Source organism: Balneola sp. (assembly GCA_002694685.1).
Taxonomy (GTDB): domain Bacteria; phylum Bacteroidota; class Rhodothermia; order Balneolales; family Balneolaceae; genus Gracilimonas.
This window is the reverse complement of sequence record NZMW01000010.1, coordinates 230,686-346,028: the sequence shown is the minus strand read 5'-3', so window position 1 is coordinate 346,028 and position 115,343 is coordinate 230,686. Positions and strand designations below refer to the sequence as shown.

113 protein-coding genes and 3 tRNA genes (2 of these 116 only partly in view) are annotated in these 115,343 nt (G+C 42.1%); 65 read left to right on the top strand and 51 right to left on the bottom strand.

Translation table 11 applies throughout. The annotated features are described in order from the left end of the window. Nucleotides 1-764: the 5' portion of a hypothetical protein gene (locus tag CL667_11205; GenBank protein MAL18269.1), read on the bottom strand. It extends 196 nt beyond the left edge of the window; only the first 764 of its 960 coding nucleotides appear in the window; it begins with the start codon at nucleotides 762-764; its stop codon lies off the left edge, out of view. 173 nt (nucleotides 765-937) lie between these two features. Here CL667_11205 and CL667_11200 point away from each other — a divergent pair, with 173 nt between their 5' ends. Continuing rightward, the gene (locus tag CL667_11200; GenBank protein MAL18268.1) at nucleotides 938-1,711 is read left to right on the top strand and encodes a hypothetical protein; all 774 of its coding nucleotides are present in this window, start codon (nucleotides 938-940) and stop codon (nucleotides 1,709-1,711) included. 130 nt (nucleotides 1,712-1,841) lie between these two features. Here CL667_11200 and CL667_11195 read toward each other — a convergent pair whose 3' ends face one another. Then, a complete protein-coding gene (locus CL667_11195; protein ID MAL18267.1) occupies nucleotides 1,842-2,813 on the bottom strand; it encodes a hypothetical protein in 972 nt (323 codons plus the stop codon). Between the two features lie 93 nt (nucleotides 2,814-2,906). On the opposite strand from CL667_11195, the gene CL667_11190 reads away from it, so the two are divergent. Beyond that, nucleotides 2,907-3,650, top strand: coding sequence for a 1-acyl-sn-glycerol-3-phosphate acyltransferase (locus CL667_11190; GenBank protein MAL18266.1), 744 nt, complete (start codon nucleotides 2,907-2,909; stop codon nucleotides 3,648-3,650). A gap of 232 nt (nucleotides 3,651-3,882) precedes the next feature. On the opposite strand, the gene egtD is transcribed toward CL667_11190, so the two are convergent. The 5 genes from egtD to CL667_11165 form a co-directional block, all read right to left on the bottom strand. Further along, the gene (gene egtD / locus CL667_11185) at nucleotides 3,883-4,791 is read right to left on the bottom strand and encodes an L-histidine N(alpha)-methyltransferase (protein MAL18265.1); all 909 of its coding nucleotides are present in this window, start codon (nucleotides 4,789-4,791) and stop codon (nucleotides 3,883-3,885) included. A gap of 99 nt (nucleotides 4,792-4,890) precedes the next feature. Next, nucleotides 4,891-6,174: a hypothetical protein gene (locus CL667_11180; GenBank protein MAL18264.1), complete on the bottom strand. Its 1,284-nt coding sequence runs from the start codon at nucleotides 6,172-6,174 to the stop codon at nucleotides 4,891-4,893. Between the two features lie 77 nt (nucleotides 6,175-6,251). Next, nucleotides 6,252-6,503 (bottom strand): hypothetical protein, encoded by a 252-nt coding sequence (locus CL667_11175; GenBank protein ID MAL18263.1) that lies wholly within the window; start codon nucleotides 6,501-6,503, stop codon nucleotides 6,252-6,254. 117 nt (nucleotides 6,504-6,620) lie between these two features. Then, on the bottom strand, nucleotides 6,621-7,754 hold the full coding sequence (locus tag CL667_11170; GenBank protein MAL18262.1) for a hypothetical protein: 1,134 nt from the start codon (nucleotides 7,752-7,754) through the stop codon (nucleotides 6,621-6,623). A gap of 111 nt (nucleotides 7,755-7,865) precedes the next feature. After that, nucleotides 7,866-7,940 (bottom strand) — tRNA-Val (locus tag CL667_11165). Nucleotides 7,941-8,060: 120 nt separating this feature from the next. Between CL667_11165 and CL667_11160 the strand changes: the two genes are divergently transcribed. The 7 genes from CL667_11160 (at nucleotide 8,061) to ribB (ending at nucleotide 17,498) form a co-directional block, all read left to right on the top strand. After that, the gene (locus tag CL667_11160; protein MAL18261.1) at nucleotides 8,061-9,365 is read left to right on the top strand and encodes an acetyl-CoA C-acyltransferase; all 1,305 of its coding nucleotides are present in this window, start codon (nucleotides 8,061-8,063) and stop codon (nucleotides 9,363-9,365) included. A gap of 209 nt (nucleotides 9,366-9,574) precedes the next feature. Beyond that, nucleotides 9,575-11,689: a fatty acid oxidation complex subunit alpha FadJ gene (locus CL667_11155; GenBank protein ID MAL18260.1), complete on the top strand. Its 2,115-nt coding sequence runs from the start codon at nucleotides 9,575-9,577 to the stop codon at nucleotides 11,687-11,689. Between the two features lie 118 nt (nucleotides 11,690-11,807). After that, nucleotides 11,808-13,031 carry a hypothetical protein gene (locus tag CL667_11150; protein MAL18259.1) on the top strand — a complete coding sequence of 408 codons (1,224 nt, stop codon included), beginning with the start codon at nucleotides 11,808-11,810 and terminating at the stop codon, nucleotides 13,029-13,031. Between the two features lie 74 nt (nucleotides 13,032-13,105). After that, the gene (locus CL667_11145; GenBank protein ID MAL18258.1) at nucleotides 13,106-14,728 is read left to right on the top strand and encodes a choline transporter; all 1,623 of its coding nucleotides are present in this window, start codon (nucleotides 13,106-13,108) and stop codon (nucleotides 14,726-14,728) included. Between the two features lie 12 nt (nucleotides 14,729-14,740). Beyond that, a complete protein-coding gene (locus tag CL667_11140) occupies nucleotides 14,741-15,652 on the top strand; it encodes a hypothetical protein (GenBank protein ID MAL18257.1) in 912 nt (303 codons plus the stop codon). 146 nt (nucleotides 15,653-15,798) lie between these two features. Continuing rightward, a complete protein-coding gene (gene yajC / locus CL667_11135) occupies nucleotides 15,799-16,119 on the top strand; it encodes a preprotein translocase subunit YajC (protein ID MAL18256.1) in 321 nt (106 codons plus the stop codon). Between the two features lie 197 nt (nucleotides 16,120-16,316). Then, nucleotides 16,317-17,498, top strand: coding sequence for a 3,4-dihydroxy-2-butanone-4-phosphate synthase (ribB, locus tag CL667_11130; GenBank protein ID MAL18255.1), 1,182 nt, complete (start codon nucleotides 16,317-16,319; stop codon nucleotides 17,496-17,498). Between the two features lie 19 nt (nucleotides 17,499-17,517). On the opposite strand, the gene CL667_11125 is transcribed toward ribB, so the two are convergent. The 3 genes from CL667_11125 to CL667_11115 are packed head-to-tail and all read right to left on the bottom strand — an operon-like array spanning nucleotide 17,518 to nucleotide 21,689. Beyond that, on the bottom strand, nucleotides 17,518-18,108 hold the full coding sequence (locus tag CL667_11125) for a hypothetical protein (protein ID MAL18254.1): 591 nt from the start codon (nucleotides 18,106-18,108) through the stop codon (nucleotides 17,518-17,520). Between the two features lie 10 nt (nucleotides 18,109-18,118). Then, on the bottom strand, nucleotides 18,119-18,520 hold the full coding sequence (locus tag CL667_11120; protein ID MAL18253.1) for a molecular chaperone DnaK: 402 nt from the start codon (nucleotides 18,518-18,520) through the stop codon (nucleotides 18,119-18,121). A 10-nt stretch (nucleotides 18,521-18,530) separates the two neighbouring features. Next, nucleotides 18,531-21,689, bottom strand: a complete 3,159-nt coding sequence (locus tag CL667_11115) for an isoleucine--tRNA ligase (GenBank protein ID MAL18252.1) — start codon at nucleotides 21,687-21,689, stop codon at nucleotides 18,531-18,533. Between the two features lie 192 nt (nucleotides 21,690-21,881). On the opposite strand from CL667_11115, the gene CL667_11110 reads away from it, so the two are divergent. From CL667_11110 to CL667_11090, 5 genes are all read left to right on the top strand, one after another. Further along, nucleotides 21,882-22,403, top strand: a complete 522-nt coding sequence (locus CL667_11110) for a protein tyrosine phosphatase (GenBank protein ID MAL18251.1) — start codon at nucleotides 21,882-21,884, stop codon at nucleotides 22,401-22,403. After that, complete coding sequence (locus tag CL667_11105; protein ID MAL18250.1) at nucleotides 22,400-23,254, top strand: ketosamine-3-kinase; 855 nt, start codon at nucleotides 22,400-22,402, stop codon at nucleotides 23,252-23,254. Before CL667_11110 ends, CL667_11105 begins: the two co-directional genes overlap by 4 nt. Next, entirely contained in the window at nucleotides 23,247-23,990 is a 744-nt protein-coding gene (locus tag CL667_11100; GenBank protein ID MAL18249.1) for a hypothetical protein, read from the top strand. Before CL667_11105 ends, CL667_11100 begins: the two co-directional genes overlap by 8 nt. 233 nt (nucleotides 23,991-24,223) lie before the next feature. Then, nucleotides 24,224-24,946, top strand: a complete 723-nt coding sequence (locus CL667_11095; GenBank protein MAL18248.1) for an alpha/beta hydrolase — start codon at nucleotides 24,224-24,226, stop codon at nucleotides 24,944-24,946. A gap of 9 nt (nucleotides 24,947-24,955) precedes the next feature. Next, nucleotides 24,956-25,336: a hypothetical protein gene (locus tag CL667_11090; GenBank protein MAL18247.1), complete on the top strand. Its 381-nt coding sequence runs from the start codon at nucleotides 24,956-24,958 to the stop codon at nucleotides 25,334-25,336. Between the two features lie 7 nt (nucleotides 25,337-25,343). Here the strand turns inward: CL667_11090 and CL667_11085 are convergent, their stop codons facing one another. Then, the gene (locus CL667_11085) at nucleotides 25,344-25,592 is read right to left on the bottom strand and encodes a hypothetical protein (GenBank protein ID MAL18246.1); all 249 of its coding nucleotides are present in this window, start codon (nucleotides 25,590-25,592) and stop codon (nucleotides 25,344-25,346) included. 116 nt (nucleotides 25,593-25,708) lie between these two features. Between CL667_11085 and CL667_11080 the strand changes: the two genes are divergently transcribed. After that, the gene (locus CL667_11080; protein MAL18245.1) at nucleotides 25,709-26,146 is read left to right on the top strand and encodes a response regulator; all 438 of its coding nucleotides are present in this window, start codon (nucleotides 25,709-25,711) and stop codon (nucleotides 26,144-26,146) included. Between the two features lie 101 nt (nucleotides 26,147-26,247). Here the strand turns inward: CL667_11080 and CL667_11075 are convergent, their stop codons facing one another. The 3 genes from CL667_11075 to CL667_11065 are packed head-to-tail and all read right to left on the bottom strand — an operon-like array spanning nucleotide 26,248 to nucleotide 29,438. After that, nucleotides 26,248-27,252, bottom strand: a complete 1,005-nt coding sequence (locus CL667_11075) for an oxidoreductase (protein ID MAL18244.1) — start codon at nucleotides 27,250-27,252, stop codon at nucleotides 26,248-26,250. Then, a complete protein-coding gene (locus CL667_11070; protein ID MAL18243.1) occupies nucleotides 27,249-28,616 on the bottom strand; it encodes an aldehyde dehydrogenase family protein in 1,368 nt (455 codons plus the stop codon). The genes CL667_11075 and CL667_11070 overlap by 4 nt, the downstream gene beginning before the upstream one ends. Continuing rightward, nucleotides 28,617-29,438, bottom strand: coding sequence for a short-chain dehydrogenase (locus CL667_11065; GenBank protein MAL18242.1), 822 nt, complete (start codon nucleotides 29,436-29,438; stop codon nucleotides 28,617-28,619). It abuts the gene before it with no gap. A 118-nt stretch (nucleotides 29,439-29,556) separates the two neighbouring features. Here CL667_11065 and CL667_11060 point away from each other — a divergent pair, with 118 nt between their 5' ends. The 7 genes from CL667_11060 to CL667_11030 all read left to right on the top strand — a co-directional run bounded on the left by CL667_11060 (nucleotide 29,557) and on the right by CL667_11030 (nucleotide 38,566). Next, nucleotides 29,557-30,639, top strand: coding sequence for a galactose oxidase (locus tag CL667_11060; protein MAL18241.1), 1,083 nt, complete (start codon nucleotides 29,557-29,559; stop codon nucleotides 30,637-30,639). Between the two features lie 181 nt (nucleotides 30,640-30,820). After that, nucleotides 30,821-32,470, top strand: a complete 1,650-nt coding sequence (locus CL667_11055) for a hypothetical protein (GenBank protein MAL18240.1) — start codon at nucleotides 30,821-30,823, stop codon at nucleotides 32,468-32,470. A 75-nt stretch (nucleotides 32,471-32,545) separates the two neighbouring features. After that, a complete protein-coding gene (locus CL667_11050; GenBank protein MAL18239.1) occupies nucleotides 32,546-34,789 on the top strand; it encodes a hypothetical protein in 2,244 nt (747 codons plus the stop codon). Further along, nucleotides 34,786-35,184, top strand: coding sequence for a response regulator (locus tag CL667_11045; GenBank protein ID MAL18238.1), 399 nt, complete (start codon nucleotides 34,786-34,788; stop codon nucleotides 35,182-35,184). The genes CL667_11050 and CL667_11045 overlap by 4 nt, the downstream gene beginning before the upstream one ends. 84 nt (nucleotides 35,185-35,268) lie before the next feature. After that, nucleotides 35,269-36,543, top strand: a complete 1,275-nt coding sequence (locus CL667_11040) for an MFS transporter (protein ID MAL18237.1) — start codon at nucleotides 35,269-35,271, stop codon at nucleotides 36,541-36,543. Nucleotides 36,544-36,616: 73 nt separating this feature from the next. After that, the gene (locus CL667_11035; GenBank protein ID MAL18236.1) at nucleotides 36,617-37,255 is read left to right on the top strand and encodes a disulfide bond formation protein DsbA; all 639 of its coding nucleotides are present in this window, start codon (nucleotides 36,617-36,619) and stop codon (nucleotides 37,253-37,255) included. 171 nt (nucleotides 37,256-37,426) lie between these two features. Further along, entirely contained in the window at nucleotides 37,427-38,566 is a 1,140-nt protein-coding gene (locus CL667_11030) for a hypothetical protein (protein MAL18235.1), read from the top strand. 55 nt (nucleotides 38,567-38,621) lie between these two features. Here the strand turns inward: CL667_11030 and CL667_11025 are convergent, their stop codons facing one another. Continuing rightward, complete coding sequence (locus CL667_11025) at nucleotides 38,622-39,377, bottom strand: hypothetical protein (protein MAL18234.1); 756 nt, start codon at nucleotides 39,375-39,377, stop codon at nucleotides 38,622-38,624. A gap of 169 nt (nucleotides 39,378-39,546) precedes the next feature. Here CL667_11025 and CL667_11020 point away from each other — a divergent pair, with 169 nt between their 5' ends. Next, the gene (locus CL667_11020; protein ID MAL18233.1) at nucleotides 39,547-40,206 is read left to right on the top strand and encodes a phosphoadenylyl-sulfate reductase; all 660 of its coding nucleotides are present in this window, start codon (nucleotides 39,547-39,549) and stop codon (nucleotides 40,204-40,206) included. A gap of 4 nt (nucleotides 40,207-40,210) precedes the next feature. On the opposite strand, the gene CL667_11015 is transcribed toward CL667_11020, so the two are convergent. After that, nucleotides 40,211-40,552, bottom strand: coding sequence for a divalent-cation tolerance protein CutA (locus tag CL667_11015; GenBank protein MAL18232.1), 342 nt, complete (start codon nucleotides 40,550-40,552; stop codon nucleotides 40,211-40,213). A gap of 154 nt (nucleotides 40,553-40,706) precedes the next feature. On the opposite strand from CL667_11015, the gene CL667_11010 reads away from it, so the two are divergent. The 5 genes from CL667_11010 (at nucleotide 40,707) to CL667_10990 (ending at nucleotide 45,519) form a co-directional block, all read left to right on the top strand. Further along, nucleotides 40,707-40,790, top strand: a tRNA-Leu gene (locus CL667_11010). 66 nt (nucleotides 40,791-40,856) lie between these two features. After that, the gene (gene tig / locus CL667_11005) at nucleotides 40,857-42,152 is read left to right on the top strand and encodes a trigger factor (protein MAL18231.1); all 1,296 of its coding nucleotides are present in this window, start codon (nucleotides 40,857-40,859) and stop codon (nucleotides 42,150-42,152) included. Nucleotides 42,153-42,170: 18 nt separating this feature from the next. Then, nucleotides 42,171-42,824, top strand: coding sequence for an ATP-dependent Clp endopeptidase, proteolytic subunit ClpP (clpP, locus tag CL667_11000; GenBank protein ID MAL18230.1), 654 nt, complete (start codon nucleotides 42,171-42,173; stop codon nucleotides 42,822-42,824). 28 nt (nucleotides 42,825-42,852) lie between these two features. Continuing rightward, nucleotides 42,853-44,106 carry an ATP-dependent Clp protease ATP-binding subunit ClpX gene (locus CL667_10995; GenBank protein ID MAL18229.1) on the top strand — a complete coding sequence of 418 codons (1,254 nt, stop codon included), beginning with the start codon at nucleotides 42,853-42,855 and terminating at the stop codon, nucleotides 44,104-44,106. Nucleotides 44,107-44,181: 75 nt separating this feature from the next. Continuing rightward, on the top strand, nucleotides 44,182-45,519 hold the full coding sequence (locus CL667_10990) for a two-component sensor histidine kinase (protein MAL18228.1): 1,338 nt from the start codon (nucleotides 44,182-44,184) through the stop codon (nucleotides 45,517-45,519). On the opposite strand, the gene CL667_10985 is transcribed toward CL667_10990, so the two are convergent. The 7 genes from CL667_10985 to CL667_10955 all read right to left on the bottom strand — a co-directional run bounded on the left by CL667_10985 (nucleotide 45,504) and on the right by CL667_10955 (nucleotide 51,482). Next, nucleotides 45,504-46,079: an RNA polymerase subunit sigma gene (locus tag CL667_10985; GenBank protein ID MAL18227.1), complete on the bottom strand. Its 576-nt coding sequence runs from the start codon at nucleotides 46,077-46,079 to the stop codon at nucleotides 45,504-45,506. The two genes, CL667_10990 and CL667_10985, sit on opposite strands and share 16 nt — an antisense overlap. Nucleotides 46,080-46,220: 141 nt before the next feature. Next, nucleotides 46,221-46,946, bottom strand: coding sequence for a CPBP family intramembrane metalloprotease (locus tag CL667_10980; protein MAL18226.1), 726 nt, complete (start codon nucleotides 46,944-46,946; stop codon nucleotides 46,221-46,223). Then, on the bottom strand, nucleotides 46,939-47,931 hold the full coding sequence (locus CL667_10975) for a hypothetical protein (protein ID MAL18225.1): 993 nt from the start codon (nucleotides 47,929-47,931) through the stop codon (nucleotides 46,939-46,941). Before CL667_10975 ends, CL667_10980 begins: the two co-directional genes overlap by 8 nt. Next, entirely contained in the window at nucleotides 47,928-48,260 is a 333-nt protein-coding gene (locus CL667_10970; protein ID MAL18224.1) for a hypothetical protein, read from the bottom strand. The genes CL667_10975 and CL667_10970 overlap by 4 nt, the downstream gene beginning before the upstream one ends. Next, nucleotides 48,257-49,441 carry a chorismate synthase gene (locus tag CL667_10965; GenBank protein ID MAL18223.1) on the bottom strand — a complete coding sequence of 395 codons (1,185 nt, stop codon included), beginning with the start codon at nucleotides 49,439-49,441 and terminating at the stop codon, nucleotides 48,257-48,259. Before CL667_10965 ends, CL667_10970 begins: the two co-directional genes overlap by 4 nt. A 12-nt stretch (nucleotides 49,442-49,453) precedes the next feature. Beyond that, nucleotides 49,454-50,515 carry a potassium transporter TrkA gene (locus CL667_10960; GenBank protein MAL18222.1) on the bottom strand — a complete coding sequence of 354 codons (1,062 nt, stop codon included), beginning with the start codon at nucleotides 50,513-50,515 and terminating at the stop codon, nucleotides 49,454-49,456. A 13-nt stretch (nucleotides 50,516-50,528) separates the two neighbouring features. Beyond that, entirely contained in the window at nucleotides 50,529-51,482 is a 954-nt protein-coding gene (locus tag CL667_10955) for a hypothetical protein (GenBank protein MAL18221.1), read from the bottom strand. A gap of 115 nt (nucleotides 51,483-51,597) precedes the next feature. Here CL667_10955 and CL667_10950 point away from each other — a divergent pair, with 115 nt between their 5' ends. The 6 genes from CL667_10950 (at nucleotide 51,598) to CL667_10925 (ending at nucleotide 57,791) form a co-directional block, all read left to right on the top strand. Further along, a complete protein-coding gene (locus tag CL667_10950) occupies nucleotides 51,598-52,356 on the top strand; it encodes an ABC transporter permease (protein ID MAL18220.1) in 759 nt (252 codons plus the stop codon). A 3-nt stretch (nucleotides 52,357-52,359) separates the two neighbouring features. Next, nucleotides 52,360-53,109, top strand: a complete 750-nt coding sequence (locus CL667_10945) for an ABC transporter ATP-binding protein (protein MAL18219.1) — start codon at nucleotides 52,360-52,362, stop codon at nucleotides 53,107-53,109. A gap of 10 nt (nucleotides 53,110-53,119) precedes the next feature. Then, nucleotides 53,120-54,052 carry a hypothetical protein gene (locus tag CL667_10940; protein ID MAL18218.1) on the top strand — a complete coding sequence of 311 codons (933 nt, stop codon included), beginning with the start codon at nucleotides 53,120-53,122 and terminating at the stop codon, nucleotides 54,050-54,052. A 135-nt stretch (nucleotides 54,053-54,187) separates the two neighbouring features. After that, nucleotides 54,188-55,963, top strand: a complete 1,776-nt coding sequence (locus CL667_10935) for a hypothetical protein (protein MAL18217.1) — start codon at nucleotides 54,188-54,190, stop codon at nucleotides 55,961-55,963. 90 nt (nucleotides 55,964-56,053) lie between these two features. Further along, a complete protein-coding gene (ribD, locus tag CL667_10930) occupies nucleotides 56,054-57,181 on the top strand; it encodes a riboflavin biosynthesis protein RibD (protein MAL18216.1) in 1,128 nt (375 codons plus the stop codon). 4 nt (nucleotides 57,182-57,185) lie between these two features. Continuing rightward, the gene (locus CL667_10925; protein MAL18215.1) at nucleotides 57,186-57,791 is read left to right on the top strand and encodes a riboflavin synthase; all 606 of its coding nucleotides are present in this window, start codon (nucleotides 57,186-57,188) and stop codon (nucleotides 57,789-57,791) included. Between the two features lie 57 nt (nucleotides 57,792-57,848). On the opposite strand, the gene CL667_10920 is transcribed toward CL667_10925, so the two are convergent. The 3 genes from CL667_10920 to CL667_10910 form a co-directional block, all read right to left on the bottom strand. Further along, complete coding sequence (locus tag CL667_10920) at nucleotides 57,849-60,428, bottom strand: hypothetical protein (GenBank protein ID MAL18214.1); 2,580 nt, start codon at nucleotides 60,426-60,428, stop codon at nucleotides 57,849-57,851. A 75-nt stretch (nucleotides 60,429-60,503) separates the two neighbouring features. Continuing rightward, the gene (locus CL667_10915; protein MAL18213.1) at nucleotides 60,504-61,448 is read right to left on the bottom strand and encodes a hypothetical protein; all 945 of its coding nucleotides are present in this window, start codon (nucleotides 61,446-61,448) and stop codon (nucleotides 60,504-60,506) included. Between the two features lie 74 nt (nucleotides 61,449-61,522). Then, a complete protein-coding gene (locus CL667_10910) occupies nucleotides 61,523-61,861 on the bottom strand; it encodes a hypothetical protein (protein MAL18212.1) in 339 nt (112 codons plus the stop codon). 46 nt (nucleotides 61,862-61,907) lie between these two features. Here CL667_10910 and CL667_10905 point away from each other — a divergent pair, with 46 nt between their 5' ends. After that, a complete protein-coding gene (locus CL667_10905; protein MAL18211.1) occupies nucleotides 61,908-63,842 on the top strand; it encodes a hypothetical protein in 1,935 nt (644 codons plus the stop codon). A gap of 79 nt (nucleotides 63,843-63,921) precedes the next feature. On the opposite strand, the gene CL667_10900 is transcribed toward CL667_10905, so the two are convergent. Beyond that, a tRNA-Lys gene (locus tag CL667_10900) sits at nucleotides 63,922-63,994 on the bottom strand. 65 nt (nucleotides 63,995-64,059) lie between these two features. Beyond that, a complete protein-coding gene (locus CL667_10895) occupies nucleotides 64,060-64,620 on the bottom strand; it encodes a hypothetical protein (protein ID MAL18210.1) in 561 nt (186 codons plus the stop codon). A gap of 2 nt (nucleotides 64,621-64,622) precedes the next feature. Here CL667_10895 and CL667_10890 point away from each other — a divergent pair, with 2 nt between their 5' ends. The 4 genes from CL667_10890 (at nucleotide 64,623) to CL667_10875 (ending at nucleotide 67,864) form a co-directional block, all read left to right on the top strand. Beyond that, nucleotides 64,623-65,021 carry an HIT family protein gene (locus tag CL667_10890; GenBank protein ID MAL18209.1) on the top strand — a complete coding sequence of 133 codons (399 nt, stop codon included), beginning with the start codon at nucleotides 64,623-64,625 and terminating at the stop codon, nucleotides 65,019-65,021. Then, on the top strand, nucleotides 65,018-65,455 hold the full coding sequence (gene aroQ, locus CL667_10885) for a type II 3-dehydroquinate dehydratase (protein MAL18208.1): 438 nt from the start codon (nucleotides 65,018-65,020) through the stop codon (nucleotides 65,453-65,455). The genes CL667_10890 and aroQ overlap by 4 nt, the downstream gene beginning before the upstream one ends. Beyond that, on the top strand, nucleotides 65,452-66,915 hold the full coding sequence (locus CL667_10880; GenBank protein ID MAL18207.1) for a hypothetical protein: 1,464 nt from the start codon (nucleotides 65,452-65,454) through the stop codon (nucleotides 66,913-66,915). Before aroQ ends, CL667_10880 begins: the two co-directional genes overlap by 4 nt. Nucleotides 66,916-67,048: 133 nt before the next feature. After that, on the top strand, nucleotides 67,049-67,864 hold the full coding sequence (locus CL667_10875; GenBank protein MAL18206.1) for an NYN domain-containing protein: 816 nt from the start codon (nucleotides 67,049-67,051) through the stop codon (nucleotides 67,862-67,864). A gap of 282 nt (nucleotides 67,865-68,146) precedes the next feature. Here the strand turns inward: CL667_10875 and CL667_10870 are convergent, their stop codons facing one another. From CL667_10870 to CL667_10855, 4 genes are all read right to left on the bottom strand, one after another. Next, nucleotides 68,147-68,638, bottom strand: a complete 492-nt coding sequence (locus tag CL667_10870; GenBank protein MAL18205.1) for a hypothetical protein — start codon at nucleotides 68,636-68,638, stop codon at nucleotides 68,147-68,149. A gap of 56 nt (nucleotides 68,639-68,694) precedes the next feature. Then, entirely contained in the window at nucleotides 68,695-69,750 is a 1,056-nt protein-coding gene (locus CL667_10865; protein ID MAL18204.1) for an AP endonuclease, read from the bottom strand. A gap of 90 nt (nucleotides 69,751-69,840) precedes the next feature. Next, the gene (locus CL667_10860) at nucleotides 69,841-71,010 is read right to left on the bottom strand and encodes an oxidoreductase (GenBank protein MAL18203.1); all 1,170 of its coding nucleotides are present in this window, start codon (nucleotides 71,008-71,010) and stop codon (nucleotides 69,841-69,843) included. A gap of 1 nt (nucleotide 71,011) precedes the next feature. Beyond that, nucleotides 71,012-72,301 (bottom strand): MFS transporter, encoded by a 1,290-nt coding sequence (locus CL667_10855; protein MAL18202.1) that lies wholly within the window; start codon nucleotides 72,299-72,301, stop codon nucleotides 71,012-71,014. Between the two features lie 490 nt (nucleotides 72,302-72,791). On the opposite strand from CL667_10855, the gene CL667_10850 reads away from it, so the two are divergent. After that, nucleotides 72,792-73,358, top strand: coding sequence for an AraC family transcriptional regulator (locus CL667_10850; protein MAL18201.1), 567 nt, complete (start codon nucleotides 72,792-72,794; stop codon nucleotides 73,356-73,358). A gap of 93 nt (nucleotides 73,359-73,451) precedes the next feature. Next, nucleotides 73,452-75,401, top strand: coding sequence for a cadmium-translocating P-type ATPase (cadA, locus tag CL667_10845; GenBank protein MAL18200.1), 1,950 nt, complete (start codon nucleotides 73,452-73,454; stop codon nucleotides 75,399-75,401). Nucleotides 75,402-75,422: 21 nt separating this feature from the next. On the opposite strand, the gene CL667_10840 is transcribed toward cadA, so the two are convergent. From CL667_10840 to CL667_10825, 4 genes are all read right to left on the bottom strand, one after another. Next, the gene (locus CL667_10840; protein MAL18199.1) at nucleotides 75,423-75,878 is read right to left on the bottom strand and encodes a protein-S-isoprenylcysteine methyltransferase; all 456 of its coding nucleotides are present in this window, start codon (nucleotides 75,876-75,878) and stop codon (nucleotides 75,423-75,425) included. Further along, nucleotides 75,878-76,639, bottom strand: a complete 762-nt coding sequence (locus CL667_10835; protein MAL18198.1) for a hypothetical protein — start codon at nucleotides 76,637-76,639, stop codon at nucleotides 75,878-75,880. Before CL667_10835 ends, CL667_10840 begins: the two co-directional genes overlap by 1 nt. 5 nt (nucleotides 76,640-76,644) lie before the next feature. Beyond that, nucleotides 76,645-77,217, bottom strand: a complete 573-nt coding sequence (locus CL667_10830) for a hypothetical protein (GenBank protein ID MAL18197.1) — start codon at nucleotides 77,215-77,217, stop codon at nucleotides 76,645-76,647. A 106-nt stretch (nucleotides 77,218-77,323) separates the two neighbouring features. Further along, nucleotides 77,324-77,689 (bottom strand): glyoxalase, encoded by a 366-nt coding sequence (locus CL667_10825; protein ID MAL18196.1) that lies wholly within the window; start codon nucleotides 77,687-77,689, stop codon nucleotides 77,324-77,326. A 234-nt stretch (nucleotides 77,690-77,923) separates the two neighbouring features. Between CL667_10825 and CL667_10820 the strand changes: the two genes are divergently transcribed. From CL667_10820 to CL667_10795, 6 genes are all read left to right on the top strand, one after another. Then, a complete protein-coding gene (locus CL667_10820) occupies nucleotides 77,924-79,132 on the top strand; it encodes a permease (protein ID MAL18195.1) in 1,209 nt (402 codons plus the stop codon). A 2-nt stretch (nucleotides 79,133-79,134) separates the two neighbouring features. Further along, nucleotides 79,135-79,344 (top strand): hypothetical protein, encoded by a 210-nt coding sequence (locus CL667_10815; GenBank protein ID MAL18194.1) that lies wholly within the window; start codon nucleotides 79,135-79,137, stop codon nucleotides 79,342-79,344. 64 nt (nucleotides 79,345-79,408) lie between these two features. Next, nucleotides 79,409-80,068, top strand: coding sequence for a hypothetical protein (locus tag CL667_10810; protein ID MAL18193.1), 660 nt, complete (start codon nucleotides 79,409-79,411; stop codon nucleotides 80,066-80,068). 121 nt (nucleotides 80,069-80,189) lie between these two features. Continuing rightward, nucleotides 80,190-80,567 carry a hypothetical protein gene (locus CL667_10805; protein MAL18192.1) on the top strand — a complete coding sequence of 126 codons (378 nt, stop codon included), beginning with the start codon at nucleotides 80,190-80,192 and terminating at the stop codon, nucleotides 80,565-80,567. Between the two features lie 19 nt (nucleotides 80,568-80,586). Continuing rightward, the gene (locus tag CL667_10800; GenBank protein MAL18191.1) at nucleotides 80,587-80,868 is read left to right on the top strand and encodes a hypothetical protein; all 282 of its coding nucleotides are present in this window, start codon (nucleotides 80,587-80,589) and stop codon (nucleotides 80,866-80,868) included. Between the two features lie 34 nt (nucleotides 80,869-80,902). Then, nucleotides 80,903-81,247, top strand: coding sequence for an MmcQ-like protein (locus CL667_10795; protein ID MAL18190.1), 345 nt, complete (start codon nucleotides 80,903-80,905; stop codon nucleotides 81,245-81,247). Here CL667_10795 and CL667_10790 read toward each other — a convergent pair. Continuing rightward, complete coding sequence (locus CL667_10790) at nucleotides 81,244-81,555, bottom strand: prolipoprotein diacylglyceryl transferase (protein ID MAL18189.1); 312 nt, start codon at nucleotides 81,553-81,555, stop codon at nucleotides 81,244-81,246. The two genes, CL667_10795 and CL667_10790, sit on opposite strands and share 4 nt — an antisense overlap. Before the next feature lie 180 nt (nucleotides 81,556-81,735). Here CL667_10790 and CL667_10785 point away from each other — a divergent pair, with 180 nt between their 5' ends. Then, the gene (locus CL667_10785; protein ID MAL18188.1) at nucleotides 81,736-82,359 is read left to right on the top strand and encodes a hypothetical protein; all 624 of its coding nucleotides are present in this window, start codon (nucleotides 81,736-81,738) and stop codon (nucleotides 82,357-82,359) included. Here CL667_10785 and CL667_10780 read toward each other — a convergent pair. Both CL667_10780 and CL667_10775 read right to left on the bottom strand, forming a co-directional pair. Further along, nucleotides 82,328-83,737: a two-component sensor histidine kinase gene (locus CL667_10780; protein ID MAL18187.1), complete on the bottom strand. Its 1,410-nt coding sequence runs from the start codon at nucleotides 83,735-83,737 to the stop codon at nucleotides 82,328-82,330. The genes CL667_10785 and CL667_10780 overlap by 32 nt on opposite strands. Further along, complete coding sequence (locus CL667_10775) at nucleotides 83,734-84,435, bottom strand: DNA-binding response regulator (GenBank protein ID MAL18186.1); 702 nt, start codon at nucleotides 84,433-84,435, stop codon at nucleotides 83,734-83,736. Before CL667_10775 ends, CL667_10780 begins: the two co-directional genes overlap by 4 nt. Before the next feature lie 118 nt (nucleotides 84,436-84,553). Between CL667_10775 and CL667_10770 the strand changes: the two genes are divergently transcribed. Then, the gene (locus tag CL667_10770; protein MAL18185.1) at nucleotides 84,554-85,351 is read left to right on the top strand and encodes a short chain dehydrogenase; all 798 of its coding nucleotides are present in this window, start codon (nucleotides 84,554-84,556) and stop codon (nucleotides 85,349-85,351) included. Nucleotides 85,352-85,391: 40 nt separating this feature from the next. On the opposite strand, the gene CL667_10765 is transcribed toward CL667_10770, so the two are convergent. Further along, complete coding sequence (locus CL667_10765; GenBank protein MAL18184.1) at nucleotides 85,392-86,312, bottom strand: DUF58 domain-containing protein; 921 nt, start codon at nucleotides 86,310-86,312, stop codon at nucleotides 85,392-85,394. Nucleotides 86,313-86,657: 345 nt separating this feature from the next. Between CL667_10765 and CL667_10760 the strand changes: the two genes are divergently transcribed. From CL667_10760 to CL667_10750, 3 genes are read left to right on the top strand one after another with little or no spacing between them, the layout of a single operon-like run. Beyond that, nucleotides 86,658-88,013 (top strand): transporter, encoded by a 1,356-nt coding sequence (locus CL667_10760; GenBank protein ID MAL18183.1) that lies wholly within the window; start codon nucleotides 86,658-86,660, stop codon nucleotides 88,011-88,013. A gap of 10 nt (nucleotides 88,014-88,023) precedes the next feature. Next, entirely contained in the window at nucleotides 88,024-88,521 is a 498-nt protein-coding gene (locus CL667_10755; protein MAL18182.1) for a hypothetical protein, read from the top strand. Between the two features lie 6 nt (nucleotides 88,522-88,527). Further along, on the top strand, nucleotides 88,528-89,961 hold the full coding sequence (locus CL667_10750; GenBank protein ID MAL18181.1) for a hypothetical protein: 1,434 nt from the start codon (nucleotides 88,528-88,530) through the stop codon (nucleotides 89,959-89,961). On the opposite strand, the gene recQ is transcribed toward CL667_10750, so the two are convergent. The 6 genes from recQ to CL667_10720 form a co-directional block, all read right to left on the bottom strand. Beyond that, the gene (recQ, locus tag CL667_10745; GenBank protein MAL18180.1) at nucleotides 89,958-92,138 is read right to left on the bottom strand and encodes a DNA helicase RecQ; all 2,181 of its coding nucleotides are present in this window, start codon (nucleotides 92,136-92,138) and stop codon (nucleotides 89,958-89,960) included. The genes CL667_10750 and recQ overlap by 4 nt on opposite strands. A 51-nt stretch (nucleotides 92,139-92,189) precedes the next feature. Further along, entirely contained in the window at nucleotides 92,190-92,603 is a 414-nt protein-coding gene (locus tag CL667_10740; protein ID MAL18179.1) for a GxxExxY protein, read from the bottom strand. Nucleotides 92,604-92,743: 140 nt separating this feature from the next. Further along, on the bottom strand, nucleotides 92,744-95,572 hold the full coding sequence (locus CL667_10735) for a carbamoyl phosphate synthase large subunit (protein MAL18178.1): 2,829 nt from the start codon (nucleotides 95,570-95,572) through the stop codon (nucleotides 92,744-92,746). A gap of 56 nt (nucleotides 95,573-95,628) precedes the next feature. Beyond that, on the bottom strand, nucleotides 95,629-96,732 hold the full coding sequence (locus CL667_10730; GenBank protein MAL18177.1) for a carbamoyl phosphate synthase small subunit: 1,104 nt from the start codon (nucleotides 96,730-96,732) through the stop codon (nucleotides 95,629-95,631). Nucleotides 96,733-96,735: 3 nt separating this feature from the next. Next, a complete protein-coding gene (locus CL667_10725) occupies nucleotides 96,736-97,026 on the bottom strand; it encodes a hypothetical protein (GenBank protein MAL18176.1) in 291 nt (96 codons plus the stop codon). 184 nt (nucleotides 97,027-97,210) lie between these two features. Then, nucleotides 97,211-97,732, bottom strand: coding sequence for a hypothetical protein (locus CL667_10720; protein ID MAL18175.1), 522 nt, complete (start codon nucleotides 97,730-97,732; stop codon nucleotides 97,211-97,213). Nucleotides 97,733-97,847: 115 nt separating this feature from the next. Here CL667_10720 and CL667_10715 point away from each other — a divergent pair, with 115 nt between their 5' ends. The 7 genes from CL667_10715 to CL667_10685 all read left to right on the top strand — a co-directional run bounded on the left by CL667_10715 (nucleotide 97,848) and on the right by CL667_10685 (nucleotide 105,330). Next, nucleotides 97,848-98,897: a hypothetical protein gene (locus tag CL667_10715; GenBank protein MAL18174.1), complete on the top strand. Its 1,050-nt coding sequence runs from the start codon at nucleotides 97,848-97,850 to the stop codon at nucleotides 98,895-98,897. Nucleotides 98,898-99,015: 118 nt separating this feature from the next. Next, nucleotides 99,016-99,903, top strand: coding sequence for a gluconolactonase (locus CL667_10710; protein MAL18173.1), 888 nt, complete (start codon nucleotides 99,016-99,018; stop codon nucleotides 99,901-99,903). Nucleotides 99,904-100,223: 320 nt separating this feature from the next. Next, entirely contained in the window at nucleotides 100,224-100,730 is a 507-nt protein-coding gene (locus tag CL667_10705) for a hypothetical protein (protein ID MAL18172.1), read from the top strand. A gap of 24 nt (nucleotides 100,731-100,754) precedes the next feature. Beyond that, nucleotides 100,755-103,229, top strand: a complete 2,475-nt coding sequence (locus tag CL667_10700; GenBank protein MAL18171.1) for a hypothetical protein — start codon at nucleotides 100,755-100,757, stop codon at nucleotides 103,227-103,229. A 77-nt stretch (nucleotides 103,230-103,306) separates the two neighbouring features. Next, nucleotides 103,307-103,732 (top strand): hypothetical protein, encoded by a 426-nt coding sequence (locus CL667_10695; protein ID MAL18170.1) that lies wholly within the window; start codon nucleotides 103,307-103,309, stop codon nucleotides 103,730-103,732. Between the two features lie 111 nt (nucleotides 103,733-103,843). Beyond that, entirely contained in the window at nucleotides 103,844-104,137 is a 294-nt protein-coding gene (locus CL667_10690; GenBank protein MAL18169.1) for a hypothetical protein, read from the top strand. A 320-nt stretch (nucleotides 104,138-104,457) separates the two neighbouring features. After that, entirely contained in the window at nucleotides 104,458-105,330 is an 873-nt protein-coding gene (locus CL667_10685) for a hypothetical protein (GenBank protein MAL18168.1), read from the top strand. Nucleotides 105,331-105,433: 103 nt separating this feature from the next. Here CL667_10685 and CL667_10680 read toward each other — a convergent pair whose 3' ends face one another. Next, nucleotides 105,434-106,615 (bottom strand): MFS transporter, encoded by a 1,182-nt coding sequence (locus CL667_10680; GenBank protein MAL18167.1) that lies wholly within the window; start codon nucleotides 106,613-106,615, stop codon nucleotides 105,434-105,436. Between the two features lie 54 nt (nucleotides 106,616-106,669). Next, a complete protein-coding gene (locus tag CL667_10675) occupies nucleotides 106,670-107,017 on the bottom strand; it encodes a hypothetical protein (protein ID MAL18166.1) in 348 nt (115 codons plus the stop codon). Between the two features lie 108 nt (nucleotides 107,018-107,125). Here CL667_10675 and CL667_10670 point away from each other — a divergent pair, with 108 nt between their 5' ends. The 5 genes from CL667_10670 to CL667_10650 all read left to right on the top strand — a co-directional run bounded on the left by CL667_10670 (nucleotide 107,126) and on the right by CL667_10650 (nucleotide 111,744). Continuing rightward, on the top strand, nucleotides 107,126-108,058 hold the full coding sequence (locus CL667_10670; GenBank protein MAL18165.1) for a pyrroloquinoline quinone biosynthesis protein PqqB: 933 nt from the start codon (nucleotides 107,126-107,128) through the stop codon (nucleotides 108,056-108,058). After that, nucleotides 108,055-108,426 carry a hypothetical protein gene (locus tag CL667_10665; GenBank protein ID MAL18164.1) on the top strand — a complete coding sequence of 124 codons (372 nt, stop codon included), beginning with the start codon at nucleotides 108,055-108,057 and terminating at the stop codon, nucleotides 108,424-108,426. Before CL667_10670 ends, CL667_10665 begins: the two co-directional genes overlap by 4 nt. A gap of 33 nt (nucleotides 108,427-108,459) precedes the next feature. After that, on the top strand, nucleotides 108,460-109,671 hold the full coding sequence (locus CL667_10660) for a serine hydrolase (GenBank protein MAL18163.1): 1,212 nt from the start codon (nucleotides 108,460-108,462) through the stop codon (nucleotides 109,669-109,671). Nucleotides 109,672-109,752: 81 nt separating this feature from the next. Further along, nucleotides 109,753-110,400 carry an NADH-quinone oxidoreductase subunit F gene (locus CL667_10655; GenBank protein ID MAL18162.1) on the top strand — a complete coding sequence of 216 codons (648 nt, stop codon included), beginning with the start codon at nucleotides 109,753-109,755 and terminating at the stop codon, nucleotides 110,398-110,400. 48 nt (nucleotides 110,401-110,448) lie between these two features. After that, nucleotides 110,449-111,744 (top strand): N-acyl-L-amino acid amidohydrolase, encoded by a 1,296-nt coding sequence (locus tag CL667_10650; GenBank protein MAL18161.1) that lies wholly within the window; start codon nucleotides 110,449-110,451, stop codon nucleotides 111,742-111,744. Nucleotides 111,745-111,759: 15 nt separating this feature from the next. Here the strand turns inward: CL667_10650 and CL667_10645 are convergent, their stop codons facing one another. Then, a complete protein-coding gene (locus CL667_10645; protein ID MAL18160.1) occupies nucleotides 111,760-112,305 on the bottom strand; it encodes a hypothetical protein in 546 nt (181 codons plus the stop codon). A gap of 321 nt (nucleotides 112,306-112,626) precedes the next feature. On the opposite strand from CL667_10645, the gene CL667_10640 reads away from it, so the two are divergent. Continuing rightward, nucleotides 112,627-113,703 carry a hypothetical protein gene (locus CL667_10640; GenBank protein MAL18159.1) on the top strand — a complete coding sequence of 359 codons (1,077 nt, stop codon included), beginning with the start codon at nucleotides 112,627-112,629 and terminating at the stop codon, nucleotides 113,701-113,703. A 4-nt stretch (nucleotides 113,704-113,707) separates the two neighbouring features. Here CL667_10640 and CL667_10635 read toward each other — a convergent pair whose 3' ends face one another. Both CL667_10635 and CL667_10630 read right to left on the bottom strand, forming a co-directional pair. Beyond that, complete coding sequence (locus CL667_10635) at nucleotides 113,708-114,631, bottom strand: mechanosensitive ion channel protein MscS (GenBank protein MAL18158.1); 924 nt, start codon at nucleotides 114,629-114,631, stop codon at nucleotides 113,708-113,710. A gap of 22 nt (nucleotides 114,632-114,653) precedes the next feature. Continuing rightward, nucleotides 114,654-115,343: the 3' portion of a hypothetical protein gene (locus tag CL667_10630; protein MAL18157.1), read on the bottom strand. Its footprint extends 75 nt past the window's final position; the window shows 690 of its 765 coding nt (coding positions 76-765); its start codon lies beyond the right edge, outside the window — the gene reads right to left on this strand; it ends in the stop codon at nucleotides 114,654-114,656.

Below are 115,343 nucleotides of genomic sequence, written 5' to 3'. Positions count from 1 at the left end.
CTTTCCATCAGCTCGAAGTTGGGGTGATAACCAGTCATGGCCAGTACAAAATCATTCTCCAGAATCACTTCTCCATCCGGAGTATCAATGACTACCTCTTTTTCCCGAATCTCTTTTACTTCAGAATTAAAATAAGCCGGGATTTCTTCATTCTTAATTCGATTTTCGATATCTGGTTTTACCCAGTATTTCACCGTGGGTTTAATCTGATCGTACTTCAGCAACATGGTTACATCAGCACCACCTCTCCAGCATTCGAGGGCAACATCCACCCCGGAGTTTCCACCGCCAATCACCAGTACTTTTTGCCAAGCGTAAGGGTGTGGCTCATCATAATAGTGCTTCACTTTAGGAAGGTCTTCTCCCGGCACACCCATCATGTTAGCCTGACCGTAAAAACCGGATGCTACAATTACCTTCTCTGCTTTGTACACCTCTTTATCGGTGGTTACGGTGAAGTTGCCATCCTCACCTTCCATCGAGGTAACCGTTTCATACAGGTTGATTGGAAGCTCATAATACTCCGCCACTCTTCGGTAATACTCAAGCGCCTCGGCACGGGTTGGCTTTGGTCCGTGTGAAATAAATGGAATATCCCCGATTTCGAGTTTATCCGAAGTCGAAAAGAAAGTCATATTAGTTGGGTAGTGAAAAAGCGAATTCACCAGACAACCTCGTTCAATAATTTTAAATGGAATATTTTTTTCCTGAAGTGCAATTCCCGTTGCAAGCCCTATGGGACCTGCACCAATGATGATAACCATGTCTTTTCTTGTAGTTAAATAATTTGAGTAAGTGAATCGTATAAACAGCCTGAAGATACGAATCGTTTAGCTTTTTAATGGGAATCAGAATGATCAATAAATACTTATTGGAACTTTTAGAGATGTCGTACCTTTGAGTGATAAATTGATACCTCCATTTTATTCTTTTATAAATGATCCAGCACGCTAAGCACTTATTACTCGGCTTTATTATCATTTTTATTTCATCGGGGTTCGCTCAGGCTCAGCTTTTAAATGTAGAAAGCATCCGCGCCGATGCTGATACTTCAGGCTGGTATGGTCAGCTCAACTTTAATCTTTCGCTTAGCCAGTATGATGATCAGGTGCTGCAGTTCACCAACAACACCAATATTTCTTTTTTCTCTGAAAAGCATGCCTACCTGTTCTTAAACCGACTGAAACTGGTAAATCTGGACGGGGCTTCCGTTATCAGCAGCGGATATAGTCATCTAAGATCTACCTTTGTGAGAGAAAACAGAATTTCGCCCGAACTCTTTCTGCAGTATCAATACAACAACAACCTGGGATTACAGAACCGGTTTTTGGCCGGAGCCGGTTTCCGATATACTCTCTTCAATTCTGATAGCTGGGAGGGAAGCTTTTCATCATCAGTTATGGCCGAGTATGAAGAGTGGCAAGAAGATGGACTCCCTCTTGTTGAAAATGAATACATAAAGAGCTCCAGTAACCTTTCATTACGAGGTATCTTAAATCCTCAAACTTCTTTTTTACTGATAGGTTATTACCAAGCCCGCCCATCAGAGTTCTTCGAGGCGCGTTCTATTCTGGAAACTCAGCTGCAGGTCAAGATTAATAAGCATATTTCCCTGAGTGTTCAGTTTGCCGCTTCTTATGATGCCGATCCGGTTATCGACATTCCCAACTGGACGTATGAGCTGAGTAATGGGTTGGTTATTAAGTTTTAGAGGCTGTCATCCCGAGTGAAAATACTATAAAAAGCCTCTCTGCATTTCACGAGGGATCTACAATCACTTTCAACAGCTGACTCTTAGAATTTGAGATCCTTCGCAGGTATGCTCAGGATGACAAACTCCATCACATCTTGTTTCTATCAAGCCACTTAATTAACACCCGAAAAAGCCAGCCTTCGGGATTACTCAAAAACCCAACATGCCCGCCTTCATCCGTAAATAATGTCCGCACAAAGGGGTTATCATTCATTACCTGAAACGGGGCAAACTCAAATGGACACAGCGTATCTCCTTTGCTGTGTATGACCAATAGATCTGTCTTCACCCCTTCATAGAAGTGCTTACTGGAGCATTGGCGATAATAATCATCAGCCCCATTAAAGCCGTGAAGCTCGGCGGTTACCTGATCGTCAAATTCATATATAGAAGAGCCAGTGAATTCGGGTATTGGCATCTTTTGGCTTTTTTCATCCAGTTTCTGAGTCAGTGTTTTTAGGAAGTTGATTTCATAAAGCCGGTTAAACCCTTGGTTCAACCTCAGCGATCCTTCTTTCAAGTCGTAAGGTGGAGAAACAGCAGCTGCTCGCTTAACGCTGCTGTCGGTGCCCTCTTCCCCCAGATACTTCACCAGAGCATTCCCTCCTAATGAAAACCCAACGGCAAAAATCTCTTTGTCAGGATAGGTTTCTGAAATCCATTTAAAAAAAGTACGGTAGTCCTGTGTTTCTCCGGAATGATAAAATCGAGGCTGATTATTCATACGGCTTCCACATCCCCTAAAATTTAGTGCCGCTGATGAGTACCCGGCTTTCTTCAAATCCGCCATCAGGTTGCCAATGTAGTAGCGGTCGGTAGAGCCTTCCAGTCCATGAAAAAGAGCAACAATGGGTTTGTCTGAATCTTCTATACTAACATCAATTTCTAGGAAGTCGTCGTCAGGAGTTTCAATCTCAATCCGTTTATGCTCCGGCTTTGCTACTTTTGAAAACTGTGACGCTACAATAGTATGTACATGCGCATTCCATGCCCACCAAACGGGGTTGAACGGTTCCAGTGATATATTGTCTTGAACTTCCTTTTGCATAGCCTCTTTCATTTCCGCACAAAACTATACAGAAAAGAACTCGTATTCCATTTCCGATTTTCAGGCAAGCTTTCCTTGCCCTATATTCGGATCAAAATAAATCCTATGGCAACCTCTCTTACTCCTATAGAATACATTCGAAGCTTTTTAGCGGTAATCGTGTTTTTCATCATGTTTGCCATTTCCACACCCCTTATCGCTTTTCTGTTGATTGTCTCTTTCGGGAAAGCCACCAACTTCACCATTGAAAATTTCGGTCCTTTTATAGCCTATCCTGTGCTGTGGACGCTCGGCATCAAGTTTAACGTTATTCAGCATGGAGAACCGGTAGAGCCTTCTGTGATCTATACCATCAATCACAGCTCTACTTTAGATCTCGTTACTATGATTGCCCTTGGTATGCCACACATCCGTTTTGTTGCCAAGTGGGAGCTGCAGTACAATCCGCTCTTTTTTATTGTTGGAAGGATAACCGGGCAGGTATTCATTCAGCGCAAACAAAGTGAAAAAGCCATCCGGCGTATTCAAAGTGCCTATGACCGATTAAAGCGTGATAACCTTTCAATCATGGTGGCTCCGGAAGGATCAAGAAAACACCCGGGCGTAATCGGGCCTTTTAAAAAAGGAGCTTTCCACATGGCTGTAGATTTAGGGTTTCCTATCGTCCCTATTTATTTTGAAGGCAATCAGGAGTTGAGTCTCGGCGGATCTCTTCTCGCTAAAAGCGGAACCATAAATGCCCATATCTACCCGCCTATCGATACCTCAGACTGGTCCCGGGAAACCATCGATGAGCATGTGAAAGAAGTCAGGCAAAAATACCTGGAATGGGCTGGTGTTGAAGAATAATTTTTGAGTTTTTGACCTCTTCTGTCTTTACTGAATCAAGTTCAGCACAAGCTTCCTTCAATATTAAAAAGGACGCGTTGATAAAATTTATAATCATGAACATATATCGTAACTGTTAAATGATTAGGACAAGTCTCTCCTTGAGAAGGAGAGATTTAGAGAGGTCGGAGTATACGGCTCGGGATATTCGCCGTGCTGAGCAATGACGAGCTTCAGTGTAAACTAAAATTGACTACTTAGGCTCCAAATACTGAAGACTGAATAAATTATCCTCATCCGTCCACACTTTCATCACTTCAAACCAAGGAGATACTATTTCCGAAAATTCTTCAAGAGCATATTTATGGGAATTTTCGGTATGAATGTATTCCCCCTTCTCAAATGAGATTGATGTTCCTGCTATATTTACTTCATGAGCTTCTTTAGCGATAAGGTGCATTTCAATACGACCTTCTTCTTCGTCCCAAATTGATTTATGAGTGAATCTATCGAGATCAAAATCAGCAGATAACGCCCGGTTAATGTGTCGTAAAATGTTCTTGTTAAACTCTGCCGTAACACCTCTCGAATCATTATAGGCGGCCAGTAAAATATCTACGTCTTTCTTCAGATCAACCCCAATCAGAAAGCTTCCCTGTGATCCAATAATATCTGCTACCACACTTAAGAATCGATTCACCGTATCCCTCTTAAAGTTACCGATGGTGGATCCGGGGAAGAAAACTACCTTCTTGAGTGAAGGATCAATTTCAGGCAAATCAAAAGGAAAAGTATAATCGGCTTGTTGAGGGATAATTTTTATATCCGGGTATTTGCCCTGAAGGTTTTCCGCCACTTTAAACAGATAGTCCCCGGAAATGTCTATAGGCACATAGGCCGAAATGTTGCTTAGCTTATTCAGAAGAATTCGGGTTTTATCGCTGCTTCCGCTGCCAGGCTCAATAAGTGCAACTTCATCCCCTAGGTACTCACCGATTTCACATACATTTTCAGATAGAATTGTTCGCTCTGTTCTGGTCGGGTAATATTCTTCTAGCTCCGTAATTTCATCGAAAAGCTCAGATCCCCGTTCATCATAAAAAAACTTACTGGGGAGCATTTTCTGTGGGTGACTTAACCCTTCCAGTACTTCATCAAGCATTACGCTTTTCTGTTCAACTTTGGTCATTTATTGTGTAGATGATTTTCGGATGTACTATACCAACAGATGTCTTTACCCGATCATTTATTACTCGATTATTTATTTGGCGAGGCGAATTCCGCTGAACTGCCAGCGAGCATCTGCATGGAAGAAATTACGGTAGGTTTTGCGGATATGTGTTTGAGAAGTTGCACAAGATCCTCCTCTAAGCACATACTGATTTGCCATGAACTTCCCATTGTATTCACCCAAAGCTCCCGGCAGAGGTTTATAGTTTGGATAGGGAGCATAGGCACTCATAGTCCATTCCCAAGCATCACCATACATCTGCTTTAGCTGTTGGGGTGATGATTCAACACCCGCAGGATGAAAACTTCCCTTCTCAACAAAATTTCCTTCTATTTCTAAATCTCCGCAAGCGTGCTCCCATTCTTGTTCGGTGGGAAGTCTTACCCCTTTCCATCTCGCAAACGCATCCGCTTCATAATAACTCACGTGCGTAACCGGCTCATTGTGATCAATTTCTCTTGCTCCGGAAAGGGTAAACTGCATCCATTTTCCATCTCTTTTAAACCAGTAAAGCGGAGCCTTCCACTCGTTATTATTCACGGCTGACCATCCCTCATCCAGCCACAACTTAGATTCCGAATAGCCTCCCTCATTCATGAATTCAAGATATTCCCCATTTGTGATCAACCGATCGGACAGCTTAAAGTCCTGAACTAATGTCCGGTGCTGAGGGTGTTCATTATCGTACGTGAACTCATCACCCACATTTCCTATTTCTGTGATTTGTTCTTCAAAAGAAATCCAATTAATGGATTCTGCTTTCGGAGCTGCTTCTTTTTTTAATTCACGATAAACCGGGAGCAATGGGTTTTGGCCCAGCATATATTTCAGATCTGTAAGAATAAGCTCCTGATGCTGTTGCTCGTGATTAATCCCAATTTCTACCACTTTAGCCGCTTCTTCCCAAACGCCGTCAGAAGCAGACTCTATAAATAGTTCTAATTGCTCATTCACATACTGCCGATACTCAAAAACTTCCTTAACCGTAGGGCGTGATAACACTCCCCGTTTTGCCCGGGTAAATGGAACACCGGTTTGCAAATAGTATGAGTTAAAGAAGTAAGCGTATTGGGGATGAAGACTTTCAAAGCCATCTTCAAATTTTTCGAGCACGAAAGTCTCAAAAAACCAGCTGGTGTGGGCAAGGTGCCACTTGGTAGGACTGGCAAACTCGGACGCTTGAATCACAAAATCCTCAGTCTCTAGTGGCTCAACTAAGTAATTACTAAATGCCCGAACATCTTTAAAGTGCCGTAATAAGTTCTTTTTTGACAACTCCTCTCTTGGGATAGAATCCTTTCTCTTATCGGTAATAACGCTCATATAACGGTATGATATTTAACTTCTATAGAATGTACCGAATGAAACCGAAACCCGAAATTTTGTTTTACCTACTTATCCCGATAAAAATAAATCTTCTTATTGTCTGCGTCCCTTCGGCTTTTAACCTTAAAGTCATTTTTCTTGCCAAATTGGTAAACAGCCGTTCGCATCGAATTGATGTTCTTCTCGTTCGTGTAGCTCACTTCTACGGCTTGTCCACCCGGTTTCAACTTTTCGATGGCATCTAAAAGAGGCTTGAATTTAGAAGTCCTTTTCTTGGAAGACTTTACATTATCTCGTTTAACAAATTTAATATCCATGAGAAAATCACTTTTTTAATAATAATATCATTTTTAAATATAATCATAAATCATGAAATGAGGAATCCCATTATTTATACTTGATAAAAGAGTGTTTATAGATAGGCTAAAGATTTTTCAAAACTCTACTATATATTTCACTACCTCTTCGGAATAGTATCTTCTATTTAACTCTACGGCATAGACGTAATTAGCCTGAATCGTCTTTATTTTTGACTTCCGGGGAAAATCAAAAGTCCCCAGTACTTCCCCTGAATTCTCTAACACATACCAGCGATAGTTTTCAAGGTTTTCGGTGATTGTGGCTACCCAAAATCGGTCTTTATCATCAACCAGAAAACGTGCCACAGCAGGCCATTCAGAGGGTAACTCGGCCCCCCGTATTGCACGCCTTTGAAATACATTTGTAAACATCTCGACCACGTCCGACTCCTCTAAATCTCTCTTTTGAAAGGGATACTCATAGGCTCGCAAGTACTTGCCTTCCGCATCCCAAACCTTAATCAGAAAATCTTCCGTGTTCAGGGTGTATATGTTGTTTTGTGAGTCGGTGGCTAACAGCGTTTCCTTTTCATAAGGCAGCATCATAATCACCTGATTGGTCATGGTATTATCTATATACAGGCTTTTGCTTTTAAAGGTCATCAGTTGATCAGATATAACTTCACCTTCTGTATTTACCTTATAAAAATGAAGGGAGCGATCGTCCGGAGCATTCACTTTTTGAAAAGCCACCAAATAGTTGCCATCCGCCATTACATAAAACTGTTTTGGAACCGTATTCTGAAGGGAGTCCACTCCTAGGCTGTCAGCAACATTCAATTGTATGAAATCTTCGAATACCGAACGATCCAAATCATAATTGTTTACCCTGTACAAAGATTCATCGTAAGCGTACAGCGTGTTCCCTCCAATGGTGAGTTTACCCGGCTTCAGAAACTCCCCAGGATCACCACCGGCCTTCCCAATACTTCCAATATTTAATCCGGAAGAATTATACACCTGTATCCTTTTTCGGTATTCATCCACCATGTACACATTGCCGGTTGAATCAACCGCTACATCTCCAATCTTCTTTACTGTAGAATGTAAGGCCCCAAAGTAAGACCTATCTTTTGTTATGGTGATTGGGTCTGCTTCCTCAATACTAAAACGGGCAACGTTTTCCAACTCGATGGATCTCTCTTTTTCACATCCGTAGCTGACAGCCAGTACAAGTGAAATAATAAATAGCCGGTATTGAATTCTCATTCAACCAAACTAATAAATATAAAACTATTTGCATAGTAGCGGTGAGAGCCAAAGTGCAGAGATTAGCTAAAACAAAAAAAGCCCCTCATTTCTGAGAAGCTTTTTGTAAAGTAGGCGGTGAGGGACTCGAACCCCCGACCCCCTCGGTGTAAACGAGGTGCTCTAAACCAACTGAGCTAACCGCCCGACTTGTTCGAAGGGCGACAAATATAAGAACATTTCTATCTCTGACAAAGAAAAAAGACAACTGATCTTGATTTATTAGTTAACACTGTTAACTTAAGGCAAACAAATCAGCCTTATTCTATGAAGAACAATTCAGAACATTCTTTCAACGCCGTCCTTGTTGATGGCTGCAGAATCCCTTTCCAACGCTCAGGAACCACCTATAATGACCTCATGGCTTACGACTTGGGGCGAATGGCTATTGAAGGCCTGCTGGCTCGTAATGCCGTTGACCCTGCAACTATCGATCGAGTGATAATGGGAACCGTAATTCAGGAAGTTAAAACCAGTAATGTTGCGCGCGAAAGTGCTCTTGGTGCGGGTATCCCAAACTCTGTCCCGGCCTTTACTACTACTATGGCGTGTATATCCTCCAACCAAGCCATTACCAGCGGGGTCGATTTAATCCGATCCGGGCAGGCTAAAATTATTTTGGCCGCGGGTACAGAGACTATGTCAGATATCCCAGTGCGTTTCAAAAAGAAATTCCGCCAAAAAGTGTTAGAGGCCCGCAAGTATAAATCTCCACTAGATTTTCTGAAATTTTTCAAAGGACTGGGGTTTAAAGACTTTCTTCCTGAATTACCGGCTATTGCTGAGTTTTCAACCGGAGAGGTGATGGGGGAAAGTGCCGACCGTATGTCTGCAAGGTTTGGAGTGAGCCGTGAGGATCAGGATGAGTATGCGCTTCGTTCTCACCAAATGGCAGCCAAGGCCACAAAGGAGGGTTTGCTTGATCAGGAACTCATCCCCGCTAAAATCCCTCCAAAATTTAATGTGGTAGAAACCGACAATGGATTTCGGGAAAATACCTCTATGGAGAAATTGGGGAAACTCCGCCCGGCTTTCATAAAACCCCACGGAACTGTTACCGCAGGTAATTCTTCTTTCCTAACTGATGGCGCTTCTGCCAGTTTTATTATGGAAGAACAAACCGCGCTGGAGCTGGGGCTCAAGCCAAAAGCATACATCCGGGAATACAATTTTGTATCACAAGATCCGGGAGAAGAACTTCTTTTAGGCCCAGCCTATGCCATTCCAAAAGCTTTGGATGCCATGAATCTATCCCTCACTGATATGGATGTCATTGAATTACATGAGGCTTTTGCCGGACAGGTCCTTTCGGTATTAACAGCCTTGAATTCTAACGAATTTGCTAAACAATCATTAGACCGGGACAAGAAAGTTGGCGAGATCCCTATGGATAAATTGAACACTATGGGAGGTTCGCTTTCTTTAGGTCACCCTTTCGGAGCAACCGGCGTACGGCTTGTAACTACGGCCGCTAACCGCCTCATACATGAAGATGGCACCTTTGCAATGGTTTCTGCATGTGCTGCCGGTGGACAAGGGCATGCGATAGTACTGGAGAGGTATCGGAACTAATTTTAATAAGAGGCCAGAACTTTCGACCTCTTTTGTTTTCTCCTTATCAAGGAGAAAGACGCGTTGACAAAACTCGTAACCATGAACATATATCGAAACTATTATAAGACTAGAAAAAGCCTCTCCTTGCGAAGGAGAGGTTTGGAGAGGTCGAAGTTTGGGCTTCGAAATCAGGCGCTAATCTAAAAACACATTTTAAACTCAACACCATGAGCTACTTAAACATCACACATAAAGATTCTGTTGCCATCATCACGCTGGATTTGCCGGGTGAAAAAGTGAATAAACTCAATGAATCTATGATGGATGAGTTCTCCACTTTTCTCGATGTCCTGGAAGCAAACGACGAACTGATTGGAGCCGTTTTGATATCCGGGAAAAAAGACACCTTCATAGCCGGGGCAGATATTGACATGTTTCAGGCTCGGGATACGGCTGAGGAAATAGAGCAACTCAGTAAAGACGGACATAAAATCCTGAATCGAATTGCTGACTTCAAAAAACCAATTGCTGTAGCCGTTCATGGAAGCTGTATGGGTGGCGGACTTGAGCTTTCCTTAGCTTGCCATTATCGGGTTTGCTCTGATAGCTCAAAGACAATTTTTGCCCTTCCTGAGGTGAAACTTGGGATTCTGCCGGGAACCGGAGGAACTCAACGCCTTCCCCGATTGATTGGGTTACAAAACTCCCTTCCCTATATGCTGGCCGGTAAAAACATCTACACCCGGCAGGCTAAACGCATGGGATTGGTTGATGAAGTAACTCATAAAGACGCTATCGAAAAAGCTGCTATCAAGGGTGTACACAAAATCGTAGACGGTAAGTTTGACCGGAAAGACAAAAGACCTTTAATGCATAAGATTCTTGAAGGAAATCCGCTGGGAAGAAAAATCATCTTTTCTCAGGCACGTAAGAAAACAGCCGGTCAGACCAAAGGCAACTATCCCGCTCCGCCTAAAATTATAGATGCCGTTGAGTACGGATATAAAAATGGAATCGATAAAGGTCTGGAGAATGAAACGGTTCTGTTTGGGGAACTTGGTGCAACTCAAGAATCCCGAAACTTAGTGAATCTGTTCTTTGGTATGAACGCATCCAAGAAAGTCCCAAACTCGGACCTTGTTAAGCCGGTTAAAAAAATCGGTGTATTAGGCGCTGGATTAATGGGTTCAGGCATTGCGGAAGTAAGCGTAGATAAGGGCGATTATCGGGTACTATTGAAAGATCAGACCATTGAGAATGCTGCTCAGGGAGAAAAGGAAATCTGGAAATCCCTAAATGAAAAAGCAGATAAGAAAATCATCTCGGAATTTGAAAGAGATCAAACGGCAAGCAAAGTAACGGGAGTAGACTCCTATGATGGATTTAATTCTGTAGATGTGGTTATTGAAGCTGTATTTGAAGATCTGGATCTCAAGAAAAACATCGTTAAACAGATCGAGTCTTCAACTCCTGATCATACCATTTTTGCCTCTAACACCTCATCATTACCTATTTCTAAAATAGCAGAAGGAGCAAAACGACCAGAGAATATCATTGGGATGCACTATTTCTCTCCCGTACAAAAAATGCCTCTGCTTGAAATCATTACCACAGAAGATACAGCTGACTGGGTTACTCAAACCGCTTTTCAGGTTGGGGTGAAACAGGGCAAGAATGTGATTGTGGTTGGAGACGGCCCCGGCTTTTACACCACCCGAATTTTAGCTCCTTATATGAACGAAGCTTTGACTCTTCTCGAAGAAGGGGCTTCTATCGAATTCCTGGACAAGATAATGAAAGACTTCGGCTATCCCGTAGGGCCAATGGCCCTTTTTGATGAAGTGGGAATCGATGTTGGTGCTCATGTAGCCGAAACTATGGCGCCTATGTTTGCAGAACGAGGAGTGGAATCCACAAATAAGGCCGATGAACTTCTGGAAGCCGGGTTTAAGGGCCGAAAGAATAAACGAGGAATGTACAAGTACTCTTCTGGAAAGAAGAAGGAAGTGAATACCGAAATCTACTCATACTTTGGAGGCTCAAACAGAACTAATCCTGATAAGGAAACGGCTCAGCTTCGTATGGCTTTGACCATGGTCAATGAAGCAGCCTGGTGTCTGGAAGAAGGCATTCTAAAATATCCAACCGATGGAAACCTGGGTGCTATTCTCGGTCTTGGCTTCCCGCCGTTCCTTGGTGGGCCTTTCCGATATATCGATCAGCAAGGAGTCCAGAATGTAGTCGACCGACTGAATAGTTACGTTGACAAGTTTGGCCCGCGCTTCAAACCCGCCCAAATTTTAGTGGATTATGCGAAAGAAGGGAAGAAATTTCATGGGTAATAATCCATACTAATAAAGCCCCTGATTGCTACTTAAAGATAGCGCTATGCAATAAGTTAATGTTTTTATTAAGTTAATCTTCGTTCAAAATTTTAACTTTTTGTATAAAATCATGGACTTGCCACTATCTTTCCTAAAAAAGATTGTTTTCTCTGCTCTCTTTTTCTCTTTAACAAGTTTTGGATTTAGTCTGCAGGCGCAGGAATCCGAAGAATCTGATGACTTTCTTGACATTGGAGGCGCCCTCCGCCTCAACTTCTTTCATACAGATTATGGGGGTGACAAAAACCCTAACGACACCCAGTTTACTTTTGACACCTGGAGAATCAATGTCCACGGTGAAAAAGACGGTGTAGGGATAAATTTTGAGTATCGATTCTATCCCACTTTCAATACCCATTTTATAAAGCAGGGTTGGTTCTACTATAATTTTTCTGAGCGGACCAATCTTCAAGTTGGAATTACGCAGGTGCCCTTTGGTAATCTTCAGTATAATTCTCATAACTGGTGGTTTCAGGGAGGGTATTATGTAGGTCTTGAAGATGATCACGACATGGGCTTTAAGCTGACTCACTCCAAAGATAACTGGACTCTCATGGCGGCTTACTTTGTGCAGCCAGAGCCTTCCGGTCCGGCTTACGGATCTGCTTCTTTTGGAATTGGAGGTTCCGGCCGTTACTCATACGATATTATCCCAATTACCGGAGACAAACCTTGGGATTATGTACTTGGTGACAATGAAATCCCCCAGTCTAATCAGGAGAAAAATCAATTTAATCTGCGATATACTTATGACTTTGCCCACAACAATAACAACACAAAACTTGGGGTTTCGGCCCAGTTTGGCGGGTTGTATAACTCGGTGCAAGAAGAAACTAAAAGACACATCGCTTTAGCTACTCATTTGGATGGCAACTACGGAAACTTCAATGTTAAAGCTCAATACGCTTTCATGGAGCATCAGGTAATTAACGATGCAGGGCAGGGTGTAGATTATTTATACATGGCTGCTTATGGAGACCCCTATGCCGTGGCTTCTGAAATGAATATCTATACATTGGGGATCGCTTATTCTTGGGATGTTGACTTTGGCCCGGTTTCAAACTTGAATTTCTATGATGACTATACTTATTTCGATAAGGCAGCTTCAGGGTTCAACGATACCCACCAAAATGTTTTGGGCGTTCTGGCCTCTATGGGGGATATGTATGTTTACTTCGATATAGCTTCGGGACTTAATCACCCCTGGCTAACCGATCAGTTTGGAACCGGTTTGGCACAAGGTTCAAATGACCCACGACTTAACACCCGCTTCAATATCAATATCGGATATTATTTCTAAAGGGCGTGGTTAGATACTTGAAACGACTTCTCTAACCGGAATATCTAATTTTAATTATTATTAAATAAGATCTTATGGCACTTCGCGGTAATGAAAAGGACACCGGTAAAAAAACCGGGATTAACAAATATTTCGACATTCATAAGCCTGTTTTTTGGCCGTCTGTAATTCTTATTACAGCCATGATCGTAACCACCCTGCTACTGGGAGATCAAGCTGAATCAATTTTTAGTGCTGTTCAAACAGCTATTACTGATGCAGGAGGATGGTTTTTCATCATTTCCGTTAACATTTTCCTCATCTTCTCTTTATTCATCGCCTTTAGCCGGTTTGGAAATATTCGCTTAGGTGGGGAGGATGCCGAAACCGATTTCAGCACGATGGCATGGTTTGCAATGCTCTTTAGTGCAGGAATGGGTATTGGTATTATGTTCTGGAGTGTTGCTGAACCGATTTTCCATTTCCTCTCACCACCTATGGCAGAAGGAGAAACAATCGAGGCTGCACAGCAAGCTATGAATTTAACCTATCTCCACTGGGGTTTTCATGCCTGGGGAATTTATGCGATTGTAGGTCTTTCACTCGGTTTCTTTGCCTTTAACAGAAACCTTCCGCTTTCTTTTCGATCTGTGTTTCACCCACTTATTGGTGATCGCATTAAGGGATGGATGGGAGATGTAATTGACACCCTGGCTGTACTAGCCACTTTATTTGGATTGGCTACTTCCCTTGGGCTCGGTGTTTTACAAGTCAGCGCCGGCCTCGATCACGTCTTCGGGTTACCGGATAATATCTATATGCAGGTTGGTATTATCATAGCCATCACGGCTGTAGCAACCGGATCTGTTATTCTCGGAATTGACAAAGGAGTCCGCGTTTTAAGTGAAATGAATATTCGGATTGCAGCCCTATTCTTGGTTTTTGTGATATTAGTTGGGCCTACTATTTTCATTTTTGATTCCTTTATCCAAAACTTTGGAGGATACTTAAGTTCCGTCAGTACGTTTAGCTTCTGGACTGAATCTTACTCTGATACCGACTGGCAAAGTTCCTGGACTATTTTTTACTGGGCTTGGTGGATATCCTGGTCTCCTTATGTTGGGATGTTTATCGCCAGAATTTCAAAAGGCCGTTCCGTTAAAGAATTTATACTTGGCGTGCTTATTGTTCCAAGTATCATCACTTTTTTATGGATGTCTGCTTTTGGTGGTTCTGCCATCAACCTCGAAATGGCTGGCATAGGAAATATTGGAGATGCGGTAAATGATAATGTAGCTACCGCACTTTTTGTATTCCTCGAGCAGTTTCCTCTGGAGATGGTGACTTCTATTATCGCCATCGTATTGATTCTCAGTTTCTTTGTAACCTCTTCCGATTCCGGATCATTGGTTATTGATGGACTAACGAGTGGTGGAAAACTTGATGCTCCGGTTGGGCAGCGGATTTTCTGGGCTCAAACCGAGGGATTAGTTGCTGCCATTTTATTAGTTGGTGGAGGACTAAATGCTTTACAGACCGCATCCATCAGTACCGGCCTGCCTTTCGCCCTTATTTTGTTAGTGATGTGTTACAGTTTATACCAGGGGTTGAGGCGCGAGTACAAAGAGAATCAGCTAAAAATAAAAGACAAGGATCGAGACGATTATAAAGAGATTGTCAAAAAAGCGATCAAGAAACAAAAAGAAGAACAAGAGTAAAGGAGTCCTATTATGAATTCGTTTGACCATTGGTTTGTATGCTTAGACTTATCCAAGATGGATGATATTCTTGTTGGATATACCAAATTTTTAACCTCGGTAATTGAACCTAAAACCATTTCATTTTTACATGTTGTGGAGTCAGGCTCTGTCGCAAAAGAGATGGTGGATTTATTTCCTGAAATTGAAAACAGTGATGATTTTGAGGATGTTATTCGAAAAGAACTATCAGACAAAGTCGATGAGCATTTTGAAAACTCTGACATCGAAACCCGACTTATTATTAAGGAAGGCCGTCCCACTGACGAAATCATCGAAATGATGAAAACCATGGATCCTGATCTGATGTTGATGGGTAAGAAAACCGGATATGTTGGTGAAGGGGTTATTGCTCGCCGAATTGTCAAATACGTCCCTTCTTCTATATTATTTGTAACCGAGAACAGCCGGTATGCAATGGAAACCATCTTAGCGCCGGTCGATTTTTCTCCGCAATCTGCTAATGCCGTTAAATTGGCTCGAAATATGGTAGAATCACAAAATGGTTCTGTGCGGGCACAACATGTTTTTAAATACCCATCGCAATTTTTCCCTTACATGCCAAGTGAGGATGAGACTAAAAAGATCCGCAATCACATTGAAGAGCAAAAAAATGAGTTCATTGAAGAGAATAATCTCCCCGATGATGTGAAGTTCACTCTTACACTTCATAAAGAAGGGCGGGTTGGCGATGAAGTATATGATGAAGCGGTTCGCAATCAGGCTGACTTAATCATTGTTGGTTCGAAGTCAGATAAAAAAATTACCAGTATCCTGCGGGATGATTTCATTGACAAGATGACCTATTATTCTTTCGGTATCCCATTACTCATCGTTAAGAATAAGCAGAAGCACCAAAAATTCCTTAAGACCTTGTTTAGCTAGGGTTCTACATTACAGAAGTGCTCTGGCTTTCTGTTCCCCTAAATGGAATTGGCACACGGTTTATAGAAAAGGTTTTATATCGTCATTGAGTGTAGGAATTTGTATCTTTTCCATGCAAAAAGATAACCGCACACTAATCAATGACTATGCAATTTCTACCTTTATTTTTTATGGGAAATCCCGGCGACGAAAGTGCCGGCATCATCAACCTGGTATTCCTTGGTGCTATATTTCTGGTTTTCTACTTCTTTATTATCCGCCCACAGAGCAAACGCCAAAAAGAGATTAAAGAAAAAGTTGATGGGATGAAAAAGGGTGACAAAGTTGTTACTTCTTCAGGTATCATCGGCATTGTTGATAAAATTGAAGAAACCGAACTTCTTGTTGATGTTCACAGTGGAACAAAAATCCGCATGCTAAAATCAGCGATTTCTGACGTAAATCCGAATAAGCAGGATAAAGATTAAGTACTGTTTCAATGTTTTCGCTCTTTGCGCCCGCTAGATCTTCAGAGAAGAAAGTCATCGCAAAGAGTCTCATACTTTGATGAATATCATCGTTATGAATTTGAAATCCTTCGCGTTAAAAAATGGTTCATAATCTGACTTCCCAATGGTTCAGGATGACAATTAGTTGAATCATACACTAAATTCAATAAAACACTATGAGTCAGGAATTTCACTTTAACTCCATCCCGGAAGCCATTCAGGAAATCAAGAATGGCAAAATGGTCATTGTTATAGATGATGAAGACCGTGAGAATGAGGGTGATTTCCTCATGGCTGCAGAGATGGTGACTACCGAAGCGATTAACCTGATGATTACCCATGGTCGGGGTTTAGTCTGTGCCCCCATCACTAAAGAAAAAGCCGACAAGCTCCATCTTCGCCATATGGTGCAGGAAGGAGCCGACCCTGATGAGGCAAACTTCACGATCTCAGTAGATCATAAACGACAGACGACTACCGGGATTTCGGCAGCAGATCGTGCAAACACCATTCGAGAATTAGCCAGCGATAATTCCAAACCCGTAGACTTTCGCCGACCGGGGCATGTTTTTCCATTGCTCTCTGCTGAAGGCGGAGTATTACGACGTGCCGGACATACCGAAGCTGCTATCGACCTTGCCCGACTTGCAGGCTTAAAACCCGTGGGCATTATTTGTGAAATCATGAAGGATGACGGCGAAATGGCTCGTGTACCTGATCTCATAAAAATGGCTGATGATTTCAAGATGAAGATCATAACCATTAAAGACCTGATCGCCTATCGCAATGAAAATGAGTCGTTAGTACACGAAGTTATGGATGTTAATCTCCCGACTATGTATGGAGATTTTAGTCTCCGGGCTTTTAAAGAGAAACTAACCGGAGACATTCACCTTGCACTTACTAAAGGAACATGGAGCAAAGAAGAACCAGTTCTTACAAGAGTACATTCTTCAGATTTGATTGGAGATATCTTCGGAGCCCGAAATAAAGATACAAGTGAGCAGCTTCATCAAGCCATGCTACAGGTTGAACGCGAAGGACAGGGTGTAGTTTTATATATGAATCGAAATCAGCGCGGCTCGGTTTTAGTAAATCAGCTCAAAACGCTCAAGGCCTTGCAGCAGGGCAAAGTTGGAAGTAATGAGGAAGATATCAGTCCCCGTGGAGACACCCGTGATTACGGAGTTGGAGCTCAGATTCTGCGCAGCCTGGGTATCAGAAAGCTAAAGCTAATGACAAACAACCCCGTCAAGAGAATTGGGATAAAGAGCTTTGGGCTGGAAATAGTAGATCAGGTTGAAATTGAAGATAATTTCGATTTTTCCGCTCAAAAATATCCTTTCGAAAAAGAATAAAAAGACTTTCTTCAGTTAACTAAACTATTCCTTTAGGGTCTTTGGCTGGTTCATCAAGCTCCATCTCAGGTTCTGCTTCAGAATCACTTTCAGCTTCCGGTTCAATAAAGAATCGTTTATTGAATATCAGAAGCACAATAATGGAGCACGAAATAGCAATGTCAGCTACATTAAAGATATAAGGAAAAACGGTCCAGTCGCCAATTTTAAGAGAGAAGTAGATAAAGTCTACGACGTGGCCATCCAGCATTCCTCCATAATCCATGATCAAAGCCATAAAAAGCCGGTCAGAGATATTCCCGAAAGCACCACCTATAATTAATCCCATACAAACCAAGTAGCCCAAGCTGGCTTCATTCAGGCTTTTCAAGATATAAATCAGAATTCCGGAAACAGCTAAGATCGCGATAGTGCTTATCACGGGTGTAGAAATAAAATCTAAACCCAGAGCCATCCCAGGATTCTTGGTAAAATAGAACTGTAGCCATCCTTCAATGAGGACCTTGTTTTGCAGTTCAGGAGTCGTCCGAACCATCCATTTCGTAATCTGGTCTATAACCAGCACGATAGTAGCCGGAGCAAATAAAGCGAGCAGTTTTTTTTGGGTCAAACCGTCTGGATTATCGGCGTTTAAGTTTTGCGTCGATGCTAAGCTGGGTATGAGGCACAGCTTCTAGACGACCTTTGGCAATTTTGTTGCCGGTCACCTTGCAAACACCATAGGTTTTATTGTCGATGCGCTTGAGCGCGTCATCCAAGTATTTCACAAACTTGCGGGTTCGATTAAAAAGCATGTATGTTTTTTCACGCTCTTGAGCATCGGTTCCTGCATCAGCCATGTGATATGAATAAGCGGATTCATCCGAAGCATTTTCCATACTTTCGCGCAGTGTTCGCTGTAAAGCATTTAACTCTTCTTCGGCATCTTCCATTTTTTTGATAATGATTTCACGGAAATATTCCAGCTCTTCATCACTGTATGGAGATTTTCTTTCGTCGTTATTTGAATCTTTAGTAGCCATAGCTGCTTAGTTATGAATTAATATTTCGTCGGATGGAGATGGTGCACTCTTCCTCTCCAATTTCCCAGTTTTTTGTGAAGTCTGAAACTTCTAATTCTGAGATTTGAATTTCTTCCGCCAGTGTCTCTTTCTTAATATAGTCACTCATTGAAACAACGGCTTCCTTGATTTTGTCCGCACCGGTAAAACCGATAGAAATACGATCTGTGACTTCAAAATTAGCCTCTTTACGCATATTCTGAATTCGGTTCACAAATTCACGGGCAATACCTTCCTGAACAAGCTCTTCACTCAGATCGGTGTCAACAGCAACGCTTAAGCCGCCTTCCGTTTCAACGGTCCAGCCTTCAAGACCGGTTCTTACGATCTCCAAGCCCTCAGAGTCGATACGAATAGTTTCACCATCAACATCTAAATCAATCCAGCCTTCTTTCTCAAAGTTCGTAATTTCTTCCGTTGAAAGCTCTCCAATTTTCGCGGCAACTGCCTTCATTTTTGGTCCGAGTCTCTTACCTAAAACAGGATAGTTAGGTTTCGCTGACTTACGAACTATTCCAGAGTCGTCATCCACAAACTGGATGTCTTTAACGTTCACCTCTTCTAATATTATGTCACGAACCGACTCAATGGCTTGTCGTTCGCTTTCATCCTTGATTGGGAGGATAATTCTTGCAAGTGGCTGACGAACGTTCATTTCAATCTGGTTTCTAACCCTCAATACGATATATGATATCAGGCGAGCCATTTCCATTTTGTGTTCCAGCGCCTTGTTAATTGCTGTTTCCTCCACAGTTGGAAAGAATGAAATATGTACCGACTCTTCATCCTGCCCGGTAACTTCATTCAGCTTCTGATAGAGCCATTCACCTACAAAAGGCGCAATTGGGCTAATCAGCTTACTGAGATTGCTCAGGCATTCATAGAGTGTTTGATAGGCTGCCGTCTTATCAAGTGTGTTTCCTTCTTTCCAGAAACGACGTCGATTTCGGCGCACATACCAGTTACTCAGTTCTTCTACAAAATTCTCTAATTCACGGGCGGCTTTTGTAGGCTCATAATCTTCGTAGTGCTCTTCAACCATTTTAACGGTTGAATTCAGCTTTGAAATCACCCACTTATCTATCTCAGGACGATCCGCAATTGGGATTGCTGTTCCTGAAAAAGTGAACCCGTCAATATTCGCATACATCGCGAAGAAAGAGTAGGTGTTTACAATGGTGTTGAAAAATTTACGCTGAACTTCTCTGAGCCCGTCATGACTGAATTTGAGATTCTCCCATGGGGAAGAATTGCTCATCATGTACCAGCGTACAGTATCGGCTCCAAATTCCTGAATAACCTCAAAAGGATCTACGGTATTTCCTTTAGATTTACTCATTTTCTCGCCATTCTCGTCCAAAACCAGCCCGTTGGAAACTACATTTTTGTAGGCCTCCTCATTAAAAAGCATGGTTCCAAGTGCATGAAGGGTGTAAAACCAACCACGAGTTTGATCAACCCCTTCAGCAATAAAGTCCGCGGGGAAGTTGTAGCTGAATTCATGATCATTTTCGAAAGGATAATGCCATTGGGCAAAAGGCATTGCGCCGGAATCAAACCAAACATCCAGTAAATCCGGGATACGACGCATGGTTCCGCCATCAGGGCCTTCCCAAGTCAATTCATCTATAAATGGGCGGTGAAGATCAATTTCAGCATCTTCTTCCAGGCCGGCTTTTTCCCGAAGCTCCGCCATACTCCCAATACATTCTACATAATCAGGATCTTTATCACTTACCCAAATTGGAATGGGTGTTCCCCAATAACGCTGTCGGGAAACTGCCCAGTCAACATTATTTTCCAGCCAGGTTCCAAAGCGACCGGTTCCGGTGCTTTCCGGCTTCCAGTTAATTTTTTTATTCAGTTCGACCATCCGGTCTTTTACCTTCGTAGTCTCGATAAACCAAGACTCTACGGGATAGGACATCAGCGGAGTTCCCTTTCTCCAGTCAAACGGGTAGTTGTGAACCATCGTCTCATGCTTATACATGAGGTTCTTTTCTTTGATGGCTCGGGCAATATCTTTATCCGCCTCTTTGAACCATTGCCCTTGAAAATCAGGAGCTTTTTCGGTGAATTTTCCGTTTCCATCAATAGGGTTAAACATTGGAATGTCAGACTTTTTACATGACTCAAAGTCATCCGCACCAAAAGCAGGAGCCGTGTGTACCACACCTGTTCCGTCTTCAGTAGTCACATAGTCAGCAGGGATTACTTTCCATGCATCTGATTTCTCATATTCCTCAAAAGCATATTCAAAAACAGGGTCATAGGTTTTGTGAAGTAGCATTGAGCCCTTCATTTCTTCCTGAATGATGTAATCCTCACCCAAAACTTCTTCTACACAATCTTTAGCCATGATAAAGGTCTCATCAAAATGACCAACCTTTACATAATCCAGATTGGGATTAACGGCCAACGCCATGTTAGAAACAATGGTCCAGGGAGTGGTAGTCCAGGCAAGGAAATACGTGTCTTCCTCGCCATCCACCTTAAATTTCACATAAATAGACGGATCTTGGGTTTCCTTATATCCCAAACTCACTTCATGAGAAGAAAGCACGGTTCCGCTACCCGGTGAATACCACTGTATTTTATATCCTTTGTAAACGAGGTTCTTCTCGAATAGCTTATTGAATGCCCACCAAACTGATTCGATGTAATTATTATCGAAGGTGATGTACGGATTTTCCTGGTCTACCCAGTAGGCCATTCGGGATGTAAGTTCATCCCATAAATCCTTGTATTTGAGAACACTTTCGCGGCACTTGGCATTATATTTTTCTATGCCATATTCCTCAACCTGTGCGCGACCTTCAAGGCCTAACTCTTTTTCAATCTCGATCTCAACGGGGAGTCCGTGAGTATCCCAGCCGGCCTTGCGTTCTACCCTAAACCCTTTGAGGGTTTTGTAACGGCAGAACATATCCTTAACCGTACGGGCCATCACATGATGGATGCCCGGCTTACCGTTCGCGGTAGGGGGACCTTCAAAAAATGTAAAGGGAATCCCATCCTCACGCGTTTGGAGGCTTTTCTTAAATATCTTGTTCTTCTTCCACCAATTCAGAGTTTCTACTTCTGATTTTGGGAAGCTTAACTGCTTAATCTCTTCGAATTTTTTTGCCATAAAAAACTTAGTTCCGGCGAATAGTTATAAGCCTCAAATATACAAAATATCAGAGAAAACCATGTACCCACTTCACTCAAAAAAATCTAGGGTTTGACCATAAGGCTTAAGCGATGGTTAATTAGCTTCTTTTTTAGGATGAAATGCTGGCTTTCAAGGGCTACCTTTCGTAAAAACTAAATACAATTATCTGTGTCTAAACCTTATCATCATCCCATTTCAAAAGAGAACCCCTATAAACTCGTATTTGTCTGTCTAGGCAATATTTGCCGAAGCCCAACTGCTGAGGGCATCTTCATACATAAAGTTAAAGAGGCTGGACTGGAAGATTATTTTTATATCGACTCCGCAGGTACTGCTGCATACCATGTGGGCGAATCAGCTAATAGTAAGAGCCAGGCAACTGCAAACAAGCATGGTATTCACTTACCATCAAAAGCCCGGAAGTTTGAGTATGCTGATTTTGAAGATTTCGATCTTATCCTTGCAATGGATTCCGAAAACTTATCAAATATCAAGGAGTTAGACCGAAAAAATCGTTTTTCGGATAAAATTAAGATGATGCGCGAGTTTGACCCCAGCCCCGGCAACGGTGAAGTACCGGATCCTTATTATGGTGGATTGGAAGGTTTTGAAAATGTGTTTCAAGTCCTGAACAGAAGTTCCGAAGCGCTGCTGGAAGAACTCGAACCACTCATAGAAAAAGAGTCATGATTCCTGAGGAAATTATTGAACAACTGCAGTCTAAACTTAATGTGGAGGTAGCTTCACAAAAGTCCGTCCACGGCGGCGATATTAATCAGGCTGGAAAAGTTGAGCTGTCTTCAGGGAAAACGCTATTTGTTAAGTGGAATGATTCTGCTCCAAGCGACATGTTTGAAGCTGAGTCTCAGGGCTTGAAGCTGCTTAATTCAGCAGAGTCAGGGATTGAAATTCCATCACCCTTATTGGTTACAGAATCTTTTCTTGTGCTTGAGTGGGTGGAAGAAGGAGGCGGAAAAAGCACCTCTTCCTTAGAATTTGGAAAGAAATTAGGACGACTTCATAAGTCAACCTCTGATTACTTTGGGCTTGATTACGACAATTATATCGGCAAGCTTCCTCAATCAAATACCAAGCACTCCAACTGGTTCGACTTTTTTGCCTTGGAGCGGATTGAGCCTCAGGTTCGGATGGGAATTGAGTCCGGAAAGCTTTCACGCCCCATCCTTAAAAGTGTAGAAGGATTCTATAAAAAACTAGGCTCCATTCTACCAACGGAGAAGCCTGCTTTACTTCATGGCGATTTGTGGAGTGGAAATTTCATGTTTACAAAATCCGGTGGAGTTAGCATTTATGATCCGGCTGTATATTATGGTCACCGTGAAATGGACCTTGCTATGACTCGCCTTTTTGGTGGATTTTCGGCTAACTTTTATGAAGGATATAACGAACAATTCCCCCTTTCCGGAGGATTTGACAGCCGGGTATCCATCTATAATTTATATCCGATTTTAGTACACGCTAATTTATTTGGCGGGAGTTACTGCCGCCAGGCTGAGAACATCATAAATCGTTATGCCTGACTTGCCCTTCAAACGCATTATTTGTTTAGTTCCTAGCCTCACCGAGCTGTTAATAGACCTGGGGTTAAAAGACCAGATTATTGGAAGAACCAGGTTTTGTATTCATCCTGAAGGTGAAGTGGAGGATATTGAGATTATTGGGGGTACAAAAAACCCTAACCTGGAAAAAATTGTCGAACTAAAGCCAGACTTCATCCTCGCAAACAAAGAGGAAAACCGGAGAGAAGACATTGAGGTATTGGAGAAGTATTCTGAAGTGAGGGTTACTGAAATTGAGTCTATTCAGGATGCTATTCTTGAAATTAGTGCTCTGGGCGAAAAGCTTGGAGTAAGTGATCTTGCACAGAGTCTAGTTCAAAAGATTACCGGCTTGCTTAATGACCGACCTTCAACAGAAACACTTTCTGCAGCTTATTTAATCTGGAAAGATCCATGGATGACGATAGGAAACGACACTTACATTCATGATGTCCTTCACAAGTATAATCTCAACAATGTGTACGGGCTGAGCAAAAGATATCCCAAAACCACATTGAAGGATTTGGCAGATAAGAATCCTGATTTAATTTTGTTAAGCAGTGAGCCTTTCCCTTTCAAAGAAAAGCATGTGAAAGAATTAAAGAAGGCTTGTCCTGATTCAAAGATAAAACTGGTTAATGGTGAGTGGTTTAGCTGGTATGGATCCGGGATGGTTGAAGCCTTCTCTGAACTTAATCAATGGCGAGCATCTCTTTAATTTTCTTTCTGCTATATTGCTAGCCATTGATAATATATAATGTCACTTCCATGAAACCTGCTTACCACCTGGTAGTTCTATCAACTTTGCTCATTGTTACTCTATTTTCTACGGGATGCCAAACCGATAAACTTGAACGAGTATCCTACATAAGTCAAATTGAAGGAGAGGAGCGGGACTATTACCTCTATCTCCCCAACGGATATGAATTCTCGGATAAGGACTGGCCCGTACTGCTCTTTTTACATGGAAATGGAGAGCGTGGAAATGGCAAAAATGAGCTTGATTTCGTTTTAAAACACGGACCTTTGATGGAAGCCTGGGCTTATAAGAAAGACCTTCCTTTTATCATCATTTCACCTCAGCTTCATATGTTTGGAATGGATGAAACAACTTCCTACCTGAATGATCGAGATACAACTACTATCCCTCGCAGACTGGAGGAGGGCTTGCCAGACAGAGAACCTTTCTTTGGAACCCCCGAAACAATGGATGGTGCCGAAAGTGAACTAGCTGAATATGTTACCCTGCCAAATGGCTGGGATAAAGTAGATCAGGATCTAATGGGTATGATTGACCATGTTCTTGGTAATTACAGAGCAGATTCTAATCGTGTTTACCTTTCAGGACTTAGTTATGGAGGATTCGGTACATGGCATTTAGCCAGTTCCTATCCTGACCGTTTTGCTGCTATTGCACCCGTTGTTGGCTGGGGTCATCCAGATTTAATGGAACCGATTGCTGAACATGATATTCCGGTATGGGCTTTTTCAGGTGGTAGAGACCCAGTTGTCAGAACCAAATACTTCTATCCGGGGATCAATAAATTAGAAGAATTGGGGCACACTAATGTCCGCTTCACAACTCATGAAGATATGGGGCATGATGCATGGAAACGTATTTATGGAGGCGATGACTTATATAACTGGCTTTTAGAACAACAACTAGAAGAGTAAGCGACAAGTATGTCTGTGGTTTTAAATTTTATTGAAAGCCACGAGGGAAATCAGCGGGAAGTGATGCTTTACTTTCATAACCTGCTTACGGCCTACCCAACGGTTACTGCATCCATTAAATATCGGATTCCATTCTATGATCAGAAAACCTGGGTGTGCTACCTAAGTCCGCTTAAAAATGGCAAAGTTTCCTTGTCTTTTATCCGGGGATACGAGCTTTCCAATGAGCAAGGTTTGCTGGAGAGCAAAGGAAGAAAACAAGTGTTAAGCGTAGATTTTGAAAAGGTTGACGAAATCCCCAAAAACACAATTCGTGAGGTCATCAACGAGGCTTTATTCCTTGACGAGACAATACCTTATCAACCAAAGGGAAAACGAATTCAGGAATGATAAGCCGTTAACAAACTTTCCCTGTTTCAGGATTGATATAACATCCATCCCCACTAAGCGATCGCTGCTGATTTAATTCTGCCTTCAACTCATCAACCCATTTTTCTATATGTGACTCTCCTTTATACACCCTGCCACTCTCTTCGATATAGGGCAAACCCTTTTCTTCAGCACCATGAATTTCTGTTTTATAAGAAATAACCAAATCATCTAGTTGCTCTTTTAGCTTCATTGAGCTTTGATCTCCTTCTTTCATGTGCAATAGAATCATGTTTTAACCTAATATTTAGTTTATTTAAAATTAGCTTAACCACCCTACAGGATAAATAATTTTACTAGACATTGCCTTTATTAAAAAACTCTAATATATTAATGTTAGAGAATTTTAACGTTGTGGGTTTAAAAGTTAGGACAGACATGACAAGAGTAATGATCATAGAAGATGACCCTTTACTTTCAATAGTAGAGGAGAAACTGGTAATCAAGCTTGGGTATGAAGTGGTAGGTAAAGCTAAAAGTGGAGAAGAAGCCCTTCAGAAGGTTAAAGAATATAATCCCTCCATTTTGTTAATGGACATCCAGCTTTCCGGAGAACTTAGTGGTATTGAAACAGCACGCGAACTGAGAATGCAAAAATTTGATGCTCCTGTCATCTTTTTATCAGGTGATGACAGCTCCTTTATAGTAAATCAGGCTAAGGATATTGAGTTCATCGACTTCTTGCTTAAGCCGGTTTCAAAAGATGACCTTTCCATCTCATTACAAAAAGCTGAACACCGTCTTGATTCCGAAAATCAGTTTGCTGCATAAAAATTTTAGATCAAACATATACCCATAACTACATAAAGTAGCTTGATCGCTGCTTTTATGTCTACCAAGCCGACGCAATTATTTGTGTCGGCTTTTTTTATTTAATCTGTGTCGTGTTTTAGAACTACCCTTCCAGTTTGGCCTCCTTGCAGAATCCGATCAATTTCATCTTGCAAACCTTCCAAGCCCACAACCTTGGCATATTTTTGTGGAAGTTTTCCCCAATTTAGTTCCGCTATAGATTGCCAAATCTTTAACCTCATGGGCATTTTGCAAATAGCTGAATCGATACCCAGCAGGCTCACCCCACGAAGTATGAAAGGATAAATACTCGTTTCGACATTGTGACCCAAAATATTACCACAGCAAGCTACAGCTCCATCATGATTAGTTTGCCGAATTACGGCATCCAGCATTTTACCACCAACCGTTTCGATAGCTCCATTCCACTCCCTGCTTAACAGAAAGCTGTCTTTAACATTTGTCACCTCATCACGGTGAATAACTTCTGAAGCTCCAAGGTCTTTTAGAAAATCTTGCTCGTCCATTTTTCCTGTTGCCGCAATTACATCGTAACCTAATTCCGATAAAAAGAACACAGCCAGTGATCCCACTCCACCCGTTGCTCCGGTTACTAAAATTTTACCATTTTGGGGTGAAATTAACTCCCGCTGCAATCGCTTAAGCCCATACATCGCTGTGAAGCCGGCAGTGCCACAAGTCATTGCTGTTTCCAGGTCCAATCCTTCGGGTAGTTCTACAACCCAATCAGCAGGCACTCGAATAAGCCCTCCAAATCCTCCCGGAGTATTAGAGCCTAAGTCTTGCCCGGTGACAATCACTTTCTGCCCTTCTTTAAATTTTCCTGAAGCATCTTCTAACACCACACCGGACGCATCAACTCCCGGAACATGCGGATAATTTCTGGTCACCCCTTTATTCCCCGAGGCAGAGAGTCCATCTTTATAATTCAGTGAGGAATAGTGAACCTGAATAAGCACTTCATGTTCAGGTAAAAAAGAAATGGGAATACTTTTTATTGATGACGAAAATTCACCCTCTGATACCTCTTCAACAAAAAATGCTTTGAATGTTTCTGTACTCATTTTAGAACTCGTTTTATCCATTTCAACTTCCCTTCATATGGCGCATACCGAAATGGAATATCCAGCCAAAAGGATTTTTTCATGATGCTTTTAGTGTGTGAAAACGTCTCAAAACTTCGCTTTCCATGATATGCTCCCATCCCACTGCTTCCAACTCCTCCAAATGGCAGATTATGATTCCCAAGGTGAGCAAGAGTATCATTTATTGCTCCGCCTCCAAAAGAGCATTTTTCTAATACTGCATTTTCGGCTTCCGTTTTCTTAGTGAAAAGATATAGCGCTAATGGCTTGGGCTTTGATTTTATCATGTCAATAGCCTCAGGCAGCTCATCAAAAGTCAGCACTGGAAGAATAGGGCCGAAAATTTCTTCTTCCATGATTTCCGCTCCCTGCCTTATATCTGTCAAAACAGTTGGAGATATGTAACTACCGTTTGAATCAGTATCACCTCCCAAAAACACCTTCCCATCATCTAAATAGCCGACAAGCCTGTTAAAATGATCTTCATTCACAATTCTCGGGTAATCAGGGCTTTTCTTTGGATCATTACCGTAAAATTCAGTGACTGCGTTTTCGAAATTTTCCAGAAACTTCTTTTCGATAGATGACTGAACTAAAAGATAATCAGGAGCGACACAGGTTTGTCCGGCATTTACAAATTTACCCCAGGCTATTCTTCGAGCAGCTGTTTCTAAGTCCGCACTTTCATCGACAATACACGGGCTTTTACCGCCTAACTCTAAGGTTACCGGTGTTAGATTTTTTGCAGCAGCCTCCATCACAAGTTTGCCAACCCGGGTACTTCCCGTAAAAAATATATAATCAAAATCCTGAGCAAGCAGCTCTTTATTTGTTTCTACCCCTCCTTCAACAACGGCCACAAACTCCTCTTTAAACCATTTCCCTACGATTTCTTTTAATGCACGCGAAGTATTCGGTGTTAGTTCAGAAGGCTTGATTACTACCGTGTTGCCTGCAGCTATTGCACCTACTACAGGAAGCAAAGCCAGCTGAACCGGATAATTCCAGGGAGCAATAATCAACACTGAACCATACGGCTCAGCTACGGTATAATTTTTGGAGGGAAAATTAACCCACGACCCAGATACTTTTTGTGGTTTGGTCCATTTCTTCAGCTTTTTAAGCACATAGCTGATTTCATTGTAAAGAATGCCAATCTCCGTAGCATACATCTCCAACTCAGGCTTTTTGAAGTCGTTGTACACCGCCTGATTAAACTCTTGTTCATGCTGAGTGAGCATTTTCTTCAGAGTTTCCAGCTGGTGAATTCTAAAATCCACCGACTTTGTTGCACCGGATCTGAAGTAGGTCCGCTGTCGATCCAACAATTTCATTCCGTCCATTTAATGATCCGTTTTTCTGCCAATAAAAGTATTCATAGAATCATAAACACCAAAAACTTTATCTGCTATAAAATCATAAGCCTTGGCCGGCAGTATGCCTTTCAGAAAAGGGGTCAGCTTCACCATAAAAGGCTCTCGCAAACGTGCTTTCCCCCTTTCTACCGCATCCAAGATCTTAGTTGAAATATCTTCCGGATCAAGAAGCGGCATTAACAACGGGGCCGTTACTCCCGCAAACATTCCAGTATTAATATAGCTGGGCATCACCGTGAGTACTTTTACGGGTTGTTCATTTTTTTGAAGCTCGAGATTTAATGACTCTGACCACCCAACTGCTGCCCATTTACTTGCAGCATACACCGTCATTCCCGGGTTTGGAGTCAACCCTGCAGCCGAGGCAATGTTAATTATATATCCATATCCGCTCTCAATCATGGCTGGTAAGAAAGCACGGGCTACATACATCAGGCCAAGACTGTTCACACTCATCGTTTTTTTGATATGGTCCATGGTATGGTTTTCAAACTTCTCGCCAACAACAATTCCGGCATTATTGAATAAAATATCTACGGTGCCGTGCTCTTGAAGTACCCGTTCGGCTGCTGCTTGCACCTCTTCAGCATTGCTCACATCCACCAAGTCGGTTACTACGGTATTTCCTTCTTTGGAAAGGCGTTTTGCTGCTTCCAGCATTTTATCTTCATTAACATCCCAAATAACCAACTTCTGAGCACCGCGCTCGAGTGATTTCCTCCCCATGAGAAGGCCTATTCCGCTGGCTCCGCCAGTTATTAGAACTATTTTATTATTAAAAGAAGACATAGAAAAACCGTATATTTAAGGCTTGAAATTAAACAAATACTGAACACTTTTTTGGAATGCCAAAGTGCAAGTGTTCAGGCAGAATTAAAAATCAGACTTTAAGTCAATTATTCATACAATGAAAAGAATCTTATTACTTCTAACACTATCAATTTTAGTAGCCTCGTGCCAACAGGCGCCTAAGCAGGTTACTTTGAATTGGTCACAGGCAGACTCCCTTCCTACTGAGATCGCCAATAATGCTGTTTCTGCTGCTCAGGTAGATGGCGACTGGTACCTATACACCTTCTTAGGACTTGAGAAAGGAAAGACCTTTGAAGATGTCAGCGATTATGCTGCAAGCTATAATGTTACCGAAGGCATTTGGAATGAAATTCCAGGAGTTCCTGACGAAACCGGCCGATTAGCAAGTACAGCAGAATATGTAGATGGCAAAGTCTATATTTTCGGTGGTTATACAGTTGCAGAAGATGGCTCCGAAGTTTCTACTGAGGAAGTCTTTATGTACGACCCCGTTGCTAATTCCTATGAAGAGGTAGCTAATATGCTCCTTCCTGTAGAAGATGCTGTATCACTTGTTTACCAAGATCGCTACATCTATCTCATTAGTGGCTGGAACAACACGAACAATGTATCGAATGTACAGGTTTACGATACCCAAACTAATTCCTGGAAGCATGCTACTCCATATCCTGGCCCTCCGGTATTTGGGCACGCAGGTGGAATTGTTGGAAACACCATGGTTTTATCGGACGGAGTACAGTCTGTTATTGATGAAGGTGAACAAATTTTCCTAATGTCGCCCGGCAGTATTAAAGGTGAAATTGATGCCGAAAATCCAGAAATGATTAACTGGAGCCGAATCAAACAACATCCTGGAAAAGCACGCTATAGAATGGCTGCTGTTGGGGTAGACTCTCCCGTAGAAATGGTTGTTTTTGTAGGTGGCTCAACAAATCCTTACAACTACAATGCTATCGGTTATAATAAGCAACCTGCTTTCGCTGAAGGTTCAGCTTTTGCTTACCGCTTAGACACTGAAGAATGGGTGGAACTTGGAGAGATGCCAACTGCTACTATGGATCACCGGGGCATCGCCAAAGCCGGTAATGAATTTTATCTCATTGGCGGAATGCAAAATGATCAGCTTGTAAGCAGCTTGGTTCAAAAGTTTACGGTTGAACTGAAAGCGGCTAACTAATTTTGTGATTTTGATTAAAAATCAACCCTTCCGTTCTGGATTGGGGTATTTTTATCAGGATTACTGATGTTATTCAGGCGAAGGGTGCTGATATGTTTAAGCACACCCTTGCCTTTTTTTATACATTTTGTGAGCTATATCAGTTACATTCAGCACATCAACTAAGCCTAACATTTCCTTTATGAAATCATTCTTTTCGATAATTGCAGCATCCCTATTTTTGGTTTCCTGCAATACCTCCCCCGCAGATCAAGCTGCCCAAAGTATTAATAAAGATTCGCTGCTTCGGCACATCGAGACCCTTTCTTCTGATGAATTCATGGGCCGCGCTACTGGTACTGAAGGAGAGCAAATGACGGTTGATTACCTTGTTTCTGAATTTGAAAGTATGGGTGCTGAACCTGCCGCCGGTAATGGAAGCTATATACAAGAATTCCCTTTGCTTGGGCAAACAACTTCAAACGCTGAAATGTCAGTGGCTACAAACGGTCGTTCTCCATTTGCTTTGCAATATTATGATGAATTCATGGCCTGGCCTGCAAATCAAGCCGAAGAAGTAGACATACGTAACGCTGAGTTGGTGTATGTTGGATATGGAATTCAAGCTCCGGAAGAAGACTGGGATGATTTTAAAGGTGTGGATGTAAAGGGTAAAATCTTAGTTATAAAAAATAACGATCCTGAATTTTCTGAAGATGTTTTTGCCGGAACCACCCGCCTGTACTATGGTCGGTATTCTTACAAATATGAAAAGGCTAAAGAAATGGGTGCGTTAGGTGCCATCATTATTCACACAGACGAGACCGCAGGCTATGGCTGGAACGTGGTTGCTAATGGCTGGAGCCGCGAGCGTTTCTACCTGGAAGGAGCAGGCAATGCCTCAACTTCTGCTACTGAATTTAACGGCTGGCTAACTTATCAGGCTTCTCGATTACTTTTTGAGGAAGCGGGACTTAATTTACCTGACTTAATGGAAGCTGCTGATAGCCGCGATTTTGCGCCTGTTGAGCTAAATGGCGTTCGAGTAAATATGGAGATGGACGCCAACTATCGCAGCATAGATGGGCAAAATGTAATTGCTAAAGTAGAAGGCAATGATCCTGAGCTTAAAGACGAATATCTCATTCTAACAGCCCATTTAGACCACCTTGGTATCACCCAATCTGTGGAAGGAGATTCCGTCAATAACGGCGCTTCTGATAATGCAGCTGGCGTTAGTGCTTTACTTGAGATGATGGAAGCGTATAAATCCATTCAACCCACCATAAAAAGAAGTGTGATTGGCTTGGTGGTCAGTGCTGAGGAAGTTGGGCTTTTGGGATCACAATATTGGGCTGAAAATCCTACCGTTGCTCCCGGAAAGGTTACAGCTAACATCAATCTGGATGGAATGAATGTTTATGGAGAGACAAAGGATGTAGTTATTATTGGCTATGGCAGGAGTTCTTTCAGCGACTTGCTTGAAGAAGAAGCTCAAAAGCAAGGCCGCACCGTAAAGCCAGACCCATACCCCGAGCGCGGCTATTTCTACCGATCCGACCATTTCAACATGGCCAAAATTGGAATCCCTGCAATATTCCCCAACGCTGGTACAGAGTACATTGGAAAGGGTGACAACTTTTTAGCTTTGAGAGACAGCGTGGCGGATGCAAATTACCACACCGTGAATGACGAAATTAACCAATACTGGGATTTAGCAGGGGCTGAAGTTGACACTCGATTGTTCTTTCTAACCGGCTTCAGAGCTTTGAATGCCGATGAATTACAAACCTGGAATGCCGGTGACGAGTTTGAAGCTACCCGCTTGCGAATGATAGAAGAAAGCCGATAAGGAACAATCACTTTAATTTCTGCTAAGTATTTATAAGTAATTTTTCTTCCTGCAGATGAGTATAAATTCAGCACTATGAAAGATCTCAAAACTCAAGAAACTACTATTGAACAAGCTTATTGGTCTTGGGATGTCTCTGATGATACTTTATCGCTTAGTAACACCTTCTCCTCTTTCTTTGGATGTACCCCCGATGACTTACCTGATCAATTCAACGAGGCAGAGTCTTTCTTTAGCAGCAGTGACTTAAAAAAATTAAAAGCCACTCTTGAAGAACATTTGAGTAGTCATCAAAAAAAGCCATTTCATGTAAAAACTACCCACAATGACATTCATGATAATGAAGCATTTACCTTGGAATGGAGAGGTGAAGTCATTGATTGGGATAACGATAAACCTCTCGTAGTAGCCGGAGTTGCGGAAAAAATAGTTAACCCCGATCATAAATATATTTCATTCCGGGAGAAGGCTATTCTTTTTGAAAAGCTGATGCACAACCTGCCGGACAGCATTTATTTTAAGGATCTTGAGAGCCGCTTTACTGTTATTAATGAAAGCTGTGCTGAAAAATTTGGGCTGGATAGTCCAGAAGATGTAGTGGGTAAAACGGATTTTGACTTTTTTGAAGAACGCCACGCTCAAGCAGCTTATGATGATGAACAAAGGATTATAGAGACCGAAGAACCCATTATCCATAAAGTTGAAAAAGAGTCTGTTTCGGAAACCGGGGAAGGTGAGACTTGGGCATCAACCACAAAAATGCCTTTGTACAATGATGAGGGAGAAGTAGTAGGTACGTTTGGGATTACGCGTGATGTAACGAGTCAGCAAAAAGCAGAGGAAGAATTAAGGCGCAATGAAGCCATGATTTCCAGACTTTCCGATCAGGTTCCAGGGTTTTTCTACCTCTACCACCAAACAACAGAAGACAAGGCCTATTTCCCCTATGCAAGTGCCGGCATTCGAGATATTTATGAGCTAAATCCTGAAGATGTAAAAGAAACTATTACTCCCATTGCTAACCGAATTCATGAAGAAGATTTGACCCGGGTAGCCGAATCTATAGAACAGTCTTTTCAAACACTGGAAAAATGGGATATTGATTATAGAGTAGTTCTGCCCGAAAAAGGTCTCCGTTGGGTCCGCGGGAAGGCGCGTCCAGAAAAGCAGCCTGATGGTTCTGTAATAGGTTATGGATATATAACCGATATCACAGAGGAGAAGGAGGCTTTTGAAAGTATTGCCCGTCTCCGAAAGCAGCTTCAGCAAGTCATCGATTTTGCGCCAAACTTGATCTTCATCAAAAATATTGACGGTGAATATCTGATGGCTAATGAGTCTGCCGCAACATTTTTTGGAGAGACAACGACCAGTATTGTTGGAAAAACCGATGTCGAAATCGGGGTCTCTGAAGAGCGAGCAAGACACTATTTGGAAGCTGATCGATTAGTTATACAGAGCAAAGAAGTGCACCACCTTCCTGAAGAAGAAACTACACTACAGGACGGCTCTGAGGTTTGGCATCAAACTATTAAAGTCCCCTTCTTTAATACTGATTCCGGGAAGCCGGCCGTCTTATCTGTTGTTACTGATATTACACAGCTGAAGAAAAAAGAGATTGAGCTAAATAGTAGCCTTGATATCATTGGAGAGCAAAATAAACACTTAATGAATTTTGCACATATTGTTTCTCATAATCTTCGGAATCATGCGGGCAATATTTCTATGCTCTTATCTCTTTATGACATGGAAGAATCAGATACCGAAAAAGAAGAGTTGCTGGAACATCTTGGAGTTGCCTCAAAAAGACTGAATGAGTCCATTTCAGACTTAAATGAAATCATTGATCAGCAGTACAGCTCTAAAGGTGAGATGAAGACCTTAAACCTTAAAGAGACTGTTAATAAAATTGAGGAAATCCTCACTACAGAACGGCTCGCTAATAATGTGAATATTCAAAAAGATATTCCAGCCAATCTTAGTCTGAAATATAATCCTGCTTATCTGGAAAGTATTGTTCTCAACTTATTATCAAATGCTATAAAATACCGCCACCCTGATCGTAAGCCTGAGGTTGCTGTTAAAGCTGAAGAACGGGAAGGCAGTGTGCATCTCGAAGTTTCGGATAACGGTTTAGGAATAGATCTCGAAAAGCATGGGGAGAAATTATTCGGAATGTATAACACCTTCCACCAAAATAAGAATTCGAAGGGGATTGGCCTTTTCATTACCAAAAACCAAATTGAGTCTATGGGAGGTTCTATAGACGTCCAAAGCAAACCCAACGAGGGGACAACTTTTAAAATTAAACTATCATGAGTTCAATGAAGAGCGTTTGTATTATTGACGACGACAAAATTTACACCTACGGGGTTTCAAAGATTATCAAGAATCACCTTCCTGATAATGAAATTATGTCCTTTGAAAATGGACGAAAAGCGCTCGAAGGCATCAAAGAAATACAGGCTTCCGATCAAGAACTGCCGGACTTAATTTTACTGGATATTGATATGCCAGAAATGAATGGCTGGGATTTCCTGAAGGCTTTTCAATCCATAAGAGACAAAGCGGATAAAGAAATTCAAGTTTTTGTTATCAGCTCACAAGTTGATAAAAGAAGTGAAGACCTTTTCCGTGTTGAGTGGGATGAAAAAGTATCTGACTTCATTCAAAAGCCCGTTGGCATAGATAGCCTGAAGAGCTTGTTAGCCTAACCAAAGCGCTTACATAGAGTGGGTTTATACTAAGCATAGAGTAATACTGCCACCTCATAATATTGGTTCAATAGAAATAGCGGTATCTTTGGAGCTCACTCACTCATAATTTTTAAGTACGCTAACACATTGAACTACATCAGCTTCGTTCTTCGAGAGAGAAAAGTTCTGAGCTTTGGATTGTCTTTCACCTTCTTTTCCAGTTTCGGACAGACATTCCTGATTTCACTTTTTGTCCCTTTTTTCCTTGCGGACTTCAACCTTTCTAATGCTGCTTTTGGCTCCATTTATTCTTTAGCCACGCTATCAAGTGCGGCTATTCTGCCTTACATGGGTAAGTGGATTGATCACCTCCCAATTGGCCGCTACAGTCTTTATGTAGCTTCGGGACTGTTTGTGGCTGCATTAACAATGTCCCTATCCTGGCACATTGCTTTTCTTTTTGCCGCAATCTTAATGCTCCGGTTGTCAGGACAAGGATTAAGCGGTCACACTGCTGAAACGGCAATGGCAAGATATTTCAAATTACAGCGTGGAAAAGCATTGAGTGTATCCAGTCTTGGCTATCCACTTGGGGAAGGCATCTTACCTTTATTGATGGCTGCTTTATTAGCCGTTGTAAGCTGGAGAATGGCTTGGGGAATTATAGCTGCAGTAATTGTCTTGGCCTTCATTCCATTTTTACTTTACGTTTTGCATAAAACCGAAATTGAGGAGACCAACCAAAAAGCTAAAGAAGCTTCTAATCAAGACGACTCATCTACGGCTCACGTGTATAGGAAAGTACTAACGGAACAGAGGTTTTGGTTAATCCTTCCCGCAGTTTTACTCCCTCCATTTTGGGTAACCGGGTTATTCTTGTATCAGGTTTCCATTGCTGAACAACTGGGCTGGACAGCTGCTATTATCGCCTCAGCTTTTGTGTTCTTTGCGGGCAGTAGAATTATAAGTTCGCTAAGCATCGGCCCTTTAATAGATAAGTGGAGTGCATCAACCATTTACCCTTTCTACCTAATTCCTTTTGGCGCTGGTTTATTTATAGCATTTCTTCAATCAGGCGTTTGGTCTGCTTTTGTCTATATGGCACTAGTAGGAATTACGATGGGTCTTGGAAGCACGACAAAATCGGCGCTTTTAACGGAACTTTATGGTGAAAATGTAATTGGCACCGTTCGTTCATTATTTGCCTCTATTATGGTCTTCAGTACCGCTATAAGTCCTTTCTTGATGGGATGGATGCTCGATCAACATGTTCCCATGGAGACGATCTTGCTAACCGCTATTGGTTCGGTCATAGTAGCAACAGGGCTGGCTTTTATAGGACTTTCATCCGAAAAAGAGCAACCCACCGCAAGTTAACCTCCACCTTTTGAACCTTCTGTTCGGACTTGCAGTTATTTAACTAACACCATCACAAAAATGAGTATTTGGAATGAAAATTGAGATTTGGTCTGACGTTGTTTGTCCCTACTGCTATATCGGTAAAAGACACCTTGAGCAAGCACTGGAGCAACTCCCGGATTTAGAGGTGGATATTACCTGGAGGAGCTTTGAGCTGAACCCCAATGCGCCCGTAAATTCTGATCTCGATATCTATGACACCCTAGCCAAGAAGTATGGGCGGGATCGTAACTGGGCTAAGCAAATGAATGATAATATGGTTCAAATGGCATCTAGTGTCGGCTTGAACTATGACATGGACCATGTTCAGCCAACCAACTCTTTTAATGCTCACCAACTCATTCACCTTGCTCAAGAAGAGAACAAACAGGATGAGATGAAAGAAGCTTTACTTTCGGCCTATTTCGAAAAAGGCAAACATATCGGCGATACCAAAACGCTTACCGAAATTGCAGAGCAGGTTGGCATCGATAAATCTAAAGCCGAAGAAACCATTCAAAACAACTCCTATTCTAACAAGGTTATGGAGGATGTAGAAAAAGCACATAAAATTGGTGTTCAGGGAGTACCGTTCTTTTACATCAACGAAAAATATGGCCTTTCCGGAGCCCAGCCGGTTGAAGTCTTCGTCGAAGCGTTGACTGAAATAGCTAAAGAAGCTAATTCCTGATAAAAACACAGAATTTGCTACCCATTGCCCTCCAAATGATTACAGACTAAGTTCTGTTTAATGATCAAGTACGACGAACAGCATTTCCTTTTGCAAAATTTAATCTCTGCTGTTTGTACGCATTCAGTTTTTAGAATAGATTTTAATTCTAATTGAAACCAACTTTTCGTTATGAGAAATCTTGTATTAGCTATTTTTTTAACCTCTTTGATGGCAGCTTGCGGACCTTCTGAAAATTCCGATAATGCTGCATTTGTGACTCTGCTTGGCAACGACACCCTTGCTGTTGAGCAGTTTGAAAAAACGGACTCAACCCTTACGGCTCGTGTTATTTTGAGAAGCCCTGAAGTTCAAATATCAACCTATCTACTCCATTTAGATGGCACAGGTGGTATTGAACGAATGGTTCAAACAGATCACTCTCCACTTAACGGTTTTGAAGACATGGGCGTTACTGCTCGGTCAATTAACAGAGTAGGGGACAGTCTGGAAGTTGAAATTCTTCGAAACGAAGAACTCATTTCCTACATGGCTCCCTACGAAGAAGGAGTTCTGCCTTTTATAGATATGATACACTGGCCATACGAACTCGCTTTTAACCGAGCTGCAGAAGTCAACAAAGACACCGTGATTCAGCCTCTTCTTTCAGGAAACCGTATTTCTGATTTCGTTATTGCACAAATTGAAGGAGACTCAATGACGGTACGCCACCCAACCCGTGGAGTAATGGGAGTCCGTGTAAACACGGATGGTGATATTCAACATCTGGATGCGGCTTTAACAACCCGAAAACTGAAAGTTACCCGCACCAATTCTTTAGATATGAATGCTCTGGCTAATCAATTCGGAAATGAGCCCGTTGGTGAATTATCAGGAGCTGTTAGCGCTGAGTTTGTATTCAAGGGTACTAATTTTCGGGTAGATTTTGGTTCGCCCAAAAAACGCGGTCGTGATTTATTCGGCAATATTGTCCCTTGGGGCGAACGCTGGAGAACTGGGGCAAACCGAGCTACTCACTTTTATACCTCTGAAGATCTAATGTTTGGTGATCTTGAGGTACCGGCTGGAGAATACACCTTATTTACTATTCCTGAACAAGATGGTGGCACACTCATCATCAATAAGCAAACCGGGCAAAATGGTCGCTCTTATGACGAAAGCCGTGATTTGGGTCGGGTGCCTATGGAAATTGCAACTACTGATGAAATGGTTGAAGCTTTTACGATCTCGGTTGAAGAGACGGAAGAAGGTGGAGAATTAAATCTCGCTTGGGGAAACACCGTTTTTAAAGCTGATTTTACAATCCAGTAAATCAGCATCGATAATTAAATTTATAGGGCACACTTTTTAAAGAAGTGTGCCTTTTTTATTTCTTACTCATAAATTTCTCCACCCGTTCAAGGTGCTTTTCATCAACCCACAAACTTGAGAAGGGTTCGATCTCTGCTTCCAGTGCTTCTTTTCGTTGAGGCGAAAATCTTGACGCTCCCTCTTTCAATGTTTTGATAAACACCCGGTCATTTTTTGTAAGCTTCTCTGCCCATTCCAGAGCTTCTTTTTCAAGATCAATTCCGGTTAGGATAAATTCTACAATTCCATTCTTCAGTGCGCTTTCTGCTGAAATTATTTCCGACTTCCCACACCACTCTAATGCTTTAGCCTTGCCAACTTTTTCAACCAGACGAGTCAAACCGCCCCAGCCGGGCACCAGGTAAAACCGACCTTGGGTAAAACCGAATTTCACCTTTGGTGCCGAGATCCTAAAATCAAAAGCCAGCATAAGCTCAATTCCACCTCCGTAGGCATCACCATTTATGCAGGCAACGGTCCAGCAAGGCAGCCGTTCAATTCGGTTGAAAAGGTCATGCATTCTCTTCGACATTTCCACGGCCTTGTCTTTGGATTTTATAGTGTGAAATTTTTTTAGATCTCCACCCGCCACAAAAGACTGATCACCAGCTCCACTCAAAATCAGCACCCGAATATCATCTTCTCTCTCAACCTGAGTTACTAATTCTTCCAGCTTCTCAATCACGTCAAAATCGACCGCATTTCTTGCTTTGGGTCTATTTATAGTGGCCCAAAGTATGTGTTCAGAAACTCTTTTTTGCTCGAGACTCATAGCTTTTTATTTCAAAATAGAAATATTAATCGTTTACACAGACCTATTTTCAAAAAAAGTTTTGAACTATTTCCAACTTAGGTCAACAGAAAAGCGCTTACACACTCTCTGGGATATTTTTCTGCCTCTAAATCATTGAAAATACCTGTGAAATGTGACATAATTAGGCATGAAATCCATCCCAACAAAAAGAATAAATCAAACACTTTCTTCCGCACACAACGATGTGCGGATTGCTCATATCCTGAATAAGTATCGGGAGAAGGTTTTGATTACTACTTCTTTTGGAACGACCTCTGCTCTTCTGATTCACATGATCAGCCGAATTCGGCAGAATCATCCTATTTACTTTATCAATACCGGATACCTGTTCCCTGAAACGCTGGAATATAAAGACCGGCTTGTGGAGCGGTATGGCGTAAATATCATAGATCATATTCCTGACGAAGAAAAACACCGGACTTCAAAAGACGATCAGTTGTGGGAATCAAATCCTGATTTATGCTGCAATTATAATAAAGTAGAACCCCTGGAAAAGATTAAGGAAAACCACACTGTTTGGATTTCGGGACTCATTGGCTACCAAAATAGCTACCGCAGCGGTCTTGAAATTCTGCAAAAGCGAGATGACCTCCACCGCTACTATCCGCTTATAGACTGGACGCCAGAAATGGTGGATGATTATTTTGAGAGTTACGGAATTCCACGCCACCCCTTAGAAAGATTCGGCTTTGACTCAATTGGCTGTACACACTGTACAAAAAAAGGCGATGGGCGAGATGGGCGCTGGGATGATTCAGATAAAACGGAGTGTGGACTCCACTGGTAGAATACTATATTTCAAACGGTTCTTTTGACATCTTTTCAAGCCACTCCAGATATTCCATGTTCCCCTCATCCTCAGTAATCGTTAAAGAAACAATAGCCGGCACATCATAGCTGTGCATTTCTTTTATCAACCTGGTTACTTTCTTAACACGGGAATAATGTGTTTTAATTAGCAATACGCATTCATTATCCTCTTTAACTTCACCTTCCCACTTGTAAATGGATTGCATTCCATCAATGATATTAGCACAAGCCGCGAGGTTTTGTTCTACCAATTTCCGGCCAATTTCTTGGGCTTCTTTTTTGTCTGAAGTCGTAATGTAAAGGAGACGAAGGTTTCTATACATAATGATTCAAAATATTCTATTTCAACGTCCAAATTCCAATCTTTTTTCATGACTTTACCTCTCAAGTGATAAAGTTCTTTTCAACTAACAGTTTATCTGGCTAAAAAGTTGAATTCAGAAAATGAAAGTCTTATCTTTGCAAGCTCTGAATTTTGCGAGAGTGGCGGAATTGGTAGACGCGCTAGATTTAGGATCTAGTATTTTAACCGATGTGGGGGTTCGAGTCCCCCCTCTCGTACTTCCTTCCTAATAAAAATTGAAATCCTGTTCATTTATTGAATTGCATAATTAAAGCGGAGAACACGTGGATATTTCTGTAGAAGAGCTCACATCTGTAGATAAAGAAGTTACTTTAAAAGCCAATCGAGAAGACCTTCAAGAAGACTTCGATAAAGCCTACAAAAAATATAAAAGCCAAATTCAGCTTCCTGGATTTCGTCCGGGCAAAGTGCCTATGGGTCTTGTAAAGAAACGCTTTGGCAAAGAGATTGAGCAAGAAGAGATCAGCAACATTGTTCAAAAGGTATTTGAAAAAGAAGTAGTGCCTGAATATGAGCCTGTTGGTGAAACAGAAATGGTTGATTTCCAGTGGGAGAACGATGAGCTTGAAGTGAAGTTCAAGATTGGCTCAAAACCAGAAGTTGAAGTTTCTGACCTGAGCAAAATTGAAGTGAACAAAATGGTTCACGATGTAACAGATGAAGAGGTTGACGAAGAAATTGAACGCACCCTGGAGAGAGAAGGGAACTGGGAAGACGTTGATGAGAAAGCAGAAGAAACATCTAAGCTGATTGTTGACGTTAGAACTCTGGATAAGGATGGAAATCCTGTTGAGGGAGAAATGGATGAGAATCAGGAAATAGATCTTCGACAGGAAGGCGCCAAAGAATTCCAGAAAGAGTTAGTTGGCAAAAAGCCTGGTGACGTCGTAAAAATGGAAATGGGCGAAGGTGATGACACTGATCGTTTTGAAGTCACTGTTAAAAAAGTTCAGAAGCTTCATAAAGCTGAAATGAACGAAGAGCTCATAAAAGAGCAAAGTAATGGCGAGGCGGAAAATGAAGATGAGTTTAAGAGCTACATCAAAAGCCGCATGCAGCAGTACTATGATCAAACAGCGGATGATCTTTTCAAGAATGATGTAGCCGATGCACTTGTTGAAGCTCATGACTTTGAAGTACCGGATACGTTCGTTGCTCAAATTCAGAGTTCTTATGTTGATCAGCTGAAGCAGCAACAGGGCGGACAGCTTCCTGAGCACTTTGATGCAACCACTTATAAAGATGGAATGAAAGACAGAGCTGTTCGTGAAGCTAAGTGGTCTTTTATTAGCAGCAAATTGCAAGAAACATTTGAAGAAATCGAAATAAAACCCGAAGATATCGATGAGCATTTAGCTGTTGAAGCGGCCCGTTACGGAATGGGTGCTGATCAGCTGAAGCAATATTACGCTCAAAACCCGAATATGCTTGAGCAGCTTCGAAGCAGCATTCGTGAGAATAAGGTTTTTGATATCCTTCAGGGTAAAGTAGCTATTAAAGAGCTCGGCAAAGACAAGTACCGCGAATTGCAGGAAAAGAAAGAAAAGAAGAACAAATAACCGATCACTCAGGACACTATGATTAAGGATCAACCGCTTTTTGAAGACCCGAATTTAGATTCCATTCAATCTATCCAGAATAACCTTGTACCAATGGTTGTTGAGTCAACCAGTCGGGGCGAGCGTGCTTATGATATTTATTCTCGTCTGCTTAAGGACCGAATTATTATTATGGGTTCTCCGGTAAATGATACCGTTGCAAGCTCTATCATGGCTCAGCTGCTGTTTTTGGAATCTGAAGATCCTGAGAAAGACATCAACTTTTATATTAATAGTCCCGGTGGCGTTGTTTCAGCCGGTTTAGCTATTTATGATACCATCCAGCACATTAAGTGTGATGTTGCCACTACCTGCATGGGAATGGCCGCAAGTATGGGCGCTGTGTTGTTGACTGCGGGAACCAAAGGTAAGAGAAGTTGCCTCCCTCACTCACGAGTTATGATTCACCAGCCACTCGGCGGCACCAGAGGTCAGGCCAGCGATATTGAGATTGAAGCTCGGGAAATTCTGCGTGTCAAAAAGGAATTGAGCCAAATCCTTGCGGATCACAGTGACAAAACGGTTGAGCAAATTATGGAAGATTCAGACCGCAACAACTGGATGACTGCACAGGAAGCAAAAGACTACGGCTTGATCGATAACGTACTCTCAAAGCCTAGCAGTTCTAAATAATCGGCATTTTCATTAAATTGAGCTTGTTATGAGCGACAAAGAGAAAAATAGTGATATAGTACACTGCTCCTTTTGCAGCCGTTCCAGTCTGGAAGTGAACAGTATGGTAGCAGGTCCTGGAGTTTATATCTGCGACCGGTGTGTAGAAGACGCCTCCAGCATCATCCAAAGTGACTTGGCTTCTTTAGCTCGAAGAAGAGAGAAGAGCTTCAAGCCCATGCTTAAGCCCGTTGAGATCAAAAACAAGCTGGATGAATATGTAATCGGACAGGAACTTGCTAAAAAGACCTTATCTGTAGCGGTTTACAATCATTACAAGCGTATTTCTGCTGAAACTGCTGAAATTGATGATACTCAGATTGAGAAGTCTAACATCATGATGCTTGGACCTACGGGTAGTGGTAAGACGTTACTGGCCCGAACGCTTGCAAGAGTTATCGATGTCCCTTTCACCATTGCTGATGCAACGGTTTTAACAGAAGCCGGTTATGTAGGAGAGGATGTTGAAAGCATCTTGAGTAATCTTCTACAAGCAGCTGATTATGATGTTGAGCGTGCAAAGCGAGGAATCGTATATATTGACGAGGTGGACAAAGTAGCTCGCAAGAGTGATAATGCCTCAATAACTCGCGATGTAAGCGGAGAGGGCGTCCAGCAGGCTTTATTAAAGATTTTAGAAGGCACCGTCGCAAACATTCCACCAAAAGGCGGAAGAAAACATCCGGAACAGAGTTTTATACAGCTGGATACCGCTAATATTTTATTTATTTGTGGTGGAGCATTTTCCGGATTGGAAGAAATCATTTCCCGTCGGCTTTCCACAAGCTCAATGGGCTTCCATTCCAAAGACCAGGTTAAATTCAATAAAGAGGATCCTGAGATTTTCACACACGTTGAGCCGGAAGACCTTCAGCACTTTGGCCTAATACCTGAACTTATAGGCCGACTTCCGGTAATCAGTGGATTACATGAGCTCTCAGATGATGCTATGCTTGATATCCTTCAAACGCCTAAAAACGCATTGGTTAAGCAGTACAAGAAACTGTTTAACATGGAAGATGTAGAGCTCGAGATCGAAGAAGCAGCTTTAAAGGCAATTGTTAAAAAGGCAAAAGCTCGGAAAACGGGTGCACGTGGATTACGCTCTATCATGGAAGCAGCCATGCTCGACATTATGTTTAGTCTGCCTTCTATGAAGAATATAGCACGTTGCGTAATAACTGAGGAGACGATAGAGAAACAAGCTCCTCCGGTTTACGAAAAGCAAAAAGCTTCCGCTTAAAAATCAGCCTCTCACATGAGAGGCTTTTTTGTTCTATTTCCTTTCCTATATTCAGCTAAAGGATTTTCTCTGCTTATGAAATTATTTGTTCCTTCTAATCGAATAAAGCTGATTTTAGTATTGTTGCTCATCTTTTTAGGGGTGGGCTCGGTTATCTATAACCAATATCTTGTTGCTAAAATCCTTGAACAGGAACGCTCCAGTGTTGAATTATGGACTCGGGCTATTGAGTTCAACAGTCAGCTTGTGGATGAACAAGCCTCCACAAAGCTCCTCAATGCTGTTCAAATCTTAGGGAGTATCGAAGAAGTTCCCGACAGTGTTATAGCCATGATTCAGGATGCAGAGTCCATTCGTAACTCAACGGATTTTGTAACCGAAGAAATCATACTGGAAGATCGCTTTAAAATTCCGACAATCGTCATCGACTCAACCGATGTTATCTTGCATGAGCGGAATATTGATCCTGGAATCATGAACTCTAAACAAAAGAGAAGCGAATTAGTCCGCGAGTTTAAAAGCCTGAACAACCCAATTGATTTTGTAATTGGAGATCAAAACCGGCAAATAACGCAGTTCGTTTATTATGGTGAAAGTCCTACCGTCCAGATGCTCCGTTATTTTCCTTACATCCAGATTTTATTATTGGGATTACTTTTGGGAATCGGGTATACCACTTATCGAAGTATAACACGCTCTGAACAATCTAACCTTTGGGTGGGAATGGCTAAAGAGGCTGCTCACCAGCTTGGCACACCTATTTCAAGTTTGTACGGTTGGCTTCAACTTTTGAAGGATGAGTATCGGTATGAAGAAACAGCTACTAACATTGCCAATGAAATTGAAAAGGATATCCAGCGGCTTCGTGGTGTGGCTGAACGCTTTGGGAAGATTGGTTCTGAACCGGAATTAAAGTCTACAGATATTGAACCTATCTTAGAGCAGGTCATGGTTTATATGGAGCGACGACTGCCTCGCTTGGGTAAGTCTATTCAAGTAAAGAAGAACCTGAATGCCAAAGCTAAAGTCCGCACTAATCCAGAACTACTTCAGTGGGCTGTGGAGAATCTTGTTAAAAATGCAATGGATTCTCTAAAGGATCAGAAAGATGACGCTTACATCTCTATCACTTCAAAAGTACAAGAGGGGGAGGTCATTATTGATATTGAAGATTCGGGAAGCGGAATAGAGATTCAGAATATCAAGAACATCTTCAAACCGGGCTTCAGTACCAAGAAAAGAGGGTGGGGATTAGGATTAAGTCTTACAAAAAGGATTATTGAAGAATATCACCACGGCAGCGTATTTGTTTTACGGTCTGAGCTTAATGAAGGAACAACAATGAGGGTTACGCTGGCTATCGAAAACAGTGCAGATGAGGTTCAGCCGCTCATCGATCAGTCACCCGTGTAGCCACGCTTCTTAGCGTATTCCAGCAATTCTGTTTTGAGAAGATTTCTGCCACGATGCAGGCGTGAACGAATAGTTCCGATCGGCACATCCAGCATGTTTGCTATTTCCTCGTAGGTATAACCATCCACATCACATAACAGAACAACCGTTCTAAAATCTTCTGGCAGTCGCGTCAATGCTTCAGAAAGATCGTCATCCATCATTTCACGAAACATTAGGCTTTCTAAATCTGATGTCTCCGTTCTTTCTGCCCGAATTGATTCGTAGTAGGAAGAAACCTCATCATAATCTACCTGTGAGGGCTTCTTTGATGTTTTACGGTAATTGTTGATGAATGAGTTTTTAAGAATACGAAACATCCATGCCTTAGCATTGGTGCCTTTCTCATAACTGCTAAAAAACCGATAAGCTTTGACGATGGTGTCTTGAACTAAATCCTCAGCATCATTAGGATCTGTGGTGAGCCGCAGTGCAAAATTATATAGCGCATCCATATGAGGAATAATTTCCTCATCAAAGTCTTTCTGCTTTTTCTGTTCATCTCTCGTTAATTGAGACATTTATCCATCCCTTATTTCTTCAATATACACGGAACCGTACTTATTACTACTACGTTCTTATATCTTTAACGGTTTCCTATAGTACCCAAAGAATGCTTTAATATTAAATAGATTATATTGATCGACTCATTCAGGTTTATTTTATCCCAAGAATGTGATCACCATTATATCATAAATGGCATGAGTCCAGGCTGCCACACCAAATCCTCTCCAAACATAAATCCCATTGAGTATTAAACCAAATAAAAAGCGATATAAAAAGGATCCCATCGTGAAGGCATCACCCATATCGCCAATGTAATGCACCGCAGAGAATAACAGCGCTGAAAGGACTACCGCAGCGGTAACACCTGCCCATTTCTTCCCTAAAATTTTTGTAAAAACAAGTATAAACGCCGTCACCAATATCACTCTAAAAAATAATTCCTCATACAAACCGGCTCCTAAAGATAGTGCCAGTTTCTGCATCATGGTTAGTGTTTCGATAGGATCACTGGCGGCAAGATTGAGGACCAAAGACACCAGCGACTGACTAATCATAGCAACCACAATAGCATAGATTGTAGACTCTAATATCAGTATGGGAAAGTACGAAAACTTGAGTGTCTTTAACCGATCTCTTTCCCTGTAAATAATAAAAAGCCCAACTATTACTACAACAAGCAAAGAAAATGAGACTGCATTCACACCCAGGTATGTGAATAAACTTTTGATCCAAACATCTACGCTGATTCGGACAATAGCATCTCCTTCAGGCTGTGAAATTATAATCAGGAATTCATAAAGAATAAATAGAGGCAGACTTACCAGAAAGCTATAAAGGAGATTGTCAGTATTCTCGAAATATGATTTAACAGGATTACTCATTCACTTCTGTGTAAATGGTTACAGCAGGCTGCGCCGATTGATTGAGCCTTAGTGTACTAAATGCGCTCTGTGAAAGTTTCAGACCTGAGCCTGTAATACGATCATTAATTCGAACATAAACCCCATTACCTGTTTCTGTATTCTCTAAAAATATGATGCTTCCCAATGCAATATTTGAGTGCGCGGCAGTAAGAGCTTCCGGGTCGTATAACTCCCCATTTGTTGTTGTTTCACCAACTTCGGAATCATCATACCTTATCACATTTACTTCTCCTAAATCCTGGAGATTTGCTTTCTGTAAGTAAGGGTTTTCATATGTCCTTGAAGGAGGGAGTAAAACCGTCAGCTCCTGCCCTTCAGCTAAAAGATTAGGTTGCAGCTCAGGATTAAGCAAAGTGAATTCTCTTTCCGTCATCCTAAACTTTGTAAGTAAATCATTCAGTATTTCCCCTTGCTGCACTTCATAAATTGAGAAAACTCCCTGGGGTGATGATTCTTCTGAAAATTTAGAAACTGATGGGGCTGCACTTGCCTGTTTTTTAACTGCCAGTTTTTGTCCAATGCTTAAATTTGACCCTGATATGTTATTTAAAGTCCGCAACTGATCTACCGTCATGTTGTGATCTCTTGCAATTTCGTACAAGGTATCTCCGCTTTTAACTATGTAGAAAACATTTTGGGTGTTCGGAGTGCGGTTTACCAGAGGATCTGAAGGTTCTACAACTGGTTCTTCTGTTTGAGTTGTTTCTGGTGATGGAAGGTAATAGACCAGTTCTTGCCCCAGCTCAATATCATTGCCTTCAATGTCATTCCATTGCTGTAACTCAGCAATCGTCACATTTAATTGTTTAGAAATACCATATAAGGTATCTCCCGACTTCACCTTGTAGGTTGCTTGCTCTTGAGCAATTGCAGTTACACTGACGAAAAACATTAAGACACATACGGCAAACAATGCCTTTTTTAAAAAACCTTTTTTTCTCATGACTCATCTTCCATTTCTATTTCAAGATTCAATAAAGCGCCAGACAACTCTGATTTTGTATGGTTGTCACCCTGTTCTTCTGCCACTTCTATACCCTTTTTATAGGTCTCTAAAGCCTTTTTGTTCTCTCCTAATTCAACATATAATTTTGCCAAATGGTAATAGACTCCAACGTATTCAGGGTCTGAGTTTTCAATGGCCTCAAACAACACCCTCGCCTTCGCAGTCTCATCAATCTTTAGCATCTCTAAAGCTAATGTGAACTTATAAAAAGAATCATCTGGATGTTCCTTCACCGCTTTTGCTAACGTTGAAATCCTTGAGCTCATTGCGTGGCACTTTTAAAATTTGCCTCAATTTCAGCTAATGAATCTCCACCAAACTTCTCTAAAAATGCATTAGCTATGACGGGAGCAACCACGCTTTCAGCAACCACAATTGCCCGCGGAAGCGCACAAACATCTGACCGTTCATATCGGGTCTCTGTTTCTTTTTTGGTGATCATATCTACTGTGCTTAAAGGGTTCAGCATGGTTGGGATAGGTTTCATCACTCCTTTTATGATGATAGGCATACCTGTACTCATACCGCCTTCAATCCCACCCATTCTGTTTGTTCTTCTTTTAAAAGAAGATCCATCGTGTGTAATTTCATCATGCACCTCGTGGCCGGGGCGGTGGCCTGCCTCAAAACCCAAACCAATTTCCACGCCTTTCATAGCCTGAGTTCCCATTATTACCTGAGCTAACTGACCATCCAACTTCCTATCCCAATGCACATAGCTTCCCAAGCCTGCAGGTAAACCTGTAATTACAATTTCATAAATACCACCTAGCGAAGACCCTTCTTTACGCCTCACTTTGATTTCTTCGCGCATTTCTTCTGAAAGTTTTTGGTCAAGACAGCGCACATCTGATTCATCAGCGGCCTTATAAATAGATTCTGCACCATTTTCTATTAATGGATCAGCAATGTTGCGGATATCCTCCCAGCCATCAAAACCAACTGAGCCAATTCGGAGTACATGACCGCCAATTTCGATTCCAAAATGCTTTAAAAATTGCCTGGCAACGCTACAGCATGCTACACGCATTGCTGTCTCCCGAGCACTGGAACGTTCAATGACAGGCCTGATGTCGTCAAAGTTATACTTTTGAGCACCCACTAAATCAGCATGTCCCGGACGAGGCAGGGTAATTTTTTCGATTCCATCAGCCTCTTCCTTTTTGTTCATCACTGTTGGCCATCCAGCATCATCTTTTTGAAATGCGCGGTTCGGCATTGTCATTGCGATGGGCCCGCCCATAGTTTTTCCAAACCGAAGGCCGGAAGTAATAGTGGCAAAATCTTTTTCAAATGCCATTCTTCCGCCACGGCCATAACCTTGTTGTCGTCGAACCAAGTGTGTCGCAATATAATCTTCACTAAGTGGAACTCCAGCCGGCATTCCCTCAACGATTCCTGTTAATTCCGGTCCATGTGATTCACCAGCTGTTATATATCTTATCATTCGTCTTTTTGACTATTGTTGAATTTGTTCTGCTCGTTCCGAAAGTGATCGTAAATCTTTGCACACTTCGGTTCTAAATTTCTGAATTTTGGAAGGGTCTCCTAAGATAATCATAGAATCACCTGAATTGATAACTGTATTACTTTCGGGATTGAAGTTCATTACTCCTGATTCCGAAAGAATGGCAATTATAAGCACGGAGTATTTATTGCGTACGTTAACTTCTACTAAAGACTTCCCAGACAGTTCGGATTTCTCGGAAATTAAGACCTCCTCAAAAGTATGATCCTGCTGATCTCCCCGAGTCATCTTATCAATAAATTGATCTACATTAGGGCGGAGGATAACATTGGCCATTCGGTCTGCACCAATATCATATGGGGAAATTACTTTGTCGGCACCGGCCCGTAAGATTTTACGGCGATTCTGTTTCTCATTTGTTCTTACGAGTATGAAGATGTCTGATCTAAGTTCTCGCGCAAGCAACGTTGTAAATACATTGTCTTGATCGCTGGAAAGCGTACATATTAAGGCTTTTGCCTTCATAATACCGGCTTCAAGCAGCGAATCTTCGCTTTGGGCATCTCCTTCTACAAAAGCAAGTTTGTCTCTTTTAATTCGGTCGATACTCGTATCTCTATTCTCAACAATAACCAGCGGTAGGTCAGCGCTTCGCAAATCTTCTGCTATGCGATGACCTATTCGTCCATATCCACAAATAATGTAGTGATCTTCCATTTTCTGTAATTGTTTTTTCATTGCTCGTTTAAAGAACAATTCACTTTCAAAAAGAAGCTGTGTTGTCTGTGATGCAATGTAAGAAATAACGCCGATGCCGAGCACAAAAATCCCCACAGTAAAGAGGCGCCCTTCTACGGATAAATTCTTTAACTCAGTAAACCCTATAGTCGAAATAGTGATGAAGGTCATATAAAAACCTTCAAACCAGCTCATCCCTTCCAAATAATGATATCCGGTTGATCCAACCACGAAAATCAATATCATGATCATAGAAGCCGTTGTAATCCTTAACAGTGCAGGATTCTCAATCGAATGTGAGTAAAATCCTTTCATCAACAGTTAATTGTTAATTCAAGTCAGCTTTCAAACTCAGCCTTGTGAGACCACCCAGCCTTGAATACGAACTTCTGCTTATATCAATCGATATTGCCTTCACATTAAAGCCAATTCCAAAGGCGACTCCAGCTAAATCAAAGTCCTGACCAGTTTGGGTTTGCTCGTGTAAGTAATGATCGTACCCAATGCGTACGGAGACATTTTCTCCAAAATTGGTTTCGCCACCAAATATGACGTGGCGAAAAGCATTATCAACTAATGAGGGTTTCTCGGTTTCTCCAACTACTCTCAAATCCCAATCGTTTAATTTCTTTAGGGTGAGGCTTAATTGAAAAGGAAAGGCTTCCGGCTTTTTGGTTACACCAACAGAGATATCTAAAGGAAGAGGTTCTCGCTCGTCTTCAAACGTTGTTATTTGTGCTCCTGCATTCCGGATTGAAATTCCTGCACTAAAATGGCTTGCTGTATCCTGATAAAACACCCCGCCCGACAAAGCTACCGCGCTCGATTTAAACTGTGCATAAGACGCGTGAATAAAATCCATTGAGGCTCCCGCTCTTAAGTTTTCAACTACTTCAATACTATATGCCCCGGTAATCGCAATATCTCCGGGATTAAATGTGCCCAAGCTGTTCCCATTTTCATCCCATTGATTAAATTCACCGTAACCAACATACCGTATAGCTCCGGCAAAAGTGCCAGCCTTTTCAAAATTATAGGCACCGCTGGTTAAAGCCATATTCGCATCCGAGAAGAAGTTAAGATAAGAAGCTGAGATAGATCCTGAATTTGCGCTGCTTAAATATGCTGGGTTAATGTGTATTAGGCTGAAATCTGCATCATACAAACCCACATGATTTCCTCCCAAACCTGCAGTTCGTGCAGTGGGTGTCACATCCAAAAATCTAAAAATACTTGATGTATTTGATTGGGCCACTGTAACTTGTGTGGCCAGAAAAATCATCAATAACGGTATTAACTGTCGCACGTTATTTAACTATTTATAAATCACAATTGGCTGAAATGTTTTGTAATATAATCAAATGCTTCGGCAATACGTCAAGAATATTGATTAACAAATGATTTCCAACTTTCCAGGGGCTGCCGGATTAAAAGAATTCGGACAATACGCCCAGCTATTATATCAGGCATTACGTTCTTCTACCGAGTTTAGTACCTATCGCAAAAACCTGTTTCAGGAGTTTGTGAAAGTAGGGTATGAATCTATTCCTATTATCTTTCTCGTTGGGATTTTTACAGGAGCTGTGCTTACTCTTCAAACGGCTTACCAGCTTGATACCGACATTTACCCTAGCACAATCATCGGCTCTATCGTTGCTCAGTCTATTTTGATTGAGTTGGCTGCTGTTATTAGTGCTCTTGTTTTAGCCGGAAAAGTTGGTGCCCGAATCTCTACTGAACTGGGAACCATGCGCGTTAGTGAGCAAATTGACGCGCTCGAATCTATGGGTTTTAACTCTGTTTCATTTCTGGTTGTGCCCAGAATTTTAGCCGGTCTGCTTATGTTTCCTATACTTTATATCACAGCTGGCGTTTTTGGTATTATTGGTGGTGTAACTGCTGGCGCATTAGATGGAATCCTGCCAGCAGCGGAATTTATGGAAGGTGCCCGAGCCTTCTTTTTTGAGTCTGATATTATTTTCGGTTTTATTAAATCCATTGTTTTTGGCTTTGTGATAACATCCATTTCCTGCTTCAAAGGCTACTATGCTTTTGGCGGGGCAGAAGGAGTTGGAACTGCTACCACACAAGCAACGGTTTTAAGTTGTATCTTTGTGTTGTTAGCAGATTTTGCACTAGCCGCTATATTATTATAAGCCATGATTGAGATTAAAAATCTTACTAAGAGTTTTGGTGATAACTTGGTTTGGAGAGATGTTTCTTTTGAAATTCAGGATGGCGAAACTACGGCTGTGATAGGTAAATCAGGTTGTGGAAAATCGGTGTTGCTCAAACATTTAAATGCTCTGCTGTACCCTGATGAAGGAAATGTGCTGGTAGACGGAAAGTGTGTGTTTGAACTTAGTTACTCAGAGCTTAGAAAAGTGCGGCAAAGGTTCGGAATTCTTTTTCAGGGTGGTGCTCTGTTTGATTCCATAAGCACTTTCGAGAATATTGCTTTTCCACTTCGCTATTTTACAGATCAAGGTGAAGAGGAAATTGAGCACAATGTACTTGAAGCACTCGGCATGGTAAATCTGGAACATGCCGCTGAAAAACCAACTTCTGCGTTATCAGGAGGTATGAGAAAACGGGTTGGTTTGGCTCGGGCCATCATCTTAAAGCCCGACTATCTGCTTTATGATGAACCTACTTCCGGCCTCGACCCCAGAACTTCCGAAGAAATAAACGAACTAATAAATGAAATGGCCGACAACCTTGAGATCACTTCAGTTGTAATCACTCACGATATGCACAGTGTGCTGGAAGTGGCTGAAAAAGTGGCCTTTTTAGATGAACAACAATTAAGCTGGTTTGGCAAAACCGAAGACATGAAGCACAGCGATAATAAAAATTTGATTGACTTCATTTCTGCAAGTGAATATCAAATAAATTCTAAAACTGCATAGGAGAACTGTTTTGGCGAAAGTTTCTAACGAACTTAAAATTGGTTTAACAATAGTTGTGGCCATTGCTGTAGCCTTTGTCGGTTATAGCTTTATGAAAGACATCCCTCTGTTTAAAACTTCAACAACAATCTATACCAAGTTTGAACAGGTTCAGGGTCTTATTCCCGGCAATGTTGTAAATGTGAAAGGCTTTAAAATCGGAACCGTTAAGAAAATGGACCTCCTAGCCTCAGATTCTACCAAGGTTACATTGAATATTGAAGAAGGATATGGGATTCCAAAAGGATCTATCGCTATACTCAAATCAGGAGGAGTGTTAGGCGGGAAGTTTATCGAAATTCAGAAAACTGATTCTGAAGAAATGGTTCCTGATGAAGGCTTTATAAAAGGAGTTTTTGAGCAGGGTATGATGGATACTTTTGCAAAAGAAGGCGAAAAGCTTAGCAATGATATTTCTGCCTCAATCCAAGGTGTTGAACGGCTGGTAACCAGTTTAAATGAAACTCTGAGTGAGAAGAATAAAGAGAACATCAGTGGTATTGTGAGTGACCTAAAATCAACAACCGGCTCTCTGAGTTCCCTTATTCAGGAACGGCAAAATGATTTGGACACGATGATCATGGAAGCTAAGAACACCATGCAAAACCTCGATGATATCAGCTCAGAAAATAAAGAGAAACTAAACTCAATGATCACTAATCTGGAAGCTACAAGCGCAGAATTGGAGACGCTCAGCGCCGGACTAAACGAAACTAATCTCACTCTTAATGAGGTTTTAACGAAGATAAATAATGGTGAAGGCACGCTTGGCAAAATGGTCAACGACCCTTCCCTGTATAACAACATTGACAGCCTGTCTGTTAACATAAACCAACTAATTAAGAGTATTAACGAAGACCCGGGAAAGTACCTGAAACACATGCGCCTTATTGAGGTATTTTAAGCCTCACCTTAATGTTTAATGTGCTTTCAATTCCTTTTGTATTCGCTTATATTTCTAAGCTTACTGTCAGAGGTAAATAGACACCTGCAGTAATCAAATCGCAATTTAATTAATGTTTTTTAGAGGTAACCTTTTATGGGTGTAATGGAAAAAATGAGAAACAGCACCGGAGTCATCTTATGGGTGCTGATTGGATCTTTTGGCCTTCTTTGGGTTTTATCCGATGTAGACTTTTTTAACGCCATGCAGGCCGGCCCAAGTTCATTAGGCGCCGTAAATGGTGAAAAGATTTCAAATGAAGAATATCAAAGCCGCATACAGTACTATACTAACGCATACAGCCAGCAAACCGGAAATTCTTTAACACCGGAAATGCGCGCTTACTATGAAACTCAAGCCTGGAATGAGTTAGTGAACTCTAGACTCCTCCGCCAAAAAATGGATGAGCTTGGTATCACCGTTTCTGACCAAGAAGTTCTTGATATGGTATATGGTGATAATCCGGCTCCTGTCATCCGGCAAAACTTTACCCGTGAAGACGGCTCCATTGACCGTGGTGCTATCCAGCAGGTAATGTCATCCAGCCAGTTTAGCCAGCAAGCAATAGCTCTTGAAATGCAACTCCGAGAACAACGCCGCCAGCAAAAGCTGAACAATTATATTTCTGCCGGACTACAAATCACAGAAGCTGAAGTTGAACGAGAGTTCATCAAAAACAACAGTCGCGCAGAAGTTAATTACATTCGTTTCCCTTACAGTGAAGTGACTGAGCAACAGCTTGAGATTTCAGACAGCCAGTTACGAGAATTTTATAACAATAATAGAGAGCGTTACAGCCGTGACGAAAGCTACCGTATTAAATACGTGACTTTTAGCAAATTGCCTACGGCCAACGATACATCTCAGATTATTGAGGATATCCGCGAGCTAAGAACTCCTTTCGCAGAAGCTCAAAATGATTCTTTATTCTTATCCCGACAGGGTTCTTCTACAGAATATAGAAATGCATTTGTAGATACAGATGACATTCGTGAAGAATATAATGCTGTTCTTGATCTTGAAGTTGGAGAAGTTTCTGACGTGATTTTGACAGCAAATCAAGCCGCTATTCTTAAGAAAACCGACGAAGATGGCAACGAAATCAAGTTCCAGATTATGAGCTATAACATCCAGGCTCTGCCATCCACTGTTGACGCTGCCAATGAAGCTGCTGCAGACTTCGAATTCTTTGCCTCAGAAGAAAGCAGCTTCGATGAAGAAGCTGAAACCCGGGGTTTAGAAGTTCGTGAAGCTTTTGCTACTAAAGGAAATCAATTTATTTCCGGATTAGGAAGCAGTCAGCAAATCATGAACTTTCTTGAAACGGCTGATGAAGGCGATGTTTCAAATGCCATTGAATTAAGTTCAGACTTCGTAGTATTTGAAGTTTTGGAAGTTACCCCTGAAGGTTATCGTCCATTTGATGAAGTTAAATCTCAAGTTGAGACTTTGGTCAAGATTGAGCGACGTAAAGAACTCACGGAAGAAAAAGTTCAGCAGTTAGTCAGCCAAAACCCAACTTTAGAGGGACTGGCGAGTACTACCGAAAAAGAAATAGTAAATGAAACCAATTTACTTGCAAGCGCAACGGTTCTGCCAGGTGCAGGACGGGAGCCAAAAATTATTGGGGCTATTTTTGCTATGAACGAAGGTGAAACTTCAAACGCTTTAGTTGGCAATAGCGCCGCATTTGTTGTGGAATTGGTAAGTAAATCTGAAGCAGATCTTGCTAACCTAACTCAGACTCAGCGACAGTCAATTCGCCAGCGATTAGAGCAGCAGAAAAGTCAAGAGTTTACTTCTATTTGGCTAGAACAGCTTAAAGCCGAAGCGAGTATTACTGACAACCGCGCCCGACTCCTTCGCCAATAATTATTATTGATTCTATATTCAGGGTGAGAAGTTTCTTCTCACCCTTTTTTGTTTACGCTATATTTAGACAACAGCAATACCGCTTTTATGATGAGCAAACACGAACCAAATACCCCTGAACATTGGATGCAGCAAGCACTCGAACTGGCTGCACAGGGAAAAGGATACGTTGCTCCTAACCCAATGGTAGGGTGTGTGATTGTTTCTGAGGAAGGAAAGCTTGTCGGAGAAGGATACCATAAGAAGTTTGGTGAAGCACATGCTGAAGTCAATGCTGTTCAATCTATTGCAAATAAGGCTGACTTAGAAAATGCTACCGTTTATGTATCGCTTGAACCTTGTTCACACCAGGGTAAAACCCCTCCTTGTGCACCCATGCTTGCTAAATTACCTATCAAAAAGGTGGTTATAGCCATGAAGGATCCCAACCCTTCAGTAGATGGAAAGGGCATTCTTCATCTTAGAAACAATGGGGTTGAAGTGGAAACAGGGTTACTCAAAGAAGAGGCTGAAAAGCTAAATGAATTCTTTATTCACCACCAAACTTTTGGGCGACCGTTTATCACTTTAAAAGTTGCTCAAACAGCTGATGGGTATCTGGCTGCGGCTGACGGTGAGTCACAATGGATTACGGGGAAGCAGTCCAGAAAATTAGTACACAAATGGCGATCAGAATATGATGCCGTTTTGGTGGGAAGGACAACTACTATGGTTGATAACCCCAGCCTTACGGTAAGGCATGTATCTGGTCGGCAGCCTCGCCGAATCGTAATTGATGGCCCCTATGAACTCCCCAAAGAACTCAACCTGTTTTCAGACAAATTTGAGGAAAAGACATCTATAATTACCTGGAATAAAGAAGCTTCGGCAACGGATGCTGATCCCATGCTTAAGATGATGCAGCAAAACTATTTTCGGGGTGAGATCCTTCAGGTTTCCAAACTAGACGGACATGCTGATTTGCGTCAGGCTTTTAAGCTACTAGGAGAAAAGGGAATTACTTCAGTACTTGTTGAAGGAGGACAGCAGCTTTCCTCTGCTTTGATAAGACAAGGCTTAGTCGATAAACTCGAACTATTTATCGCGCCTAAGTTGTTAGGTGCAGGAACCCGATCGCTGATTAATATTGGCATCAATAAAATGAAAGAAATTGCCGAACTTAAAGAAGTCTCATGGACTAAAGTGGGTGATGATATGTTATTAACCGGATATTTTTAGAATCATGTTTACCGGAATTGTACAAGAAGTTGGAACCGTAGCTGAAATTAAATCTCTAAATGGCGGAGGTAAAGAACTCATCATTTCATGTTCCTTTGCTGGGACCTGCCACGAAGATGAAAGCATTGCTGTAAACGGCGTTTGCCTTACCGTTACTGCTTTTGATGAAAAAACCTTTACCGTACAGGCTGTTGAAGAAACCCTCAGAAAAACATCAACAGGCGAACTCGAAAGTGGAAGCCCCGTAAACCTTGAACGCTCTCTCACCCTTCAAAAAGGAATCGAAGGACACTTAGTCCAAGGTCACGTTGACACCACCGGTAAAATAAAACATATCGAAAAGGAAGAAACAGGCTGGCTGTTAACCATAGAATATCCCGATGAATACACAAATATGATTGTAGGAAGAGGTAGCATAACCATGGAAGGGATTAGCCTGACCGTAGCCAGAGAATCTGAGAACAATTTCACTGTTGCCATCATACCTTACACATGGAATCACACTAATTTAAAAGAGAAGTCAGCCGGAGACTCGGTTAACTTAGAATTCGATGTGATTGGCAAATATGTAGTTAAATACTTGGCCAACATTGGCCGAGATTCGCTGTAGATCACTCACCTAAGCACATAGCTGATTGTACCTGGGGATGGTAAAAAGAACTTCCTTTTAGTAACCATAGCTTCTTCCTGAAGGGCTTGAGCTTCTCTCTAGGTTTTTCAGCACTGGAAGTTTCTGAAATAAACTCTGGATTTGAGAACTGTTTACACTTAAACGGAAAAAGTAGTACTGAAACTCTCCGAATGGATTAATCTGAAAAGACAGGTTCCAGCATTCAAGGTTTCTGGATAGAGAGAACTGTGACGGCGTAAACTCCTTGGCTATAAAGTCATATCCAACATCCGTGTTAAACTTCCATTTTGGGGTAAGATTAAAGGAAATTTGAGAAGCTCTTAATGTTGCTCTTTTATTCGGCTTTTCACCAAAACGGTAATTCCAGCTATAGCTAAAATTAAGTGATACACTCCACGGCGAGCTAAAATCCGGAACCGGTTCTAACCCAAACCTTGAGTCAACAGGATGAAATATTGATTGATCATAAGGGTCATATCTTCGTCGGTACTCTGGAGTATACACCTGTATTCCGTTACCACCTCGAAAAGATGTGCTCGCATTCAAAGAAAACGATTGAAGCTGAGCAAGCTTTTTACCGTCTTCAATCAGGTATTGATTAATTTCACGCCCTGTTGAATCCGTATCATAGAAAGAGAAGTTTGCAGAGGCATTTAAATTCAACCCAGAAATTGCACTTGAACTTATAGATGCCCTAAGGTCACTAAGATTCAAACTATCGGCAGCAAAATTATAAGAACTACTCAAAGAAAGGTTATCAATAAACCTCAGATTTCTCTCTGAAACCTCTCCCGTGCTATCTCTTTTTACGACTTTAGTTTCAAATACATTCCTTAGTGAAAAATTAATAGCTCTCTGCTCTCCTCTTCCGGGACCTCCAAAAATCGCGTCTTCAAAAATAGAATAACGCTGAGTATTACCAACACTATCTGTTTGAACTGTTCTGTAATACCCCCATTGCTCTTTACTAAAGTCCGGTCGATATGAAAATCCTATGGTTGGGCGAGCTGTATGCCGAAAGCCTTGAAGGTTTCCAATTCTGGCATTTGAAATTCCATATACCGTTGTACTGAAATTTAATCCAGTACTGAAGTCCCTGGCTGCTTCAAAACCATAGATTTTTTCACTTACATCTTCCTTTAAGTCCGGGTCATATGTCCTTCGAATCGTCGCCGGATACCAATATTCATTATAGCTCACATTGGCTGAAATGTTCAAAAATTGACTTGGCACAAGTTGACCAACCTGGAGGCCGGCTGTTTGCTGGAACCCTGCCTGAATGTAGTTCTCATTCCCAGTGGCCTGCTCATAGAGATCCCTGTCTGTTAAAGCATCAAAAAAGGAAACCTCTGAACTGTCTGCATCAATTGGGTCGTAGTTAAAGCGAGAACGCAAGCTATTGTTGTAGCTCATACTTATGCTTTCGTACCACGACTGCTGGCCGGTTCCCGAACCATTACTTTGAAATGGAGAAAACGTCTTAAGCCTAAAATTGGCTGATGGCCCGTTCAGCCTGGTAGAGTAATTAGTGAAGTTTTGGTTTAACTGAGCGTTTGTACTAAAGGTGAATAAATTTTCAGGATGGTTATAGTTATATGCTACCTTTGAGTTCGAGTTTGTTTGAGCCCGGTCATTGATATCGTATGAATTACGCTTAAGGAAGTCGGCTGTTCTTAAATTTACGTTTGCTGAAACTGAAGCATAAGGTGAAATAGTCTGGTTATGCTGAACTGCTATCGACCTTTGAATCGCTTCTTCGAAGTCAGGGTCTGTTGGCTCTAAGCCGCGATCTTTAGAATACCCAAGCCTCAAAGACCCGCTATACTGGTCCGTATTCCGATATTGCATCAACCCATTTAAATAGAAGGTTCCTGATGTATAAATATCGCCGTCTACCTGTCCGGTTATGTAGTCGTTGAAGTACTGAAACCAACCCACATTTTGTAAACCAAGTCCTCGATTATTCTGATTTTGAAAAGCATAGGTGGGAGTTAATAGTCCGGACCTCTTTTGTTCGATATCAGTTGGGACGTATCCGAAAGGGAATATTAGAGGGTATGGGATATCCAATATATATAGCCGCGCATTGCTGAAAAATAATTCATCCTGATCAACAACTTTCATCTTTTTGGCTTTCAGGTAGTAATAAAGATACTCCGGCGGGCACGTAGAATAAATCCCATCCTGAATGTACACTTCTCTCTCATTCACATTCTTTATCTTGGAGCCAATTAAATTTCCTTCTGAAATCTGGACTTGTGCCGCTTCAAACTTTCCCTTCTTCGTTTTGTAGTTAAATAGTATTCGGGTACTCTTAATCTCATCATCTTCGCGAATCAACACGGGCCGTGAAAGAGTATCTTCCGGAGTCAGCGTTTTTGCTTCTACGGTAGAATTATCAATATCCATATTGATTTCACCGGAATTCAGCTCGCCCGAAGTATGTTTTACCTTAGCTGAGCCAAATAGAAATGCCTTCTTTCCTGTTGTAAAATCAATAATCAGAGAATCTGAGGACTGAAACTGAACGGCGTTTTCAGGAATAGAATTACTACCACCGGGAGTTGAAGAAGAGGCCGTACTGTCTGACTGTTGAGCGGAAAGAGTTCCCGTCATCAAAAAAAACAGGCAAATACCCATTATGTATTTGCCCGTATATGTCTTAATGACGATAAGCATGGAGATATTTAGTTAAGAAAACGAATCGAAAGCCAGTCCGGCCGCGCCTAGTAATGCACTATCGTTACCAAGATCTTCATAAACCAGCTCAAAGCCCTCCTTAAACGGCTCCATCATATGTTTTCGTACTATCTCTTTTGCTGGTTCAAATAAGAAATCACCTGCTCTGGAAACACCACCAGCTACCACAATTTTTCGAATATCCATCATATGCACATAATTAATGATAGCATACCCTAACCGATAACCACTTTTGGCTAATATCTCGATGGCTAATTCATTGCCTTCCTTAGCAGCTGCAGTTAAGTCAACAGGTTCCAGTTTATCGAAATCGTTTGAGAACTTTTTATATAATGGGTTTGATGGGTTTTGGGTGATCAGATCTGTAGCAAACCGACTTAAAAAGCGTTGCCCTAAATAAGCCTCTACGGTTCCACGAGTCACGCTATTTGAAAGAGGACCATGATAGTCAATGATCACATGACCCAGCTCTCCGGCCATTCCTCCTGTCCCTTTATATAGATTTCGATCCATGATGATTCCACCACCTACTCCGGTTCCAAGGGTCACCATAATAAAACTGTCGAACTTCTTGCCAACGCCAAAGTGAAGCGACCCCAATGCTGCTATGTTTGCATCGTTCTCTATTTTACACGGAATATTCGTTCTTTTTGAAATCTCCTCGGATGCATTTACTTCCGTCCATCCGGGCAGGTTAGGTGGGTTTCTTACTGTTGTCTGATCCTTGGAAACCATCCCCGGAAGTCCAAGTCCTATCCCAATAATCTCATTCTTTTTGACTAAATCTTTAACCGTTTCACTGATTCGATCTAGAAGGTGTTCTTTTCCCAGATTAGCTTGAGTGGGGGTGGTTACCTGTTCAATTATTCCTTTTTCATCATCAACAACGGCGGCTTTAATGTTGGTACCACCAAGATCTACACCAATGGCTTTCATTCAATTACGTTTAGAAGACTTACTGTTTTTTACTTCGAGAAGATAGCAGGCTAACCTGCTTGAACCAAACAGGACTATTTCTCACGTTTTACTTTATACACTGTTTCTCCGGGTTTTCTCATCCCATACTCCTCACGAGCAATTTTTTCGAGCAGAGCAGGATCTTTATCCAAATTATCAATTTTTGTTTTAAGCTCAGCGGAACGACTGTCTAGCTCTGAGGTACGCTCCTTAAGCTCCTGCTTTTGTGAGTATAAATCCCAACGGGTTTTTAGGCTGTATGAGTCAATAAAGGTAAACCACGCCACCACGAATGCGGTCAACAAAAGCGCAAGAAAAGACTTTTTCCAACGTAATGGATTTAAAAATTGTAGGTTCATCAATAAGCCCGTAGATTTCCGTTTGTACATCAAAATACATTAATTTGGCTATTAAGTACAATCCTGTGTTTTCCTGATTATGAGAAACAAAACCTTTTTTATTTACCCCTTCTTCATTGTGCTTTTTTTCTTTGATAGCTTTTCTGCTTATGGTCAAAATCAGGAATGGATTAAAGTGTATTTCAATATGCCTGCTGATCATTCTGTAGCTACAGATAACAACCTTAGTAATAGTAACTGGGATTTAATTGGCTCGCTCGAAGAAGTAATTGATTCCGCTACCACCAGTATCGATTTTTGTATTTATGATTTCGAACATCCCCGCATTGCCGAAGCTCTGGTTCGTGCTAAAAATCGGGGGGTCCGTATCCGGGTAGTTACAGATGATCATAACCGGACAGACGGCGGTGATTACGACCTGGAAATCTGGAAAATTCTGGTTTCAGGAGGTATTATTTCCATTGATGACGATGGAGATATCTACAGCCCGGATGGTTCAATTATTGATAATGATCTGGTTAATAGCGGCTCAGACATGCACAACAAGTTTGCGGTTATTGATTACCTGAGCCCTTCCCCTAACGACGACTACGTTTGGACCGGGTCTACCAATATGACCTACACCGGAGCATTCAATACAAATCACACCATTGTTATTAAAGATTCAGAAGTTGCTAAGGTTTACACCGAAGAATTTGAACAAATGTGGGGCGATTCGGACGACACTCCCGAAGCTGGTCGTTCTGTATTTCATAAAGATAAAGTGAATGTAAGTCAGAATATTTTTGATGTGGGAGGAACCAAAGTTGAAGTCTACTTTGCTCCCATTAATCGAGATCGGACAAAACCGAGTGTGAGCGAACGACTTGTTTCATTAATACAGGAAGAAGCCCAGCATGATATCAACTTCCAGGCTTTTGCTATCACCCCGAATATTCCAATCAGCCAACAGATGTGGAATCAAACTTCTTCGGGAGAAATCTTACTCCGCGGAGCCATCGACCGTAGTTTCTATAGCCGATATGAAAGTGCCGGAGAAATTTGGGGCTCCGAAGCTGCCCGTACCGGAAATCGAACTATTTTACCTGCCAACGAACTACGTAAACTTCACCATAAAGTAATTTTACTAGACACCGAACACCCCGACTCATCCGACATTGGAGTTACAGTAGCAGGATCCTATAACTTCTCTATGAACGCCGAGATGAATAATGATGAAAACACCCTCATTATTTACTCTGATGAAATCACCAACCAATTTTACCAGGATTTCATGGGGGTGATGAAACGCGCAAAAGAGGAAGATTACCCTCCCGCTCCACCCATTAATACAGAAGAGTGGTACGAAGTGTATGCTATTTCTGATGGGAGCCGGTTTGAAATTGAAGTTGCCCCGGGCTTCGGATACGGAGTTCGATTCTTAGGTATTGATGTCCCTTCAATATATGCCGGAGGGGATTCTGCAGACTATTATTCCGGTGCTGCGGCTGATTATCTTCAAAATTTGTTGGAGGGTCGAAAAGTGCGCCTCATTGGCTTTGATGGAAAAGAACCGGAAGCCCGATACAATGCTTTCCAGGCTTATGTGCAAATGGAATACGACGAGGGTCCCGTCAGCCTGAATAAAATACTTTTAGAAAAAGGCTTCGCAACAACTTCCGTCTATTACCGGCAAAACCGAGATTCTGTAGAAGCGTTTAAAACCTACGAAGAAGTCGCTCAAAAAAGTGGCGCAGGTTTTTGGAAGAATCCGAAAAAAATCGGTACTAAAAATTTACGTACAGACGAAGTAGACACAGGCAGCCCCACAAATGTGATGTTTCCTATCAATATTAATACTGCTGATGGACCTACTCTTCAACTACTTCCGGGAATTGGACCTGCTTATTCTGAGCGTATTATTCAGTATCGCTTAGAGAATGGCGGATTTAACAGTGTGGATGAGCTAACAAATATTCGTGGCATTGGGCCAAAGACACTTCAGAAATTACGCCCCGTAGTTACTTTAGAATGATTGCGCAATAAAAAACCCCATCCGAGATCAATCGTATGGGGCTGGTCAAGAGAGATTCTTAAAATTTCTTGTGATTGTGTGAATCGGGAGGGGCTCGAACCCTCGACCCACGGCTTAAAAGGCCGTTGCTCTACCAACTGAGCTACCGATTCTTGGTCTCAATAGATCCCAAAGATAAGGCATTTATTATATAGAGTAAAAAGAAAAATTAATTTTTCTACTCGTTTTTTTCTTTGCCGAAATCTAAAATCTGAATCAAATCAGTTTCGATCAGTTGGTGTGGTTTTTCTACTATTCGTCCTAACTCCTTATTGCCTTTTAAAACCACTATGGTGGGAATATATTTGATCTCAAACTCTTTTAAAAGTATTTGAGGAATCTTTTTTTGCTGATCAACTCCAAGGTACTCCGCGGTTATACGTTCCGAGTCAGCAAGCTCTAGCGTCTTCATCAAGCCGGGGATATATTTTTTTGATTCCCGACACCAGCTACCCATAAACACCATAAGCGTAACAGAATCAGGGAAGGCAGAAAGATAATCTACCGAAGCAGAGTCAGGTTTATATCTGTTGATGTATATCTCATAGATTCGGTCATTAGCTAAAATTTGTTCTTTTGTAACCGGGCCCAAAATGTCTGATGACTGTGCGTGAATTTTTTCAACAGGTATCACCACAAAAAGAAAAGCCACCGTTATTGAAAGCCACCTTGCAGAGTTCATAAGGATTTCTGTTTTTTGGATAGTATCTTCAGGTAAATTACCATCTTTGATCAACAATTATGCCGAGCATTTTCACTAAGATTATTGAAGGAGAAATTCCAAGTTTCAAAATAGCAGAGGATGAAAAGCAATATGCTTTCCTGGATATCAATCCTTCTGCGGAAGGCCATACTTTGTGTATCCCAAAAAAAGAAGTGGACTATATTTTTGATTTAGAGCCTGATGAATTGACCGAATTAAATCGCTTTGCTCAAAAAGTAGCAAAGGGAATGGATGAAGCTCTAGAACCCATTCGCACCGGAATCATTGTTGAAGGTATGGAAGTTCCTCACGCCCACATTCACCTCATTCCAATTTATAAGGAAACACAGAGCTTTAGCCTGGGTAAAAAAGTACGGGTAAGTCAGGACCGAATGATGGAGCTGGCAAAAATCATCAGCGAAAAAGTAACCTTATGAATATTCTTATAATAAATGGCCCAAATCTGAATTTGCTCGGGAAACGAAATCCCGGTGTTTATGGCACAGGCAGCCTGAAGGAGCTCCAGGAATTTTTAACCAGCCAATTTCCAGATCATAATTTTGAGTTTTATCAAAGCAATGTGGAAGGGGAGCTTATTAATAAAGTTCAGGGAGCCATGGATGACGGCACCGATGGAGTGGTAATAAATCCCGGTGGTTATTCACATACTTCAGTAGCGCTGCGAGATGCCTTGGAACCACTTGAGATTCCAAAAGTTGAAGTCCATATCTCCAACATCCATGCCCGTGAAGACTTTAGAGAAAAATCTGTAACCGGGGCCGTGATGGATGGAATTATTACCGGTTTTGGCCCAAATAGTTATGTATTGGGGATTCACGCCATTGAACAATTAGCAAAACAGTCCGCTTGACCAAACTTAAAGAACTCTTTTCCGATACGCTGGTTTATGGCATCAGCAGCGTGGTAGCCCGTTTTATTGGCTACTTGCTGGTTCCCCTTCATACCGCGGTATTTAGCGAATCGCAGTATGGAATAGTGACCCTCATTTTTGCAGCCATTGCCCTTTTCAATGTTGTTTTTACAATGGGTATGGAATCCGCCTATATCCGATACGCCAAAGACAGAGATAAGGCAAAAGACATTTTCAAAACCGTTCAGCTTTTCTTGCTGGGCACTTCCGGAGTTTTAGTTCTTCTGGTTTGGATTGCTGAACCGTTTGTTGCCCCAACCATCGGGCTTGAATCCGGAGATCCTATTTTGTGGATTATGCTCGGGATTCTATTCTTCGACACCTTAGCCGTCGTTCCTTTTGCCGAGCTTCGGCTTATTCGGAAATCGGTTTTATTTGCTGTCCTTAAAACCGGAAATGTAGTTGTTAATCTTGGGCTGAATTTTTACCTCATTCTTGGCCTGGATTATGGCATCGAGGCCGTGTTCATAAGTAACCTTGTGGCTTCCATGCTAACCGCCCTGGTAATCTGGATATTCACTATTCCAATGTTTATGGGCGAATGGAATACAAATCTTCTTAAAAAAGCCCTGCTCTTTGGACTGCCTTTTATTCCTGCTGGTTTTGGTCATGCAATCAACGAATTAGTTGACCGGTTTTTTCTAAAAGCCATGGACCAATCCGTTATCGACTCCATTTACAGTGCTGATTATACTCCGGACGATATCGTAGGAATTTATGGAGCTTGTTATAAGCTGGCCGTGTTTATGCTTTTGATCGTTCAGATGTTCCGGATGGCATGGCAACCGTTCTTCATGCGGCAATCGGAAGAAGAATCCGCTCCTCAAACATTCTCCCAAACCTTCACTTTATTTAATGCAGCAGCCGCTACTGTTTTCCTATTTGTAGCTTTGTTTGCCCAACAAATTGTCTCCATCAAAATACCGATTTTAGATTTTTATCTGGTTGATGAGAAGTTTTGGGCTGGCTTATCTATTGTACCTGTCCTGCTTCTTGCGTATTGGTTTCAGGGATGGTATATCAATTTTTCGGCCGGAATATTCATCAGTGAAACCACCAAACGCCTTCCTCAAATCACCTTAATTGGAGCCGGAATTACTATAGCCGCAAACCTGATATTAATCCCCATGTTTGGGATGATGGGGTCTGCTCTTGCTACACTTGCTAGTTATGCAGTTATGGCCTTGATCATCTATTACTATTCAACAAAAGCTTTTGAAGTCCCTTACAAACTCGTCACCGGTTTTGGGATGATGATACTCGCAGCCGGACTATTTTACCTAAAGCCAACCGTTATCTCTTTCGGTCTCTCTGAACTCATCGCTTCCTTATTATTGTTTACAGCAGGAATTGCCTCCATTGGGTTTATAAGCTATATCTCAGTTTTTTCAACAAAGTAACCCCCATTACTTTTTATTTGATTCTATCCTTAAAAAATGAGTTAATTCATTGGTGTAGTTAAAGTTAAAAATATTGAGTTATTCACTTCCTTCGATATTATTTCTTTATTAATCAGCACATCGGGATATTGTCATGAATACCAAGGAACGCGTCGGGATATATGTTGATGCCGTAAATGTAACCATGAACGGAGGATTTGGACTCCGTTATGATATTCTCAGAAAGTTTGCTTGCCGTGGAGGCGGCGTGGCATCGCGACTCAATGTCTATTTGTGCTACGATGAAGATCGCCTAAAAGATGATCGGGAATATCGCCAGAAGACGCAGCGGTTTTGTGAAGTGTTGAGGGATTTTGAATATAAAGTCACTGAGAAATCTCTTCATACCTATACCAATTACGAAACAGGAGAAAAGACCTCAAAATCAACGGTTGATATGGACATGGCTGTAGACATGCTGGTTCAAGCTGATCACCTTGATAAAGTCGTATTGCTTAGCAGCAGCGGTAGTTATGTGAGTGTTGTGAACGCCATTCAGAATAAAGGCTGTCGGGTAGAGTTAGTGAGCTTTGATAATGTGTCTACTTCCTTAAAAAAAGCCGTGGATTCTTCCGTTTCGGGCTACCTGATTCCGGGCTTACTGCCCATTGAATCTCCCTATGACTGGGGCGAAAACAGATCGCGTGTGCGGGGTGTCTGCTATGATTTTTCTCAGGATGATGGCTATGGCTTTCTTCGATTCTTAACCCGCAAAAACAACTGCCTCTGGATTACCGATTCCCGGGATGAAGACTCTCCTTACAAAACAGTTTTTGCCCATATCTCTGAATTTGAAGACGACTTCGACACAAGTTACCTCCCCAGCCGGGAGCTAATTTTTGAGTTCGATGTCACCGAAAACGATAAGGGACTTATATCAGAAAATATTGTCTTGGTGAGTGCACCGTAGTTCGTTATTCGTTGATTCGTTGATTCGTTAATCGTACTAAACCATATCTGCTTTTGCACCTTAGATAGGCGTTTTATTTACGGTCCAAATATTATTGAGTCATTCTGAGGATACTTCCGAAGAATCTACACTGGTTGCTTTTTTCAACTCTTGAAGATCCCTCGTAGAATAAATCATGAGCATATACTTCTTTTCCGCTCGGGATGACATTTCGTTGGTTCATTAAGCTTCTCGATTTCGCCAATCGGTCTATCGGTCGCTCGTTAATCGATAATCAAAACCTTACTCAATGGTTACGCTGTCGTCGTCGAAGCCATCGTCTTTACTTTTACTCCAATCTTTGTAAAAGCTGATGAGGTTTGAAACGGAATAGGTGAGCATAAAAAAGGCAATCAGATAAGCCACAGAATCCGGATTCATGATAATCAGTACGGCTATGATTATGGTAATGATGCCCAGAATAGCCAGCTGCATTCCAAACAGCATGGCCAGGCCAAATAATCCAAGGAATGAAGCGAATGTAATCGGGATTAAATCCGGGAATATGAAAATCAGCACTCCGGTCACAATGGGCAAGGCTGATAGTGCGGAAGGTAATCGGAAGGCCATAAACATCAGCCCAAGAGAAATAAGGTATCCGCCCGCAATCAGGTATAAGAAGTCTGGAAAAACCAGAGTCAAGACACCGGTTGCCAAGGTTAGAACAGCATTCAAGACCTGCCGTTGCCTTGACTTATGATTGGCATCTATTTTTATCTGAAATTGGTTGAGCATAATTCTGCTTATTTGTTTTTCGCTATTAAACGCTACTTGTTTAACAAATTACTAAATCAATCCAATCCTAAAATCTTTCGGTTTTTAGCTTCATCAGCACCCTCGCCGGCAAAATCGTCAAAAGCTTTTTCAGTGACTTCGATAATGTGATCTGCTATAAATGGAGCTCCTTCTGCGGCTCCTTGTCCCGGTGACTTAATGCAGCATTCCCATTCCAACACCGCCCATCCATCAAAACCATATTGGCTCAGCTTACTGAAAATTGCGTTGAAGTCTGTATCGCCATCACCAAGTGACCGAAAACGCCCTGGTCGTTCCGCCCATCCCGAATAACTGCCATATACTCCGGCCTTACCGGTTGGATTGAATTCTGCATCCTTGGCATGAAACATCCCAATGTGCTCATGATAGAAGTCGATAAACTGCAGGTAGTCAAGTTGCTGCAACACAAAGTGACTCGGATCATAAAGGATACCTACACTTTCGTGATTTCCCGTTGCTTCCAAAAATCGCTCAAAGGTAATTCCGTCGTGTAAGTCTTCTCCGGGGTGAAGTTCATAACAAACCTTCACGCCTTCATTTTTACAGTGGTCAAGAATTGGCATCCATTTATCGGCTAAAGCTTTGAATCCGGTTTCAACCAAGCCTGCAGGACGCTGAGGCCATGGATACACTGTATGCCAGAGTAGAGCGCCGGAAAAACTCGCCATCACATCAATCCCCCAGTGACTTGATACCGAAGCTGCTGCTTTAACTTGTTCAACTGCCCACATTTGCCTGGCTTTCGGATTATTCTTTACCGGATCAGGAGCAAAGCCATCAAACATCGTGTCATAAGCAGGGTGCACGGCAACTAATTGTCCCTGGAGATGAGTTGCCAGCTCTGTGATTTTAAGTCCTGCATCCTCTACAATGCCTTTGATTTCATCAGCATAGGTTTTGCTGTCACGGGCTTTTATAATATCAATAACGCGAGTATCCCAAGCCGGAATCTGAACACCTTCATAGCCCAGTTCTTTTGCCCACTCACAGATGTTTTTCAAATTATTAAACGGCTCTTCATCACCTAAAAATTGAGCCAAAAATATTGCCGGTCCTTTAATCGTTTTCATCATTACTGAATTAAGAATTCAAAATTTAAAATTAAAAATTGGCTACGATTTCAGATCAGCCATTTTTAATTTTAAATCTTTCATTTTGAATTAATTTTTTACTGAAACCCACAGATTGCCTTTTTCGGTGGACTCTACGACGGCATCAACCAAGGCCATTCCGTGAACGCCTTCATTCACGTCGGGGTAATCATACACTTCCATGTTGTGCTTCTCTCCGGCATTATGAGCTCTGAGATGCATCGCGAAATTTCGATAGATATTGGCAAAAGCCTCGAGATAACCTTCCGGGTGGCCAGAGGGAATGCGGGAATTAGCTACTGCAGTCTCCGACAAATACCCTTCATTATCTACACCGGTTCGGTACACTTCATTCGGCTTACCGAGCCATTTCACCGTTAATGAATTGTTGTCTTTTTGTTGCCACTCCAAGCCGCCTTTATCACCGTAAACACGGACTTTAATATTATTCTCTTCTCCCGCCGAAACCTGTGAGCAAGCCAAAACTCCCGGAACTCCACCTTCAAATTCTAACAATACAGAGGCATCATCGTCCAGCAATCTGCCTTCTACAACTTTTGAAAGTTTCGACAAAACTTTGGTAATGGTTAATCCGGAAACATACTCAGCCATATTAGCAGCGTGCGTTCCAATGTCCCCATATGCGCCGGCCTTTCCTGACTTGCTTGGATCTGTCCGCCATGAAGCTTGTTTGTTATCATCAGCTTCGAGCTTCTCGGATAGCCAGCCCTGCGGATATTCAACCGTAATCTTTTTGACAGGACCGATGGTTCCATCTGCTACCATGCTACGGGCTTGCTTTACCATCGGGTATCCGGTGTAGGTGTGGGTCAGCGCAAATGGAAAACCTGTTTCGTTTACTTTATTCTGAATGGCCTTGGCTTCCTCCATATTAAAGCATAGCGGCTTATCGATGATAACCGGAAAGCCGTGCTCCATTGCCAACAAAGCAGGCTCAGCATGCACGTGGTTCGGCGTTACGATGGATACAAAATCCATTCGCTTGCCATCAGGAAGGGCAGCCTCTTTCTCCATCATTTCTTTAAAAGAGCCGTAAACGCGATCCGAATCTAAGTAGAGTTGTTCCCCGGTTTTCTTTGACTTTTCAGGGCTGCTGCTAAAAGCTCCGCAAACCAGTTCAATTTCACCGTCTAAATTAGCTGCCAGCCGATGAACGCCTCCAATAAAAGAGCCAACACCTCCGCCAACCATTCCCATTCTTAATTTTCTATTCTGCATCCTAAAGTGCTTCTTTTAATTCTTGTTCATCTTCCACTTCTTTGTCCCAAAATAGAGCAAAGAATACAACCGCAACAACCAGCGCCAGTATTGCCGGCATCACCCAAAATGAAGCCGCACTTTCCATCCAGCCCGCAGTGGTTGAGCCATCCAAACTGATGTTATCTCCCCACCAACCCAGCAGGTAATTCCCAATCAACATACCGGCTCCGTATGTAAGCAGGTTAAAGAACCCTTGAGCACTTGCCCGAAGGTGTTTCGGTGCTTTCTTATCAACGTATAGCTGACCGGTTACAAAGAAGAAATCGTAACAAATTCCATGAAGTGCGATCCCAAGAATCACCAAGCCCGTAGTACTTGGGAAAAGCCCGAACAGTAAATAACGGGCTGTCCATGCTAACATGCCTACCAAGAGCATCCATTTTACCCCTAACCGGAGCAGGAAGAAGGGAATCAGCAGCATAAAGAACACTTCACTAATCTGGCCAATAGCCATAAAAGAAGGCGATTGCTCACCAAAAGCTACGGCTGCGATAAAGTCATTGGTACGGGCATAATAGAAAGCCAAAGGAATGCTGATAGCAAAGCTACAGAATGAAAAGACCGCAAAGTTTTTATTGGTTAGAAGCTTGAGTGCATCCAAACCCAGGGCTTCTTTTACATTGAACTTCTCGCCTTTTGCTGAAGGCGGGGTGGCGGGTAAAGTGAAACTGTAAAAACCATATACGAGAGATAATACCGCACTGACTTTAAGCGGAATATTGGTTGACTGGATATTACTCTCAACTCCTGTTAACCATGCTAATAATGGAATATCAATAAACCCAAGAACCGTTTGGGCAACGATAAATCCCGCTACAATCCAGCCAATAGTTCCCCATACCCGAACCTTAGGAAATTCTTTATCGGGATCTTCCATGTTCGCAAAGGAGATTGCATTAACTAACGCCAACGTAGGCATGTACAGTAAGAAGTAGGCTAACATCACCCAAATAAAAACACCCGGATCTGTTACTGATGCTGCATACCAAAGCAGTCCTGCTCCAATAATATGAGACACTCCATTCACGCGCTCAGCATTAAAATATCGGTCGGCAATTAAACCAACAAATACCGGTGCCAGTAAACCCGCCCAGTTATGAGTTGCATAGGCTGAGCCAATAATTGTATTGAGTCCTTCTTCACCTGAAAAAACCTCCAATAAGTAGGCTCCCATGGTTACAAAAAATGCTCCCCAAATAAAGAATTGGAGAAACATCATAATGCTCAGTCTTGTCTGAGTAGTGTTCATATCTGTAGGTTAGGTTGCGGGAATTTTTTTTCACCAAATGAAATTCATTGATTCCGCTAAATAAGGAAGAATAGAGCTAAATTAAAAGAAGCAATTTACCTCTGTCTCTTCTGTTTAAAGAGCCCAAAATTCGAGGCAAATATTTAAATCAAGATAGTCCCAAAAGAAATGGTATAATACAGCTCATCAGTTTGAAACAATATGGAGCGCCTATGTTATGGAACACGACCTTTGATGCCCATCCCCAGTTTCGCACCTTTTGGAAAGCAGAGAAATCTCTGAGCATACCCTGTCGGCACTTTTTAACAAGCCGTAGCTATGTGCAGTCTCTAACTTCTCCCATAAGTTATGATGCCCATTTTAGTACTTTCCAAGACGAGGCAATAGTCTATCCTTATTACTGAAACTGAAAAAAGATCCGTTCTGTTTATTCAGATATTTACTGCCTTTTAGTTTTGAATGACCGCCTGCTTTGCTACTTTTGATAACTATGTCTGATAAACACTTCCACATAAAAAACATGGTTTGCAGCCATTGCGCTGAAGTTCTCAAGGAAAAGCTGGAAAATGCTGATTTTCAGGTTGAAGTGATCGAACTTGGAGAACTGACGCTGAACAAACCCCTTAAAGCAGCTCGATACAATGATCTGGTGAAAGTGATTCGTGAAAATGGTTTTGATATTATTAACGATCAAAACAGCAAGCTGGTTGAGCAAATTAAGCAACTCATTATACAGCTGGTCCGCACCGGACATGAGCTTGAAAACACGCTGTCAGAATATCTTTCCAAAAAACTACACAAAGATTACCAACAGCTGAGCCGTTTATTTTCGGGAGTAGAAGGCAAATCTATCGAACGATATTACATCCTACAAAAGATAGAACGTGCCAAAGAACTCATCGTTTATGAAGAACAAAGCTTGAGTGAAATTGCCTATGAGCTTGGGTATAGCAGTCAGCAGCATTTCTCCAGACAGTTCAAAAAAGAAACCGGTTTATCGCCTTCTCATTTCAGTGAGATTAAAGAGAATCGCCGAATTTCAATTGATGAGCTTTAACAAAATCCTGCACAAGAAATACACAATAGTGTAAGACTCCCTAACCGCCTCTTTATAATTTCGAGCAGACATTAATGTTACTGCCTGCTGTTCATGCAATTTATTAGGAAATATTACGAGGTCTTTTGGTCAGCTTTATTTTTAGCTGCTGCACTTATTGTTCAGCATGCATTTTCTTTTTCAGGAAATGAATTCATTTTCTTGCCACTTTATGGAATCTCCTATCTCTTTGTTGGCGGTCCGGTTTGGATAAAAGCTTTTAAGTCCATTCAAAAAGGCACGATTTTCAGTGAGTTTATGCTGATGGGAATTGCTACCGTTGGAGCCTTTGCCATCGGAGAATATGCCGAGGGAGTGGCGGTCATGCTCTTTTATATGGTTGGTGAATATGCTCAGGGCAATGCCGTCCGAAAAGCCCGGCATTCCATAGAATCACTCATTAATCAACAACCGGATACCGCTGATGTTGAGCGTAATGGAGAAGTACAGCAAGTTCATCCCTCGGAAGTAAAGCCGGGTGAAATAATCCATGTAAAACCGGGAGCCAAGGTTCCGTTAGATGGTGAATTGATCACAAACCGAGCTTCTTTCAACGCCGCGGCCCTAACCGGCGAATCCAAACCTATGACGCGAAATGCCGGGGAGGAAGTCTGGGCCGGTTCGGTGAATGAGTTGATTGCGGTCAAAATTAAAGTGACCAAAGACTACGAAGATTCCCGCCTATCAGACATCCTGAATATGGTTCAGGAAGCCTCACAGAGAAAAGCCCCAACACAAAGATTTATCACCAGCTTTGCCAAGGTTTATACGCCAATCGTAGTTTGGCTGGCCACCGCACTTACATTCTTACCCTGGCTCTTTTTGGATAGTTATGTATTTGAAGAATGGTTCTACCGGGCATTGATTTTTCTAGTTGTCTCCTGTCCATGCGGACTTGTCATATCAATTCCTTTAGGATATTTCGGAGGGATTGGGGCTGCCTCAAAAAATGGGATTCTCCTAAAAGGCTCCGATTATCTTGACCAGCTTCGCAAAATGGATACCTTGTTTTTAGACAAAACCGGAACCTTAACGGAAGGTTCTTTTGAAGTCCAAAAAATTGAACCTGCGAACGGAGCTGCAACTGATCAGATTCTTGCATTAGCAGCTTCTTTGGAACGCCACTCCACACATCCCGTAGCCAAAGCCATTCTGAGTTATGCGAATGGACAGGAGCTTACGGAAGCACAAGATGTTCAAGAAATCCCAGGAAGAGGTCTAAAGGGAGTTATGTCAGGAGATCAGGTTCTTGCCGGAAACCTAAAGCTCATGGAAGAACATAATGTTCAGGTTTCTCAAACTGAGGAAGATGATCCTTCTACCTTTGTTTACGTTGCCTCAGGCGGACAACATCTGGGCACCATCCATATTGCTGATCGGATAAAACCCGATACCGTTCAGGCTCTTAAAGACCTCCGCGAGCTGGGCGTCAAAAAGTTGATTATGCTTTCCGGGGACAATGAAAAGACCACTCGTTTTATGGCCGACAAAATGGGGCTGACTGATGCTTATGGCGGGTTACTACCAGATGACAAATTTAATAAAGTGAAAGACGCTTTAAGTTCAGAACACATCGTCGGTTTTATGGGGGATGGACTGAATGATGCCCCGGTTATTACCTTAGCAGATGTGGGCATTGCTATGGGAGGAATTGGCTCAGACGCCGCCATTGAAACCGCCGATGTCGTCATCCAAACGGATCAACCTTCTAAACTCCCTCAGGCTATTCGCATTTCCCGGTTTACCCATAAAATTGTCTGGCAGAATATTGGCTTTGCTTTAGGCATCAAGGTGCTGGTTATGGGACTTGCAACGGTGGGTTTAGCCACTATGTGGGAAGCTATTTTTGCTGACGTCGGGGTTGCCCTAATCGCTATTGGGAATGCTATTCGGGTTCAACGAAAATTCTCGGAAGAAAAGATCTCACTGTCTTCCTTCTTTGGTTTTGATGATGAGAACTCAGATATAAATAACACTCCCGAAACATGCTGTGAAGTTTGCTGATTGATGTCGCTGCTTATTAAGCTATATCCAACGGCGCACTGACTTTTTATACTCTCTAAACTCTTTCCCAAATTTCTCTTCCATCATTTCTTCTTCGGGTTGAATTTGAAACCTATTCATGTACCATAAATAGAAGATTAGAACGACTAAACCCGTCGGCTCTCCAAACTTAATAAACCCACCCAAGAGTATGAGCAACATGGCAAGATACATGGGATTTCTGCTGAAGCGGTACACTCCGGATGTAACCAGTACGCTTGCTTTTTCGGGATGATGTGGATCAACGGATGTTGAGCTCCTCGCAAACTGAAATACTCCAACTAATCCAATCAGAACTCCGAGAGCCAATATTCCTCTTGGAAGCAACTTCCCTAAATCTATTACAAACCACTCTGGAATTTGTTGATCCAAAGCCCACATCATGCCAATACAAATAAGAAAAACAACAGCTGGTGGTACTTTCAATTTTAGTGACATTACAATAGCCCGGTTTTAGATAATATCATATAAGCTCCGCTAATTGCCATGATGGCTAACACGTATTTACGGAAAGTGGTGTCGGTCATATTACCGAGCAGTTTTTTCCCTACTAAGTTTCCGGCCGTGGCACCAAGCCCAAGCACGATACCCAAAAACCATAAGTCGCCATATAATGCGCCCAAAAAGGAGTAGGTACCAATCTGAACAACGCCCATGAAAAATGAATTAGCGGTTTTGGTGGCTATCATTTCCTCTTTCAAAATTCCAGCATTCAAATAAAAGGGATTAAGAACCGGCCCAAGTGCTCCGACTATCGTTGAAATTGTTGCAACGCCCACGCCCAGCGGTAGCCAGTACCACTTCCTCATTTCAAAGGTGCGCTCTTTTTTCCCGAAGCGATACTGAAATACAGTGCTCACCAGAAAAACCCCAATTATAACCTGAAACCATGAAGCATCTACTTTTGTAAATAACCATCCGGCAAGCAATACTCCGGTTACAGCGGCTGGCGCGTACCACTTTACAACATCCCAGCGAATATGTTTCCAAAAGATAATGAGTCGAGATGGACGCCCGATCAAATCTCCCAAATTAATAATCGGAGCTACCACTTTGGGGCCAAACATGAAGTTGATGGCGGGAATAAGAAGCAATGATCCACCCCCACCGGATATTACTGAAATAATGTAGGCGCCCATTCCGGCGAAGAAGACCGCGGCATAGATCCACCAAGGTTCCGTAAACAGTGCTTCCATCATTCCCGCTAAATTTTATCGAGTGAAGTCCGTTCCGGATTCTGAAGCTTTTGAAATTCACTCATGCTCATTCCAGTAATTTCTTTGAACTGGCGGGACAGATGCTGCAAATTTTTATATCCCAGCTGATAGGCGATTTCGCTAAAGCTCAGGTTTCCATACTCCACCAGCTCCTTAGCTTTTTCTATCTTTAAGCGGATGAAATATTTCTCTATAGTGAGCTCTTCCTTTTTTGAGAATATCCGGGAAATAGATGCATAGCTTTTGGTTAGCTTTTTTGCCAGAAAATCGGAAAGCGATGTTTCGTCTGTTTCCAGATTTCCTGATTCAACCCATTGAATTAGAGTTGTTTTTACTTTTTCTGCTAGTATCGATTCTTCATCTTTAATCAGGCCAAAATTGAATCGGTCTAATTCCTTTTCAATTTCTTTTAGGGAGGGATGATCCCCCTTTCGCGTTACTTCGACTTTCCCAAGCTGCACGTGATTTACATCCAGCCCTAAAGCGGATAAGGCGGTTTCAATAACCATTTCGCAACGGTCACAAACCATGTTTTTAATATGAAGAGTTATTTTTTCCATAGTATGAATTTAAACACAAGATAAAGAAACCACATTCACAGGAGCTTTGCTTTATATGATTTGGGGAAAGTCTTGCTGAATTCTGATGAAATCTGGGTTCACGGCTCTACTCTTGCAAACCATGATCAGACCATACCGCAAATTCATTCCCACTCGGCTCTGTGAAGTGAAACCTGCGTCCACCAGGAAATGAGAATATTTCTTTGACAATTTCACCCCCAGCATGTTCCATTTTTTTCTGGGTGGCTTCCAAATCTTCACTATAAAAAATTACCAGTGCTGACCCAGTTTCTGTTGTGGCTTTTTTATCAGATTTATAGAAACCTCCATTAATGCCCTCGTTAGAAAAGTCACAGTATTCAGGTCCATAGTCTGTAAATTCCCAGTTAAAAGCTTTGGTAAAGAACTGCTTGGTAGCTTCCAAGTCTGTAGCTGGAAATTCTACGTAATCGATTTTTTCGTGATTATTCATAGTAATGGTTCCAATTCTTTGTTGACTCTTATTATGCCTGATAAAAGAATAACAAAAAAGCGTTAATAAAATATCTTCCTTGCTAAATCCTGATTAAACCTTGTCCAATTTTGCTTATTGGAGTCCTGTGATTTGTTTTGTCTCTACCAGCTTTTATCATTAGTTAGTAAGGTAGTTTTATACTGCGTTTTTTTGATAAGCTAAGTTTACTAAACCAAATTCTGTGAATTGTTCATGAATGAATTTTTTCAACTTTACGGCGAATCCACAAAAACTGCATTGGGCTTTTTCTGGAAATCTGGATGGGCTTTCGTCCTTGGGTATTTTGTATCAGGGATGATTCAGTCTTTCGTGCCCAAAGGTAAACTTACGCGGTATATGGGCAACGGTGATATTAAAAGCATTTCTCTTTCAACCTTCTTCGGAGCAGCATCTTCATCTTGCTCGTTCGCGGCGCTTGCAGCTGCCCGTGCTTTAATCAAAAAAGGAGCCCACTTTATCGCTGGTGTAGCTTTCATGTTTGCCTCCACCAATTTGGTGATTGAGCTTGGGATTTTAATCCTCATCTTTTTGGGCTGGCAGTTTTTGGCCGCTGAAATTGTTGGGGGATTGATTTTAATTGCCATCAGCAGCGTGCTAATAAAATTCACTTATCCCAAGGAGTGGATGCAAGCCGCCCGTAAGAAAGTAGAGGATGAGGGAGGAGATATTGAAGAAGACTTTGACTGGAAGCAGCGTATCAAAAGTAAAGAAGGGTGGCGGCTGGTTGGGCACAAATTTGTGAACGACTGGAAAATGGCGTGGGAGGATATCCTGATCGGATTTACAATTGCCGGCTTTGTGGCAGTGTTAGTGCCTGAATCATTTTGGTCTGCCCTTTTTCTGGCCGATGCCACTCATTTACCCGGTTGGCTAGTTGCTCTTGAAAATGCCTTAATCGCACCCTTTGTTGCGGCTTCTACTTTTATTGGCTCGATGGGAAATATCCCTCTTGCAACCGTTTTGAATGATAACGGCGTACTCTTTGCCGGCATCATGGGCTTTATCTATTCTGATCTTATGGTTCCTCCGCTAGTCCATATCAATGCAAAATATTATGGGTGGCGAGTAGCGCTTTACATAGCGGGGATCATGTTTATCAGCATTGTCATAACTGCTTTATTATTAAACGGACTGTTTGGCTATCTCGACATCATCCCACAAAGCCAAAAAGCGGTGTCTGAGATCACTCAGTTCAAAATTGACTACACCTTCTGGATGAACTTAGTTTTCGTATGGATTGCAGGATGGCTGGTATGGCAGAATAAAGCCTATCTCAAAAATCACTCCATGAAAATGATGAAGATGGAAGGCGGCGGAAAAATCAAAAAATTTATGGTTGGTCTGTTTATTGTAATTAACTTAATTGGCCTTACACTTTTCACCATTAATACCATCGGATAAACATGGCTGAGTTAATCTTACATTCTACCATTATTTGTCCTAAGTGTAGAACATCCTCTATGGAAGAAATGCCCACGAACTCCTGCCAGTACTTTTGGGAATGCCCAAGTTGCGAGGAGATCATTAAACCTGATAAAGGAGATTGTTGTGTATTCTGTTCCTATGGAGATAATCCTTGCCCTCCCGTTCAGAATGAGAATAGCTGCTGCTAAACCATTTCTTTCTGATGGTTGAACTTTAGCACACATTTGTTAGCTTAAATAAAAAAAGAGGCCGATGAAAGAGCGTATTTTTTCCTATGAAAATGAAGAAGTAAAAGTCACCTGGGACCAAAAACGATGTATCCATGCTGAGGAATGTGTGCATGGTTTACCCAATGTTTTTGACCCCAACGAGAAGCCATGGATACAACCCGATAATGCTTCTGCTGATGAGTTAACTAACGTGATAAAGCGATGCCCAACAGGCGCTTTACATTATGAACTCAAGAAGGAAAAAAGCCCGGAACAGCCACCCGAACAAAATGTAATCACTATCGAAAGAGATGGCCCGCTTTATATTCATGGTGAAGTTGTGATTCGGGACATGGATGAAAATATTGTTTTAAAAGATACCCGCGTGGCCATGTGTCGCTGTGGTAAATCCAAGAACAAACCGCTCTGCGATAACTCTCATATTGAAGCGGACTTCAAAGCCGACACCACTTATAACGTAGAGCGTTTACGAACTGACCCTGTTGAGGGGAAGGGCGGTGAGCTTTCCATTAAGCTGTTTGATAACGCCCCATTCTTAGTTCAGGGAAATTATGATTTAGTTGGTGAGGAAACAGGATCTGAAACGTGCAGCAAGAAGATGAGCTTCTGCCGTTGTGGTGGCTCTCAAACCAAACCCTTTTGTGACGGAAGCCATAAAAAAATAGGCTTCGTTTCAAATTAAGCGATTCAGTTTTTCGTTATTGGATCCCAAGGTGTTCGGCAGTGATGTAAGTATTAACTTTACCGGCACCTATTTCAAATTGCTTCACCAATAACGAATTAACCATTATTAGATTCACGAAATGTCCAATCCTAAAATCATTATTGCCATTGCTGCTTTCTTGCTAGCCATTGCCGTGGCGGCTGGAGCTTTTGGTGCTCACGCTTTAAAAAACACCCTTTCTCCGGAACGCCTTGAAACCTGGCAAACCGCTGTTCAATACCATGCCTGGCATGCCCTCGGATTAATGCTGATTGCCTTGGTTGGCGTTCAGTTTCAAATCGTTGTTACCTGGCCTGCTTCTTTAATACTTACCGGGATAGTAATCTTTTCCGGTAGCTTATATATCCTGTGTTTATCGGGAATAGGCTGGCTTGGCGCCATCACACCAATTGGTGGAGTGGCTTTTATAGCCGGCTGGATTCTGTTCGGAGTTCAAGTTCTATCCTCGAAACTTTAATCATATAACTACCATAACGATGAAAGCAATTTGGAACGGAAAAGTAATTGCTGAAAGTAACGAGACTGAAGTGGTTGAGAATAACCACTATTTCCCTGCTGATTCTATCAATCAGGAATACTTCACCAAAACCGATTATTCTACTGTTTGTCCTTGGAAGGGCAAAGCTAGCTATTACAGCTTAGAGGTGGATGGAGAAACAAACGAAAATGCAGCCTGGTATTATCCTGATCCCAAAGATGCTGCAAAACAGATAAAAGATCATGTTGCCTTTTGGAAGGGTGTTAAAGTTGAGAGTTAAATAATCCTTCATGATTTAGCCCACCAGTTTCACCATGAATATTGAAACTTTCTACAACTACTGTTTGTCCCTTCCGGGCACTAGTGAAGACTTCCCTTTCGGAGAAGAAACCCTCGTTTTTAAAGTGATGGGAAAGATGTTTGCCTTGACAAATATCGAGACTTTTGAAAGCATCAATCTTAAGTGTGATCCGGTAAAAGCCCTTGAACTGAGAGCAACTCATGAAGAGGTGAAACCCGGATATCACATGAATAAGAAACACTGGAATACCGTCAGTATGAGCGGAGGCTTGGATGATGAGTTCATCACAGAGCTAATTAAACATTCTTATGATTTAGTTGTAGCAAACCTTCCCAAAAAAGACAGAGAAAAGCTTTAACCTTCCTTTGATTCCTGAGGTTTAAGCCGGCTTATCATTTTCTTAAAGAACCCCCAGAAAAAATCCCATTGACCAAATAGAGCTCCATAGATTAGAAGAACAATATTATAAAGCGGCAGAATAGTTACCAGCCAGACAATAGCTTTAAACCAAAATGGATCGTTCTCGGCAATACCCAGCAAATCAAATATAAATCGTCGAGCATACAAAGCTGTAAAACCGGTACATGAAAATACAATCAGGATGACAAACACCTGCATATTGCTACTTATTCCCCACCTCTCCTTCAATTTTTGAAGTATCTGCATTTATAATCTTTTTATTGAAACTTATTCTTTTTCTCAGGCTATATGAAATACCAGTTTCAACTTCTTGTAACGATATTTTTACAAAATAAGTAAACTGCTTCCTTGCAATTCCTATTGCGGGCAGGTAGTTTCTGCGAGAAGGACAAACGAGATTTTATCTTATAGACTAATTACCCGGGTATGCATTCATACATTATGGAGGCAATTGGTGCCTTTTTTCTTGTATTGGTTTTTGGCTTTACTGGTGACCCACTCGCTATTGGGTTAACCTTGATGGCTTTGGTATATATTGGCTCCAGAGTTTCGGGAGCTCATTATAATCCTGCCGTATCTTTGGCTTTTTTCCTAAGAAGACAAATTAACGCGGCTGAGCTTTTGGTCTACATTCTAAGCCAGCTTGTGGGAGCTTTTCTCGCTGCTATGGCCCTCTTCTTTTTATCAAATTCGATTTTCTATGTTGAGCCTCCGTCAACAAACGGGCTTTACCAACAAGTTTTTGGCGAAGTTATATTCACCTTTGTTTTTGTTTTGGTGATGTTGACTCTTTCTTTGACTCAAACTTTCCGCAGAACAAATACTTCAGGACTCGCGATAGGGCTTACCTTTGGTGGAATGTTAATGGTGGCAACTCCGATATCCGGTGGAGTCTTAAACCCGGCAATCTCCCTCGGTACAGCTGCTTTTGATTTGACTCAAGGCGGAAACTCATTCACGCATTCACTGATTTATACGCTCGCACCTCTTACCGGCGGAGCTCTTGCGGCTTTCGCTTTTAGCTATTTTCATCAACAAGTGGAAGTGTGAAATAGAAGCGGCTCCCTTTTCCTTCCGTGCTCTCTACCTTAATATCACTTTGATGAGCATTCAGAATTCCTTTCACCACGGATAATCCTAAACCAGTTCCTCCTTTGTCTCGCGAACGAGCTTTGTCCGTTCGGTAGAAACGATCAAACAATCGCTCAAGGTGTTCTTTTCCTATTCCCGGACCAGAGTCTTTCACATACACCTCTACAACCTCATCACTCTTTGTGAAACCGATTTCAATTTTTCCAGTCAGCGTGTATTTGATGGCGTTTGAAACCAGGTTCTCAAGTACCTGTTCCATTTTATCTGAATCAGCAAGAACAAATGAGGATTCAAGATTCTTGGTTTTAAGGGATAGCTCTTTCTTTTGGGCTAACGGCTGATAAACAGTGAATACCTCTTTCACAATCTCTTGTAGATCTACAATTTCTCGATTGATGAAGTTTTCATCGAAATCATAGCGCTGAAGCGTTTTAATGTCTTCAAATAACCGAGCGATTCTTCTAATCTGCTTCTGTGCGGTCACCATGTACTGCGTTTTCTTTTCGGGCTGAAGGTTTTCAAGTTCCAGCATCTCCAGCGCTCCGGAAATAGTGTGCAACGGGTTTCTTACCTCATGGGTAATATCAGCAAAAAATTGACTCTGCTTCTCATTCAGCCTTTTTAGCTTTTCGTTATCTGCCCGAAGAGTCCCCGCCATGTGATTCAGAGAGTCGGCAAGGGTCCCAAATTCATCGTTCCTGTTTAGATCAATTTCCTTATCAAAGTCTCCTTTAGCAATACTCAATGCTGCTTCATTTAACCTTTGAATAGGCGCGGCCATGTATCTCGCAAAAAGGATACTCACTACAATTACGGCTCCAATTGAGAAAAACATCCCCGCATAAATAATGTGCCGTATACTCGCCACTGCAGCGTAATACTGACTTTTATCCTGGCTTATTCTTATATATTGAGCGGCATTATCAGACTGACCTAAGTCAACATAGGCGATTAGCTTTTCGGGATTTTCTTCGCTTCTTACAATCGGGTCGCCATCTACCTCTTCCAACTCCTGAAGTAAGCTCTCACTCAGATAACTTTCAACTTCTTCAAAAGCATCATTAGGGAAGGTGAGGAAACGAATTCCTTCTTTATCATACACCGCCATTTCATATTGGGAAAGCTGAGCTTGGCGCTGAATCTTGTCATCAAACAAGGCATTGTCTTTAAAACTACCTGCAGCTAAAGCCACCGACAACGCATCACGCTCAAACTGTTCAATACCTTCATCTAACAGAAAGCTTCGTATCGTTAAAATAGAGTACGCACTGATGGTGATAACCCCAATAATGAGCAGAATTATATATGTCCATGCCAGCTTGGATCTGATTTTCATGAATGAAGAAATTCTTTGTTGAATCCATAGCCTACCCCGCGGTAGGTTTTAATTAACTTACCATCATCGCCCATCTTGAGGCGTAGGTTTTTGACGTGAACATCTACCGTGCGATCAAACACATATTTCTCTTCATCTGAGATTTTCTCCAAAATTTGCTGTCGGCTATAAACCAGTTTTGGGTTCTGAAAAATCATTTCAGCTATCGTGTATTCTGTGTGAGTCAAATCAATCAGGCTTTCATTGATATATAACTCCTTGGAGTCTAAGTCCAGATATACATGTCCATACTGAATCCAATTACTTTTTTCGGGTGAGCGCCTGCGAAGCTGGGTCTCTACATGGGCTTTTACTAAATTCAGGCTAGCCGGCTTTTTTATATAATCATCAGCGCCAAGCTCCAAGCCTTCAATTTCATCTTTCTCTTCATCTCGTGCAGTTAAGAAAAGTACAGGTATTTCATACACAACCGGGTGTTTCCTTATATAGCTGCAAATCTCCTTTCCATCGTGATGAGGAACCATGATATCAAGAATAGCCAGATGTAAGTCATTGGCATTATCATCAATGTATTCAAAGGCTTTTTTACCATCTTTAGCCCAGAGCACTTCATAGTTATTCAATTCAAGAAAGTTAGCCAGCATTTCGCCAGACTCTTCTTCGTCTTCTACTAATAGAATTGTGTGTTTATTACTCATTTCTGTACTGTTTCAATATGCTTAACGGTTGAGGTGTTAAAGTACTTTTTTTAATCTTACTTTAACACACTGATACAAAGCTCGGTTACACTTATAGGGTCAAAAATAACAGTTACTCATGAATTACCAAGGAAAAACAATATGGATTACAGGCGCTTCTTCAGGAATCGGAGAAGCATTCGCCCGTGCTTTTTTTAGTGAAGGTGCTAACCTGATTTTATCCTCACGCCGTGAGGATGTCCTGAAAGACGTCAAGGAAAGCCTCGGAGAAGACACTTCCAATGTTAAGATAATCACTTTAGATCTCACCGATTCAGAATCCTTTCCTGAAAAAACCAAGGAAGCTCTTGCTGCCTTTGGCCAAATTGATGTACTGATAAATAATGGTGGTGTAAGTCAGCGAGCAACTGTAATGGATTCCGAGATGAGCACCCTTCGCCGGCTTATGGAGATCAACTATTTTGGTTCGGCCGGACTCACAAAAGAAGTATTGCCACATATGGTTGAGCGTAAATCAGGCCATATTATTGTAACGAGCAGCGTGGCCGGTAAAATTGGCACTAAATTCCGTTCGGGTTATGCGGCAAGTAAACATGCGGTTCAGGGGTTCTTCAACTCCCTCCGTCAAGAAATGTACGAGCATAATGTAGCCGTGACCTTGCTCTGCCCGGGCTTCATCAAAACCAATATCTCCAAGAATGCGCTTACCGGAGACGGTTCTAAGTTTGACCAAATGGGAGACGCTCACTCCAAAGCAATGACAGCTGATGAAATGGTCAAAAAGGTGATGCCGGATATCAAATCCCGAAAAGAAGAAATCTATGTGACGGGCTTAAAAGAAGGCTTGGCTCTTTGGGTGCAACGATTTTCACCCACCCTTTTGAATAAGATTCTGAAAAATCAGAAGGTTACTTAGTTCATAATGGTTAATCGCTATTCGTGAACGATTAACGAAATTATCCCAGCCTTTTTCTTTTGGTTAGATAAGCTAGTAATGCTTTATCAAAAGAACCCTGGGTGTCCATTTCTTCGAAATCAATTTCGAACTCGCTGCAAGCCATTCTGAATTTCTTCGTGTACTCAGCCACTTTTTTCTGGTAGTCGTCACGAACTTGAGCAGGAAGCACTTCTACCTCATCTCCAAGCTCCATATCTTCAAAAACAAACCGCTGATCTGGAAAGTCTAAGTCTCGTTCACTTTTCTTTTCTAATACGTTAAATAACAACACCTCATGTTTTCTATGGCGAAGGTGCTTCAGTGCAGAAATGATTTCCTCATGTTCATCCACATTTTCGAATAAGTCGGTAATAATTACCACCAAGCTCCTGTGATTCAATCGCTCAGCAACTTCATGAATAGCTTGGGCTGAAGCGGTTTTCCTCTTTTCTTGCCCTTCTTTTTCTTCACGAATAAGTTCTCTTTCCAGCTCTGTATATATCTGCCGCAGGTGAGCATAAGTAGACTTTGCAGGGATGAATGCATCAATTTTTGAGTTAAATGGGATCAAGCCACACGCATCTCGTTGGCGATGCATCATATACATAAGTGAAGCTGCATAATGGATTCCATAGCGTATCTTCGTCCATTCCCCAAAATGCTTAAACAGCATCGATGAGCTGGTATCCAGCATCACGTAAGAACGCAGGTTCGTTTCTTCCTCATACTGCTTTACATAGAACCGCTCTTTTTTTGCATAAACCTTCCAGTCGATATGCTTGAAATCATCGCCGGGATTATAAGGGCGGTGTTCGGCAAACTCTACACTAAACCCATGAAACGGACTTTTATGTAAACCCGAAATAAATCCCTCCACAACCTTCTTGGCACGAAGTTCTAGTGAGGAAAGCTTAGATAGTATTTCAGGATTGAGGATCATAGTACAGCAGCTCTCAAAGTTCTTTTATTTACTAAGATTGTTTTGGAACAAATAGTTCATGGTGACTTCTATTATACAGCCTTTCGCTAAATATGTCATGGCAAATAAATCAAGCAGGCTTAGATGGTAGATTATCAATTCAAACTACATACCAACATATTAATTTTTCACTACAAGAATGATAGCTCTGCCCTATAAAAAATACCTGTAGGAACAGCGAATCTTGTTCTGGGTTCTTCACAATTAATTCGCATAAAACTTGTATCGTTCTGGTGTTACTCACTCATTACACTCACTACCATGAATGGCCAATACAAACAACTGACTTCCGTCATCATCGGGGTTATTGGTTTTATTATTCCCTTCTTTCTTAATATTCCCGGACTCTCGGAAGCAGGACATGTGGCGCTCAGTATCTTCTTTATAGCGGCCGTCTTCTGGATGCTGGAGCCGGTCCCCATTTATGCTACCTCTATCTTGGTGATTCTTTTGCAGGTCTTTTTTCTGAGTAAACAGGGAGTTCTTTTTCCTGAAACAACGGGCGAATATATCCCTAATGCATATACTGATTTTATTGGCACCCTCGCTAATCCTATCATCATTTTATTTTTGGGAGGATTTGTACTGGCTGATGCCGCCGTTAAGTTTGACCTAGATAAAAACCTGACTCGTGTCTTGCTCAAACCCTTTGGTTCAAAACCAAAATTCATACTTCTCGGGTTGATGGTAGTTACTGCAGTTCTTTCTGCCTTTATGAGCAACACAGCCACCACTGCCATGATGATGACCGTAATTTTACCCATCATTGCACGGACAAAAACTTCAGACCCTTTGCGTATCGGGCTGGCTTTAAGCATCCCATTTGCTGCCAACATTGGGGGTATAGCAACTCCCATTGGTACGCCTCCAAACGCTGTAGTTATCGGTGCATTGTCAACTCAGGGAATTGATATAGCTTTCACTGAATGGATGGTTTTGGCCGGCCCACTGGTAGTTGTTATGCTGTTTGCTGCATGGTTAATTCTGTTGTGGATTTTCAAACCAGCTTCCCAACGTGTGGAGATGGACATGAAAGGAGTCTTTCAAAAAAATAAGGAAGCCATTTTTGTATATGTCGTATTCGCAACCACCGTATTGCTTTGGATCACCGAAACTTTTCATGGCGTCGGCAGCAGTATTATTGCATTAATTCCTGTCGCTGCATTGTCGCTCACTGGTGTTTTGAGTAAGGAGGGAATTCGAAAACTCCCTTGGGAAGTTCTCTGGCTTGTAGCCGGCGGTATCTCCTTAGGCATCTCGATGGAAAGTACCGGGCTGGCTGAGTGGATTATCACTAGTATTGAATGGAGCTCCTTCTCAACCATCTTCCTGATTATCGCTTTTAGCTTAGTGGCCATTGTAATGTCAAACTTCCTGTCCAACACGGTATCAGCTACTTTATTGATTCCACTGGCTGTAAGTCTGGCCACTTCAGGTGTAGCTGGCGAAGGGTTTAGCCTGATTTTAGTTAGTCTGGTGATTGGTGTGAGTGCCAGCCTCGCAATGATGCTGCCAATTTCTACTCCGCCTAACGCCATCGCTATGAGTACCGGAACTTTAAAAACCAGCGATATGACACGCGCCGGTTTTGTAATAGGTATTTTTGGGTTGTTAATGGTGACTTTATATGCTCTTTTCTACTGGCCCCTAATTTTAAACTAAGGAAAACATCATGGATGATAAAATTTATATACTGATTGTTGAGGATGAGCTGGAAGTGATGGATGCACTCATCAAAGACCTGGAGGAATTCGAATCTTACTTTCCGGTAGAAGCTGCAAATAATGCAGATGAAGCCCGGGATGTAATTGATTACATAATCGATCACAATCATAAAATTGGTCTTATTTTATGTGACCATGTACTTCCCGGACAAAATGGGGTAGATTTACTGATCGATTTACAAAATCGCCCCGAAGCTGCGAAATCTAAAAAAGTACTTGTTACTGGTCAGGCCGGACATGAGGATACCATTCTCGCTATCAATAAAGCCGACTTAGATCATTATATAGCAAAGCCATGGACCAAAGAAGAGCTGGAAAAAGTGGTGGTTGATGAGCTCACAGATTACGTCATCAATAACGAAAAAAACCTACTTCCCTATATGGCTATTCTGGATACTGAGAAACTTTCCGATACTATTCGAACCAATCAAATGACGGATCATTAATTCAGGATGAAATCAAACAAGCACATACCTTGGCTCAACGATAATGAAACTATTCTCCGGTTCATCAGGAAGCTGGTAACTGAGCTGGATGAACTACGGCAACAGCAGCTGGAGTTAAACGAAGGTGACGTTTTATTTACACAAGGTGAACCGCTGGAAGATGTATATCTCATCCTTGAAGGAGAAGTAATATTAACTCGTACTCAAGCCGACGGAAGCGATGTCACCTTGACAAAACTAAGTGCTGGTAACTTTGTGGGATTAATCGCTTTTACAACGGGAGAGCCTACGCTCACTACTGCAAAAATCATGGTAAAAGGACTGGCTCTCAAGATGAAGCCCCAGCAGTTTGAGCAATACCTGAGCGATCACCCCCGCCTGCAGCACCCCCTTCAACAACTCATGCTCAATAATATGATTCAGCGGTACAAAAGTAATATCCGATTACATGCTAAAACGCACCTGCTAAATAAAGAACTCGGTAAAGAAAAGGATGACCTAAAGAAAGCCTATAAAAGGCTCGAAGAAACTCATCAGCAGCTTATTCATCAGGAAAAGATGGCTACGCTAGGAGAGTTAGTTGCCGGTTTTGCTCACGAGGTTAATAATCCGGCTTCAGCATTAATGCGCTCTGCAGATAATCTTATTGAAATTTATTCTACGTTTGAAGAATCAGACTCAACTTTTAAGCTCTTTAAGCTGGGGTTACAAAGTGAGCCGCTAGACAGCACCAAACTCCGGAAACAAATGCTTACAATTGAGAAGCAGTTTCCGTGGGTTCATGATCGGTCGTCGGTTCGGAAGCTTGCTCAAATGCCCGAAAGTGCTTTGGAAATCATTCGGGACCATCGGAAAAAGAACCCGATAGAAGATTTGATTAATCACTTTGAGGCGGGACGAATGATCCACAATATTCGCATAGCCAGTCGTCGGATAGCGAATCTTGTAAAAAGCCTGAAAAGCTACAGCCGGCAAGATCAAAACAAAGAAGCCTATGTTGATATCAGAGATGGTATAAAGGACACCTTACTTGTACTAAGCAACCGACTTAAGTTTGTGGACCTCAGTCTAAAGCTCGATGACATCCCAAAAACCTGCGTACAGGTAGGAGACCTCAATCAAGTATGGACTAATCTGCTGGTTAATGCCTGTGATGCCCTCGATGACACAGGCAAGATCTCTATTTCTACAGCACACTCAGAAGATCAGATTTTTATTGAAATAGAAGACAACGGACCCGGCATCCCCCCCGAAATAATCCACCGGATTTTCGAGGCTAACTTCACCACAAAAAACCAGGGTGCAAAATTTGGGTTGGGGCTTGGTCTTCCCATTTCTAATGAAATTATTCAGCAATCCGGCGGCTCCATCAAAGCTGTAAACCTGGAAGAAGGCGGGGCCAAATTCACAATCACCCTGCCTGTAACCTCAGAATGCTAACCTTTCTCCTCATTAGCCATAAAGTATAGCTGCATAATTCTGATTTGATCGTAGCCAATTTTCTTATTCATACGGTCATACACAACTTTCAGCATATGAGATCCTTTTTCGTCAAAGATCTTAATGATTTCATCCTGCTGACGAAGAGATAGGGATGTCGCTTCCGTGATCCCTTCTATACGCAAGTCGTTTCCATCCTTGAGGTAATCTTTTAAGTGATTTAGAATAGTCACTTCCTTTACGCCATGCTCCTCAGAAAGGTGCTCGATAGACTGACCGTCATTAAAAGCTTTGCCAATCTGAACGTAAGTCTCTACACTTTCAAATTCTTCTGCCTTTTTCTGAAGCGTTTCTTCCTTCGCTTCGATATTATGCTCTTTGGTGTATTTCTTGATAATACCTATAAACAGGGAGCCATATTTTTTCAGTTTCACATCTCCGACTCCATAAAGTGGCAGCAGATGTTCTTTGTCTTTGGGATAGTAATAGGCCATTTCCATAAGCGTGGTATCAGGGAAAATGGTATAAGGAGGGATCCCATTTTCATCAGCCATTTTCTTACGCTCTTTACGTAAAATCTCAAAGAGTTCTTCATCGTATTTTGCCTCAACTTCAGTAGCTACTCTTGACGCTTCCTCGGTACTCATTGCCGTACTTGTACGATCGAGTGTGCCAAATACATTTTCGTCTCCTTTTAATACCGCATGGGATTTATCTTCGAGCTTCAACTCGGCGTGCTCGCCTTTGCTCAAATAATCCTGACGAATCAGCAATCGGGATAATTGCTCCCACTGATCTTTCGACCATTCCTTCCCGGAACCATGGCTTTTCAGTTTATCGTGCTCTAACTCGAGTACTTTCTTGGCTTTTGAACCTCTTAATACATTTACAACCTGTGTTTTACCAAAGCTTTCTTCGAGCTCAGAAATACATTCCATTAGCTTTTTAGCCTGAATGGTGTAGTCTTCCACATTTTCATCCGTTGAAAGGCAGTTGTCACACATGCCGCATTCTTCATTCGGATACTCTTCCCCAAAATAATCCATCAGCGGAATACGCCGGCATTTCTTGGTTTCGATAAACTTAAGCAGATCATCCAAATGCTTTTCTGCTACTTCTTTTTCCTGTCCTTCTTTTTTGTTGATGAAGTACTTAATCTTTTGCGTGTCGGTATAGCTGAAAAGCATCACACAATCAGAGCGCAATCCGTCACGGCCGGCTCGCCCAATTTGCTGATAATAGGACTCTATATTCTGTGGCATATCATAATGCATCACAAAACGAACATTCGGCTTATTGATCCCCATCCCAAATGCGATGGTGGCTACAATAATGGATACATCATCCCGAATAAATTTACGCTGATTTATAGCCCGATCTCGATCAGAAAGTCCCGCATGATAGGGTTTCACTGAATAACCTTCGTCATCCAGTTCTTGAGCTAATTCATCTACCTGCCTTCGAGAAATGCAGTATATAATTCCCGACTGATTTTTGCGGGTATATAAAAAGTCCAGCACCTGATTAGTTGGATCGTCTTTATCAGCAATTTTTAAGAACAAATTCTTACGGTCAAAGCTTGCTATGAACTCATCTGAGTCCTCAAACTCAAGTGTGGTCATAATGTCTTTTCGGACACGCGGAGTAGCCGTAGCTGTTAGAGCCATGCAAACGGCATCTGGGAAAAGCTCCTGACGGACTGAGGCTAATTCACGATAGTCTGGGCGGAAATCGTGTCCCCATTCTGAAATACAATGTGCCTCATCAACAGCAAAGAAATCCACTTGGATATCTTTTAACAGCTCTTTGGTCTTGTCCATCAACAAGGTTTCCGGAGCGATGTAGAGCATCTTAGCCTTGCCATTAAGCACCTGCCGGCGATTATAGCCATAGGCCTCAGGAGATAGCGAGCTATTCAAGTGAACGGCTGTGACTCCATATTCCCGAAGCTGCTCCACCTGATCTTTCATCAATGAAATTAGAGGAGAAACTACAATAGTCAGCCCATCAAATATCAGCGCGGGTATTTGGTAGCAAAGCGACTTACCACCACCCGTGGGCATAATTACGAGTGCATCTTTTTTCTTTAGTGCCTGAGAAATAACTTCTTCCTGCAGCGGTCGAAAGGTGTCGTATCCAAATGTGTTTTTAAGGGTCTCTTTTGCCTTAGTTATCATAAAGTCTTTTTCGATCGCTGATTTCGTGGATTCCACTGATATAATATCTTCTTATTTCTTTGCTTTTGTTAAGATAAGCCGCTTGAATTGCAGACTGTCGGAGCCGAAATTCATCAATAAACCAATCTCTTTATTATAGGCTTCTAAATAATTTAGAACTTGATTGTTGTTGCCCTTATCTAATTCACTAATTGCTTTGAGTTCTAAAACTACGGCATTTTTTACAATAAAGTCAGCTCGTCTCAAACCAACCTGAATACCATTGTAAAGTATCGGTATGCTTACCTCTCTTGAGAATGTAAGCCCCGCTTTATCCAGTTCCAACGCCATTGCCCGCTGATAGATTATTTCGGGATATCCCGGACCGAGACCTGAATGAACCCGCATTCCGCAGCCAATTATATCACCCGTAATTTTGCTGGATTTGAAATTTTTGTTCGTAAATATTCTACCCGAATTGTTCATAAGAAGTACCCTGATCTTAAATTGCTCTTTTTTTCAGTTAGAGCAACTTCAGAGTCCTTCCTTACAAATAACTCGTGAGTTTTAATCTACGCACACAAAAATCAGTGTTATCTGCGAAATCAGCGATCGTTTTATCCCTGCTACTTCGAGAGGTACAAGCTCTTAAACTCGTATGGTTTCTTGAAGTGATCATCATTGAAATCCTTGGCGAAGTAAATGCTTTCGCCGGTTGACTTCATTTCAGGTCCTAACTCTTTCTTCACTTCCGGGAATTTATCGAATGGGAAGACCGGCTCTTTGATAGCCCAGTTTTCCAGTTTTGACTTTAGGTCGAATTCTTTGAGCTTGGCTCCTAGCATCACTTTCACGCCGATAGCCGCTTCTGGAATCTGATTTGCTTTGGCCAGGAATGGGATTGTTCGTGTTGTTCGGGGGTTTGCTTCAAGTACATATACCTTATCATCTTTCACGGCATATTGCACGTTAAGGAATCCAAGAATCTCCATGTTTTTGGCAATCTTCTCTTGATGATCTTCAATCGTTTTAATGATCTCATCACTCAGTGAATAAGGAGGAAGTACAGCCGTTGAATCTCCGGAGTGAACACCCGCCGGCTCGATATGCTGCATGATTCCTGCAATGTGAAGCTGGTCTCCATCATAGACGGAATCTACATCTACCTCAATGGCTTGCTCCAGATATTTATCAATCAGGAATGCGTTTTCGGGATGAGTTTTGAGAATGTTAGCCACATACTTTCGAAGTTCTTCCTCTTTAACCGCGATCCTCATTCCTTGCCCGCCCAGCACATAACTTGGACGGATAAGTACCGGATAGCCAATTCGCTGGGCAATTTTTACGGCTTCTTCAACTTCATGGGCTGTTCCATATTCAGGGAAAGGGATATCCAGTTTCTTAAGGAATTTGGAAAACTCTCCACGATCTTCCGCAAAATCGATCATTTCAAATGCTGTTCCGAATATCCTAATTCCTTCTTCAACGAATCTCTTTCCAAGCTTGAGGGCTGTTTGGCCACCAACCTGAAGAATAACACCTTCAGGTTTTTCATGGTCGATGATATCCAGTACGCGCTCCCAATAAACCGGCTCAAAGTAAAGCTTATCAGCAAAATCGAAATCAGTTGAAACTGTTTCGGGGTTACAATTCACCATGATGGCTTCATATCCCATCTCTTTGGTAGCCAGTACAGCGTGAGTACAGGAGTAATCAAACTCGATACCCTGACCAATGCGGTTCGGACCACTTCCCAAGATCAATACTTTCTTCTTGTCGGTCACTTCACTTTCATTTTCACCTTCGTAGGCTGAGTAATAGTATGGAGTCTGCGCCGGAAACTCTGCCGCACAGGTATCTACCATCTTAAAAGAAGGGGTGATGTCTAATTCCTTTCTGCGATCTCGGACTTGCTTATCCGTTACTTTCTCACCGCTTTTGCTGAGTAAGTAAGCAATTTGGGAGTCTGAAAATCCGGCTTGTTTCATTTCAAAGAAATCTTCCTTTGAAATTTCTTTGAGTGCCTGACCTTCGGCTCTGTTTTCGAGGGAGACCATGTAGCGAATTTGCTGCAAAAACCACGGATCAACTTTCGTGATATCGGCAATCTCCTCAACTGAAGCTCCCATTTTGAAAGCATTCCGAATCTGCATGGATCGATCCCAATAAGGCTTCAGTAACCGTTCACGAACTGTTTTTCGATCAAATTCTTCATAGCCATCGGCTCCGAGTCCATCTCGACCAACCTCCAGCGATTGCCATGCTTTATTGAGCGCTTCGGGGAAGTTTCGTCCAATCGACATCACCTCACCAACAGCCTTCATTTGGGTTGAAAGCTCTTCATCTACGCCGGGGAATTTATCGAAGTTGAATCGAGGTACTTTACAGACCACATAATCAATACTTGGCTCGAAACAGGCTGATGTGGTGCCGGTTATCTGGTTCTTCAGTTCATCCAGCGTATAACCAACAGCTAACTTCGTAGCCACCTTCGCGATCGGATATCCCGTCGCTTTTGAGGCTAGTGCCGAAGATCTACTTACCCTTGGGTTAATCTCAATGGCAACCAAACGGTCTGAGCCGGGCTCCATTGCAAACTGCACATTACAGCCTCCCGCAAAAGTCCCAATACTTCGCATCATTTTGATGGCTGCGTCACGCATGTTTTGTAGCTGCTTATCCGTCAGTGTTTGAGTGGGTGCAACTGTAACCGAGTCTCCGGTATGAACTCCCATCGGATCCATGTTTTCAATGGAACAGATGATAATCACGTTGTCATTGTCATCGCGTAACAGCTCGAGCTCAAATTCCTTCCAGCCAAATATAGATTCCTCAATAAGCACCTGATGAACCGGGCTGAGCTCTAATCCCCGTAATACTTTTCGTTCAAATTCGCTTTCATTCCAAACGATACCGCCACCGGCACCACCCATTGTAAATGAAGGGCGAATAACAATGGGAAGTCCGCCAAGCTCTTCCACTATTTCTTTGGCGTCCAGCAGTGATTGTGCTGTTCGGCTTCGACATTGCTCTATTCCAATTTCTTCCATCTTGTCACGGAATAGCTGGCGATCTTCAGTCAGTTCAACCGCATCAATATCTACACCGATAATCTTGACATTATTTTCTTTCCAGAAATTTTCTTTTTCCAGATCCCGGCAAAGGTTCAGTCCCGTTTGTCCACCCATGGTTGGTAGGACAGCATCCGGTTTTTCTATGGCTACAATTTCCCGAATTGAGTCGGTAGTCATAGGCAACATATATACCTCATCCGCCATTATAGGATCGGTCATTATAGTTGCCGGATTCGAATTAATCAGTACAATCTCATAGCCTTCTTCCTGCAGCGATCGGCAAGCTTGAGATCCGGAATAATCAAATTCACAGGCCTGGCCAATCACAATGGGGCCGGAGCCTATAATCAGAATTTTTTTGATGTCGTCGCGTCTTGGCATAGTCTATTTCTTTTTTTGTTAATTCGTTATTTGGTTTTTGGGCGGTGGCGGCTGTCTTATTTCTGTGCTTTCATCATGTCGATGAACTGATCAAACAAGTAAGCGGAATCATGTGGACCGGGTGATGCTTCGGGGTGATACTGAACCGAAAAACCGGGGAAGTTCTTGAACTCTAAGCCTTCAATCGTCTGGTCATTCAGGTTGATGTGTGTAACCTTGGCAATTTTATCGTCGAGTGATTCTTCATCTACTGCAAAGCCATGATTTTGTGTTGAAATTTCAACCAATCCTGTTGAAAGGTTTTGCACGGGCTGATTGGCTCCGCGGTGACCTACAAACATCTTCTTCGTTTTCAGGCCTTCACTCAGCGCCATCAGTTGATGCCCCAGGCAAATCCCAAAAACCGGCTTCCCACTTTGGGTAGCATAGTTAACAGCCTCCAGCGCATACTCGGCTGTAGCCGTTGGATCTCCGGGACCATTTGAAAAGAAGTATCCGTCTGCTTCCCATTCCTTGATTTCTTCAACTGATGTTTTTGCCGGAAAAATTCTCAGTGTACATCCTCTTTGGTTCAGATTGTTGATGATGTTTTGCTTTATTCCGTAATCGAAAGCAGCTACTCTAAAGTCATCAGCTCCGTTTACGGTTTGGGCCTCTGATCGGGTTACTTTGGAGGCTAGTTCAAGACCTTCCATATCGTCCCAGTCTTTGGCCATTTGAACCAGCTTTTCTTCATCCATCTCAGTGCTGGAGATAACCGCGTTCATCACGCCCTTTTCTCGAACATGGCGAACAAGCATTCGGGTATCAACTCCTGAAATCCCCGTAATTTCGTTATCTACCAAATATTCCTGTAGACTTCGATCGGCCATAGGATTACTGAATTCCCATGAAAAGGCTCGGGTGATAATTCCAGCGACCATCACCTTTCGGGCTTCATCATCCCGGGGCATGGTTCCATAATTTCCAATGTGAGGGTAGGTCATCATCATCAGCTGACCGTAATAACTCGGGTCGGTGAAAATTTCCTGGTAACCGGTCATGCTGGTGTTGAAGCATAGCTCGCCACCAGTTATTCCTTCATGTCCAACAGCCTGGCCGTGAACAATGGTACCGTCGCTTAGTGCAAGTATGGCTTTTTTTCTTTGGTTGAGTGACATTGATTAACTGTGTTTCGGGTTTGGTGAAATATGGTTTTGTGGAAAATTGGATTCGTTAACAAAAAGATTTGAACCCAGATAGTTTGTGGTCTGCTTACTGACTCTAACAACACTCTTGCCCCCGATACTTTGCGTAGGAGCAAATAGGTTACGACGCAGAGCTTCATAACCTGGGAAAAAATTATTTATTGGAGTACTGGCTTGAAGAGGTGTCTGGATTTTTAGATCAAAAAAAATCCGACTGCGAATAACGCGCCGGATTTGAATAATGATATTGAGAAAAGATAATGCCATCAATCTCGCGACCTCCATTTTTGGGTACGCGACGGCAGTGCTTCAAAGTTATGGATTGCTAAATCGGTAATTGTGAGTGAACGCTTATTTGAAGTTTTCCTAAGATAAGGAGCAGGATGATTGGATTCAATTAGGATTCAGAACAAATTGCATTTCTTTTCATTTACGGATATTGCTTCTCAATTTATTCTCTTCTGTACAACGTCATTTCGGTGGGAACAGAAAACCTTTTTCGCTCTTCGATTTCTGCTCTGGTAGCATTTATATAAATCCCCTCACCATAAGACAAACGCCATTCAAGTTTATCCGCGTTTTTTTCATCCACATATAGCCTTAATCTTCCTGTTTTACCCAACTCTTTATCTCTAAAGGCAAAGCCAATGAATTCTCTTTCATCTCTTTCTTGGGTAATTCCGACATTGAGTGGAAACTCAACTTCATTGGGTTTTGAGTCTGTTTTGAATGTACTATCAGATTTGTACTCATAGTCTCCGTATAGAACACAGATATTTTTTCCTAACGGTTTAAGAAAGTAACTCTTTAATTGAAGGTCCACTATTAGCGTATCAACACCTGACACCCCAATCCATGCCCCAACAAAAGCAGACATGTCAGGCAACTCTTTCTGCATAGGAGTCTGTGAAACCCCGTGACTGTATATAAATAGAGTTATTGAAAAAACGAGAAGTAAAGTTTGCCGCTTCATATTCTTTGACTAATGAAACTACCTACAGCTTCGCCAAGCTTAACTTGCATATTATAAAGTTTATAAGGTCATTAATATTACGTAAATCCCTCACTCATAATATTACATTTTCGCTATGCGCTTTAATCTAATTCTATTTCTGTCAGTTCTTTTAGCTTTTATAGGTTGTTCTTCTGAAGATGAAAACAAAACACCGAGTTCCAGCATCTCAATTTCTCTTGCTGATTCAGCTACAACCCATGTGCTTAAAGATGATATGACTTTTCTCGGCTCTATTGCCGGTATTGATTTTCTGGATGAGAATAGACTGATCATTTCTGACAATTCTCCGGGCGTATATCTTTTCGAAGACTATGAGATGGTTGCCAGCTATGGAGGTATCGGAAAGGGTCCTTGTGAATTTGAGCAGGTGTCTGCCTTCGACACTTTTGAAAACACCTTGTATGTGCTGGATCAGTCTCTCACCAAGCTTATCTATTTTGATATTGAAACACAGGAATGCATAGAAGAAGTAACTCATGAGGATTTCGGAGGTGTTCTTCTTTTACGCAGAGAAGAAAATAGCCCTTCATTTATTCTTGGAAGGACTTCCTACACTGGCTTTTCCAATGACTCCCTTCCATTAGCCTACCGCTTTTATGACGACAAGACTTCAGAAGCTCTGGATTTTACTTTAGGCAGAGTGAATGCAATAAGTAGCATGGTGATGTTGCGCTCATCCGGAATGAATTTTGAAAAACATGATAATAGCCTGTATGGATATTATCCCATGACCGACAGCCTCTACTCTATTAATCTTGATGACTATTCAGTAAACTCAATCCCCCTAGACATAGATATTCAGAGGGATGAAATTGAAGCAGCAGGAGAGGATTTCAACAAGATTATTGAAATTATTCAGACTGACTTTGAGTTTATGGATCGCTATTTCATTTCAGACCAATGGGTGGGAATACAGGTCGTTCATCAGGCAGCCAGTGAGGAAGAGGAAGCCACGCGAATACTTAAGTTTTTTACGCATCGCGGTGATTTCATAAAAGAAATTCCCTCCACTGGGAAAACTATTGCCTTTCATAATGGCCAACTTGTTGAGCTTTATGAAGGACAAAACCCTAACTCTGATTATGTGTACTCCATCGGGTTTCGGGATATAATTACTAATTAACCCGTTTATCTAACTTTTTGATTGATTAATGTACTCTAAAGGAGTAACCCCGGATTTTTTTAGCTATACTCGGCTACAAATTAATTTTGGGCATTCTTATAATCACCGAACAACCGTTATGAAAAGCTTTTTTACTTTACTTCTACTTTCCGCTGTTTTTAATATTTCTGCTTTTGCTCAGCAAAGCCCTGTAGTTGCTGATGGAGCAGAACTCACTTTGATCTCAGACAATTTTTCATTTACTGAAGGCCCTATCGCTGACTCCAAAGGAAATGTCTACTTCACAGATCAGCCTAACAATAAAATTCATGTCTGGACTAAGGGAGAACCCATTTCTGTTTTTATGGATGAGTCCGGACGGGCTAATGGGCTTTATTTCGATCATGATGGGAACCTCCTTGCGGCAGCTGATGGGAATAATGAATTGTGGAGTATCAGCCCTGATAAAGAAGTTACCGTGTTGGTTGCCGATTTTGAAGACAAAAAGCTCAATGGTCCCAATGATATCTGGGTAGATTCCAAAGGCGGCATATATTTCACCGATCCTTACTACCAGCGAGAGTACTGGACACGTACGGAACCCGAAATCACGGAGCAAAGGGTCTATTATCTGAGCCCTGAAAACAATTTAACGATAGCTGCAGAGGATGTCGTTAAACCCAATGGCATTATTGGCACTCCCGATGGCAAAACCTTATACGTTGCAGACATCGGCGATGGAAAAACCTACTCTTATACAATCAGTAGTGACGGAAACCTCAGTAACCAAACACTGATAACTGAATTTGGATCGGACGGCATGACTCTGGATGAAGAGGGCAATATCTACCTTACCGGAGACGGGGTTATTGTTTTTAATCCTGAAGGTGAGCAAATCGAGCATATCAAAGTTCCTCAACCGTGGACAGCTAACGTCACTTTTGGCGGTCCTGAAAACCAAACGCTTTTTATCACCGCTTCAACCGCCGTTTATACTTTAGACATGAAGGTAGCCGGAGCTGAGTAATTTTAGTCTGATCAACTTTCAGCCCAAAAAGATCTTCCTTTTTAGTAGTCACCCAACATGTGGTGCAGGCTAAAATGCTCCCCTTACGTCAAGATATTGGTGTTTTTCATCCTTAGTTAGCACACTATAAAACCAAATATATTTTTAGCCAAGCTTAAAGTATCTGGTTTTGAACGGCCAGGAACTTTTTCTATAGAATAATTAAATCCGAAAAGTTGCAAATACCCTAATTAAAAGTATTTTAGTCTATCAATTTGCGCAGATTTTCGGGAGCTTATTAATTATATGCACTGCGTTTACTTAACAAAATGTAGGTTACTATGTATAAAGTATTAGGGTTTTTGGGGCTTTGCCTGATCTTATCTTGCAGTGATATTGATACACAAACATCATCAAATCCGCGCTTTAATCATGCCATGCTGTATGTGACTGATGCGGGAGCATCAAGGGCTTTTTATGAAGAAGCGTTTGGCATGGAGTTCCACAAGCACCTTACAGAGATGGTAGTTCTTAATGAAGGATCAGATAATGATACGCTTGCTATCAATATTACATTGATGCGCATGCCCGGTTATCGGTTTAACTATGAATTTGCCCAATCCCCTGTTGCCGGTGACTCCACCTTACAATCACCCCATTATCAACATGTAGGAATTGAGGTAGATGATATTGAGGCATCCATTGAAAGAGCTTTAAATGCAGGAGCCCAACTAGCGGTAGAAAAACGTCATCTGAAAGCCGGAGATGTAGAAGCAAAAACCGTTTTCTTCTTTGGTCCCGATGGGGAATCGATTGAGCTGATGGAGATGGTAAAAGGAGATTTCTAAATGCGCAGCCTCTTCCAAAAAAATATGAAAACCACTATGAAAACAATCTATAAAAAAAGTGCCCTTCAAAGTTCTCTCCTAATCATTATAGCTATTGTAATGACCTCTTCATTGGCTCATGGCCAATGGACAAACCACTACCAAAAGCTGGATGATTTTGGGCACCATGTGTATCTGGAACAACACGAGCTTCCTATTCTCTCGCATGGGACTGTTGACCCTGCCCCGGCTCCTGATGGAGAAACACTGGCCTTTGCAGCTCAGGGGTGGCTCTGGCTTATGGACCTCAAAACCGGGGTTGCAAACAGGCTTACCAATGGTTCAGGGGTGGATAGCCGCCCCAGGTGGTCACCGAACGGCTCTCACATTACTTTTATTCGAGATACGGGTGATAATACTTCCGTAGTGATAATTGATGTTCAAAGTGGGAAGGAGCAACTTATCGATACCCCTGCCATAGAACTTGATCCCGAATTCTCGAAGGATGGACGGTATTTATACTACACCACTGGCGAAAGCGGAAGTCTGGAACTTCGCCGCCGGCATCTAGAGGCTGCTACCGAAGATACTCTGACCCGGTTAAGACAAGTAGTTCGTAATGTACGTATGCTTCCGGATGGTAATGGCATTTTGTATTTACATGGCAGCGGCTCCCATCGTGTGCTACGCGAGCGGAATTTTATAACGGGCGTTGATAAGATCGCCCACTCTGAAACACTAACGTATCATCTTACCGCCGATACCCATCCAAAAGAGCGCCTGATTGTGTATAGCGCTCCTATTGATAACGACTATCACCTCTGGACCATGGATCTGGATGACCCTCGGGTAAAACATCGCCTGACGGATGGCAATCCCTTTGCTTTAACGCCAGCTTTCAGCGCCGATGGGGACGATATATTTTATGTAGAACTGGATGAGAACCGTCAGTTTCAGATGATGCGCATCTCAACATATGGAGGCACACCTCAAAGGGTTGAAGTCACCGAATGGAATTACGGGGCCCCAAACGGCACCCTTTCACTTGCGTTGAATAATGATTCCGGAGAACCCATAACTGCTCGCGTTTCGATCACACATGCCAATGGCCATCCGGTTACCTTTTCAGAAGACGCCACCTATTTCGACCCACAAACCGGGCGCTACTATTTTTATGTGGAAAACAGTGCAGAATTTTCACTGCCGGAAGGACGCTACAACATACTAACTGCTCGTGGCCCAATGGCCCCTCTAGTTGAAACGGAAGTACGGATTAAAAAGAATAATACCGAACAGGTCACACAGACTATTTCGAAAATCTGGGACGCTGACGCAGCTGGTTATACATCAGCAGACCACCATGTTCACTTAAATGGTGATGGACATCACAGAGCTACTCATAAAGATGCATTAAGACTAATGGCCGGAGAATCCCTGGATCAATTAGCGCCAATGTCCTGGAACCGTTGGGAACGTCGTATAGATCGAAGCCTGATTGGGGAAGAGACCTCAAATGATGGGTATACGGTTCAGCAGGGACAAGAAGTGCGTTCTCACTTTCATGGGCATATTGGTTTACTCAATGTTAAAAGCCCCTTTTCACCCTGGTTTTTTGGCCCTTATAATCCAACGCTAGGTGATCCGGACCTGACTAACGGAGACGTTTTTGAATTTGCAGAGAAAAACGGCGCTTTTCCTACCTATGTACACCCAATAGGATCAGACACAGACCCATTTACACATCTGGAAGACGGTCCTATTCCTCTTGAACTCATTTCTGATGGTGTACTTGCTGAGCGTATGGGTATTGAACTGGTTTGTGCCTGGACCAGTCCGCTGGGAAATGCCGAGGTCTGGTATCGGCTGCTCAACATCGGAAAACCAATTGCAGCCATGTCGGGTACGGATGGATGGGTAGACTTTCATCGCACACCGGCAATGGGAACGGGACGAAACTATGTGCGTACATCAAATAATAACCCAACGGCCTCAGAGGTTGTTGAAGCTGCTGCCGCAGGCAAAAGTTTCCTGACCACCGGTCCTGCATTGATGCTTGAGCTGGGTGATGGTACCCGCCCGGGGGATGTTACCACAACAGGCATACAGACCTGGAATGTCACTTTAGCTAGTACCACTGATATTCAGACTTTAGAAATTTTGGTAAATGGAACCGTGGTCCGGCAACTTGAAGGGGTAAGCGCCGGTGAATCCAAATCTTTTTCTGGGGAAGTTGATCTGCCCGAAGGAGGTTGGATTGCTGCCAGAGCCTTTGCTGCATCACAAAGTGAAGATTCATGGCCAAGTATGCATGCGCGTCCATTTGCTCATTCTTCACCCATTTGGATCGGTGAAATCGGATCTACGGATGACTCCGCTCGAGTTGCGGCAGCAGCAGATCTCATTCGTGCCATTGATGCAGCTGAGATGCAAGCACGCAGAGCTTACGGAGATACAGAAACTCCTCGCATGCAAGCCCGATTTGATGAAGCACGGGCAAGATTAAATGAAATGATGAAATGATGAAATGATCCGGGTGATTGATAATGAGTTAGAACTGTATTCAATACCTTTAACTTACATTACAAACAGAAACCCACATGTCTTCAAAACAACCGACCCCAAAACAAAAAGCGTTAGCGAGCCTGTTATTCTGTGGGACAGGACTGGCAATCATTCTTGCTTCCGCTGAAATTATTCCAATGGATGAAGCCGGGTTAAATGCGCCAAGGTGGGTATTGGGATTGTGTGGATTTGTATTCGCATTAACCGGAGTTATGATCTTTATGGGAGACAACAAGAAATGGAATAATCTGTTTGCAGCAATTCTAATTTTCGCGATGGCAAGCATTGGAGGGTGGGTGGCTCTGTTTGGAGACGGAGCAAATTTCTCGGGCGGAGTTTCTTCGCTAAGTCACAGCTCCAACATTTCATTAGCTCGAATAGTATTTGGCTCTGGAGCCATCATTTGTTTTCTCATAGGCCTGTATGCTTTAAAAATGCATTTCAGAGAATGGAACAAATAGAGTATCTCTATTCAGATTATTTAAAAGGTTTTACCTATAGTTAAAATGATACTTTGTCTTAAACTATTATTATAAGCCTGATAGTTCTTTAATCATAAGTCTCACAATGACATGGAAGATTTAGTATCAAAGCTTAAAGAAAAAAACATTGTATCAGATGATGCGGAACCGCTGGAGAGTTTCTCTGATGCTTTTAAGACATTGAGCAATGTCTTTATCTTGCTTAAAAAGAATAACGGATATTTAATTGATGACTTTTCTTTTAGTACGCGAATAGATTATAGCGTAAAAAAATATCGTTGCAGTATAAATGTTAGCGGAGACCAGTTTACTTCATTAGCTAGCACGCAAGAAAAAGCTTTCTCAATACTCGCTCTGAAAATCTATAACCATTATTTGGATTGAGCGGCAAAAAAATAAACACCTCTTTGAACTAAGTGACATATTTAGTTCTAGACAGTGATCTATTGCTCTTCCTTATACTTATTTATTGCCCAAAAGCCCACCAAAGGTCTCAAAGTCTTCAACTAAAGGGTGTTTTCAGTTGAGACAAACCTTCTTTCAAGAATAATTGTAAGAGTACACTGTAACTACATGAAATGAGAGCCGACTTAATAGATTAGCTCAGATCCAAAGGCTAGTGCAAGGAGGAGAAAATTAAAGTTTTTATGTGCCCAGATTATATTATTCTCTGGAATCTATTATTCCAATAATACAGCTGTGCTATGAATTCTCTTACCTCCTGCCGTTTTTCCCTTGTTTTCCTTCTATTACTCTGCGCTGGGGCCTTCCACCCATTGATAGCTCAGCAGGCCGAGGCGGATTCAACGGATCAAAAGTCCTGGACCCGTTCATGGGTGATTGGACTACAAGCAAATCAATATAATTACAAAGACTGGAGCTATGGCGGAAATAATGCCTTTGCATTTACAGCCAGAACACTTTTTGAGCTAAATTTCGATGGGCTTACATATACCAACATTTTTCGTGTCCGTATGCGATTCGGACAAAGCAGGTTAAAAGAAGGCGAGCTAGAGAAGATCGAAGACCTCATCCGGCTAAGTAACCGCACTGAGTATAAACTGAAGGGAGAAACCTTCAGTGCATTTTTAGAATTAGCTTTTCGAACCCAGTTTGCAGAGGGTTTTGATCCTGTAACCAATGAGCGTACTTCAGCCTTCTTGTCCCCAGGATATTACATTGAGAATATTGGACTATCCTATAAACCGGCTGATTACTTTAGCACCTATCTGGGTGTGGGTCTTAAGCAAACGGTAGTTGAAAGCGACGGCCTGGATCGATTCTATGGGCTGGGGGAAGATGAGGATGTGCGTGGTGAGGGAGGGATCACCTTTTCTTATGAGTTTGACAAAGAAATCTTATCAGGTATCAGGCTGGAGTCTGAGTTTAATGCCTTCTCGAACTTGTTATTACCTATTAAAAGTACGGATATGTTCATGTACAACAGCTTTTCCGGGAAGATTAACGACTATTTTGAAGCCACTTTGGATGTAGATCTGCTTTATGATGACGATTATGGAAATGTTCTGCAAACCAAGACTATGATCGCATTAGGGGTTCGTATTCAGGTTTTATGAGTGTAACTGCACCCCTTTAAAACTGATTAAAAACCTACCCTAATCTTGTTAGAAGGCGCTCCAAACTTTATTAAAAGAATGAAAGAGCTATAAGTATTAAAACTTAAACTTCAGCTTTATACCTATTTATTGCCCAAAAGCCTACCAAAGGCCCTAATGCCATCACCCAAAACACAAATACGCTTTCGGAGTCTGCCCAAATCCAGTTCACCAACTGAATACTAACAATGGTTATCGCAAAACCCAGGCTATTTACAATGGTAAGTCCTGTTGCCACATAAGAGGATTCCGATGACTGCGCAACCATTGTTGAAAACTGAGGGCTGTCAGGAATAACAAAAATTCCCCAAATAAGAAGTAATAGCAGGAATAGAGCTAAGGGAATATTGAATCCAAAGGGGATTAAAAGGCAGCATAATCCTGAAACGGCCAAAGAAATTTTTGAGACCCATTTACTGCTTTTCTTGATAGACCAGTATCCGCCAATAACGCAGCTAATTCCTCCGATCCCGATTATGACGAAACTCCAGAAAGAAACTGATATTTCTATCTGACTATTTGAATGTACATACCAGGCTAACATCACCGGAACGAAGGCCCAAAAGGTATAGAGCTCCCACATATGTCCAAAATAGCCAAAGGCCGCCGATCTGAAGTTCTTATTCTTAAAGAGGTTTGAAATCGCATTAACCTTGAACTTGAATCCGGCGGAAGGCTTGCGGTAAGGACCATCATCAACGGTGGCATAAAGTAAAACCCCTCCGGCTGTAGCCAGTATGGAAGTACTGACTAATACAAAGCGCCAGGGTAAATCCCCTCCCAAAAACTTTAGTAAGTGTGGGAAGGCTGTCCCTACAACCAAGGCCCCAACAAGATAACCAAGGGCTTTTCCTAACCCTTCCTTATGCCAGTCCGCAGCTATCTTCATTCCTACAGGATAGATCCCGGCCAGAAAAATTCCTGTAGCAAAACGAGCAATCATCACTTCCGTAAAGCTGCCGCTCCAAATCGTCATAAGATTGGCCAAAGAGCCTCCAACGGCGCACCACAAAAATACTTTAACCGGAGAAAAGCGATCCGCAACATTCAGGAAGGCAAATATCAACGTTCCAACAATAAAGCCCGCCTGTACGGCCATAGTGATATAGCCAATAAACATCTCCAGAAGATCTAGCTCGAGAATAATGTCGCTCACAACGGCATTTCCGGCAAACCATAGCGAGGTTCCGGTAAACTGAGCCAACACAATGATCGGTAAAATATGTTTGGGTGCTTTATCCGCCATCACGCAAAGAAACGAAACCCAAAACCCATTGCCAAAATGATTATCGGCATCTTTCTAGGATCCAAATTTCCGAGGTGTTTCTTTTATGAGGGAGCCCGTCAGTGTAGCTAATCCGCTTAGCAGTCCACCCAAAACACCAGTAATCAATACTACCAAAAGCGGCGAGCCAACCTGCAGCATTTCTGCAATTCGGGTAGAGAGAATTCCATCATTTGCTATATGGATGTAGAGTGCTTGTCCGCCCCAAAGCAGAAAGAGAGCTAAAAACCCTAACCCAAAGGAAGTCAGTCCTTTTTCATTGAAGTAGTACCCAAAAACCAAGCCCGGAATTACAATGCCCCACCAGGGTAAAAGCAGGTTTAGGATAAAGGCAGAAATCAGAACTAAAATTGTAAGCAACATGAAAATGGGGTTAGGTAATAAAACGTGCTCTGAGTGTAGTAATTTTTTTTTAAAACTTTCAGCATTATCACAGCTTTGAATTCATCTGTCTTTTTACTTCTTTCAATCATGACACGACTTCTTTTAATTGCCGCCATATTATTTGCTGCTTGTGAAAAACCGCCTTCACCCCTTACCTCTGAGCGCTCTGATCAGTTCATAACCATACTAGGCATTGCCCAGGATGCAGGATTCCCTCAAGCCGGCTGTGAGAAGGAAAACTGCCAGTTGGTTTGGGATGACAAAGTAGAAAAACGGCATGTGGTCAGCTTAGGGTTAAGTGATTTGGAAACCGGCCAAAACTGGCTGTTCGAAGCTACTCCTGATTTTCCGGAACAACTTCATCACCTTAAAAAAGCATCGGGATATGATGACCTCTCCGGCATCTTTCTAACTCATGCGCATATCGGTCATTATACCGGATTGATGTATGTTGGTCATGAGTCAATGGGGGCTTCTGAAGTCCCGGTTTATGCCATGCCCAGAATGAAATCCTATCTGGAATCCAACGGGCCGTGGAGTCAGCTTGTTAGTCTTGATAACATTGCCATCAGTGAGATGAGTGATAATAATACCATTCAGCTTTCTCCAAATCTTAGTGTAACTCCTTTTTTGGTTCCTCATCGGGATGAGTTCTCTGAAACAGTGGGTTATCGTATTGAATCTCCCAACAAAAAAGTACTCTTCATTCCTGACATTAATAAATGGCATGTCTGGGAAAGAGATATCATTGAAGAAATTGCAAAAGTTGACCTGGCTCTGCTGGACGCTACATTTTATGATTCAGACGAACTTCCCGGCCGAAACATGAGTGATATTCCGCATCCTTATGTGGAGGAAAGCATCGAGCTTTTTAAAGACCTTTCCGATTCAGAAAAAGCTAAAGTCACTTTTATTCACTTCAACCATACTAATCCGCTAATCCTGGACAGCCCCGAACGCAAGGAAGTTGAAGCCCTTGGTTTTAATGTTGCCCGGGAAGGAATGGAGATTGACCTATGAACAACTTTCAAAACATTTCACCTGTTTTGCCGGCCAATGATCTGACAGCCGAAATCGAATTTTTTGAGAAGCTGGGATTCAAGAATATATATGATTCCCTGCGCTACACAGATAAGTTAGACTATGCCGTTCTACATCGGGATGGGCAGAGTATTCATATTCAATTTCAGTTCGAAAAAGACATGCCTTCTAAAAATGCCGCGCAACAGATTAAAATCTGGGTATCGGATTTAGATATTCTGGAATCCGAATTTAAAGAACTCGGCTTTGCTATTAATCGAAGAGACAACACCCCTTGGGGAACCCACGAGTTTGGGTTCTATTCTCCAGCTCATAATGCTATTATCTTTGTACAAGACCTTGATTAACTCTTATTTCTATCAAACATGAATACCAGCATAATGCTAAAACGATCGTTTTTACTTTTATTTGCCCTAACGTTCACCCTCACAGCTCAAGCGCAATCTTACTTTCCAGGAAGCTGGGGGGATTGGGAAAAGAAGTCACCGGAGGAAGTCGGGCTGAATGCAGATAAGATTCAGGAAGCCATTCAGTTTGCCCAAGCTGAAGAAACAGATAACCCGCGAAGCATGGAGCTCAACCATTATCAAACTTTTGGCCGAGAACCTTTTGGGGATGGCATTGGCCCATTTAAAGACCGCGGAGAGCAAACCGGAATCATCATCAAAGACGGATATATAATTGCTGAGTGGGGTGAGCCTTTTCGGGTTGACATGACCCACAGTGTGACCAAGAGTTTTCTCACAACCACTGTTGGTATTGCCTATGATCAGGGACTCATCCGGGATGTGAATGATAAAGTAGATTCTTACATGGCTCCTATTATGGTAATGGAATTTGATGAAAATGATAACAAAGCCGATGAGATTGGAGAAGCAAAAGTGATGCAGCCTTTCAAGGGTGATCATAATTCGAAGATTACCTGGAATCATCTGCTTCGCCAAACATCAGACTGGGAAGGAAGTCTTTGGGGAAAACCTGATTGGGCTGACCGACCTTCTGGCGACCGTGCCGACTGGATTGATCGTGATCGATTTGAGCCCGGTACCGAGTGGGAATACAACGACACCCGCGTAAACTTGCTGGCGTTAGCCGCAATGAATGTTCTTCGGGAACCTCTTCCAAAAGTGCTACGCGAGCATGTAATGGACAAAATCGGTGTTTCCCCAACCTGGCGCTGGATGGGTTATGAGAACTCATGGGTGGTTATTGACGGACAGCAAATGCAGGCTGTAAGCGGTGGCGGTCACTGGGGCGGAGGCATGTTTATCAGTGCCCGAGATCAAGCTCGGTTTGGGTTGCTTACTCTTCACAACGGAAACTGGAACGGTGAACAGATTATTTCTGAAGAGTGGAACAAGATGGCTCAAACCCCTACCGAAGCCAATACCAATTATGGCTTCATGAACTGGTTTTTGAATGTGAATAAAGACCGGCTTCCCAGCGCACCAACTTCTTCTTTTTATCACCTTGGCGCCGGCACCAATATGGTATATGTAGATCAGGAAAATGACTTGGTTATTGTAGCCCGGTGGATTAAGAGTAGCGCAATGGACGGTGTTGTAAGCCGGGTTTTAGAGGCTATCGAATAAATTATTTAATGTGAGTTGAAAGTTGATAGAGTAATTTATTAGCTACATCAATTTTCACTTGTCAATTTTCAATTTGTCATCATGAATAAAACCGCCATCGTTATTGGTGCTACCGGTTTGGTTGGTTCACATCTTCTAAATCAACTTTTGGAGGATGACCGCTACCAAAAAGTGAAAGTCTTTCATCGAAGGTCGACGGGAATTGAACATGAAAAACTGGAAGAGCATATCATCAACTTTGATGACATCGATTCCTGGAAAAGCCGGCTTACCGGCGATGAGTTGTATTCTGCTCTCGGCACCACCATCAAAAAGGCAGGAAGTCAGGAAGCGCAGTACACCATCGACTACACATATCAGTATGAAACCGCTAAAGCCGCTGCTGAAAATGGCGTGAACAAATATTCCCTTTGCTCTTCAACCGGAGCTGATTCTTCCTCTAAAGTATTTTACTCTCGGTTAAAGGGTGAGCTGGATGATGCTGTGAAGAAGCTTCCTTTTGAGGTCATCACCATTATGCGCCCTTCTATTTTAGCAGGAGAACGAGATGAAAGTCGGCTGGGAGAATCCATTGGGATGTTCTTTATGAAGATCTTCACCAAAATCCCCGGTCTTAAAAAGTACCGACCTATTCCGGGTAAAACTGTTGCTCAGGGAATGATTAACTCCCTTCATAAATGCACTCCGGGTTACCACATTTTCGAGCTGGATGAGGTTTTTTATTTGTAGGATGGTTTAGTTAATATCTGGCTAATTACTAACTCCAGATAGCCTCTCATGAAAAACCTGATACTGCTTTTCCTCGCCGCACTTATTTCAACTACAGCCCTTGCTCAAACTTCAGAACTAAAAAAAATAATTGATGAGCGCGCTGATGAAATTGAACAACAAGTCATTGAATGGCGCCGGCACTTTCATGAGAATCCGGAGCTTTCTAATCGTGAGTTTGAAACTGCAGAATACATTGCAGACTATCTGAATGAGTTGGGCCTTGAAGTTGAAACCGGTGTTGCCAAAACAGGAGTTGTTGCCTTGTTAAAAGGAGGAAAGCCCGGGCCGGTCATTGGTCTTCGCGCTGACATTGATGCTCTTCCCGTTACGGAAAGAACAGATGTTCCTTTCAAGTCCGTAGCAACTGGAATGTATAACGGAAATGAAGTTGGAGTTATGCACGCCTGTGGACATGACACTCACATCGCCATGCTGATGGGTGTTGCCAAAATCCTGACGGAGATGAAAAGCGAAATTAAGGGAACCATCAAATTCATCTTCCAACCCGCTGAAGAAGGAGCTCCTTTAGGCGAGGAAGGAGGCGCCGAGTTAATGGTTAAAGAAGGCGTTCTGTCAAACCCGGATGTGGATGTGATTTTTGGACTGCATATTTCTGATGATACACCGGTCGGCATTATTGAATATCGCTCAGAAGGCATAATGGCTAGTGTTAATAGTTTCAGCCTTGAAATTAATGGGAAACAGGCTCATGGATCAGCTCCCTGGAATGGCATTGATCCCATTGTAACGGCAGCCCAAATTATCAATAATGCTCAAACAATAGTTAGCCGTAGTATGCCACTTACCAAACAAGCCGCTGTTGTTACTTTCGGTGTGATTGAGGGTGGCGTTCGCCATAACATTATTCCTGAAAGGGTCCAGCTTGAAGGAACCATTCGAGCCCTTGATGAAGACATGCGTCAGCTCATCTTCAAACGTCTCGAAACAATTGTCCAAAATACTGCAGAAAGTAACGGTGCAACAGCTACACTTACAATACATAAAGGCTATCCCATTACATTCAACGACCCTGAACTTACAGCCATGATGGTTCCTACACTTGAAGAAGTAGCCGGTAAAGATAATGCGGTAATTATTGATGCTATCACCGGAGCCGAAGATTTTTCCTTCTTTCAAAAAGAAATCCCCGGGTTATACTTTTTTGTGGGAGGAAAAGCTCCGGGCAGAGAAGCAGCCGGCCATCATACGCCAGACTTCTATATTGATGAAAGCGGGATGAAGCTGGGTGTCAGAGCCATGAGTAACTTAGTGGTTGACTATATGAACTCAGCGGGAATGTAAACTCGTTTTCAATTACTAAAATATATCCGGACCACTAAGCACTTTCTTAAGAACAGGCGGCTCAGTGCAAAGTGCATTTGGCGGGCATTCAAAATATAGCGTTACGGTTGTGTTGGCATTAGAGAATTCAGTTCGGTATTCCATTTTATCGGGATTTCCGCGATTTACACCTGAAGCTTTAAGCTCGTCAATAGTAGAATACAATTCCTGGTTCTCTGAGGAAAAAACCTCCGCTGGTTTCCTAACTAATTTATTTCCTTTTAGGCTATAGCTTCCTGTTTCAAAGTACCGGTATCCAAGAAAGTTATCTTCCAGATCATAGTGTGCCAGGGCGAGCTCATAGGTATCTATGTCTTCAAAATCGTGTTCAAAAACCCCTTTTATATTGCCTTCTGTATTTTCAAATGCTTTTTGTTCCCAGGTTCCTACCAGCTTATCACTCAGCCCATCGTTTGAATTCAATAGGCTACATCCTGCGGTTGCAGAAATCAAAAGAGCAAAAAGAAAAATTCCCCGTACTTTCATAATACTTTTACTTAAAGTGATCAATAAACTTACCATCACTTCAACTTAATACGTGAGATATTATTATTCAAAGCCAGTACCATTTTTTATTTATATAACAAGCATCTTACTTCATCCGACGACTTCCAGCTCGTCTGATGAATGGTGTAGGGCACGATCTCTTTATCAACTTTTCGTGCCCGGTCCAATCGTCAGACCACTTCGATGTAGCGTTTAACGTTCAAGCTCGGTTTAGTGGTCGGACGAATTTTTGGCGATATTATCCTTTTAAAATAGAGTCCCGAAATCCATTCACTGAACAATAGCTGTATTCACTCTGTTATAAGAGTGAAATTTATCAAAAATTACCTTTTAGCCATGCAAAGATTCAAGCATCTATTACTTCTGTTTACTCTAGTCTCGATTCCTGTTTTCGGGCAGGAAGTCGCCATTCAGGACGACATCGCCGAAGCCGAGCGAGTAGTCGAATCCTACTTTTATGAAAATGAAATTCCCGGAATGAGTGTAACCGTTTATCGGGATGATGAAATCATTTGGTCGCGAGGATTCGGGTTTTCAGATCTCTCCACAAGAACCCCAGTCAGTCCTGATGAGACTCTTTTTCGGGTTGGAAGTGTTTCCAAAACATATACAGCGGCGGCTGTTGGACTTTTAGTTCTGCAAGGTGAAATGGAACTCAATCAGTCTATTCACACCTATGTCCCCAACTTCCCCGAAAAGAAATATGACTTTACGGTTGAAGAAGTTGCAGGTCACTTGGCCGGTTTTCGTCATTATAGAGATAATGAATTTATGAGCACGGTTCGTTACAACACGGTTACTGCTGGTCTTGAGATTTTTAAGGAGGATACGCTCCTTTTTGAACCAGGCACTTCTTATTCCTACTCCAGCTATGGCTGGAATCTGGTGAGCGCCGCCATTGAAGGTGCTTCTGGAGAAGAGTTCATTCCTTTTATGGAGACTGAAGTATTTCAGGCTTTGGAGATGAATAACACTATGCCCGATTATGCCTATCGTGACATTCCCAGCCGAACTAAATTTTACACGTATGTGGATGGCGAAAACGAAGAGGCTCCTTATGTAGATAACAGTTACAAATGGGCCGGAGGCGGATTCCTTTCTACTACTGAAGACATGATTAAATTTGGGAAAGCTCATCTTTCTACAAATTTTTTGGATCAGCAAACACTGGACAAACTTATGGAGCCGCTTACTACCGATGACGGCGAAACCACGAATTATGGTGTCGGCTGGCAGACCATCACCGATACGGAAGGCAATATCTGGAAAGGCCACAGTGGCGGCTCGGTAGGCGGAAGCACCATGTTTTTGATGCATCTCGAAAATGAAGTGATCATAGCTTTTGCCATAAACCGCTCGAATGCCCCGATGAATGATCTAAGAAATGAGCTGGCTAAAATCTTTATCGAGTGATTAATTAGGCTTTGTCTTCGCCTTTAGTTTCACCAGAGTCTTTCTTTTCGGAAAGCAGCTGGTTCCTGTCAGATATCTCAATCGGAATAGATTTACTTTCAGAACCGCTGTACAGAGATACATGTGGAAATGGAATCTCAATACCCTCCTTATCGAAGCGGGCTTTTACTTCTTCGTTTATGCTGTTTTTTAGCAAAATGTATTCATCCTTTGGTGCCCACACCAAGAGAAGCAGATCAATGGAGGAAGCACCGAACATATCAAAAACAATGATCGGCTCCGGTTCGGAAAGAGCATATTGGTTTTTCTCTGCTACATCAAGAAGCACCTCCCTAACTCTGGCAACATCCTCTTTATAAGCCACAGAAATACTGGCATTAAAGCGCCGGATAGGGAACTTAGTATTGTTGATGACTTCCGTTTTAATAATCATTTCGTTGGGGATTCGAACAAAGCGGTTATCAAAGGTTCGCATCTTTACAGATAACATGTCGATAGAAAGAACAAACCCTGAATGAGTTCCCACAGTAATGATATCATCAACCTTAAAAGGCTGTTCGGCAATTAAAAACAATCCGCTTATAATGTTTGAAACGCTCGTTTGAGAAGCAAAACCAAGAGCCACCCCTAAAATACCTGCCGCCCCTAATAATGGCGCAAGGCTTATCCCCAACTGCCCCATCACCGTAACTACTAAAATCACCAACCCTGTGTAGAAAACCACTTTACCTGCCAGCATCCCATAATGCGTGGCATATTTCTTAGAGATAAATGAGCGTGCCCAGCCTCTCAAAATAATAATGACAGGAAGACCAATAGCAACAATCACTGCTACTTTTAGTGATAAGGCTAAAAATTCATCAGAGAAAAACGCATTTTCACTTAAGTTAAAAAGGGTTGTATCGGCTGCAACAGACGTTGAATCCATAATTGATGGTCAAAAAGTTAGGTTATCGGGCAGATATAAAGGTATCGTCAAAGAACATTTTAAAGGTGCGGGTCGCAAAGCTTTTTGAGGCTGGGTTTCGAGGCTTACTCATTAATTCTCCTTTGCCAATAGCAACAGGTAACTTCCCGGTCATGTTGATATCGCTGTGCTGTTCTTCGCCGTTGTATTCAATTTTAGTTTCGTCGGCCCACAATTCTTCTTTCACCCCATAAACACTGAGCCGTTCGACCCGAAAGCAGAATTTCTCGAAGTCCAGATCTTCATGTGTTTTGTTTGAAATCTGAATCGGACAGTTAATCACATTTGGCTTGTTCTCCACTCCGGCCAGACTTCTCCGCGCCTTTGTACTCAACCAATAGCAAAGCTCACCTTCCTGTGGGCTCCCAAACCAGGTTCTTGAAAGCTTGATGCTCGGTATTTCCGTCAGCACATATTTCGATTTAGCCAGACTAATCTGAAGCCAAACAGGTATACGACTGAAGATTTGAATCGTGGAGCCTTTCGCTACTTTCAATGGATATTCAGAATTAATAATAACGGGGAGGTCCTGAAATACCGGAGCAATTCGTATCTCTTCTATCGACTTTGGTGCCCAGCGAGCCCATTCTAAATCCTCGGGCTTTTCTTCATATACTTTATCTGAATATTGATGAGCTATCCAGATTTCTTCATCTTGCTTACTGATCCAAAC

Excerpts from the sequence above, each read along its gene's own strand:
- CL667_11200 (MAL18268.1), top strand. The coding sequence starts at position 938 with ATGATCCAGCACGCTAAGCACTTATTACTCGGCTTTATTATCATTTTT.
- CL667_11195 (MAL18267.1), bottom strand. The coding sequence starts at position 2,813 with ATGAAAGAGGCTATGCAAAAGGAAGTTCAAGACAATATATCACTGGAA.
- CL667_11190 (MAL18266.1), top strand. The coding sequence starts at position 2,907 with ATGGCAACCTCTCTTACTCCTATAGAATACATTCGAAGCTTTTTAGCG.
- egtD (MAL18265.1), bottom strand. The coding sequence starts at position 4,791 with ATGCTTGATGAAGTACTGGAAGGGTTAAGTCACCCACAGAAAATGCTC.
- CL667_11175 (MAL18263.1), bottom strand. The coding sequence starts at position 6,503 with ATGGATATTAAATTTGTTAAACGAGATAATGTAAAGTCTTCCAAGAAA.
- CL667_11170 (MAL18262.1), bottom strand. The coding sequence starts at position 7,754 with ATGAGAATTCAATACCGGCTATTTATTATTTCACTTGTACTGGCTGTC.
- CL667_11160 (MAL18261.1), top strand. The coding sequence starts at position 8,061 with ATGAAGAACAATTCAGAACATTCTTTCAACGCCGTCCTTGTTGATGGC.
- CL667_11155 (MAL18260.1), top strand. The coding sequence starts at position 9,575 with ATGAGCTACTTAAACATCACACATAAAGATTCTGTTGCCATCATCACG.
- CL667_11145 (MAL18258.1), top strand. The coding sequence starts at position 13,106 with ATGGCACTTCGCGGTAATGAAAAGGACACCGGTAAAAAAACCGGGATT.
- CL667_11140 (MAL18257.1), top strand. The coding sequence starts at position 14,741 with ATGAATTCGTTTGACCATTGGTTTGTATGCTTAGACTTATCCAAGATG.
- yajC (MAL18256.1), top strand. The coding sequence starts at position 15,799 with ATGCAATTTCTACCTTTATTTTTTATGGGAAATCCCGGCGACGAAAGT.
- ribB (MAL18255.1), top strand. The coding sequence starts at position 16,317 with ATGAGTCAGGAATTTCACTTTAACTCCATCCCGGAAGCCATTCAGGAA.
- CL667_11120 (MAL18253.1), bottom strand. The coding sequence starts at position 18,520 with ATGGCTACTAAAGATTCAAATAACGACGAAAGAAAATCTCCATACAGT.
- CL667_11115 (MAL18252.1), bottom strand. The coding sequence starts at position 21,689 with ATGGCAAAAAAATTCGAAGAGATTAAGCAGTTAAGCTTCCCAAAATCA.
- CL667_11105 (MAL18250.1), top strand. The coding sequence starts at position 22,400 with ATGATTCCTGAGGAAATTATTGAACAACTGCAGTCTAAACTTAATGTG.
- CL667_11100 (MAL18249.1), top strand. The coding sequence starts at position 23,247 with ATGCCTGACTTGCCCTTCAAACGCATTATTTGTTTAGTTCCTAGCCTC.
- CL667_11090 (MAL18247.1), top strand. The coding sequence starts at position 24,956 with ATGTCTGTGGTTTTAAATTTTATTGAAAGCCACGAGGGAAATCAGCGG.
- CL667_11085 (MAL18246.1), bottom strand. The coding sequence starts at position 25,592 with ATGAAAGAAGGAGATCAAAGCTCAATGAAGCTAAAAGAGCAACTAGAT.
- CL667_11080 (MAL18245.1), top strand. The coding sequence starts at position 25,709 with ATGTTAGAGAATTTTAACGTTGTGGGTTTAAAAGTTAGGACAGACATG.
- CL667_11075 (MAL18244.1), bottom strand. The coding sequence starts at position 27,252 with ATGAGTACAGAAACATTCAAAGCATTTTTTGTTGAAGAGGTATCAGAG.
- CL667_11070 (MAL18243.1), bottom strand. The coding sequence starts at position 28,616 with ATGGACGGAATGAAATTGTTGGATCGACAGCGGACCTACTTCAGATCC.
- CL667_11065 (MAL18242.1), bottom strand. The coding sequence starts at position 29,438 with ATGTCTTCTTTTAATAATAAAATAGTTCTAATAACTGGCGGAGCCAGC.
- CL667_11060 (MAL18241.1), top strand. The coding sequence starts at position 29,557 with ATGAAAAGAATCTTATTACTTCTAACACTATCAATTTTAGTAGCCTCG.
- CL667_11055 (MAL18240.1), top strand. The coding sequence starts at position 30,821 with ATGAAATCATTCTTTTCGATAATTGCAGCATCCCTATTTTTGGTTTCC.
- CL667_11050 (MAL18239.1), top strand. The coding sequence starts at position 32,546 with ATGAAAGATCTCAAAACTCAAGAAACTACTATTGAACAAGCTTATTGG.
- CL667_11045 (MAL18238.1), top strand. The coding sequence starts at position 34,786 with ATGAGTTCAATGAAGAGCGTTTGTATTATTGACGACGACAAAATTTAC.
- CL667_11035 (MAL18236.1), top strand. The coding sequence starts at position 36,617 with ATGAAAATTGAGATTTGGTCTGACGTTGTTTGTCCCTACTGCTATATC.
- CL667_11030 (MAL18235.1), top strand. The coding sequence starts at position 37,427 with ATGAGAAATCTTGTATTAGCTATTTTTTTAACCTCTTTGATGGCAGCT.
- CL667_11025 (MAL18234.1), bottom strand. The coding sequence starts at position 39,377 with ATGAGTCTCGAGCAAAAAAGAGTTTCTGAACACATACTTTGGGCCACT.
- CL667_11020 (MAL18233.1), top strand. The coding sequence starts at position 39,547 with ATGAAATCCATCCCAACAAAAAGAATAAATCAAACACTTTCTTCCGCA.
- CL667_11015 (MAL18232.1), bottom strand. The coding sequence starts at position 40,552 with ATGTATAGAAACCTTCGTCTCCTTTACATTACGACTTCAGACAAAAAA.
- clpP (MAL18230.1), top strand. The coding sequence starts at position 42,171 with ATGATTAAGGATCAACCGCTTTTTGAAGACCCGAATTTAGATTCCATT.
- CL667_10995 (MAL18229.1), top strand. The coding sequence starts at position 42,853 with ATGAGCGACAAAGAGAAAAATAGTGATATAGTACACTGCTCCTTTTGC.
- CL667_10990 (MAL18228.1), top strand. The coding sequence starts at position 44,182 with ATGAAATTATTTGTTCCTTCTAATCGAATAAAGCTGATTTTAGTATTG.
- CL667_10985 (MAL18227.1), bottom strand. The coding sequence starts at position 46,079 with ATGTCTCAATTAACGAGAGATGAACAGAAAAAGCAGAAAGACTTTGAT.
- CL667_10980 (MAL18226.1), bottom strand. The coding sequence starts at position 46,946 with ATGAGTAATCCTGTTAAATCATATTTCGAGAATACTGACAATCTCCTT.
- CL667_10975 (MAL18225.1), bottom strand. The coding sequence starts at position 47,931 with ATGAGAAAAAAAGGTTTTTTAAAAAAGGCATTGTTTGCCGTATGTGTC.
- CL667_10970 (MAL18224.1), bottom strand. The coding sequence starts at position 48,260 with ATGAGCTCAAGGATTTCAACGTTAGCAAAAGCGGTGAAGGAACATCCA.
- CL667_10965 (MAL18223.1), bottom strand. The coding sequence starts at position 49,441 with ATGATAAGATATATAACAGCTGGTGAATCACATGGACCGGAATTAACA.
- CL667_10960 (MAL18222.1), bottom strand. The coding sequence starts at position 50,515 with ATGAAAGGATTTTACTCACATTCGATTGAGAATCCTGCACTGTTAAGG.
- CL667_10955 (MAL18221.1), bottom strand. The coding sequence starts at position 51,482 with ATGATTTTTCTGGCCACACAAGTTACAGTGGCCCAATCAAATACATCA.
- CL667_10950 (MAL18220.1), top strand. The coding sequence starts at position 51,598 with ATGATTTCCAACTTTCCAGGGGCTGCCGGATTAAAAGAATTCGGACAA.
- CL667_10945 (MAL18219.1), top strand. The coding sequence starts at position 52,360 with ATGATTGAGATTAAAAATCTTACTAAGAGTTTTGGTGATAACTTGGTT.
- CL667_10935 (MAL18217.1), top strand. The coding sequence starts at position 54,188 with ATGGGTGTAATGGAAAAAATGAGAAACAGCACCGGAGTCATCTTATGG.
- ribD (MAL18216.1), top strand. The coding sequence starts at position 56,054 with ATGAGCAAACACGAACCAAATACCCCTGAACATTGGATGCAGCAAGCA.
- CL667_10925 (MAL18215.1), top strand. The coding sequence starts at position 57,186 with ATGTTTACCGGAATTGTACAAGAAGTTGGAACCGTAGCTGAAATTAAA.
- CL667_10920 (MAL18214.1), bottom strand. The coding sequence starts at position 60,428 with ATGACGGGAACTCTTTCCGCTCAACAGTCAGACAGTACGGCCTCTTCT.
- CL667_10915 (MAL18213.1), bottom strand. The coding sequence starts at position 61,448 with ATGAAAGCCATTGGTGTAGATCTTGGTGGTACCAACATTAAAGCCGCC.
- CL667_10905 (MAL18211.1), top strand. The coding sequence starts at position 61,908 with ATGAGAAACAAAACCTTTTTTATTTACCCCTTCTTCATTGTGCTTTTT.
- CL667_10890 (MAL18209.1), top strand. The coding sequence starts at position 64,623 with ATGCCGAGCATTTTCACTAAGATTATTGAAGGAGAAATTCCAAGTTTC.
- aroQ (MAL18208.1), top strand. The coding sequence starts at position 65,018 with ATGAATATTCTTATAATAAATGGCCCAAATCTGAATTTGCTCGGGAAA.
- CL667_10875 (MAL18206.1), top strand. The coding sequence starts at position 67,049 with ATGAATACCAAGGAACGCGTCGGGATATATGTTGATGCCGTAAATGTA.
- CL667_10870 (MAL18205.1), bottom strand. The coding sequence starts at position 68,638 with ATGCTCAACCAATTTCAGATAAAAATAGATGCCAATCATAAGTCAAGG.
- CL667_10865 (MAL18204.1), bottom strand. The coding sequence starts at position 69,750 with ATGAAAACGATTAAAGGACCGGCAATATTTTTGGCTCAATTTTTAGGT.
- CL667_10860 (MAL18203.1), bottom strand. The coding sequence starts at position 71,010 with ATGCAGAATAGAAAATTAAGAATGGGAATGGTTGGCGGAGGTGTTGGC.
- CL667_10855 (MAL18202.1), bottom strand. The coding sequence starts at position 72,301 with ATGAACACTACTCAGACAAGACTGAGCATTATGATGTTTCTCCAATTC.
- CL667_10850 (MAL18201.1), top strand. The coding sequence starts at position 72,792 with ATGTCTGATAAACACTTCCACATAAAAAACATGGTTTGCAGCCATTGC.
- cadA (MAL18200.1), top strand. The coding sequence starts at position 73,452 with ATGCAATTTATTAGGAAATATTACGAGGTCTTTTGGTCAGCTTTATTT.
- CL667_10840 (MAL18199.1), bottom strand. The coding sequence starts at position 75,878 with ATGTCACTAAAATTGAAAGTACCACCAGCTGTTGTTTTTCTTATTTGT.
- CL667_10835 (MAL18198.1), bottom strand. The coding sequence starts at position 76,639 with ATGATGGAAGCACTGTTTACGGAACCTTGGTGGATCTATGCCGCGGTC.
- CL667_10830 (MAL18197.1), bottom strand. The coding sequence starts at position 77,217 with ATGGAAAAAATAACTCTTCATATTAAAAACATGGTTTGTGACCGTTGC.
- CL667_10825 (MAL18196.1), bottom strand. The coding sequence starts at position 77,689 with ATGAATAATCACGAAAAAATCGATTACGTAGAATTTCCAGCTACAGAC.
- CL667_10820 (MAL18195.1), top strand. The coding sequence starts at position 77,924 with ATGAATGAATTTTTTCAACTTTACGGCGAATCCACAAAAACTGCATTG.
- CL667_10815 (MAL18194.1), top strand. The coding sequence starts at position 79,135 with ATGGCTGAGTTAATCTTACATTCTACCATTATTTGTCCTAAGTGTAGA.
- CL667_10810 (MAL18193.1), top strand. The coding sequence starts at position 79,409 with ATGAAAGAGCGTATTTTTTCCTATGAAAATGAAGAAGTAAAAGTCACC.
- CL667_10805 (MAL18192.1), top strand. The coding sequence starts at position 80,190 with ATGTCCAATCCTAAAATCATTATTGCCATTGCTGCTTTCTTGCTAGCC.
- CL667_10800 (MAL18191.1), top strand. The coding sequence starts at position 80,587 with ATGAAAGCAATTTGGAACGGAAAAGTAATTGCTGAAAGTAACGAGACT.
- CL667_10795 (MAL18190.1), top strand. The coding sequence starts at position 80,903 with ATGAATATTGAAACTTTCTACAACTACTGTTTGTCCCTTCCGGGCACT.
- CL667_10790 (MAL18189.1), bottom strand. The coding sequence starts at position 81,555 with ATGCAGATACTTCAAAAATTGAAGGAGAGGTGGGGAATAAGTAGCAAT.
- CL667_10785 (MAL18188.1), top strand. The coding sequence starts at position 81,736 with ATGCATTCATACATTATGGAGGCAATTGGTGCCTTTTTTCTTGTATTG.
- CL667_10780 (MAL18187.1), bottom strand. The coding sequence starts at position 83,737 with ATGAAAATCAGATCCAAGCTGGCATGGACATATATAATTCTGCTCATT.
- CL667_10775 (MAL18186.1), bottom strand. The coding sequence starts at position 84,435 with ATGAGTAATAAACACACAATTCTATTAGTAGAAGACGAAGAAGAGTCT.
- CL667_10770 (MAL18185.1), top strand. The coding sequence starts at position 84,554 with ATGAATTACCAAGGAAAAACAATATGGATTACAGGCGCTTCTTCAGGA.
- CL667_10765 (MAL18184.1), bottom strand. The coding sequence starts at position 86,312 with ATGATCCTCAATCCTGAAATACTATCTAAGCTTTCCTCACTAGAACTT.
- CL667_10755 (MAL18182.1), top strand. The coding sequence starts at position 88,024 with ATGGATGATAAAATTTATATACTGATTGTTGAGGATGAGCTGGAAGTG.
- CL667_10750 (MAL18181.1), top strand. The coding sequence starts at position 88,528 with ATGAAATCAAACAAGCACATACCTTGGCTCAACGATAATGAAACTATT.
- recQ (MAL18180.1), bottom strand. The coding sequence starts at position 92,138 with ATGATAACTAAGGCAAAAGAGACCCTTAAAAACACATTTGGATACGAC.
- CL667_10740 (MAL18179.1), bottom strand. The coding sequence starts at position 92,603 with ATGAACAATTCGGGTAGAATATTTACGAACAAAAATTTCAAATCCAGC.
- CL667_10735 (MAL18178.1), bottom strand. The coding sequence starts at position 95,572 with ATGCCAAGACGCGACGACATCAAAAAAATTCTGATTATAGGCTCCGGC.
- CL667_10730 (MAL18177.1), bottom strand. The coding sequence starts at position 96,732 with ATGTCACTCAACCAAAGAAAAAAAGCCATACTTGCACTAAGCGACGGT.
- CL667_10725 (MAL18176.1), bottom strand. The coding sequence starts at position 97,026 with ATGGCATTATCTTTTCTCAATATCATTATTCAAATCCGGCGCGTTATT.
- CL667_10720 (MAL18175.1), bottom strand. The coding sequence starts at position 97,732 with ATGAAGCGGCAAACTTTACTTCTCGTTTTTTCAATAACTCTATTTATA.
- CL667_10715 (MAL18174.1), top strand. The coding sequence starts at position 97,848 with ATGCGCTTTAATCTAATTCTATTTCTGTCAGTTCTTTTAGCTTTTATA.
- CL667_10710 (MAL18173.1), top strand. The coding sequence starts at position 99,016 with ATGAAAAGCTTTTTTACTTTACTTCTACTTTCCGCTGTTTTTAATATT.
- CL667_10705 (MAL18172.1), top strand. The coding sequence starts at position 100,224 with ATGTATAAAGTATTAGGGTTTTTGGGGCTTTGCCTGATCTTATCTTGC.
- CL667_10700 (MAL18171.1), top strand. The coding sequence starts at position 100,755 with ATGAAAACCACTATGAAAACAATCTATAAAAAAAGTGCCCTTCAAAGT.
- CL667_10695 (MAL18170.1), top strand. The coding sequence starts at position 103,307 with ATGTCTTCAAAACAACCGACCCCAAAACAAAAAGCGTTAGCGAGCCTG.
- CL667_10690 (MAL18169.1), top strand. The coding sequence starts at position 103,844 with ATGGAAGATTTAGTATCAAAGCTTAAAGAAAAAAACATTGTATCAGAT.
- CL667_10685 (MAL18168.1), top strand. The coding sequence starts at position 104,458 with ATGAATTCTCTTACCTCCTGCCGTTTTTCCCTTGTTTTCCTTCTATTA.
- CL667_10680 (MAL18167.1), bottom strand. The coding sequence starts at position 106,615 with ATGGCGGATAAAGCACCCAAACATATTTTACCGATCATTGTGTTGGCT.
- CL667_10675 (MAL18166.1), bottom strand. The coding sequence starts at position 107,017 with ATGTTGCTTACAATTTTAGTTCTGATTTCTGCCTTTATCCTAAACCTG.
- CL667_10670 (MAL18165.1), top strand. The coding sequence starts at position 107,126 with ATGACACGACTTCTTTTAATTGCCGCCATATTATTTGCTGCTTGTGAA.
- CL667_10665 (MAL18164.1), top strand. The coding sequence starts at position 108,055 with ATGAACAACTTTCAAAACATTTCACCTGTTTTGCCGGCCAATGATCTG.
- CL667_10660 (MAL18163.1), top strand. The coding sequence starts at position 108,460 with ATGCTAAAACGATCGTTTTTACTTTTATTTGCCCTAACGTTCACCCTC.
- CL667_10655 (MAL18162.1), top strand. The coding sequence starts at position 109,753 with ATGAATAAAACCGCCATCGTTATTGGTGCTACCGGTTTGGTTGGTTCA.
- CL667_10650 (MAL18161.1), top strand. The coding sequence starts at position 110,449 with ATGAAAAACCTGATACTGCTTTTCCTCGCCGCACTTATTTCAACTACA.
- CL667_10645 (MAL18160.1), bottom strand. The coding sequence starts at position 112,305 with ATGGTAAGTTTATTGATCACTTTAAGTAAAAGTATTATGAAAGTACGG.
- CL667_10640 (MAL18159.1), top strand. The coding sequence starts at position 112,627 with ATGCAAAGATTCAAGCATCTATTACTTCTGTTTACTCTAGTCTCGATT.
- CL667_10635 (MAL18158.1), bottom strand. The coding sequence starts at position 114,631 with ATGGATTCAACGTCTGTTGCAGCCGATACAACCCTTTTTAACTTAAGT.